Source organism: Anabaena sp. 54, assembly GCF_017355725.1.
Taxonomy (GTDB): Bacteria; Cyanobacteriota; Cyanobacteriia; order Cyanobacteriales; family Nostocaceae; genus Dolichospermum; species Dolichospermum heterosporum.
Genome location: NZ_JAAVWA010000015.1, coordinates 1 through 115,343, shown reverse-complemented (window position 1 = coordinate 115,343; position 115,343 = coordinate 1). Strand labels below are relative to the sequence as shown.

Below are 115,343 nucleotides of genomic sequence, written 5' to 3'. Positions count from 1 at the left end.
GCGAATGCGTTTTTCTTGAAAGTAAATTTCCAGCAAAGATCCAATAATCGTTTTACGAATTTCATTATATTTTAATTTCCATAATTTCCAGATCCCCGACTTCTTTGAGAAGTCGGGGATCTATTTCAAGAATTGTAAATAAATGTAAAGTTACTGGCACAGAAAATCTTCACAGAATTATCCCGATTTAATCCAGTAAGTCACTCCCTGCGGTAGTCTAGATAAATGTTAATTTATCGCCTGGTTTGACAAATAGTTTTATGACTTCAGTTTCTAGTTCTGCACGCACTATTCGTATTGGTTCACGTAAAAGCCAACTAGCTTTAGTTCAAACATACTGGGTACAAGCGGAACTCCAGAAAAGCTTTCCCGATATTACTTTTGAAGTCCATACCATGTCTACCCAAGGGGACAAAATCCTGGATGTAGCCTTGGCTAAAATTGGCGATAAAGGACTATTTACTAAGGAACTGGAATTGGGCATGATCAATAAAGATATTGATTTTGCTGTGCATTCTCTCAAGGATCTACCGACTAATTTACCAGAAGGGTTGACCCTAGCAGCAATTACAGAACGGGAAAACCCCGCAGATGCGGTGGTGCTGCATAAAAAGTATCAAGGCGAAAAACTGGAGACTTTACCAGCGGGTGCGGTAATTGGGACTTCTTCTTTGCGAAGATTGGCACAGTTACGCCATAAGTTTCCTCATTTTACGTTTAAGGATGTGCGGGGAAATTTGATCACACGCATGGATAAATTGGATGCTGGTGAGTATGATGCTTTAATTTTAGCGGTTGCTGGTTTAGAAAGATTGGAAATGAGCGATCGCATCCATCAAATTCTTACCCCCGAAATCTCCCTCCATGCTGTTGGACAAGGTGCTTTAGGGATAGAATGCCGTGCAGATGACACTGAGGTAATTGGCTTACTGAAAGCTATTGAACACCAGCAAACACGCGATCGCTGTCTAGCAGAAAGATCATTTCTACGAGTTTTAGAAGGCGGTTGTCAAGTTCCCATTGGTGTAAATACAGAAATTAATGGTGATCAATTAACATTAAAAGGTCTGGTTGCCAGTGTTGATGGTCAACAAATAGTTAAAGATACCGTCACCGGTGCGGCTGCTGATGCTGAAAAATTAGGCGCACAACTAGCTGGCATTCTCAGAGAAAAAGGCGCTACAGAAATCCTAGAAAAAATCTTTACCGAGATTCAACGAGGATCATAAGGTGATAGGTGATAGGTGACAGGTGACAGGTGACAGGTGACAGGTGACAGCCAAGAGAAGAGAGTTTAATTACCAATTACCAATTACCAATTACCAATTACCAATCACCAATTACCAATTACCAATTACCAATTACCAATTACCAATTACCAATTACCAATTACCAATTACCATGAAAATTTTATTTGTAGCGGCAGAAGCTGCTCCCATTGCCAAAGTTGGCGGCATGGGGGATGTTGTCGGCGCATTACCCAAAGTTTTGAGAGCAATGGGTCATGATGTGCGGATTTTTATGCCTTACTATGGCTTTGTTCCTGACAAAATGACAGTTCCCAAAGAACCCATTTGGAAAGGTTCAGCCATGTTCCAGGAGTTTGCGGTTTACGAAGGTGTACTGCCCGGTACTGATGTTCCTCTGTATTTATTTGAACATCCAGCTTTTCTGCCTCGGCGGGTTTATGGTGGAGAAGATGAAGATTGGAGATTTACCTTATTTTCCAATGGTGCGGCGGAATTTTGCTGGAATTACTGGAAACCGGAAATTGTCCATTGTCATGATTGGCACACAGGAATGTTACCAGTTTGGTTGAATCAATCTCCAGATATTACTACTGTATTCACCATTCACAACCTCGCTTATCAGGGTCCTTGGCGGTGGTATTTAGAGAAAATTACCTGGTGTCCCTGGTATATGCAAGGACACAATACAATGGCAGCCGCTGTCCAGTTTGCCAATAAAGTAAATACAGTGTCTCCCACCTATGCCGAACAAATCAAAACACCTGCCTATGGTGAACAAATAGAAGGGTTATTATCTTTTGTTAGTGGCAAATTATCAGGGATAATCAACGGCATAGATACCGATATTTATGATCCAGCCAATGATAAATACATTGCTCAACCCTTTACCATAGATACTTTAGATAAACGCAAAGCTAACAAAATAGCCCTGCAAGAAGAAGTAGGTTTAGAAGTTAATTCTAATGTCTTTTTAATCGGCATGGTGACAAGGTTGGTAGAACAGAAAGGGATGGATTTAGTATTACAAATCCTTGACCGCTTCATGGCTTATACAGATGCTCAGTTTGTCCTTTTGGGAACAGGCGATCGCTATTATGAAACCCAAATGTGGCAACTCGCATCCCGTTATCCTGGACGCATGGCTACCTATCTCCTGTATAATGATGCCCTTTCCCGTCGCATTTACGCAGGTACAGATGCCTTTTTAATGCCTAGCCGATTTGAACCCTGCGGCATCAGCCAAATGATGGCTTTGCGTTACGGTTCTGTTCCCATTGTCCGTCGTACAGGGGGATTAGTTGATACCGTCAGCCACTTTGATCCAGTCAATGAAGTGGGTACAGGTTATTGCTTTGACCGCTATGAACCTCTGGACTTATTCACCTGCATGATTCGCGCTTGGGAAGGTTTCCGTTTCAAACCCCAATGGCAAGAATTACAAAAACGGGGGATGAGTGCAAACTTCAGTTGGTATCAATCCGCTAAAGAGTACGATAAGCTTTATCGTTCTATCTATGGTTTACCAGAACCCGAAGCAATCCTAGAAGTAACGCCAGAACCAACACTAGAACTAAAACCAACACTAGAACTAAAACCAAAATCAAAATCAAAATTAGTTTAAGAGGATGTTTGAAAAGTATCAGAATTAATCGAGATCCCCCCAACCCCCCTTACAAAGGGGGGCTAAATTCCTCAAAGTCCCCCTTTTTAAGGGGGATTTAGGGGCATCTGCGGGTGTCAGATCCTACACGAAAAAGTTTTCAAACAACCTCTAAGGTGTTGTAGTAAGTTGGAATTTTAGACAATATTAATGGGGTATTTATTTGAAATGCCCCTTTTTAATCCACGATAGTATAAAATTAAAAAAAGATGGATTGGTTAGAGCGCGTCGCAGAAATTCGCAAAATTTGTAACGTGCCAGCACCAGCCCGAAATGTTGCTATTGCTAGAGTAAGTAATTGAACAAAAATATTTACAGTCATTGCGAGCGAAGCGAAGCAATCACAACCCTTGCGATTGCTTCATTTCACTTCGTTCCATATGGCTAACGCCACGCAACGCTTACGCAATGACATTGTGTAATTAGTTCTGTCTCACTACTTATTAGAGGCAATCGCCGAAAAATATTTGACACTCCCCGGTCTAAAAACGCGGGGATTCTATAGAGAGTTTCAGTCTATATCTCTCAGTTATCCCAGCTTCAGGCACTGCCTTAAATATTTGGGTTCTTGCCCTGATCCTGTTTGCCATTACTGGCAGAATCATCTCTGCTTGCGGTGAGCGAAGCCGAACTGACAAGCGTAACTTTCCGAGAGTCCCCCGGTAGGTTTTTAATGTCTTTGCTGACAATTTAATTGTCTCACGAATATGGATTAAAATTTGAAATAATTTCAAATTTTTAAATTAATGTCAATGCAGGATAAAGGAAAGCCTCTAGCCTTCATCCCTTGTCTAAAGCACAGATGTAGCTGACTTAGGAAGCTACATCTTCAAGGGTTTTCGGCATTTCCCTTATAAAGGAGTCGGTAGAAATGTCAATTTGCAATTTACCCGCACGACTTAATCTTATTTTTAATGACAATCCTCTTTCCCCCTGTTCGGATTTAGAAATAATTCAACTTGAACGACAACGAGGTATTAAGCTGCCCAGCACTTACAAAGACTTTCTAAAAATGATGGGGCATGGGGCAGGTAAGTTTTTACGTGGTTCAGATTGCTTTTATCAGCATTTGCCACAAATTCAAGAATGGGCTAAACAACTTTTAGTAGAAAATGATTTTCCTCAAGCTTTACCAGAGGATGCTTTTGTATTTTTCATGCACCAGGGATATCAGTTCAGCTTTTTCAGACTTTCAGAAGGTGATAACCCACCAACTTACTCATATTGCGAAGGACAAGAACAGCCTGATTTTGTCAAAAGTCATGATCAGTTTAGTGACTTTTTATCTGTTGAAATCAATCTTTATTTACAGTCCTTAATGCTTATAGAAGGCTCTGCCTTCAATAATATTAGAGGCAGAGCCTCATCAACTGCATTCCTAGTCAGAGACTAGGAACGAGATGTGGTAGGGATTTGAGCTTAAGTTGACACCAATGGTTGGGGGTCTAGATATGATCAGAAAACAACTAATTACTACTTGCCAAATCCCTTACCTCTAGTTACCGAAGGAAGACAAATACAGTTTTCTAACTGCTGGAGTAAGGTTTCGGTATCTAGATTTTGACCAATTAACACTAATTGATTTTTCTTTTCACCTTTCCATTGATCATCATCAATAGTAAAGCGTTTACCGCAAAGATGGAAAATATGCCGTTGCGGACTTTCATCAAACCACATAATCCCCTTAGCACGGAAGACATTTGTGGATAATTGGTTATCTAGAAAATGTTGAAACTTTTTAATTGAAAAAGGTTTATCACTTTGGAAAGAAATAGAGAGAAAACCATCATTTTCTAAATGGTCAGAATGGTGATGATGTTCATGATCATGGTGGTCATGTCCACAGGTAGAATGATCATGATCGTCGTGATTTTCGTGTCCACAATCAGCATGATCATGGTGATCATGATCATGATGTTCTTCTGCGTGGTTATCAAAATATTTATCAGATTCAAACAACCCGACACTCAGAATCAAAGGAAGGGGAACTTGGGATTTTGTTGTGCGAATAATTCTGGAACCTTCTTTGATATTGTTAATTTTTTTCTCTAAATCCTGTAAAGTTGGTTCATCAACCAAATCAGTTTTATTGAGAATAATCACATCACCATAAGTAATTTGACTCAAAGCAGCTTCAGAATTGAATAAATCTAAGCTATAATTTGCTGCATCAACTACAGTAATAATAGAATCTAACCGAGTTAAATCTCGTAATTCTGAACCTAGAAATGTCATAGCCACAGGTAAAGGATCTGCTAAACCTGTTGTTTCTACAACTAGATAATCTAGCTTTTCTTCTCTTTCTAAAACTTTGTAAACAGCATCAACTAAGTCATTATTAATGGTGCAACAAATACAGCCATTACTTAATTCAACCATATTTTCGTCAGTGGAAATAACCAATTCATTATCAATACCAATTTCGCCAAATTCATTCACTAAAACCGCAGTTTTTACACCTTGCTGATTTGTGAGAATATGGTTGAGTAAAGTGGTCTTACCGCTACCAAGAAAACCTGTAATAATGGTAACTGGTAAACCTTGCTTGGCAACTTCCATTGCGTGAGATTCGGAATTAACTGTTGTTGGCATAGTCATGAAGGGGATTTTGGTGTATTCTAAATTTTATCTTGGTTTTGTCCACTCGGCATTAGAGTAACGCTAAATTAAGATGAAGCTGCGTAGAATAATATTTCCAGAATCATTGACCGCAGATAAGGGACTTCCAAATAAAAAAATACTCAACCACCTAACGCAAAAATCTCTCAAACCCTTATTCCTCTGTGTCCTCTGCGCCTCTGTGGTTCGTTAATCAGGATAATTTATTTCTTGGAAGTCCCTAAACGCAGATAAACGCAGATAAAGCCGGATGAATTAATGGATTCTATGATTCTGTGCAGTCTCATATAAAATTGGTATTACCTCCAAGTGTTGTAGGGTGCGTCAGATATTAATAATCTGTTTATTTACAAGATTTATGCAGTCTGACGCACCCTACTACCGCAAGGCGGAAGTCCTGAACAAGATCACGAAGTTTTACTAATAAGAATTATAGCCAATTATTAGCCACTAAAATTTTCATTTACGCCATTGTCATCAACTTGGGTTATTATTGTTTATCGTCCGATTTCCGCATTACTCTATTATGACCCTATCTATTTACAATACTCTTACCCGTCGTCAAGAACAATTTACCACCGTCGAACCTGGAAAGGTTAAGATGTATTACTGCGGTGTGACGGTTTATGATTACTGCCATTTGGGTCATGCTAGAGCTTGTATTGTTTGGGATGTAGTGCGTCGTTACCTTCAGTTTATTGGTTATGATGTGCGTTATATCCAAAATTTTACTGATATTGATGATAAAATTCTTAAACGCGCACGAGAAGAAGATTCTTCGATGGAAGTTGTTGCAGAACGCTATATTCAAGCTTATTTTGAGGATATGTCCCGGTTGGGAATTAAAGAGGCTGATGAATATCCCCGCGCGACACATACAATGAATGGGATTCAAAGATTAATTCACGATTTAGAACACAAGGGTTTTGCGTATCCGTCTGCTGGTGATGTGTATTATGCTGTCCAAAGTTTTGCTGAATATGGCAAACTTTCGGGACGCAAATTGGAGGATATGCAAGCTGGTGCAAGTGAACGGGTAAATGTCGAAGATGCAGAATATCAAAAGAAGCGATACCCCTTTGATTTTGCCCTGTGGAAGGCTGCAAAACCCGGTGAACCTGCGTGGGAGTCTCCCTGGGGAAAAGGTCGTCCAGGATGGCATATTGAATGCTCGGCGATGGTGCGCGATCGCCTGGGTGATACTATAGATATTCATGCTGGTGGTGCTGACTTAATTTTCCCTCACCATGAAAACGAAATTGCTCAATCAGAAGCCGTTACTGGAAAACCTTTAGCTAATTATTGGTTACACAATGGCATGGTGAAGGTAGATGGGGAAAAAATGTCCAAATCCTTGGGTAATTTTATCACCATTCGTCAATTATTAGATCGGGGTGTAGACCCAATGGCGGTAAGATTATTTGTGATGATGGCACAATATCGCAAACCTATAGATTTTACCGATGATGCTATATTAGCCGCCACAAATGGCTGGCATACCATCAAGGAAGGATTACTCTTCGGTTATCAACATGGTAAAAAATTAGAGTGGGATGAATCTAACCTCATCCAAAATCCAAAATCCAAAATCCAAAATTCTGAGATTGAGAAATTCAAAGAAGCTGTTGATGATGATTTTAATTTCCCCGGTGGATTAGCAGTAATTTTTGAATTAGCAAAAGAATTAATTCGGGAAGGAAATATTATTGTTCATCAAGGCAAAACAGAAACTTCCGCCCATGAATTACTGGAAAAATGGCAAACTTTAATTACATTAGCAGATGTTCTGGGTTTAACTGCTAAACCAGAAACAGAAACACCTGTACAGGATGGATTAAGTGATGTGGAAATTGAGGAACTAATTCAACAAAGACAAGCAGCAAGAAAAGCCAAAAACTTTGCTGAATCTGATAGAATTCGTGATCAATTATTCACAAAAGGCATTACCTTAATAGATAGCAAAGAAGGTACACGCTGGCACAAAGGATAAATCAAGAATTAGGAACTAAAAATAAGATGCGGCTTGTCCTGCCTTTGTAGAGACGTTCCATGGAACGTCTCTACAAGGGTTTCAAACGACGCACATTTAATTCTCGGAGATGTGTAATGGTCATGTTAGTTAGGCCACCCTATCAGCAAACCCTATGATAAATCTTTAATTATTTTCACCGCAGAGATTCCTGTTAATATTGCCACCAATAACCAGGTAATAGCTAATCCCACTACTTCCCCTAAAAATAAATTAGTAATTCTGTGCAAAAATAAGCCGATAGTTGAACCAATAGGCATAGCTATCATCCAACTTATAATATTGACAAATATCCATTTCCATGATGAAGGAAATGATGGGGGAATAGCTAAACACCATTGTGATATACCAATTAATAAACCACCAATACCACCAACAATAATGCCTAAAAAAATTCGCGTAGGTAGAAACGCAGAAATAGTCACAGTCCAGCCCAAAACACCAACACCTATTACTGCAATAATTATCCAAGAAAAAAGAGTAGATAGTACCCATTTTCCAGGAGAAATAGATTGTCTGAGAAGATAACTTTGGGGGATAGAAATTGTTAAACTCCCTATAGCAGCTTCTAAAACACTCATATCTGGTTTTTCACTGACTTCAATCATTAATAAACTCAATAAAAACCCCAGGAAAGTAGCAAAAACCCATTTAAAGGTAAAATTTAAAATTATATAATTAGATTTAACAGATGATAATTGCATTATATTTTCTTCAATCTTAATGGTCTAACAGCTTGAGTATCAAACATCTGGAGAAACGCCTGACGACGTTGATAAGGCGATTCGGGAGTAATATAACCCCATAAACTTTCCCAATAGAAAAAAGAGAAACCAGCAAGTTTTTGCTTGCGGACTATTTTTATTTGTTCCTTAACTTGATCAATCTCTACAGGCTTTAATAAATTTCCGGTTGAGATACCAATAGCTACAGGAATTTTCTTCATAGCCGATTTTATTGATGGTTTGGACATTTCTGTGATGAAAGAGGTTTTTTCACTTCTGTATACCTGTAAAATCAACTCATCTATTAGATCTTGTTTTACCCAATTTTCCCAATCTTGTAAATAGTATTTATAAGCAAAATATTGTGAGTTTGGAGAAAGAGATATTTTAGCATAGGGTTTAATTGCTTTTACAGATTTAGAAATACTGTCTATAAATGCAGTAATTTTATTAGCCCTCCAGCGCATCCATTCTGAATCAAAAGGATTACTTGGTGGTTTTTTTCCTCGATGTTCTTTTTGATAAAGATTTGCCGTAAAAGCATCATAACCAAGCTGTACAGGCATTCCAAAATGATCATCAATTTGAATACCATCTACATTATAATTTTTGACAACTTCTAAAATTAACCCGCGAATAAAGTTCTGAACTTGAGGATGTAGAGGATTTAGCCAAGCTTGTTTATAAACCCCATTAATCATATCTTCTCGTAAGTTTTCAGATATGGATTCTACACCCTTTTGTCCAATAGTTAACCAGTCTGGATGTAGTTTAGCTAATGCAGAATCAGGAGGAGTCATTAACCCATATTCAAACCAAGGAATTATTGTCAAATCTTTACTTTTAGCTAATTTAACTACCTTGGCTAAAAAATCATTTTTACCATGAATAAAATTCAGCAAAGGTTGACTATCTGAACCTGTGATTTTTTTGGCTAAAGGACTTTTATAAAAAGTGTAACCTCGATTCCAAACTACGGGATAAATGGTATTGAAATTAAGTGCAGCTAATTGATTTATTGCCCTTTCAATACCCCAAGGGATATAAAAGACACCACTGGCAACATTAGTCAGCCAAACACCACGAATTTCTGTAGTTATAGGTAAAGAATTTGAATTTTGAGTATAATCAGGATTTGCAAAAATGGGAAATATTGTTAAACTGATGACAAATCCCAAACATAAAAAATATCCAAAAACTTGCTGAAATACAGAATTCATTTGTTAAATAAATCGAGATTGCTAATATCCATATAACTACAAAATCTAATTTTATTATGGGGATTAGATAAAGATATGGATATTTTTTAATAAAACAGTAAAAAAGACACAATATTTATGTGCCTTTAAGAATTATAAGTGATATGTGAAGAATTTTAAAGATTTTTTTAAGATGGTAAAACTGCTTCTCTTCCTCCATTGAGGATATTTGCAGCCTTGGATCTGAATTCTGGTGTGAGTAATGCCATAGAACATATTTCATTGCAACATCTCTGTGATTTGTTCTACCAGTGTAAAGGGTTCAAATGGTTTGCTAATTATCCCTTTAACTCCTAAACTGCGATATAGTTCTAAATCTGAATTTTGGACTTTAGCAGTCATAAAAATTACTGGTATTGCTTGGGTCTTAGGTTCACTTTGCAATAAACCAAATAAAGTTATCCCATTCATTTCTGGCATCATTACATCTAAAAGGATGACATCCGGTTTTTGTGTTTGTGCTAAACTTAAACCTTTTTTCGCACTATTAGCTATCAATACTTGCCATGATCCAAATTCTTCCAGACAAGTGGAAATAAGAAATCCCACATCATCATTATCATCTATTACTAAAATATGTTTTTCTGTCATTTTTTTATTGAACTCCAAAATAAATTATGATTAATCAATTTAAAGGTTGTTTGAAAAGCCTAAATTTATCCTTCATTGTTATCTTTTTTGCCTGTCACTTGTCAACTACTTAGGGATAGAAAAATAAAAAGTGCTACCTTCTCCTACAACACTTTCTACCCAAATTTTGCCCCCATGCTGTTTAATAATAGTATCACAAATAGCTAAACCTAAACCTGTTCCTCCTTTTTCACGGGAGTCACTAGCATCTACTTGTTGAAACTTACCAAAAATTGTTTCTATTTTATCGCTAGGAATACCCCTCCCTTGATCTTGAATTTTAAATAAATGGCTATCTGGCGTTTCTTCCACAGTGATTTTGATGGTAGTGTGAGGGGGAGAAAATTTAAAGGCATTACTGATTAAGTTAACAAGAGTTTGCAAAATTCTGTCTTCATCTATCCACAATTGCACAGAATTACCTAATATTTGTAAGGAAATATTCTCTTCTTTGGCTAATGTTTGGATAGAGTCTACAGCCTGGTGTATTAATGTCATCGCATCGCAGGATTTTTTATTCAAGACAAATTTGTTAGTTTCTAGTCGTTCTAAATCAAGAATGTCATTTAATAACCTTGTTAAACGTTCGGCATTACTAGCAGCAATATCTAATATTCTCTGCATTTTTTCTGGGTTATTTCTGATGCCACTAGTAGTTAGTAATCCTAAAGAACTACGAATAGATGTTAATGGAGTTCGTAATTCATGACTAACTATGGAAATGAACTCACTTTTCATTTTTTCCATTAATCGATTATCTGTAATATCTTCGATAGTGCCGACATATCCCACAAATTCATTAAGATCAGAAAACATGGGAACAGCAATTAGCCGACAAATCCGAACAGTTTTATCTTCATGGACAAAACGTATTTCTGTAGCGAGTTGCTGATGTGTTGATACTCCCTCATTCCACTGAGGTGAAAATACTTCTAAATCATCAAAGTGAATAAAATTGATCCAGCTTTCTCCTAATGATTGTTCTAGGGTAAAACCACAAATTTTCTGACAGCTAGGATTGTTATAGATCATTCTTCCTTGGGTATCTGTTTTAAAAATACCTACAGGTGCAAATTCATTGAGAGAACGAAATAAGTTTTCACTACGTCGCAAAGCTGTTTCAATTTTTTGACGTTCTTGTAGTTCTTGTTCTAATTGTTGGTATAGTTCTGATTGTTGAATGGCAATGCCTACTTGTGTTGCTAATTTTTGCAGGAAATCAATTTCCCAAGGTTGCCACTGTCTTGATGTCCTACATTGATTGGCAATTAATAGCCCCCATAATTTTTGTCCCTGCATAATAGGAACTGACAATTTGGCTTTGATTTGAAATTGCGCTAGTAAATCACGATCACATTCAGATAGATCGGCTGTATAAATATCTGCTATGGCTAGAAAGCCTCCTTGTGTGTATCTCCTGACGGTATTTTCCATCAAGTAAGTATTTTTAACGCCAGCATTTAACGCAGGAGTCCAAGCATCATCAACAGATTCCACCACTACATATCCACTGTAGTCTCTGTAGTCTGACTGAAAACGATAAATAAATACTCGGTCTGCTTGCATAAATTCCCGAACTTCATTTACAGCAGTGTTGAGGATTTGATCCAGATGCAAACTTTGACGAATACGTAAGGTGATCGCCATCACCAGTCTTTCCTGTTCTATTTGCCGTTGTAATGCTGCTTGAGAATTTTCTAGGTCAACAGTTCGGTTTTTAACTCTGTTTTCTAACTCTAAATTTAGTTCTTGGAGTTGAATTTCGGCAAGTTTGCGATCGCTAATTTCTACCAGAGTCCCTAAAAATCGCACAGCTTGACCTGCATCATTAAAGAAAAATTTCCCTCTACTTTCCAGCCAATGAATACTACCATCAGGGCAAAGCATCCGAAATTCTTGATAATAATCATGCTGCTCAACTAAAGCCTTATGGATAGCTAAATCTACAGATTCTCGATCTCGTGGATCAATGAGGGTTTTAAAAGCATCATAAGTATCTATAAAATGCTGTTCTAATAGCACACCCAATTGATCATGACCAATAGACCAAACTATAAGATTTTTCAGTAAATCCCAATCCCATACTCCCATTTGTGCGGCTTTTAAAGCCAGCATTAATTGCTGATTAATTTTGGCAATTTTCTCAGATTGCTGCAAAAGTAACCCCACAATTATATTTCTCAATTCTTTAGCTATGGCAATTTCGCATTGCTGCCAAGGTAACGATTTTAATTTTACTATTTCTTGCCATAAATCAAAGGATTTATGGGGAGATAGCCGCACATCACCACTGGCAGTTATTTTTACTGGTTTATTAGGATCACCTGCCCAATTAACAGTTTGAATTAATTCAGGACGAAACCAGAAAATATACTGTTTATATTTTTGAGAAATCATTACTGCTAACAAACCGCTACCGACATTTTTAAACTTTTCTGCTTGTGGATAAATTTTAGATAAACAATCTGTTTCATAAATATAATTATCTACACCTTGATTAAACATAAGATTTTCTAAAAAATTACGGATCTTCTTAACTTCCTCCAATACAGGAGTTTTGCCAATCATTGTGATATGTTCGGCATCACAAACGGCTACTCCTTCAGCAGCTACCAATTCTAAAAGTTTACTTCTATTTTGAATTAAAGTTTCTATGTAATGATCATTTTTAGTAAAATCATTCAAAAAATTAGATAAAACTTCTTTCAAAATAAGTTTGTAGTCTAAATATTCATTTTCTTCTTTGGCAGAGATTTCTAAAGACATCACCCTACCGATTAATTCGCAAGCAGTTCGCAATTTATAGCTGATATATTTAGGCGATAAATAATTATGACAGGCAATTAAACCCCATAATTTTTGTTCTCGAATTAATGAAATTGACATAGAAGCAGTCACACCCATATTTTTGAGATATTCAATGTGTATGGGAGAAACACTTCTTAAAACACTGTGACTAAGATCCAAAGGTTGATTATTGCCTAAATTATTCAGAGATATTAGTTCTACAGATTGATAATTCACATCAGGAATTAACCGCAAAGGATTAAGAGTATATAATACTCTAGCTTGTTTAGGAACATCCGAAGCTGGACAATGTAAGCCCAGAAAAGGACTTAAACTTTCTAATTTATCTTCTGCTATCACATGACCTGCACCTTCACGATCAAATTTATAGATCATTACTCTGTCAAAACCTGTCAGATTACGAATTTCTGTCACCATAATTTGCCACATTTCATCCAAATACACTAATTTTTGCATTTTGCAAATAATCGGTTGTACTAATTGGTAAAAACTCAAAAAATCATCTTTATTGTTTGCAGTAACAGCTTCTAATTCCAGAATTATGAATCCATTTGATTTATGAATAATGGCATCAAAATTTTGCTTTCTTGTTTTGGTATGAATACATAAATCCAACGGGTTAAGTTTTTCAGATATTTCTGCTAAAGATTTTTTTATTAATTGAATTTGCCTGTTATTGAATAATACTTTGAGGTTTTTACCTAAAATATCTTGAGGAGGAATACCAAGTAAATCAATAGTATTTTGACTAATTTGAATAATGTTTAATTTAGGTTCTTCTAAAACTATGAGAACACCATGCGGCTGAATTAAACTAGGAATATGTATAGGTTCTTTGTCGCAGTTATTTAAATCTATTGGTGTATTTACTGGTAGAAAATTGATTTCGCTCATATATAACTCCCATAGTAAACACCAAATATTAAAAAGGTAAACCAAATCATGAGAAATAAATTCAAGAAAAGCCCTACTGAATCAAAATCTGAATCAGATAATTGACTAAATTTACTATTGCAATATTTACATTTTTTATAATAAAAAATTTCTAATAATTAACCTATAATACTATCTAACTAAAGATAGATAAAATTACTTTTAACCTCTATCTTTAGTCATATAAAACTATCTGAATTGTCTAACTAAGGGTACTTCTAAGCAATAAATTAAAAAAACCAACCACAGAGGCACAGAGAACACAGAGAGAGGATAAATATTAGGTTGTTTGGATTAGCGTTGCGAAGCAATGGAACGAAACCCAACATTTAACCCAACATTTATTTTTTACAAAAGAAGGGAACAGGGAACTCTTAACTGGGAGCAAATAAGAAACACTCATTTGCACCAGTTTAGAGCTTCAGTCAAAAAAAGGATGTTTTTAAAAGATGCGTAGCACGAAAAAAACAGTGTCATTATTTCAATCTCATGTTTTTAAACATGAGTTTTTCCTGTTCCCTGTTGCCCGTTCCCTGTTCCCTCTGAATTAGAATCTTTCTACATCTGGGAATTGTTGAATAGATGCTTTAGCTGCTTCTCCACAAGTGCGAGGTGTGGGAAAAATCTTGCCAGGATTTGCTAAACCTTGGGGATTAAATACCTGTCTTACCCATTGCATAGTCTCTAAATCAGCTTCGCTAAACATATCTGGCATATAGCATTTCTTATCAGCACCAATACCATGTTCACCGGAAATACTACCACCTACTCTTACGCATAGCCGGAGAATCTCTCCCCCTAATTCTTCGACTTTTTCTAATTCTCCATGTACAGAATTATCAAATAAAATTAATGGATGTAAATTCCCATCTCCAGCATGAAAAACATTAGCAATAGGATAACCATATTCATGACTTAATCTCTCAATTTCTTGGAGGACATAAGGTAATTGAGTCCGAGGAATTACCCCATCTTGTACATAATAATCAGGGCTAATATGTCCCGCAGCCGCAAAAGCAGCTTTTCTGCCTTTCCATAATTTTAATCTAGTTTCTGGGTCACTAGCACTAGTAACATTTCGCGCCCCATTCTTTTTGCAAATTTCTGTAACTCGCTGTTTATTTGCAGAAACTTCTACTTCTAAACCATCAATTTCTACTAATAAAATAGCTGTGGCATCACGGGGATAACAATTAGTAGCAACAACATCTTCTACAGCATTAATACTAATATTATCCATCATTTCCATGCCACCGGGAATAATCCCCGCGCTGATAATATCAGAAACAGTGGCAGCCGCGGCATCTACACTGGTAAAATCTGCGAGTAATACACAAATTGATTCGGCACTTTTGAGAATTTTTAAAGTGATTTCTGTGGCAATTCCTAATGTTCCTTCTGAACCGACAAATACACCTGTTAAATCATAACCCGGCATTTCAGAAATTTGTCCACCAACATCAACTATTTCACCGTCAGGAAGCACAAGTTTTAAACCTAAAACATGATTCGTTGTCACACCATATTTTAAACAATGGACTCCCCCAGAATTTTCGGCAATATTGCCACCAATGGAACAAATAATTTGACTAGAAGGGTCAGGTGCAAAATAAAAACCAGCGCCGCTAACTGCCTGTGTCACCCAACTATTAATTACTCCTGGTTGCACGATAGCCCGTTGATTTTCTAAGTCAATGCTGAGGATTTGTCGCATTAAAGAAGTGATAATCAAAACGGAATTTTCTGTTGGTAAAGCACCACCAGATAAACCTGTTCCTGAACCTCTGGCGATAAAAGGAACGGAGTATTGATTGCAAATTTTGACAATTTCTGATACTTGTTCTGTGGTTCGGGGTAATACTGCAACTGGGGGACGTTGTTTGTAGCTGGTTAAACCGTCACATTCATAGGTGAGAAGTTCTTCTTTGCGTTGAACTACGCCTTTTTCACCAACTACAGCGACAAATTTTTTGATAATAGGTTTCCAGTTGATTTGTTTTTTATCTTGGGTAAGCATGGATTTTTATTTTGGATTTGTTTCACGCAGAGGCGCAGAGTCGCAGAGAGTAAGAGTTTATAATCTTTGATTTTTTAATTTCACTCTGGTAAGTCTGCATTGATTATCAATGGGGGGTGTACAATCGGATATGGTATTATACTAAACCTTATTGATTTTGATAATGCGGCTTTAGCCATACTTGTTATTTTATGAATTTTCGTGATGAGTTTAAATTGTTACTCCGCGCCCGTTATCCGTTGATTTATATTCCTACTTATGAGGAGGAACGGGTAGAGGCGGCGATTCGGGAAGAGGCGACAAATCAAGGTAATCGTCCGGTGTATACTTGGGATTTTGTGGATGGTTATCAGGGTAGTCCGAATGATGTGGGGTTTGGTAAACGCAACCCGTTACAGGCTTTGGAGTTTGTGGAAAAGTTGACTGCTACTGCCCCAGCGGTGTTGATTTTACGAGATTATCATAGATTTTTGGATGATGTGGCGATCGCTCGCAAACTCCGTAATTTAGCCCGACTCCTGAAATCCCAACCGAAAAATATTGTCCTATTATCCCCTCGCGTTGCTATTCCTGATGATTTAACGGAAGTGCTGACGGTGGTTGAGTTTCCTTTACCTAACGCCCCGGAAATCAAAACGGAGGTGGAACGGTTGTTACAAGCCACTGGAAATCCGCCTGTTGGCAAGTTTTTGGATGATTTGGTGCGTTCTTGTCAAGGGTTGTCTATGGAAAGAATCCGCCGGGTATTGGCGCGAGGAATCGCCACTCATGGACAATTAGAACCAGAAGATGTAGATTTAGTTTTGGCAGAAAAGCGGCAAACTATCCGCCAAACTCAAATTCTTGATTTTTACCCCGCCACTGAGGAAATTACTGATATTGGTGGTTTGGATAATTTGAAGGATTGGTTAATTCGGCGTGGGGGTTCGTTTAGCGAAAAAGCCCGACAATATGGTTTACCTCATCCTCGTGGGTTAATGTTGGTGGGAATTCAGGGAACTGGTAAGTCTTTAACTGCCAAGGCGATCGCTCACCATTGGCATTTACCTCTGTTACGATTAGACGTAGGGCGGCTATTTGGCGGTTTGGTGGGTGAGTCAGAATCCCGCACCCGGCAAATGATTCAAGTCGCAGAAGCGCTCGCTCCCTGTATACTCTGGATTGATGAAATTGATAAGGCTTTTTCTGGTTTGGGTAGCAAAGGTGATGCGGGAACTACAAGCCGAGTATTTGGGACTTTTATCAATTGGTTAGCGGAAAAAACTTCCCCTGTCTTTGTCGTAGCTACTGCTAACGATATTCAGGCTTTACCACCGGAAATGTTACGAAAAGGGCGATTTGATGAAATTTTCTTTGTCGGTTTACCCAGCCAAGAAGAAAGAAAAGCCATTTTCAATGTGCATTTATCCCGATTGCGTCCCCATAATTTGAACAGCTATGAAATCGAAAGATTAGCCTACGAAACTCCCGATTTTTCCGGTGCAGAAATTGAACAAACGTTAATTGAAGCCATGCACATTGGCTTTAGTCAAAACCGTGATTTCACCACTGATGATATTTTAGAGGCTGCCAGTCAAATTATCCCCTTAGCGCGAACCGCTGTGGAACAAATTCAAAAACTCCAAGAATGGGCAGCCGCCGGCAGGGCGCGTCTAGCATCTAAATATAGTCCCTTAAGCGATCGCATTCAACGTCAATTATAGGAGTCAGGAGGTAGGGGCGCGGGGCCCGCGCCCTTTATCAGAAGTAAGAAAAGAAAGAAGGAAGAAGGAAGAAGAAAAAAACTAACCAATTACCAATTACCAATTACCAATTACCAATTCCCTACTATATGCTTACAAACTTACTTAAAGTTATACTCGGTTTTGTTTTAGCGATCGCAGTTTTATTAGGTACTGGCTTAACAGTTGCCCTCTATTTTGTTAACCGTACTGCTGTAACTCCTCCCAAGCCAATGTATCCTAATGATAATCCTTCTTTTCAAGCCAAAAAGCCCAAAGCCATTGCCAAATCCCCACCTAAAAAACTAGCTACTCCCAACCCCACATCTAGCCCTACACCCACACCCACAGAATCACCCAAACCACTACCACCAGATGCCTACGAAGGAACTGTCACTTGGGCAGATGGGTTAAGTATGCGGTCTGAACCAGACACAAATTCTTCCACTACTGGTGGAGTTGGTGGTAATAAAAAAGTAATTATTTTAGAAGAAAGCGCCGATAAAAAATGGCAAAAAATCCGCATTCCTGATACCGATAAAGAAGGTTGGGTAAAAGCAGGTAATATTCAGCGTTCCCAGTAAGTAGCGATATCTTTAATTTCTTCTATTAACCTCCTTGTAACGCTATGGACTTGAATGAAAGTATGAATTTGTTTCACGCAGAGACGCAGAGGCGCAAAGAATAAGAGTGTGAAAAAGGGAATTTTTGATTTTCATACCACCATTATCCAATGTCCGTAAAGCCTGTAGGGGCGCAGGGCCTGCGCCCTAAATTATATTGCATAAACCGTGATTACTGCTATAACCTAATTTTGGATTTTAAATATGCAATTAAAAATCTCCTAACCCCTAACAAAACCGCGTTTAATTTGTTCCCGTTCAATCGCTTGAAATAAAGCCAGAAAATTACCTTCCCCAAAACCTTGGGCAAGAGAACGACGTTCAATAAACTCAAAGAAAAAAGTTGGTTTCAAAAAAATTGGTTGACTAAAAATTTGCAATAATAACTGCCCTGGTTGAGAATCTTCATGCCAGTCTACCAGAATTTCTTGGTCAGATATGGCTTGCAATTCTTCAGTTGACAGAGAAAACTTATATCGTTGTTGGAGTTGGAAATAGTAATTTTGAGGAACAGAAAGAAAAGATAAACCAGCAGCCCGAAACCGAGAAATTGCATCAACAAGATCAGGTATTAATAAAGCAATATGTTGAATACCTGCACCTCTGTTCACCTCCAAAAATTCCTGAATTTGCGAACTAGGTGAAGCCGGTTCATTAATTGGTAATTGAATATTGCCATTAGGAGAAATCATTACCTGACTATGCAAACCGGAACGATCAGTTTTGATATTAAAACTTTGTTGAGGTTGAAAATCAAATATTTTCTCATACCAATTAACAGCAATTGCCAACTCACCCACACCCACATTTAAAACTAAATGATCAATAGCAGTAATGAAATGACGGGAAATATTGTCAACCTCTGCTATTTTTGCCTTTTCCCTACTAATTAACGTATGATTTAAACCACCCCAAGCAGCAATTTTAGCATACTGACAAAATCCAGCATCTTGAACAGGTTGGAGAATCCTTGCCCCATTGCTTATAGCCCTTGCTATCACATCTTCCACATCATCAACTACAAAGGCTATATCAGCCACACCAGGAGGATGTTCACGTAAAAACTCAGCCACCGGACTAGTCGGTAAAATTGCAGAAGAAAGTAAGAAGTAGACAGATCCACTTTTCACCACTTCTGTACAAGTATGTAACGATTTTGGATGATGAAAAAACCTGGGAAAAATACCATCATTCACTGCTTGAAAACCAAGACAATATACAAACCAATCTCGCCACCTTTGGGCATCTTCGACATAAAAGTGAACGTGATCAATTTGCAGCATAATTTCTTTTAAATCCAGTATTTACAAAAACAGGGAACAGGAAGGATGAGGGAACAGATAAGAAACACTCATTCGCACCAGTTTAAATCTCAGTCAAAGAAAGATATTTTTAAAGCTGTGTAGCCCGAAAAAAACAGTGTCATTATTGCCATCTCATGTTTATAAACATGAGTTCTTTCTGTTCCCTGTTGCCCCTTCCCTGTTACCTCTGAATATCACCTTTATAGCGTTTCCCAGTCTAATGAAGTACACACCAATTTATTCACTGTTCCCTACCTAAAACGAAAAAACTTTGTACCTGACTAGCATGAGAATTGCTATATCTATCACATACTAGAAAAACAAATGACTCTCAGGTTGAATATTAATTTCCATAGGTATAGCCTGTGGTTCAGCCGATAAAGCATAAAAAATAGCATTTGCCGCAGTCTCACAACTCAGCATTTTACTCCGATCTACTTTTAAATTTACCTTATCCCAAAAAGAAGAATCTATCCCTCCAAAGTAAAAAAGTGTCATTTTCACCCCAAAACGTTTCAGTTCTTCCGCTATACATTTACTAAAACCCACCACACCGAACTTAGACGCAGAATAAGCCGCAGCCATAGGCATTGAATGTTTACCAAGAATACCGACAACATTACAAATATGACCAGATTTGCGTTTTTGCATCTCCTTCGCTGCTGCTTGAGTCGTGTAAAAACAGCCTTTTAAATTTAGATCCAGCATTGCCTCTAAATCTGCCGATTCAATGTTATTGTAGGCTTTGAGAATCCCCGCTCCGGCTGCATTTACCAGGACATCAATTTGTCCAAACTGGGATATTGTTGCTTGGATTAACGCTTCCACCTGTTGAGGTTGAGTAATATCGGTGGGAACTGTCAGCACATCTGCTGATAATCCATTTGCTAATGCAGCTAAACTTTCCCTGTCTCTAGCCGCAAGTACCAACCGCGCACCAGTGGAGGACAACTTACGAGTTAAAGTAGCACCAATACCACCAGTAGCACCGACAATGACAATAACTTTATCTTGTAACATCATCATATTTACATTTCTTTACAGACTATATTTATAGTACAGTCTATCTCGGTATTCTGGGTTTAACCAGAAGAAGGAGTCAGAAAGAGGGAATAAGGAAAAAAGAATTATTAAGAGTTCTCCAATTAAAAAAGTATCCCAAAATTTCTTGTGGTGCGGGTGGAAAAGCCCGCTAATAATACAAGGACGGGCAAGATGCCCATCCCACAAGATTGGATAGCGAGGCGCTGCTGCAAGCAGTTCATCTTTTTTGTGGAGTTCTCTAACCTATCTCGGTATTCTATGTTTCATCATCCCAATCAAATAAATCAGACAAATCATAGTTCAGATTTTTTCACACCCACCTCCCATCTTTTACCTAGCTGCTGAATTTGCAAAGAATTACAAGAATGTAAAAACTTCACAAAACTACCACCAATCTGCAATTGTTTTATTTGTTCCGTAATCGGTTGACCATATTGCTGATAAAACTTACTACCCAAAATACTAATATCCACAAATTGCTGATTATCTAATTTACTTAAAGCTGTCAAAATATTTTTAATCGCCTGTTCTAAATCTGCGGCAGAATTAATAGCAGGTAATCCGCTTGATATTGTAGCTTTTACATTAGCTTGACTATCTTCTGATTGGATTTGTTGATGTTCAAAGATTGTGACATATAATTCAGATTTCTCATCAATTTGATGAATGACAATCTCAGATGGATAGTTAATAAATACATCTTTGGCTTTTTTACCAGGAAAATGATGAGCAATAATTTGACTAATAGTTAATTGATGTTTGCTTTTAAATAATTTAGACAGAATCGAAAGTTTCACCCAATAACTAGCAGTTTGCTTTTGTTGTAATTTAATCAAGCCCTTGATTTGAAAAATAAACTGCTCTATAGAAGGTATTTCTGGCGCAGGTTTCAGAGAATAATTAACAGTTTCACTGGTTGTACTATTAAATACCTTAATATTTTCTCCATGTTGACTAACTTGATAAACTAATATCCCATTTTGCTGTAACGTATTACATAAGTTGGTCATTACCTTATCTGAGGAACAAACAAACACTTCCTTAACATTAGGATAGCGCTCATGAATAGAAGAACCCACCGCAATCATTTTACCATCAGCATTATCTCTACCAGCAGGAACATGAATTAAATCATAGCCACGTTCATGTAATTCTACATCCAACTTTCCGCGATTTGACCAATTAGCAAAAGCAATTTTAACTTGTACAGGAGAATGACAAATTGTAGTTAAAAACTTTTCTGTATTCGTGTTCAGTTGTAAGTTTTCTGCATCTAAAAGCAAAATAGTTATATTTACAGATTGTCGTTGAAGTAAATGATTAGCATTTACATCAATATTTTCGGAATTTAACTGCTCAATATCAGATATTAAATCTAATATTATTTGTGAATCAAAAGCTGCGGGAACAAGCACTGCTTTAAGTGATGATTGCAGTTTTTGTAATAATTCGTCCCAGCTTTGAGTTTGGCTGAGTATAGCTCTAAATTTTGCACTTAGAGCCGATTTATTTGTAGATATTTGCCAGTTAATAGTCCGATATTTTGCAATCAGTAATTCTGGTTGCTGTTGTTGAATGGCAATAATTGATTGACAAATCTCGACGGAAATTTTTTGTAGTAAGGCAGAATCATGATAGGACATAGCTTACATCATACAGTAGAGCATCCTGGGCATAAAGTCTGAAGTCTGAAAATATACTTTTCCAGAATTTAACTTTCAGTAACTTCTATAACTTTAACTGTTACCTTACCTTGTGCCAACTGAATCACTAAATTTTCTCCTATAGTTAATTCTGATACAGAATGAGGAATTACACCATTTTCTGTTATCACTACTGCGTAACCACGCTGTAATACAGATTGAGGGTCAATGCTGGCCAATTTTTGACGTAACATTTCTAAGTGTTGATTGGCTTGTTGTAATTTTCCCGTTGTTACTTGTAATAATTGCCGCTGTTTCCAAGATAACTTGTCTCTTTCCTGTTCTACTTGTCTATCTAACCGCAATTGACGCAACCGATGTTTTAATCCTTGAAGTTGCTTTTCCCTAACTGCTAATGATGAATTGACGGCTGTACACAAGCCGATAATTCGCTGTTGGTGTTGAATTTGTAAATCAGACAGTGACGGGACAACTGTTTCCGCTGCGGCTGTTGGTGTATGTACCCATGAATCAGCAACTAAATCTGTTAAGGATTCATCCCTTTGGTGTCCAATTCCTGTTATTACTGGTATTGGACAATTAGCAACAGCCATAACGACTCTTTCATCATTAAAACAAGCTAGTTCTTCAACAGCACCACCACCTCTCGATAAAATTAATACTTCTGCACGACCATCTTTTTTGACCCGTTCAATGGCTTTTACGATGGATGCTGGTGCTTGTTCACCTTGTACTGTTGCGGGAGAAAATAAGATGTGTAAGCCGGGATATCTATGTTTAAGGGTTTTTTGAATATCACCCCAAGCGGCTGCTGTTGGGGACGTAATAACGGCGATAATTTGCGGATGTGGGGGAATGTATTTCTTTCTTTCTGTATCAAATAGTCCCTCAGCCTGTAAGCTTTGCTCCTTTGCGACTTTGCGCGAAATAATTGTCATTACCCTTCTATGCGTTTAATCACTTCTACCAATTTCTGAAGATGTCCTAACTCATGGGTAGCCATTACAGATATTCTAATCCGGCTGGTGCTAACTGTGGGGGGACGAATGGCTGGCGCAAAAATTCCTGATTCTCGCAAATGCTTTCCGGCTGTTAATGCGGCTGCTGCATTAGATAATTGAAAACATAATATTGGTGATTCTGTGGGGAATAATTTTAAGTTAGGTAAATTTTCTGTAATTAATTGTTTTAAATAATTGACATTTTGCCAAAGTTGCGATCGCCTTTCCGGTTCTTCTCGCACTATCTTAATAGCAGCTATTGCTGCTGCTGTGTCTGCGGGAGAAAGGGCTGTAGTATAAATCCAACTGGGGGCGCGATTGCGTAAAAAGTCAATTAGAGAGCCACTTCCAGCAACATATCCGCCTAAACTTCCCAAAGCTTTACTTAATGTACCAATTTGAATTAATTCTCTGCCTGTACACCCAAAATGTTCTACACAGCCAGCGCCAGTTTTTCCCATCACTCCCGTAGCATGAGCTTCATCGAGCAGTAGCATACTACTAAATTCTTCAGCTAAATCTAGCAGTTGGGGTAATGGACATAAATCACCATCCATGCTAAAGACGCTATCGGTAATAATTAAACAGCGGCGAAAATTTTTCCTGTGTTCCCATAACTTTTCTTGCAGTACTGCAGTACCACCGTGCGGATATTCCATGACAGTTGCACCGCTGAGAATTGCCCCTTTTTTTAAGCTGGAATGGTTATATTGATCAGATAAAATTAAGTCTCTTTTGCCGACTATGGCGGCGATTGTCCCTAAATTTGCCAAGTAACCAGAACTAAATACTAATGCGTCTTCGGTTTGCTTAGTAGATGCTATTCCCTGTTCTAATTCTCTATGTATTTCTCGATGCCCACTGAGTAATCTAGAACCTGTACTACCAGTGCCGAATTGTTGAATAGCAGTAATGGCGGCTATTTTTAAGCGTTCATCTCCTGCTAGTCCTAAGTAATCATTACTGGCAAAGTTAATAACCTCTTGCCCAGATAATACCACAGTTGCACCGGGTTGGCTGTGAATCGGTTGCACGGACCGATACCAGTCAGCCCGATGAATAGTGGCTAAAGATTCATTTATCCAAGCATAAGGATTATTATTCATGATGAATTATGAACACTCTACTTCACTACTGCTAAGATAAGCGATCGCTTGTCTAATCCAATCCTCCACATAGGCATTTTTGGGTAAACCAATATCTTCGCTAACTACGTGTAGGGCGTTACTAACCTCACGGGCAGTATATCCCAAGGCGAAAAGAGTCATTTGCACTTCTTCTAAAATTCCTGGTGCAGGTCCGCCTGTAGCCACAAAGAAGCCCGCTGATTTTCGCCATTCGATCAGTTTACTCTTGAGTTCTAAACAGATGCGTTCAGCGGTTTTCTTGCCCACTCCAGGAGCTTGAATGAGCATTTGGACGTTAGCGGCGACAATGGCTTGGACTAACTCTGGTAATTCCATTGTATCCAAGAGAGCGATCGCTAATGCTGCACCAATACCGCTAACACTGAGCAAATGGCGAAATAAATCCCGTTCGGAAGGAGAAGAAAAACCGTAAAGCATGGGTACTTCTTCCCGAATCTGGTAATGGGTAAAGATTTGGATCACATCCCCAGTTGAGGTTAACTGGTTAGCCAGACGTTGGGGAATTTGTAAATCGTAACCTGTGCCATTGACTTCTAAGGTCAAGATGACGCGATTAGGAGTAATGGCTTGGACACCGGCGACAATACCTTTAAGATAGCTAATCATTCTAGAAAACCAAAATATTTTAAACCTTCCATAATCCCAGCAGCACAACGGTTTTGGGCGAGGTAACGGTAGTCCGCAGGATGCTGATGATACCATTGGAGTAACTCTGGACGAGCATTCCCGACAATGATTCCCCGTTCCTGACCGACAGCGAATAAAGCTATATCATTACCTGAATCACCACAAACAACAGTCTGCTCGGCTGCAAATTTCCACTTCTGTCGTAAAAACTGCATTGCTTGACCTTTATCGCTGGTATGGGGTAAAATGTCAAGGTCAATTTCACTACTATAAATTAACTTTACATTTAGTTGAGTTTTTTGCAACTCGGTTTCAAGTTGTGGTATAGTCAGGCGAATTTGGTTTGAAAACGACTATATATAAGGAGTATACTGTGACTCAATTTCTTTTTATTACCGATCTTGATCACACTCTCGTGGGTGATGATCAAGCAATGGAAGGACTGAATCGCAAATTAGAACTATATCGTCAGCAACACAATACAAAAATTGTTTACTCTACTGGGCGATCGCTATATCTGTATCAGCAACTAGAACAACAACAAAATCACAAACAAATAGCACTTTTACAGCCAAATATACTCATTTGCGCCGTAGGTACAGAAATTTACTCTTATAATCATCAAGATCAATTGATTATTAATAATCAGTGGTCAGAGAATCTATCTGAAGATTGGGATAGAGAATTAGTTGTAAAAATAGCTGCCAATTTTACTCAATTAAAACCACAGCCGGAAAGTGAGCAAAGACCTTTTAAAGTTAGCTATTTTCTCCAAGAAAAAACTGCTCTACAAATAGTATCAGACTTAGAAAAAGCCTTACTCCAACAAACTTTAGATATTCAAGTTATTTATAGTGATAACAAAGACCTAGACATCCTACCACGTAAAGCCAACAAAGGTATGGCCATGACCTTTGTCCGCGAATATTTAGAAATAGAACCAGCCAAAACCGTTGCGTGTGGGGACTCTGGTAATGATATTGCCCTCTTTGCCAATAGAAAAGAAAAAGGTATTATTGTCGCCAATGCTAAACAAGAATTACTAGATTGGCACAACGAAAACCCAAACGAAAATCGTTACTTAGCAAAAGCTGAGTTTGCGGCAGGAATTGAAGAAGGTTTACGGCATTTTGGATTTTTGGGAGAATAAAACTTAATAGTTTAGTTCCGTTTTTTTGATTCAACTAGCTTATTTGTTTAATCCCTTGAAGCTCCTAATTCTTTTAAAGCAGATATTTGGGCATCATCTAAATTTTTAACTCCAGAAATATTCATATCCTGGTACGGTTTACCAAGTTCTATGGTGTGAATACTAGTATTAATTTTACTAATCTTCTTATTCTTCTTATTCTTCTTATTCTCTTTATTCTTTTCATCTTTATCTACCTCTACATCCCAAAACCTGATAGTCTGGTCTTGTCCACAACTAATCAGCCTTTTGCCATCAGGAGTAAATACTACAGATTCTACAGCGCGTTTATGTCCTTTAAGTGTCTTGAGACGTTTTGGGTTTTTATCATCACTAATATCCCATAGTGTAATAATGCAATTATGCCCAGCACTAGCAACAATTGGTTTTGTGGGGTGACACGCAACAGAAAGTATTCTTTGATATTCGTCCCAAGTGTGAATACATTTTTTAGAAGTAACATCCCATAATTTGAGTTTTTTATCAAAACCTCCACTAATCAATAGCTTGCTATCGAAAATAAAAGCAATGCTATGAACTTGGTCTTGATGATACTCTGCTGATGATCCCAGAACAGTCGGCTCTATCTCATTAGCTGGTTTTAACTCCTGGTTATTGTCTAAAATTTCTATCAGCCTAATAGTTTTATCCCGACTACTACTAGCTAAGTAACGACCATCTGGACTAAAAGCTAGGGATAACACTCGGTCAATGTGACTCGTCAATTTTTTGTGATCTTTTACTTCTACATCATTGGAATCATTTAAATTCTTGCAATCCCATAAAATAACCTTATTATCATTCCCCGCACTAGCCAAAATATTTTTTTTAGGATGAAAAGCTACACATCGAACGCGTTTAGTATGTGTTATGTTAAGTGGGTGTGTTTCATGTGATGTATCGTCCGCCAAAGGCTTAATAAGATGCCATTCTTGTTGATTTAACTGCCACAGACCAATAGTCTTATCTTCACTACCACTAGCTAGAAGTGTTCCATCGTAGTTGAAAGCTACTGACCAAACCCAATCAGTATGTTCGGAAAGGGTGTGAATAGGAATATGTGTGCGCTCATTGTAATTCCAAATATAGATTTTATTATCTTCGCATCCACAAGCGAAAATTGGTTCATTATCTTTACTAGAAAATACCACCACCGACCAGACGCGATTAGCATATCCTCTCAAATTATCTTGACAGTTCCATTTTTTTTGGTCTTTATTCCAATCCCAGAGTTTGACAGTGCGTCCATCACCACCGCTTATTAAAAATCGAGGTTTATCAGTGTTAGGACTAAATGCAATGCTTCTGATCAAATGTGTATGACCATTTTGGTCTTGGTTTTCTGAAAGAGAATTATCCAATGTGCTAATCAGTTTCCATTTGTCTCCAGTTAAATCAAACAGTAGAATTTTATGCTCACTATTATCAGGTTGATTCTTACAAATACATCCAATTGCAAGAATACTCCCATCGCAACTAAATGCTAGTGTACGTATTTCACTAATATATTTTGTATATTCATAGTCTTTTTCAGATCCGTTTTCAATATAGACTAGCTGGAATTGTAAGTCTTGTTTATTGTTAGTATCGAAAATTTTCAATTTTCCATCTTCAGATCCAGTGGCTATAATTTGTTTTGTTGCATTAAACGCAATACAACGTATTAATTTTTCATGCCTCTTACGTTCTTGGTAGAATATTTGAGGGTTACGTGTACTTAAATCCCAACCAATAAAATCTCCCTCTTGGCTACAACTATAAAGAGTTCTGTCATCAATAAAAGTCATACAATACACATTACTGATGGGCAAACGTATTGTATCTTTCTCTTTAATTTTGTAGAAAGTTATTGCATTTCCATCTCCTCCAAATGCCAGAATATTGCTTTCAGGATCAAGGCTAAAGGCTACTGATAATACACGTCCTGTTTCACGCCATGAGTTGGTTTCCTTAAAATTGAGTTTGCCTGAAGCAAGGTTTTCAATCTCGAACAACTTAACGCTACCATCTTCTGCTGCTAATGCAAATCGTTGAGAATTTGTCCCTGAACTAAAAGCCACTGACCAAATCTGATTTCCTGCTCCCTTTTCAAAAAAACACAGAGCCAAGTTTTCTGTATTATGTACTCGAATTAATCCATGAGCATCGCCTGTAGCAAAATAATTACCATCAGCATTAAAAGCAATGGAGTGAATACATCCTAAAGGTTGAGTAAAAATACAGTTCTTCAGGTCAGAGTCATTAAAATCCACCCCTGTTAAGATAGCGTCTCGGAAGTCAACACCCCAAATATCTATTTCTGATAGATCCCAGTATTGAAAATCTTTTTCCGAGTATAATTGCAACAATAAGTTGAGAATATTTCCTGCTGTATAGTTGTTTTTCAGAAATTTATGTTTTTCCATAGTGTCTTATTAATTTAACAATAGTTGTTGGATTATATTAACAATTTCGTTTTTATTTTTTCCTTTTTTTTCTAGCTTATTTTTAATTTGATTCATAATGTATTTATTTATCAGTAATTCTTGAGAATTTCTATATGCAGTAAAAATAGGAATTTTACCCAATCGAGGCAATATTTTATTTTTGTTTTTATCATTATTTTCTGCAATAGCATCAACTAAATCATCAACTAAATCATCAATAATTTTTTCAATAGCATCAAACCATATTGTAGCGTCTGCGTAGGGATTATCCTTTCTATCATAAATATCTTGAATTACTAAGTCTACTAACTTTTCTTTATTCGGTATTTTTCCTGGCTTTATCTTTATCTGTTCTGCTGAATAATCTTCTGGTTTCTGGCCTTTTATGCCCCATTGTAATAAATCTAAAACACGTTTATTGACAATTTTATTGACTATCTCACCGTCATAAATATTTATATAATTGAATTCTTTCAAAAAAAGCATATCCGGGGGTAAGTCGGACACTCCTGGCAATAACACAGGAATTACTGGTATATTCTGTTTTAAACACATTGACAAAATTACTTTTAATTCCAGTCCTTGCCACATTCCTAATCCACTTTTTCCAATAAATATAGCGGCTGATTTACTTAATGGAATTCCTTTTTGTATTGCATCTTGAAATAAACTTCCTGGACGAATTTCTTCTCCATCTAACCACGAGGTTATACCACGCTTTTTAAGTGCTTCATAAATAACTTTAAGTACAGGCTTATCTATACTATTGTGAGCTAAAAAAACATCAAATTCAGCCATTGTTCACTTCCTTTTGTTTTTCCTTGACTCCAGCAATTTCCGCTAATGCGTTGGCATATTTTTCCAAGTCTTTCCTCAGTAATTCTAACTCAGCCCTCAATTTTGTTTCTTCAGACCAATTGCGCTCATGTTCTTTCGCACTCAGATGAGGAGGACGCTGTGCTTCCCATGTTTGTAAGAGAGGATGCCACTTAGCAAGGAAAGGACGCAAACCGTTATTTAAGACTGCGATCGCAATTCCTCCCACTGAATCAATTGATGCTCCCACATCAGGACCTGCTTCCTTTAAAACTTGTCTGGTTGCAGGAAACAAGTTAGTTAAGCATTACATAATTTCGCAGGATTTTAGCTAAATATGTCATATTACTTAAAAATCAAACTTTAGATAGTTGACGGGTAGGACGAGAGTATCAAATTGTAGTTCTCGGTAAGGAATAGACGGAACTGCTTGCAGCAGCGCTTCACTATCGCCCTGTAGAGTAGACTATCTTTGTCCCATGTTGTTGGCGGTGACTTTGCAAGCGATCGCTCAACAATAATAATGCCTGATCATCCCCTACGAAAGTATGATCTAAATCGGTTACGAATAAGAACTTAGTCACAGTCAACTCCTTTTGTGAGGTTAATTCACAAAAAGTGTATGCTGTTTTGGCACTTAGCGCAGAATTGACGAATTTAGTGGTTAATTAACCTTTGATTTTTCGCGCAAAAACAGTATTTAGATGCTTGACAATTGATTTGAAATTTGCTATGATAAATTTGATAAGGAAGAACTATCTTAAAATAAATACCAGAATAGTCAAGCTGACAACCCAGCGGGGAATGATGACACGACAACTGCACGACCAACTGGCTAAAGAATACCTAGAAGAATTATTAAAACCTTTAGGTAAGGTAGAAACCAGTAAAGATGTCAAAAGCGAAGTTCAGGAAATAGATGTTTGGTTTGTTCCGACGACAACAGCGATAAATTCTGAATTAGGATTATTAGGAAAAATGGCAGTTAAAAGCTGTCTTTTTGAACCTTACCGCAATGCACCTAACGAGGTAGAAATTAGAAGTTGTTTGGTAAAATTGTATAGCGTTCAGGGTGAATTATTACGACAAGCAAAAAGAGAAAAACGTTCTATCTCTGAAGAAGAATTACCTTTTCTATGGATTTTAACACCCACTTGTTCTGAAAGAATCTTGGAAGGGTTTGGAGCAAAAACAAAGGAGGGATGGGAAAAAGGAGTTTATTTTCTGCCAAAATACCAGAAAGCAGCTATTGTGGCTATTAACCAGTTACCCATGACAGAGGATACACTATGGTTAAGGGTATTAGGAAAAGGTAGAACTCAAAATGAAGCTATCAGCGAAGTAGTTGAACTATCAAAAGAGAACGATAAATGGAAGTATCTAGTAAGAATTTTCGCATCTTGGCGGAAAAATTTAGAATTGAATAGTAATGTCAATGATGAAGAGGTAAGGGAGTTAATTATGAGTTTATCACCTGCGTATCTTAAACAGTGTGAAGAATGGAAACAAGAGGGAATAGAAGCAGGAAGACAGGAAGGAAGACAGGAAGGAAGACAGGAAGGAAGACAGGAAGGAAGACAGGAAGGACAAAAAGACGGACAACGTTTGATGGTCGAGAGTTTGTTAGCGGTGCGTTTTGGTAATTTAGATGAGGAGTTATCTGCTATTATCAGTCAGTTGATGGAACTTTCTCCCACAGAAAGAACTCAGTTATTACTTAATCTTTCCCGTGAGGAATTATTAGCTAGGTTTAAGGTTGATTAGACATATCCTAAACAAGGAGGCGTTTTAGTCAACGTCTCTTTTAATCTTTATCATCAGCATCTTGTTGTAAAATACGATTATTCAATCGCTCATATTCATCCTCTAGTAGCCACATTTTAGCGGCTTCATAATTGTCACTGGTAAAGATAATTTTATCGTTTTGTGCAGTGTTATGGATACAGAATTTTCCTGATTGTTCTTTGACTAACATCAGAATGTAAGGAGGAGATATCAAAGTATCTACCCAGATTTCTGCAAACTCCCATTCAGTTTGTTGTTTTGATGTTTGTTGCAGCATTTTCAAAATTTGGAAGTTTAAGAAAGTACCTTAACCATTTGCCATTTGTTGCACATCATTAATAATTCCCCTCACTGTCTCAGCATCGGGAGATTGAATATGCTGAAATATCTCTAAAGACTGTTGTAAATATTCCAGGGCAGTCACAAAATCTCCTTGTTGTTTTGCTATATGTCCTAACCACCATAATGTCATCGCTTGACCTTGGACATTCCCAATACTTTCTTTGATTTCTAAAGACTGGTGAAAGAGAGTGATCGCTTCCTCTATTTTTCCCGTATTGGCGTAGATACCAGCTAATTGGTGCAAAGTAGCGGCTTGACCTTGGACATCCCCAATGCTTTGTTTGATTTGTAAAGATTGCTGGTAGAGGGCGATCGCTTCTTCTATTTGCCCTGTGTTGGTGTAGATACGAGCTAATTGGCCTAAAGTCGTGGCTTTACCTTGGACATTACCAATGCTTTCATTGATTTGTAAAGACTGCTGGTAGAGGGCGATCGCTTCCTCTATTTTTCCCGTATTGGCGTAGATACCAGCTAATTGGTGCAATGTCGCGGCTTGACCTTGGACATCCCCAATGCTTTGTTTGATTTGTAAAGACTGCTGGTAGAGGGCGATCGCTTCCTCTATTTTTCCCGTATTGGCGTAGATACCAGCTAATTGGTGCAAAGTCCCGGATTTACCGTAGGCATTGCCAATGCTTTCATCAATTTCTAAAGACTGCTGGTAGAGGGCGATCGCATCGTCTATTTTTCCCGTATTGGCGTAGATAATAGCTAATTTATGCAAAGTCGCGGCTTTACCATAGGCATTACCAATGCTTTCCTCAATTTCTAAAGACTGTTGGTAAAAAGTTAGAGCCTTATCAAATTGTCCTTGGTCGCTATATATCTCTCCAATACACGACAAAATACCTGCTTCGTACTCAGCATTATTAATCTCTCTACTGATTCTTAAGACTTGTTCATACTTCTCCAAAGCCTCTGAGAATTTGCCTTGATATTTCAGCAGAATTCCCATTTCAGCAATAGTAGCTGCTTGTTGCACAACATATCCAATACGTTCTGAAATTTCCAGCGATTTCTCTAGAAGAGATATACCTTTATCAGTTCGTCCCTGATCAATATGAATACGTGCCATATTATGAAGTGCTGTTGCCTTGCCTTGAAAATCACCAACACGTTCCTTAATGTCTAGAGACTGTTCATGAAGATTCAATGATTCGTCTAGTCTTCCCTGTGTTTGGTACATTACGGCAAAATTGTTAATAATCGCTGACAAATTGATTTCATCATCTTCAGAACACAGGTCTAGAGCTTTTTGATAATGTATGGCACAGTTTTCAATATCTCCTAGTTTTTCTTCAGCGCGGGCTAATTCATGAAAAATTTTATAGTTTTGAGCAATTTCTATAGTTGCTCGACAAACTTTGATTATTTCTCTATATCGACAATTCCAATACCAAGAGTTAGTTACACTACCTGCTATTTTTACCGCAATCTTATCTATCTTCCCGCATAAGGCTAACCGATGAATTTCTAGCTCTTCTTCCTCTGTAGAAGTTTCTGCTTCTTCATACCACAGACGATACAACACCTCAGCCGCTTGTTGATGCAAGGTTTCTACATGAGTGGATAACGTCAACGGCAAAATTCTCGGTACTCGCAACGACTCATCAGGACTAACTTCCAACAATCCCAATGCCACCGCCCGATTGATATAATCTGCCAAATTGGGGATATTTTCACAAACTGCGGTTAATGCTTCCCTGGGGACTGGTAACTCAAACACCAAACCCTGTGACAACATTTCCCCCATTGTTTGATCCATTTGTTGCAGCAAAGCTTCAGCTAAAACCTGTTCTCGCAACTCCACCGCATCAACTTCTAAACGATTGAGAATTGCAACTTGGTCAACTGTGGCATTTTGCAAAATCTTATCCAACCATTCCAGCAACCGGGGATTACCATCAGCCAACCTCCGCGCTTGAGATTTCAACGCCTCATCTACCTGAGATTTTGCCCCAAAAGCCACAAGACGACTACACTTTTTTCTTAAATCTGCCCCCCTCATTCCCTCCAACGGCTGTTTATAGAAATACCGCAACTGGCTAAACTCAAAATCATAACGACAGGTGAGAATTAACCGATGATTGCTGTATGTTTCCCGAATCGCCCAAACTAAAGCTGTTAAAACCTCTGCGGCTATTGGTTGCAAACGACCTAACCCCCCTAACCCCCCTTCCCTGCGAGGGAATGGGGGAACTAGACTCCCCTCTCCTTGCAGGAGAGGGGTTGGGGGAGAGGTCAATTCTAAATTCACCTCAAAATCATCCAACACCAACAAAAACGGCTTTTCCCCAGCGTCCGACAATTGCTGAAATACCCGCTTTAACCTAAATCTCAATTCCTCATCAGGATTTTGTAGCTGTTTGCGTTGTTCGTTATCATCCAACTTGTCCACCAACCGACTAACTAAACTCGGTTCATCAATTCTCCCCACCAAGACAACACGCTGAAAATTCGGGAGTCTGTCACAGAGTCTAGCAGCTAAACTACTTTTACCTAAACCACCCATGCCATAAATTAATACCCCTATCTCGTCGCTTGATTGTGTCAGCGTCCTTAAACAACTTTGCAACTGACGACGACGACCAACAAAACTCTCACGAGTGGGGACTTTCACTTTTCCCGCAGGATCTAAAAATTCCGTACTCACAGAAAGCGGTGGTGCTAGTTTCCTTCCAAGAGTCCGCAATGGTGTCACCAATTCTCCTGGTAAACTATCGGCTGCATATAATCGCAATAAATGCCAATCCCGCGCTTGGTTTTTGATTAATATTTGATAGGTACTGGCAACTGCTTCCGTGATTTGCTTTCCGGCTGCTAATTCTTTATATAATGTGGCTGCTGCTTCCGTTGCATCAGTTTCTAAAACTTTTTGTCCCCATCCCAAAACCGCTTTAGCACCTGCTTTGAGTAATTCTTCCGCCATTGAAGGGACTGAACCATAATTATCACCATCACCACCAGCTTGTCCAGTGCGACAACCAGAAAGGAAAATCAATTTGGGGATTCGGAATTGTAGTGCGGTAGCGATATCTTCGGCACTGGCATTATAAGCCTCGCCGGTTTCCGTTTCGGTAATAAATTCCGGTTGTCCGTTGGTAATTGTCGCATGACCGGTAATATGGAAAATATCAAAATAATCTTCACCGTAATAATCCACTAAATAGCGCAATTCCGATAAACAACCGCTTTCCTCCACTGTCAAAGCTAAAGGTTGTCTTCCTGTCGCTTCCAAAATTCGCGCTTCCTCGGCTTCAAAATCTAATACAGGTTCTACTCCTTGGGGGGAAGTAGCCATAAATAAAACTTGCAAAGCGCGGTTCTCTGGTTTTGTTTCCACAGACAATGTTTTTACAGAGTCCGATGATACCCACCGTACAGGAATAATTGACCGTTCAACGAGAAAGGTTTTACCATTGTGCAGAACTTCCCAAGGTAAATGGGCGAGTTTTTCGGCTGTAGCAATGGCTAAAATGATTCCTTGACGCTGATATTGATTGATGAGTTTTTGTAACCATCTGTCAGTCCCATCTAACCAGTTATACAGCCGTAACCCAGTCACTGCATAATCTTCAGCAAATGAGGAAACGTAATAATCTCTTTCTGCTAACTCAATTAAATCGGTAATTTCGCTCAAGGGGAGTGTACGTCTTTCGTATTGGTTGTAATTATCAGTAAAGTAGCGTAACTCTACATAATTACCTGCAACAGCTTTCAGGTCAAGGTGAAGAATCTGCACGTTATGATTCTAAAATTTGGCGAATTTCATCAATTGTGGCATTTTCTAACAGTAATCGTCTACCATTGCGGCCAACAATCAGAACTTTATCAATCTTTTTACCTGATTGTTTTTGTTTATACTCTTGATACCATTTGCGGATTTGTTCAGCAATAGCGATCGCACCACCCACCAAACCGACTATAGTGGCAACTGTGGTAATGACCGCCTCTTTCTTCACGTCTTCCGAATTTACGGTATAGTTCCCAGTTATACCTTCAATTGCCAAAAGTTCCTCTGTGGCTGTAATTGCGTCTTCACCTTCAATAGCAAATTTAATTTCTGTCATAAATTTACCTAAAATAGCTAATTTCCACGTTTATAAACCATTATTTTAAAATATCATAGAGCAAGGATGATGACTTTGCAAGCGATCAATTCCAATTAAATCCTGACATATAACTATCAATAATTGTGCAATACCAAATTAAAATGAAGTTGTATAGAATCAGATTTCCAGAATAATTGACCGCAGATAAACGCAGATAAACGCAGATCAAGACGGATAAATTAATTGGTTTCATAATTCTGTGCAGGGTCTAATGTGAAGAATCATTTCTAGAACTGTTAACTTGGTCTTTAATAGAGATAATTTAATCATTTTGATTCTATGGATTCCCCAAGATTAATATGTTTGTAAGTACCAAAATAAATCTCTCCCATTTACCTGCTTTTACTATGTCGAAGATATATAAAAATATTGCCCCTGTGATCTTCGGTTTGATATTATCAGGATTAATACCCGGTGTTGCTAAGGCAGAGACAGTGATGGAAAAAGTAGCCCGAACAGGAGTATTAACTGCTGGTACAAGCAAAGATGCTTTACCATTTGCCTACTCCGACAGTCAAGGAAAATTGACTGGTTATTCTGTGAATATGCTAACTTTAATCCAACAGCAATTAGAGAAAGAATTAGGCAAAAAAATTACACTTAAATTAGTTGCAGTTACCCCAGCAGCAAGGATTCCCAAGATAATTAACCGACAAGTTGATATTGTCTGTGATGCCAGTAGTTTTACTTGGGAACGAGATAAAAAAGTTGATTTTTCTATTAGTTATGGTGTCACAGGGACGCAAATTTTAATTAAAAAGGAAACCAATTTAGGTTCACCAGAATCCCTGATTAATAAGCGTGTGGGTGTGTTAGCTGGAACTACCAATGAACAAGCAATCAAGCAAATACAACCCCAATCTAAACTTGTATATTTTAAGACTAGACCGGAAGCATTTGCAGCTTTGGAACAGGGTAAAATTGACGCTTTTGCATCCGATAGTATTCTTTTAGAGGGATGGTTACAAACAGCAAAAAATCCAGATAGTTTTGCCATAGTCCCCCCTCGTCCCTATTCACGAGAAGGAATTGCTTGTATGGTTCCTGAGAATAACTCTAAATTCCTCAATGCAGTGAATTATTCCCTCGTCAAATTTATGCAAGGATTTGTGAACAATAACCCCAAATATGTGGCGATTTTTGACCGTTGGTTTGGTTCTCAAGGTGCTGTATATCTCAATCAAGATTTACGTGATTTAGCCGTAGAAACCATGCAATTAATGATCGAGTTTCATGAACCAATTCCCCAAAAAGATTTGTAGGATTTAGTTATTAATTAGCATTTCCTCATCATATCGAGTATATTATAGCCCCATCCTCGCTTGCGGGACTACGGTGTACACACAACCTTACCCAGAAAGCGTTTGGAGATGTAAAAGGGATTAAATTTCCAAAAGAAACACAAAAGAAAGTAAAGTAGAGAGAGAAAAAAGCAAGGGGAAAACACAGGTGGAAAATCCAATTTTAATTCACGGGGAAAATATCAGATGAAAGCATTCGGAGACCCAAGACGGTTAAAAAGGGGGCTAAACTGTATGCAGCAATGGCACAACAGCAAACCGTAAATATTCGGAGAATAAGCAAAAATAGAGCCGAACAAGTGGGATATTATAGATTCTTAGAGAATGAGAATGTAAGGATAGGAGAACTAGTTGCCAGTGTGGGAGAGCATTGTGCATTAAATGTGAATGGAAAACATATATTAGCAATTAATGATACGAGTGAAATTAACTTGCAGTCACATATAGGGAGACTGAAGCCAGAAGGAATAGGAGTAGTAGGGAATAACAAAGATGTGGGATTTTACATTCACCCAACACTGATATTAGATGCAGAAAATGGATTCCCGTTAGGGTTAAGTACAGTACAACTGTGGACTAGAGAAATAGACCATGCAGATAAGAATGAAAGAGAATATAAAAACTTACCCATAGAAAAGAAAGAATCCTATAAATGGATTACAGCAAATTGTCATCAAACCCGGAACAAGAACCCCACCCCCAACCCCCTCCCCGCAAGCGATGAGGGGGCTAAGATGTACCTTATATGATTGGAAATCGCTGTAAGTCAGCCGAAGAAACGAAAACCTGCTTGAGTCTGTGTGATGTAAAAATGGTGACTCATATCGGAGATAGAGAAAGCGATATATTTGAAGAATTTGCCAGAGTACCAAGTAAAAATCATCATTTATTAATTAGAGTCGCTCAGAATCGGCGGTTGAAGAATCAATCAGAGTCACTATATACGTACTTAAGTCAGCAGCCTTGTGAGGGAACTTATACAGTTTCCATTCAGGCCGATTCACGCATGGAGAGAAAAACTAGAGAGGCATTACTGTTAGTGCGTTGTGCCAAAGTTCAAATTCAACGCATAGATTTGTAAGGGTTGAGTAGTGCTCATTGGTGTTAACTTAAGTTAAAAATGGTTTATCTGTTGGTTTCTACACCCGCCAGAGAATAAATTCTCTGTCTCATAGCTCAAGTCCGTTAAAACGGACTCAGAAATTTTCCAAGTATTTAGTCATCTTCAGATGACTTTCGCTATTAGCAAGGAACTTGAGTTCCTTGCGGGATATAGGTTTTACGTAATTACTTATCAATAATTCTCAGGTTATAATTACTAGGATTTTTTAATTTTGCATAGGTGTATTCAGTAATTAATAGAGATACACGATAATTTTAAGTAGTGAGACAGAATTAATTACACAATGTCATTGCGTAAGCGTTGCGTGGCGTTAGCCATATGGAACGAAGTGAAATGAAGCAATTCCAAGATTTGTGATTGCTTCCCTTCGCTCGCAATGACTGTAAATATTTTTGTCCAATTACTTATTGTCGCATATTTCGGTTGTCTCCCGTTTATTTACTGGTCATCATCTTGCAAAGTTTCAATTAACAAATTTACTTGCTGTTGTCGCTGCTGTAAAAAACTATCACATTCTTGTAAATACTCAACCGCAGTCGCAAATTCCGTAAATACATCGGCTAATTCTAATTCACCTCCCTCAATGCGAGTGATAATAGTTTCAATTTCTGCTATCTTAGCTTCATAACTTCCTCCATTTGCAGATATGGATTTAACCGAATTATTCCGTTTTACCATAAATTTTTCTACCTACCTCAATAAATTATGAATTTAACCAGTAATACAACAATTAGCAGTGTCTATGAAGTCTGTATTGGTGTCCCAGATGCTATTTCCGCAATTCAATATTGGCAACAATTTGGTTATCGGATTGGAGAAATAGGAGAATTAACCGCAACTATAGCTTATCAACTATATCGGGTAAATTCACCTTTACAGTCAATTCGACTTTATCATCAAAATGCAGATCATGGATTAATTCGGTTAATGATTTGGCAAAATCCTACATCTGCGGGTTTAGGTATCAGTTCTATGAAAAGAAAAGGTAATCGTTGGGGTACTACCTTAACTGCTGATATACTGGGCCTTTTAAATCATGCGGAAGCAGCAAAATCAATTGGTGAAAATATTCTTTACACTCAAACTCACTGGGAAGTAATTTATAACAAAGATCAACAAGTCTTGGATTTGGGAAGAAACCACCGGGAAAGCAGGTAGGTGCTAAGGGGATGTGGCGAAGTACACCCTTAGTTGCGACTCAAATCATACCGGATCATCCTGAAAACTGTGCATCATGTAATCAGAGCTTAGAAATAGACCCAGCCATCAAGCCATACATGGGCTATTACGTTTTGGAATTAGAGAAGCGAGATTCAGGAATTGAAGTGGTTTGCGTTCTTCATCATGACTATCAAGCGACTTGTGAATGTGGACATCAAACCAAGGGCAGAACGGGCTTTACGACATGCTGTCATTTCCCGACGGATTAGCTATGGGACTCGTACCACTGAGGGTAGTTTAGCTTATTGCTCTATTTTGAGTGTTGTGCAAACCTGTCGGTTGCGAAAAATCGACCCTTGGACTTATGTAGCTCAAGTTCTCACTCTTGCTCGTCGGGGTATCAAACATCCCCCCATTCCTGTCACCTCTTAATTTTCCACGCTAGGCGATTCCTAGGTCGCGCAACGCTTACGCCTTCTTGATATCTCTAGTATAAAACATCTCCCTATTCCTGTTGCCTCTTCATCCCTTTTTCCTGGGGGGTGTGAACAGTTACTTACAAAGGGGGGCTAAATTCCTCAAAGTCCCGCTTTTCAAGGGGGATTTAGGGGGATCTGCGGGTGTCAGATCCTACACGAAAAAGTTTTCAAACAACCTCTAAAAAAATTAGGGGAAATATTCATTATTAAGAATATCTTCAAGACTAAAAGGACATTGCTTTGGAAAAATCTCACCAGGTAAACCTGTCTTTTGAATTGCTTGTCTTCTAGCTTTAGTATAAACCTGTTCTAAACAACTCAGGAAATAGTTGTAAAGTGTTTTGGAGCGAAAAGAAAATTCCAATTCGTCACGGAAGTTAGAGATTTCAATTTGCCAACCTCGTTGACAGGTTTCTTTTTCAGTTTCCCAATAACAACAAAGCAGAAGATGGATTAATAACTGCTTCAAATAACTTTCTACTTTGCGTCTTTGTTCTATTCCCAATGCTTCAATCTCTTCTGCTAAATGCTGCCAATCTAAATTATTAATATCTCTGTTTTCTAGCTGTTTGAGTGTGTTTTCTATCCACAGATAATGATCTGTTTCATATAGTGTTGATTGTATATGTGTGGAAATTGTTGTGGTCATACTTTATCCTTTGGATAACAGACACAATTATTTTAACATAATAAGTTAAATTTAGTTCCTAACAAAGTATTATTCTCAATAATTATAACAATAGAAAGGTGATTTCTACAGAGTGCTATTTCTATTCCTTCGGTCTTATCAGGGATATGAAACCCGATGCCTGCGGCGAGGGGAGCGATCGCCATAATACTGGGAAATTTTTGCTTATACATATTAATTAAAATATATTCTAATGCAATCTAATTTAAGATTATATTTTCTTGCTTATACTAAACGGAGATGATGAAAATTTTTAAGAAGATGTATTGGAAAATTTTTTTATACTTTACAAGGTCACAATTTGAGCTTTTGCCTAAAGGGGATATATGGACGTAAAAACGCAAGTTATGACCTTCTCAAGTATAGTAGGGGCAATTCATGAATTGTCCCTATTTTTTTGATTTAGTTCCAAGTTTAATCTTCTTATAATCTTATCTAAACCATTCCTAAACCAAAACGATTCATTGTATCTAATACATCATATAGATTTTTATCTATATTTTGAGATTGTTTGTAAAAAAACACTTCTGGAGATGTCTAAGTCTAATACTTAGGCGAAGGAAAATTTTATGGCTTTCAATAATGTTGATTGATCTATCTAACGCTTACTAAAGGCAACGCCCAAACTGTAAAACTAGGTACGACCATTGGTAATATTGGGATTGAAGGTATTTCCTACGATCCTAAACAGTTTGTTCTTGCTTAGAATTTAATTAGCTCATCTGGGTTTAGCGCAATGCGTTAAGCCCATGATGGTTATTAATTAACAGATTTCCAACCTCTGACTATATTTTCTGTAATTAGCTGCTCGGCTAGTTCTTGGGCGCGGGTGGAGGATAAAGCATAGGAAACAGATACTTTTAACGGTTCTTTGCGCTTAGAAGAAAAATCTGTCCAGTAGACTAGATAGGGTATGGTTTGCTCACCACTGTTTTCTACTACCACTAATTTACGAACCATGTCTGTACCTTTGGTGTAAACTTCCCGCCGCAGAATTTTGGTTTCGGTTGGCGCGATAGCTTGTAATTGGGGTAACTGGGGACTGTTGATAATCTGCTCTAATCTAGCACCACCATTTTGTACTTGTTTATCAAGGCGCAGTTGGGTGAAGGTAGCAAAGGTAGGACGGGGACAGGGGTATAATCCTAAAAATTGATAATCACTGCCATCCCATGCCATTAGTTGAGTGAGATTGGGGCGATTGCTTCCAGTTACAATGGTTAGCAAATCTTCACCACTCAGTTCGACAACATATTCAGGTTTGACAAATTGGATTGTTCTGCCATCACTGTCGGTCATGGTCAGGGGATTTTCCACATGGATGGCACTAAACAGATTCAGAAATTGTAACCTCTGCTCATCGCTGAGGCCAGAACCAATGCGAACTAGGGTTTGCCAGTAGGTTTTGCTGTCGTCGGTTTTGGGATAGTTCATTGCCACCAGCAAGGAAGTCACACCATACATTCCTTCAAATTCTCCGGCTACATAGCCAATTACCACCGCATCTAAGGACAGACGGGGCTTAATTTTATAGGTTTCTGCCCGTTGCAATCGCCGTATCACCATGCCCTCTTCCCCAGCAGCGATCTTTTCGGCAAATAGGCGCAAAAGTTGATCTTCCGGCACAATTGCCCCTGATGGGCGATGATATGGGGCTGTGGGGTCACTACCAAATAGTTCTCCCAATAAATTCCAAGTCTGCTCAAATTGTGATTGATTGGCGCGTAGGTCTTTGCCATCGAGCATGATCACATCTAACATAGCTAGTTTGAGTTTATCTATCGCCCCAGCATCTTCACTAAAGGAAATCCTTAACACATCCCCAATGGTGGCACGGCGGTCATGGATTTGTTCCTGTAAATACAGTTCGGCTCTAAACAATCCTTTTTGGACAGTGGATTGGCGTAAAACTCCTTCTAAGGCATCAAGGGCAGGGAAATTAATCCGCACCCGTCCAGAGGGAGCATTAAAGCAAAAGCAGACATTTTTAGAGCGTTCAAAATAAATAAAAACCCCTTCACCATCAACTTTGGTAGTTTGCAATACTAGTTCGGTGGTGCCAAATCGTTTACCCAGTTTGTTTTGAGTCAATGCGATCATTTTGCGACTAACTTGGGTTTCGTATTGACTAGCGATTTCCAGCAGAGTTAAGTCCCTAACTGCACTACCACCTGAGTTCGATGTAAGAAAACCAGCTAAAAATGAGTATTCAAAAGGGTTAGAGGCTTTTCTGGAAAGAGCCTATATTCTCAATAAGCCTTAATTATTGAGAATTAATAGGAAACCAGCCTAGATTTAAGTAAATTTTCATAACAAAATCTAAATTTATATTACGAATACTATTTGAATACAAACTCAAAGTACCTCAGATTAGGGACAATAGAAGAGGTTTAATTAAAGAAAATTAATGATTATAACTCATGGAATTAGAAACTATTTTCTGTGAAATTGATGATTTTTGTACCTATTTTGAGCCAATATTTCAAGCTCAACTTATCCCATCCCAAATAAAAAAAAGAATTAGACCCAGCCGATTATGTCTAAGTGAAATTATGACAATAATTGTGTATTTTCATCGCTCTAGTTACCGCAATTTTAAAGATTATTACCTGAAACATATCTTCAAATATTGCCAAGGTGAATTTCCCAATTTAGTGAGTTATCAAAGATTTGTTGAATTAATGCCAAATGCTTTAATTCCCTTGATGTATTATCTGAATACACGAAAAGGACTCAATACAGGTATAAGTTTTATTGATAGTACCTCTATTCCCATTTGTCATTCTAAAAGAGCCAAGACAAATAAGGTCTTTAAAGATTTAGCTGGCTGGGGGAAAAGTTCTATTTGTTGGTATTTTGGGTTTAAACTTCATTTGATTATTAATGATCAAGGAGAGTTACTTGCGTTTCAAATTACTCCTGGAAATACAGATGACCGAAAACCTGTTCCCACTTTGACTAAGAACTTATTTGGGAAAATATTTGGAGACAAAGGATATATTTCTCAAAAACTCTGGCTTGAACTTTGGTCTAATGGACTCAAATTAATCACTCCTTTCAAGAAAAATATGCGGAATAAGCTCTTGTCCCTGGAGGAGAAATTAATGCTCCGAAAACGCTCTTTAATTGAAACTGTTAATGACCAACTCAAAAATATTTCACAACTTGCTCATTCTCGACATCGAAGTGTTACTAATTTCATGGTTAATGTTGTTGCTGCAATAATAGCTTATACTTGGCAACCTAAAAAACCTTCTTTAAGATTTGATGAAAATGAAATTGAAACCTTACCAGTTTTATTAGCTTAATTACCAATTAAATATCAATATTACCTAATAGTAAATACATTTCAAAAAATTAATTTTTTGAGAACTTTTTGGCGTGGGCTTTAATTCTCAATAACCAATACTTATTGACAGAACTGTTGCTGTTACGTACTTTTAGACTTTTTATTTACATCGAACTCAGGTGCACTACCAGTAGCAATCTGATAATTACCAGTTTTGGGAACTAATTTAGAAATATCAATATAGGTGTCGAGCATAGATGCCTCCCTAGTTTATTCGTCCACGATTTTTAGTTCACGATCGCTCAACAGTAGCAATAATTTATACTTACCTTCGTTTTCACCCTGACCAATTTCACCATACAAAAATCCGCGATAGGGACTACCCTTTTCCCGAATCACCAGTGGTTGATTACCTTTAGTACCAGCCCCCACCACGGCTACTTCCTGGTTTTGATGAAGTTCTTGGGCGATATTAAATAAAAATTCCATTGTCACGCTGTCTTCATGGACGATTTGATAGGTATACCGGAACACAAAGTCCGTAAATGCTTGGGTAATAGGGAGACGTTTACCTGTTTTAATAGGAAGGTGATCGTTGAGATTGGATTTACGAATCAGATGGGGGCGGCGTTCTTTTTCTTGTCCTTGCTGATCGTAAATAATATCAACAAATTTAAAGTCAGTGACGGGTTTGAGTCCATCCAGGCAATTACTAGAATTGTAATAAGCGGTGGAAATCATCTCTGTTTCCAATATTTGTCCTGCTCCCTCCAATTTTAATTCTGGGTCAAGAGCGATAAAATCTGACGGTTGAGCCTGAAACGGATCGATCATCGCATTAATGCCATTGATCAGTTTATAAGGCGTAATTGCCCCTACCTGAGTTTTTTGCTGAATTACTGGTTTGGGACGGCGGCGTGGCAACGATTGCAAGGATAGGCGGGCGGTTTTACCTTGATGTTCTAAGTGTAGAATAGTATCCATAATTTATACTCCTGATCATTAAAACATAGAAAAATTTAGTTCATCGTCTTCTTCTTCCTCAACTTCAGCATCAAAAAAATCATAGGCGATCGTCAACCCCACAAATGCCGTCTTTTTCATTTCCCCAATTAATAAAAACGCCTGTTCAGCTTTAACTAACAGATAAGCCTCTTTGGGAATATAGGTTTTGCGGTAATTAAATTGGGTAGAATATAGTCCATTACCGGCATTACCTCATCTACACTCAAGTTAAATCAAGTTGGTGGAGATACTGCGATTGTCTTCAATAATCAAACTTTAGCGACTCTCACTGGGATTCAAGCTAGTAGTTTGAATTTGACAGATCCTAAACAGTTTGTCTTTGCTTAGAATATAATTCACTCCTAGTACACTGGGGGGTAAGTTAATGATCATCATCTTTTTAGTGATTGAAAATGATTGGTTTATTTACGCCCTGTGGTACTTGTCTATAATCTTACTTGGTTACTTACTTTTGCTTGGTCAAAATAACCATATACTACCTGAGAAACTTGACGAATAAAATCTGTTCCTCTAGGATCATTATTTGGTCTTTGCACAAAAACTCCTGCTAAATAACGCTTACCTGATGGCGTTTCAATAATACCCGCATCTCCTAATATAAACCTGAGTGTCCCTGTTTTGTGCGCTATCTTAGCACCAGAACCTAAACCAGAAGGTAATAAACTTCTATTATGACAACCATTCATAATACCTATTACTTGTAATTGACTTGTATTGGAAAGTAACTGATTATTTTCCATTAAAGCTGATAGTTTTACCAAATCTTTAGCACTGGTTTTATTAGTTCCTTGAAAATCTCCCAGGCGATTTCGCATCACAGTATTTTGCAATCCCCAACTGCGAAATTTTTGATTTAATTGAGTAATTCCACCCAAACGCTCTATGATCATATTTGTGGCGGTGTTATCGCTAATAGTCATCATCCTAGTTGCAGTTTCTAAGAGACTAAACTTACTTCCTAACCGCCCATACTGCATATTTCCCGAACCACCAGCAATATGTTTTTTCCCCATAACCAATGTTTCATCTAATTGAATTTTTCCAGCATCTACTTGCTGAAATAAAGCAACCAAAATTGGATATTTAATTGTACTAGCAGCCGCAAAAGATTTATCGCCATTAATGCTTAAATAATCTCCTGTGTTCAAGTCCATAAAAAAGATACCAGGAGAAAGAAACTTGTAGCGAGCCATTAATGTTTTAATAGGAGTTTGTAGTTCTGAGATTTCTCTTCCCAAAGGAAATATACCAGTGAAGTTATGAGTCTCTATTGGACTGGTATTGCTGACAGAATCTGGAGGAATAAATTTAATTTCCGGCAATTGTACACTTGATTTATTTTGACTCCAGCTATTTGGGTTCTCAAGCTGGTTGTTATCAGGATTTGCTTTAACTGGTAGAGATAATAAAAGAGTAGCCGTGATACTAAATAAGATCAATGAATGTAGTTTCATGCAGTTGTATGAGGAGAGGATTGAATTGACTTACAAAAAAAGGGAACAGGGAACAGGGAACAGGGAACAGATAAGAAACACTCATTTGCACCAGTTTAGAGCTTCAGTCAAGAAAAAGATGTTTTTAAAAGATGCGTAGCACGAAAAAAAACAGTGTCATTATTTCAATCTCATGTTTAAAAACATGAGTTTTTTCTGTTCCCTGTTGCTTCTTCCTCTAAAAGATATTTTCTAGATAAGTAAATGAAATCAGGATTGATTGATTTAGGTGTTGTTTTTAGAGGTCATTTTGGGTTATTTTTTTTGATAAGTAAGTAGGTGAACACAATAAAACCAAACTGTGTAAAGAAATGTAAAATCGCCTAAACCCTCTTCACTCTTGCCTCTTGCCTCTTGCCTTTTGCCTTGCCATAACGACAATTTTCAACGCCAACCTACTTAATCGGATGGAATTAATGACTCAACTGATTCTTCTGTTTCCCATTCCCTATCAACTATTGTTGTTTAATTTTGCCCACTTATCTAGTGCGGGAATCTTTGCTAAAATTCCTTTTTTTAAAGGTTCTGGACGTTCTGACCAAGGCAATACACCATCATATTTTGTATAATACTGACTTGCACATTCTAGTACCGCAGATGGACTACTATCTACTGGTAAATCACCAAAGAGATAGGTTGATTTTCCTTCTGCTACAAAAGCAATCACGCAGGAATGACTGCAAGCGCTCATACATTCAACCCCCTGAATGCAGAATTGATTGTGCAATTCACTATTTTGAGCAAGTTCTTGAAGTTGTTTTAGTAGTTGTTCACCTTGACTTTCACCAACCCGCTTACCATCTTGCCAATTACTACCACAAGTAGTACAGACAAATAGATTATGTTTTTGATTGAGCATTGATTTAGAAATGATAATTCAGAAACGCAGACATAAGAGTTTTTACAATATGGCTACTGTAAAATGTGTAAAGAAGCATAATTAACCACACGCAAAAACGGACAATATTCACTTACTGTCATCTTTTCTATTATTGTCAAAATATATCTAACGAAGATAGCAATAAGTCTCACCTATAAAAGCTTCCCACTTTCTTAAGTGCAGGATTGCAAATAATTAAATTGACGGTTAATAATCTCAGAACAGTACACAATTTGTAGGGTTTCTCTGGGGGTCTAAACTGATTAATTCCTATGGAAACATTCATGGTCTGAATCATCTGTACCACGCAGATGGATGTGAGTTTTTTGCTTTCGGCGGGCATTCTGACTTAGAGAATAAATCTCCTTACATCTGCGGGACAGTGCCGGATTTACACCAGACTTTCCCCCTTGCGTTTAATGACTGTTTCCCATTAAAACCGATTCAGTTGCGAGAATACTATATTTTTTATGTCTTGTCAATAGACAAGGGAGGATAATTCTGTTTATTGTTTTGCCCAGAGGCTGAATGAAGTATCATTTTTTTATGCTGTTGAGAAGATAAAAAAGGGATTATTTACAGTAAATTGTTAATTAAACTCTTTGTGGAAATTAGATATGCAGCTTCAAGAAGCCTCTAACGTTGCCGTCATTGTTGGTGAAAATGCGGTTACTGTTGCTCAATTACCTTGTGTGTGGCAGGATATTGCTAAGGGCAGGGCAAATGTCAGATTTAGTAATCCACAAGTCTATGTAGAAATGGCGCAGTTGTTTCAATATAAACTGCAATATGGTGATGTTGATTTGTTTAATGACCGCCCCCAGTTATTTCGGCTAATACCTTCATTCTCTGAGTTATTTGGGCAACTGGCATGGGAAACTCTGGAATTCTACGGTCACGACTTTATGATTCACAACTATCCAAACTTTAAGGCAGTTTTGCATAATTGTGAGTCAAAAGGTTCTGAGTACAATAATGAGGTCAAGGTAGCTCGCATCGGTTTGGAACTTTTTGATGAATTTGGATATGATTTACCAGCTAGTTTCTATCATGTGCATTTAGCCCCAATTTATCGAGATCATGTGTTTGAAGAACGGGCTTTAAGATTTGATCAAAGAGATATAGAACATAAGCGTTCGTGGGATGCTATTCTACACGCAGGTAAGGTGTTTGCAATGCAAATGAAGGTGCAAAGTATAGCATCTAAATACGGTTTTACTTATCAACATGGCTGTGGTTGTAACTCCCATTTATCTTCTATTGATGAGTCTTCTGGTGCATTTGAGTATGAATTAAGTTTGGAGAAACGTCAACGCTGGATTCGGAGTTTTATCTGGACAGCTTGGTATGAATATGCAATGTTTCCCATTGTCCCGAATACTAGTTATCTTGTCTAAGTAGGGTTTGCTGAAACAGTTATCTGTGAAGGCAGGTATACTGAAAACGGTTCATAATTTAACCAAATATGAAACCCCTCTCTCCTTTTGACCTCTCCCTAACCCTCTCCTAAGAGGAGAGGGAAAAGGAATAATATTTAATACTGGAGAGGCTTTGAACTTGTTCTTTAGACTTCTCCGGTAAAGATTGTAGAGACGTTCCATGGAACGTCTCTACAAGGGTTTCAAGCGACGCACATTTAATTCTCGGAGATGTGTTTTGTATGATAAAAAAGTCCAGCTTCTAGCCGTTTTGAGTATAAGTAGGTGAACACAATAAGTAATTGGACAAAAATATTTACAGTCATTGCGAGCGAAGGGAAGCAATCACAACCCTTGGAATTGCTTCATTTCACTTCGTTCCATATGGCTAACGCCACGCTGCGCTAACGCAATGACATTGTGTAATTAATTCTGTCTCACTACTTAAAACCAAACTGTGTAAAGAAACGTAAAATGGCTGAAAACTTCTTTACTCTTGCGTCTTGCCTTGCTATAACGACAATTTTCAACGCCAACCTACTTATTAGAGGCAGAGCCTCATCAGCTGCATTCCTAGTCAGAGACTAGGAACGAGATGTGGTAGGAATTTAAGCGTGATACTTAATCAAGGAACAATCAAGACGGGACAGGGAGAAAGGTTAATTACCCGTGCGGTAACGCTATCAGTTGCGCCTTCATCCGTTAAGCCTATTCCTCGACAGCCCATGATAATTAAACTGGCTTCAACTTCATCAGCAACATCACAAATAGTAAAAGCTGGTTTACCTTGTCTTTCTAGTAATTCGGCTATGATTCCTTGTCCAGAAAATAAAGCCTGGGCATTTTCTAGGAGTTTGGCAACTGCTTCTGGAGATACCATAGGACTGGTAGCCGGTGCTTCTGAATCTGGCTCTTCAACGACTGAAAGCAGAATTAAGCGACTGCCATAGGTTTGCACAATATTGGCAACTATATCAGCGGCCTCTCTGGCTTCTCGACTTTGATCAATGGGAAATAGAACTGTTTTAAACATATCTCACCTCTGCACCCCTCACTCCGGTAAAATCTTGATGGTCATATTTTGAAGACAATAACAGAAAAGTAATCAGGAGAGTTTGGCTGTGTCTAAAAAAAGTTTAGCAAGTTTATCTGCGGCTGATATATCTGGAAAACGCGCTTTGGTACGGGTTGATTTTAACGTGCCTGTGGATGATCAAGGCAACATCACTGATGATACTCGGATTCGGGCGGCGTTGCCAACTATCCAAGATTTGACCCAAAAGGGTGCTAAGGTCATTTTAGCAAGTCATTTCGGTCGTCCCAAGGGTGTAGATGAGAAATTACGTTTAACTCCCGTCGCTAAACGTCTGTCTGAGTTGTTAGGACAAGAAGTTGTCAAAACTGATGACTGTATTGGTGATGATGTGGCGGCTAAGGTTGGCGCATTGGCAAATGGTCAAGTGCTGTTGTTGGAAAATGTCCGCTTCTACAAGGAAGAAGAAAAAAACGATCCCGCATTTGCGGAAAAATTGGCTGCTAATGCTGATTTTTATGTAAATGATGCGTTCGGTACTGCACACCGCGCCCACGCTTCTACTGAGGGTGTAACTAAGTTTCTGAGTCCTTCTGTGGCTGGTTATTTGGTTGAGAAGGAATTGCAATATTTACAAAGTGCGATTGAAGTACCTCAGCGTCCTTTGGCGGCTATTATTGGCGGTTCTAAGGTTTCTAGCAAAATCGGTGTGATTGAAACTTTGTTGGAAAAGTGCGATAAGTTGATCATCGGCGGTGGGATGATTTTCACCTTCTACAAAGCCCGTGGGTTGAGTGTTGGTAAGTCTTTGGTGGAAGAAGATAAGCTTGAATTAGCGAAGTCTTTGGAAGCTAAGGCTAAAGAACGTGGTGTGGCTTTGTTGCTACCTACAGATATTGTCTCCGCTGATAAGTTTGCTCCTGATGCTAATGCTACTACTGTCAGCATTGAAAATATCCCTGCCGATGGTATGGGTTTAGATATTGGTCCTGATTCTATCAAGGTTTTCCAAGCGGCTTTGGCTGATTGCAAGACTGTGATTTGGAATGGACCTATGGGTGTGTTTGAGTTTGATAAATTTGCTGCGGGTACAGAAGCGATCGCTCATACTTTAGCAGAAATTGGCAAAACCGGCGCAACTACCATTATCGGTGGTGGTGACTCTGTAGCGGCTGTGGAAAAGGTCGGTTTAGCTGATCAAATGAGCCACATTTCTACCGGTGGTGGTGCGAGTTTGGAGTTGCTAGAAGGTAAGATTTTACCTGGTATTGCAGCTTTGGATGAAGCATAATTGAAAGTATGAAGGATGAAGTTTTAGGCTTTGTCCTTCATTTCCAAGAATTAACTTAAATCCAATCTTTTATCAGGTGGATATTTGGAATATGCCGATAAATGGCATTGTACAATTTCTCATCAGCAGTAATAAATTTACAGTTTTCTCTGATGCTTAAAACTACGTAAAGGCTATCATAGACAGTTCTTTGATAATTGACTGCAAACTGATAAGCATCTTTTAATAATTCATCAGCAGGAAATATTTTTAACTGTATTTGCTGAAATAAATCAACTATCATCTCAGCTTCCTGATTAGTTAAACCTTGAAATCGCTGTATTTTCCAAACAATATTACCAATTTCTGCATAAATTAAGTCTGGTGCAATCAAGGTAATTTGTTGTGCTTGATAAGCATCAAGTATTTTATTTGCTTCTAATGAATAATCTTGAGCAATAAACCATTTAATGGCTACACTGCTATCAATGACAATTTTATCTAAAATCATCTGTCTCTATCTTCTCGTAATAATTCTGTCAAATCAGAAAATTCTCCATATTTTTGCTTTAGGTTTTCTTGCAGGGTATGTATTTTCTGAACAATTTCAGTTTTTTCTATGTTGTTGCGTTTACCAAGATTAACCTGATTAATTTTTTCGTCAACAAGTCTATTAATTAAAGATTCTAAATCCTGTAAAGTCATTCCGGCAATAGATTGGTTTAGCATATTTGATCAACCTTGAGTAGTAATATCAGGTTTGTTTTAACTACAATTTATATAATATCAAAATTGTCTATTAACTAAACTGGTTTAATTCTAGCATACTTACTTACTGGGGAAAAAATCAGTCAATTGTCAATTAAGTATATTTCGTGTATATTAGTAGATATTTAATCATAAACGTATCTACTACTACACAACCATGAATCAGATATGTTGTCTCAACCCGGAATGTAATAATCCCTCAGTTCCCGAACAAACTCCCTCAGTTCCCGAACAAACTCAATTATGTCCTAACTGCAACGTTTCTATAGTCACATTGAAAAACCGCTATCGTCCGATTAAATCATTAGGTGGTGGTGGATTTGCTAAAACCTATTTAGCAGAAGATGTTGACAAATTAAACGAAAAGTGTGTCATCAAACAATTTGCACCTCAAATCCAAGGAACAGCAGGACGAAAAAAAGCCACAGAATTATTTTTACAAGAAGCGCTACAATTACTAAAACTCGGCAAACATTCACAAATTCCCGCTCTGTTAGCTTATTTTGAAGAAAATAGCCGTCTGTATTTAGTACAAGAATTCATTGACGGTGAAAATTTATTAGAAGAATTAGAAAAACAGGGGATATTCTCAGAATCAAAAATCCGCGCTTTATTACAAGATTTATTACCCATCTTGAAAGTAGTTCACGAGTATGGTGTAATTCATCGAGATATTAAACCAGAAAATATTATGCGTCGTCGTAGTGATGGCAAATTAATATTAATTGATTTTGGGGCATCAAAACAACTCCAGGGAACAGTTATAACAGGAACATTAATTGGTACTTTTGGTTATGCACCTTTAGAACAAATGCGGGATGGGAAAGTATATCCAGCTAGTGATTTATATAGTTTGGGTGCGACTTGTTTTCATTTACTAACAGGAGTTCATCCTGGGGAACTTTACCAAGAATATGGCTATGAATGGGTGAAAACTTGGCGTGTTCACTTACAAAAACCTGTTAACCGAGACTTGGACACAGTTTTAGATAAATTATTACAAAAATATTATCAACAGCGTTATCAATCTGCTCAAGCAGTTTTACAAGATTTAAAAAATTCAAAATTAACAACTAAAACGACTTATCAAGCTTCACACAAATCTTCTCAAATACCATCTCAGCAACAAAAGTCACCGTTACAAACATCACCTATTCAAGTTAAATCAAAGCAAAATTCAATTATTCCAAAGCGGCGTATTTCTCAGCCAAATAACTCACTTGGGATAATCATGTGGAGTTCAATAGGAATTTTCGTGCTGGGAATAGTTTTTTTAGGAACTCAATCGGCTCACATTCCAACTATTTGTAAATCACTGGATAACTGTGCTATTGATGAGGAATTTAGTTCTAAATACAAACAAGCAAAAGATATAACTGTTACTGCTCAAAAGTTGTTTGAAAGTGCTAAGAATGTGGAAGATTTACAAGCATCTCAACAACAGTTACAAGATGCGATCGCTCAACTAAAAACTATACCAACATCTGCTAAGATATACAATACTGCCCAAAAGGAACTTTCAGATTATCAAAGTCAATTAACCAAGATACAACGTCGTTTAGATAAAGAAAATCAAGCGATTGACTCCATTAACCAAGCCAAACAACAAGCTCAAGATGCAGAAGAACAGATGAGAAAGGCTAATGAACCTGAAGACTATGAAGCGGTTAAGGAGAAATGGGATAAGGCACTGGCGATTTTAAATGATATCCCTTCTGATGTTTTTATTTCAGTTACTAATTTGAAAAACAGTTATGAGTCAAAAAAGGAAAAAGTAGTTGCGATAATTGAAGATTTGAACAAGCCAACACCATCACCTGAACCAACACCTACATCAACTCCTACACCTGGAGAAACTCAAAGTTCAATAAATTACCCCACATCAACTCCTACACTTAGAGAAACTAATAAATCTCGTCGCCAGTATGAATGCTCGGAAAATGGGGTTGAGCCTAGCATATCAGGTGCTATATATCAAGATGGGGATTGCTTTATCCCTGTATCAACGGGAAAATGTATCGCAATTCAAAATCACTACACTCGTATATATAGTCCACAGCAAGGAGGCTGGCAAAAGTGCGATGATAAAGATGTTGTAACAATTCCGACTACAGGGCAGAAGTATTATAGATTTAGTGGTGGTTCAGTTGAAACTATATTTGTACTTGATTGATATGAGTGAATCAAAAATCCCATGGCCAATTTGGGCTGCTGTTATGCTGGCTTGCGCGGTTATTGCTGCTTGGGCTTCTCGTCCCCAAACCGACGATCAAAGAGTTGAATATCTGCAAAGAAAAATTAGCAGTCTAGAAGCACAATTAAATCGTCAGCAACCGACTTATTCTCCAAGTGTTTCTGAACCATCGCCATCACCTAAAGCAATACCTGCACCAACTCCTACTATTACTACTGAACCAACTCCAAGTTTATCAGATCCAAAATGGGACTATAGTGTTTTTAATTCTAGTTCTGTAGGAGATTATGCAGTATTTTCGTATAAAATGATTGAAGAACCTGCATTTAATCAACAGAATCAACAAGTAGAGTGGATTATTGAATTTTCAATTCCTCCAGAAGCAGAACGAAGCCCAGCAGCGAGAGAAGCTTACTTAAGACTTGAATTATTGCAGCATGGCTTTAGGGCTAAATTTATAGATAGTTCTGGTGTGTTTTTAGGAGCGAAAAACCTTGATAAAGAAGGTCAAGGAGGCTACAGAAGACGATATACTTTGAGAGTTCCCAATAGTATTTGGGAAAAATGGTCAAAAGTTAGTCAAGTTATTATTGAAAAACAGTGAGTTAGTAGGGTGTGTCAGTAAATGTAAAAACAGTCTCATGTCTCTTGATATAAGTAAATATTTCCATCCTCAAGGAATTGCAGAACTTTGTGCGATCGCTCATACTTAAATCCAATCTTTGATCAGTTGAATATTTTGTATTTTTGGATAAATAGCATTGTACAATTTTGCATCAGCAGTGATAAATTTACAGTTTTCTCTAATGCTTAAAGCTAGGTAAAGGCTATCGTAGACAGTTCTTTGATAATTCACTGCAAACTGATAGGCATCTTTTAATAATTCATCGGCAGGGAATATTTTTAATTGTATTTGTTGAAATAAATCAATTATCATCTCAGCGTCCTGATTTGTTAAACCTTGAAATCGCTGTATTTTCCAAACAATATTACCAATTTCTGCATAAATCAAGTCTGGTGCAATCAAGGTAATTTGTTGTGATTGATAAGCATCAAGGATTTTATTTGCTTCTAATGAATAATCTTGAGCAATAAACCATTTAATGGCTACACTACTATCAATGACAACTTTATCTGTGATCATCTGTCTCTATCTTGTCGTAATAATTCTGTCAAATCAGAAAATTCACCATATTTTTGCTTTAAGCTTTCTTGAAAAATATGTATGTTTTTAACAAGTTCAGACTGTTCTATTTTGTTATGTTTAGCGAAATTTATTTGATTAATTTTTTCATCAACAATTCTATTAATTAAGGATTCTAAATCCTGTAAAGTCATTTCGGGAATAGACTGGTTTAGCATATTTGATCTACCTCCAGTAGTAATATCAATTTTTTTTAAGCTAGAATTGAACTAAACTGAGCTTTATTGTAGCATACATTCGTATTAGGAAAAATTCATAAAACGTTTGGTATGTTACCAATAACCGTTGAAATACTTCCAGATAACGCAGGAGTTCTGGATCTAGTGTTCCTAGAAGGGGAGCATCTGGATCACGCACACGAACTATATCTATTGCTGGGTTAAGACGCAAAACAGCAAACTTTAGCTTTGGTGACAAATTTTCATCGAGCAAGAAACGGATTTTCATACAAGATTTAACCGCTCCTGTTCTCGTTGCGCTTTGATTGCTCTCAAACGCTGTATCATTGGAGAGGGATTAGCAGCAGCCTCTTGAAGTCCTTTGATTTTATCTTACTTGACAAAGGCTTCTTCGTGGGAGCTTAATTTCTGAATTTTATGTGTTGTGATTGTGCTTGCTGCGGATACGGAAGCGAACTGATAAGTCAGAGCTTGCGATATCACTCATACTCTAGCAGAAATTGGTAAAATTTGGACAACAACCGTTATCCTTAGTGGTGTATCTGTCGTTGATAGCGTTATCAGCGCTATGCTAGAAATAGCAAACTTCAAGGAGAGAGCAAATCATGGAAGAATTACTAGAACTCAGAGAATTAGTGGTTTCTGGCAACCTAGAAGCGGCTCTATCTTTAATTGATGAATTAGAAGAAATGAGTAAAGAAGATAAAATCAATAAAATTTATAGTTATTGTGTAGTGCTTTTAGTCCATTTAATTAAACAACAGGCAGAAAAAAGGACAACTCATGCTTGGGATGTTTCCATTCGGAATGCTATTGATGCAATTGAGCGGATCAACAAACGCAGAAAGTCTGGAGGATATTACATGGAAAAAAAAGAAATAGAAGAAATTTTACCAGAAGCTTATAATAGAGCTTTAGATAATGCTTCTTTAGAAGCTTTTGGCGGAATTTATGATGAATTAACCTTAAAAAATATGGTAGATCAAGAATTAATTATTAAACAGGCATTAAATTTTATTTTTAATTAAATAAAGCGCGAAGTTGATTAATGAAAAAATTCTTTTCCTATTAACTATCTACAATTAATAAACCAAATTAAGGAAAACAATATGCAAGTACAAACTCGCAAACATATTTACACCCCTGAAGAATATTTAGAATTAGAAGAAAAAGCACTTTATAAAAGCGAATATCGCAATGGAGAAATTATACCTATGACTGGTGGCACGACAAATCATAATCAAATCGCGCTTAATTTTGCATCATCTTTATTATATGTTATTAGAGGAAAAAAATATCGTGTTTTTATTGGAGATGTGCGTTTATGGATTCCTGAATATAGAGAATATACTTATCCTGATGTGATTGTAACTGATGGAAAACCTATTTATGCAGGTAAAAATAATACTACTGTGACTAATCCTTTGTTAATTGTTGAGGTTTTATCCAAGTCTACAAAAAATTATGATCAAGGGGATAAATTTACTTTTTATCGTTCTATTCCCCAATTTAAAGAATATGTTTTAGTAGAACAAAATCAATATCAAGTGATGCACTATAGCAAAACTAATGAGGGAGAATGGATTTTTAGAGAATATAAATGTGAAAATGATATTGTTAAATTGCAATATCTTGATTTTGAAATTAGTTTAGTAGACATTTATCAAGATGTTAATTTTGAGGATAGGGAATAAATAATGCTATCTATTCAAAAAATCGTTTAATAGACATCTCCAAAAAAGATTGTAGAGACGTTCCATGGAACGTCTCTACAGGGTTTTCAGGTCAAGTATCTTTAATTTTTGGAGATATCTAATGGTGAGTCATGAAAATCGAAAGTAACTGTTCACACTCCCCCCCTATCTTTAAGGAGAGATCAAGGGTTTCGATAATTTTAGAGGGGGGGAGTGAATAACTACAATCGAAAGTATCTATCTAAAAAACTTTCCAGCTTTCAAAAATGTGGAAATTAAAAAAATTCCTAAAATGTGCGAACAAAGATTATAGATGAACAATGGATACAAATTGCGATCGCTGATAATGGCGACGGAATACCAGCAAATGTGAAAAATCGCATTTTTAATCCATTTTTTACCACTAAAGAAATAAGTAAAGATACGGAAATTGGTATTGTTCCCTTGTTATAACGACAATTTCTAGTGTCCACCTACTTAGCTATCGAATTATCACAGAAAAACATCATGGTAGATGAGAATATTTCTCTGATATTGGCAAAAGAACTGAATTTATTATCCAAGTTCCCATCAAACAAGCAGCTAGGAAAATCACTTACTCAAATTAATACTTCTCAATCAGCTAAACCGCTGACAATATTAATATCTAACGTATTTATCATTATATATAATTATTTAGTATCGCTAATACAAACAATATAAGCTACTAACCAAGGCTTTATTAAGTTTAGCTGAAGCATGGAAAATAAGACTTAATTTCCTGCCACCTTCTCCGTCAAAACACTAATATAAAATTATACATTTTGAAATATTGACCAAAAATAGGCAAAATCTTTCCCGAAAAGAAATCTATCTAAGGAAACATTTCGATAATTTATGGTATATAGGTTAAATGTTTGTAGTCCATAGTCAAAGAAGTTTTCATTAAAAGCATGATTACTTCAACGTTTTGACTAAAATTCTCACAACGCAAAAGCCATGAATTAATGCACCAAAAATCCATCTGGTTATTGGTTGGATGATTCTTAATATCTACTCTCTCAGGAATAGAGATAATTTTGCTAGTGACAAATTTTTATTTCCCAAGATATATGAAGCACCGATTCAGTTATGAAAAAATTAGAGGCTGCTAATTAATCATAAAAATCACTGATTCTCCCAGACTCATTTTTGACAAATTAGAAAATTTATAATTATGGAAAATTAACCCTCAGCAATGTCCTCAGCATTAACCAAGACTTAAAAAATTACTTTCAACATTTCTTCTACTCTTGCTAAAATCACAAATCTCGTTCCATGATGATTTCACAATTTATCAAAAAAGAGTATTTATAAAGAATCACAAATTTGCTATTCTTAACTGCAATATTAACCTGTGTCACAATTCCCCCCCCATTCTACTGATAGCAATAGCAGCACCACCGATGTCACTCCTGTAGTGGCACTCAAGGAACTTGTGTCCAGGCTGCATCGAGAACAAAATAAAATTCAAGACTTACTGAGTTCTTTAGGATTTGCCCTCAGAAGCTTTAATAATTTAAATCAGTTTTTGGAACTGATTCCCCTCATGGCTACCAGAGTCACAGATGCAGAAGGTAGCGCACTTTTTCTTTATAAACCCAATGGACAAATTAGATTAGAACAACTACATTGGCAGGATACTCAGCAAAGAAAAATTATTAGAAAAGCCCTAGAAACTGCTAGTAGTCAAATTACTCTTTTATCTAACTCAGGTCCTGCTGCTATTTCCACAGGAATTCTAGATGACCAAATGCACGCTGTTTTAGGTCCAGATGTGCAAATCTTTGGCACAGCTATTTTAGTCAAGCATACAGAAAGAGGTTGGCTGTACGTTTTGAGTCGAGATCCTGAATATAGTTGGACAGAAACCAGACAAAAATTAGTGCGGTTAGTAGCAGACCAGACAGCAGTGGCAATTGACAATGATGAACTGTCTGTAGAATTAAGAAAAAAAGAACGTTTAGACCAAGAGTTAGAAATTGGTGCAGAAATTCAACGCCGACTTTTACCGCGTCAATGTCCCAATATTCCTGGGTTATCAATAGCCGCCCGTTGTAAACCGGCTAATCAAGTTGGTGGTGATTACTATGATTTTATTCCCACTAATCAAAACCAGTTAAAATCTAAACCACAAGCATCTCCAGAAAATGCTAGTTGGGGTTTGGTCATTGGGGATGTCATGGGTAAAGGTGTTCCCGCGGGTTTAATTATGACGATGTTGCGGGGAATGTTGCGGGGTGAAGTATTACATGGTAATTCCCCAGCCGGGATTTTACAAAATTTGAATCGGGTAATGTATGCGGATTTGGAAAATTCTCACCGCTTTGTCACCATGTTTTATTCCGAATATGACCCACAAACGCGGATTTTATCTTATAGTAATGCTGCCCATAATCCCCCCTTGTGGTGGCACGCAGCTACAAAAACTGTGAGTCAATTGGATACATTGGGGATGTTAATTGGTTTAGATGCCAATAGTGAATATGAAAATGCACAAGCACAGTTAGAAGTTGGAGATACAGTAATTTATTATACTGATGGTTTGACGGATGCAGCTGCGGCTGGAGGCGATCGCTTTGATGAAGATAATTTTGTTACATCCTTCAGAACAGCCTGTAAGTATTGCAACAGTCCCCAGGAAATTGTCGAATATCTCTTTGACCAAGTTGAACAATTCATTGGTTCTGATAAACGAAATACCGATGATATGACATTAGTTGTTATGCAAATTGTCTGATAGATTAGCGCCAAATTTTGAGAATATTAATGTATTTGTAGTATTTGTATAAAAATTATTCAATTTATTAATCTGCGCCAACTTTCATATAAACATAAAAAAGCAGAAATCAGAGAAATACATTTAATAAAATATTTCCTGCTGTCATATATAACAAAATTATCCAAAAATACCCAATAATACCCCCTGTATTCCCGATTTAATTAATCGAGAAAACATTAGCCATCAACCGATTCACAAAATTTGAGGCTATGATCAGAATAGAAGCATTAGAATTTTAGTCGCTGTTGATTATTCCCAGCCTCAACACTGGATTAATTGACACATCACGAGGTCTTATGAAAACTCAAAAATGTCCCACTTGTCAAGGTGAATTAGAAACTAAGCAAATTGAAAAAATGCTAAAAGGAGGCAATAACACCGCCGTTATCCATGTAGAAGCAGAAGTTTGTTCAAAATGTGGAGAAAAGCTCTATAAACCAGACGTTGTTAATCAATTTACTCAAATTCGTGCCAAACTCAGAAACCAAGAAACCAAAGATTTTCAAGTTATTGGTCAATCTTTCCGCGTTTCTGTTTAATTGATTAAGTAAAGAAAGCTGAAGAATTTTATTCTAAGTTGGATAATTTTACATCTTGTAATTGACAGAGGCAATTATACTTAAGTCTTAAAAATGGGTGGCCCGGGATTCGAACCCGGAACAAATCGGTTAAAAGCCGAGTACTCTACCGTTGAGTTAGCCACCCTTTTGCTGTTTTTCCAACTTTATCAATATACCATCAACAGCTATGGTTTTGTCAAGGGGTTTCTAGAAAAAATTTGCCGTTAACCGAAAAGAAGCAGTACAACTAGCTCCAGGCGCTAACATAGTCAGGTTTTCACCAGTGTTGAAAGCATTGCGGGTGGCACTCCAAGGCTCTAGACAGTAGAAATCTTTGCCCTTGACAGTCCAAAACACTAGCCAGGTAGTGAAATCATCGTAATCTAGGGTTAGCTTCAACCTGCGGCTATTATCTGTGACTGTGGCTGATTTACTGGTGAGTCCCCCAAAAGCAAAATCAATTTCATCTTGGTTAAAGTCAAATTTGCCGTTAAAGGCGTGGAATTCCTTAGTTTTGTTATCTTGATATTCTCCAGAAGGAAGTTCCACTTCTAGCTGATTTTTATCCCCACAGAGAAAATAAGGGTGGAAACCAGCGGAAAATGGCATGGGTGTAGATGACAGATTTTTATATTCCTGACGCACTACTAGGGTATTACCTTGGAGTTCGTAGGTAAAAGCCAATTGAAAATCAAAAGGATAAACTGCCTTTGTTTCCTCGTTGCTGCTGAGAACTACAGTGAGACTAGCCTTACCTTCAGTATTTTGCGCTGTTGCTGTCCAAGGCAATTCCCGCGCAAAGCCATGTTGTTTAATGGTATACTCTTTTCCATCAACGCTGTAAGTATTATCAGGTAAATTACCGCAAAGAGGAAACAAAATGGGATTACCACCTCTAACGCTCAAATCAGGATTGGTAAAGCGTTCAGCGTCTAGGTAAAATATTTCTTGACCTTGCACCAGCCAACGAGTGATGATACCGCCTCTTTCTGGGACAACTTCTATTTGTGTACCAGCGGTTTTATCAGACAGGATGTAGGTTTTGTATTGTTGTTCTTGAATGTCAATGGTAAACATAATAGCCAGTAGCTTGGTGTGGTAATTTGTGCTTATGTCCAGGCAAGAGGAAACAGGCAATACATATTGCGATTTTCCTACCTTTCTCCCCAATTGTAGGTTGTCGTGCCAACAAATTCCACCATGATCATTTGATCTCAAACCTTCAAAAAATTTCAACTCAAATCCTTACCATACCTAGTTTACAGTCTTTGACTGTTCATAGCAGCATTGTCACATTTCTACCTATTGTGGATTAATTGGTACAAAATCATACTTGGCTTTAGTGGATCTTACTTGCACCAATATGGGATGACTAGAGCGATCTCCAGTAGGTAAGAATTTCACCACCTCTCCTGCTCCCATTGTTGAAAAGTCGGGATTGCGGAGTGTTGCTTGTAGTTCGCTCCGTGTGCGGGCTTTTTCTAATCCCTGAATAATTGCCCGAGTCGCATCGTAAGCAGTCGCCGTCCGCCAGTTAACTTGACCACCCCAAAGCCTGGTTGCTTGTTGCGTAAAAACACTAGCCTTTTGCATTTGAGGATGCCAGACAACAGGCATTGTTAACCCATTAACATCACTTCTACCTGATTGCAATGTTTGTATCGTATACATACTGGGACTACTGAAAAGTGCTAGTCGGCTTTTATTACTGCGAGCAATGTCAATTGACTTTTGCAATTGATCGATGTGAGGAGTAAGTAAAATAGCATCGGCTCCACTGCTAATAGCTTGAGAAATAGAAGTAGATGGATTGAAACTATCTGATGCCATATCGCAGTTAATGTTAATTAACTGACCACCATCTGCAATTAGGGATGCGGTGAATTCGTCTCTAAATGTAATATTATCAGGAGCTTGAGAATTATAGCAAGTCGCTACACTAGGTTTTTTTGCTACCTTGAGGACATATGTTGCTAATGGTTCCGCCAAGAACCGAGTGCTAGGAAGCGCACGAAAAATATAGCTGCCAAAACCTACTAGTTCTTTTGCAGAACTGGTTGGAGTAATCATCACTAGTTGTCCAGACTGATAGATGGGAGCGGCTGCCAGTGATGCTTCGCTGGCATTATGTCCCACGACTGCCAGCACTTGAGGATCTGCTATTAAAGCTTTCGCTACTTGCTTGGCAATGTCTCGATTGTTTTCGTCGTTGATAATTTCAACCTGTAAGCCCTTACCATTGATACCTCCAGATCGATTAATTTCATCTTGTGCCTGAGCCACACCCCGGAGTAGTTCTCGAGCAACGTTGAGATTACTCCCAATAGGGACACTAACAGCAATTTTAGGAGCATTATCGCCGATAGAACGAGCATTATTTAGATAAATTAAGGTTTCTGGGTCATTCTGTTGCTGAATTAAGGCTGCTTGGAATTTAGCGATCGCCGTGCGGTAGTCCTGATTCGCAAACGCGCTAATACCTGCTTTTTTCTCAGGAGTGGCACCATCAAGAATTAGCAGCTTTTCACCCCAACTCATCCGTTCTTGGATCGAAAGATGATATGCAACTAATTTTGACATACCCAAAAGCAAAGCGATGCCTAGCACAATAAACACGATTGGTGGCAGACCCTGTTTAGTTTTTAATCTCATTTTTCCTCTACTGTCTAAGCGATTTAGTGGTTGGGTACTATGTTAATTCTGTGTATTTTGTAGGCAGGGATTGTCTAAAAAATTATTAGTTTTGTCCCATTTTACACCAAAAGCATCTGTTTTAGGCACTTTTTTATAAAAATATGCGACACATTTTGTATATTAAGTCTTATGGGATAAGGGATTCAGAATTAACACACTAGGCTCTGCCTGATATAATTGTATCCTATACAACTATAACCCTTAATAAATTTGATGAGTATAAGCTTTATTACATCTAACTTGCATATTTTTGAATTGGGAAAAAAGCATAGCGTTGGCGATCGCTATATTGAAGCATAAAAATCAAAAATTATATCGCTCAAGCTCCTTGTCTCTGCGCCTCTGCGCCTCTGCGTGAGCAAAAATCATCCCTTCAATCACCAACGCTATCTATTTTTGATATTCCCTGATTACCGCTCATAGAAATCTGGACAAAGCTACCTAAGGATAGACAATACTAGACAACTACGTTTGCAATCTTAGACCAAAGACCTAAGACTACAGGGATAAACGGCAATCCCTCTATCCCATTCATAAAGTTTGGGATTACTTTTCTAGCTATATTCATGCTTCCATTGGTATCAGCATTGATTATTTTACCACTGGAAGTTTTATATAAACCTCTTTTAATCCGTTTACCGCTAAAAGTAGGTTTACTATCTGATTTATCCTGGTAAACAGGCAGATTATCACCATCTAAAGCACTAGCAATGGATGTGTAACTTTCTTCAGTAATTACAACTTCGATACCTGCTAACTTAGCCTTGTAAGACAACAAACTGATTAATTTAGCATGAGGGATTTTGGTAAATTGCTGGTTGTTCTTTTTCCCAATATTAATGTCTTGCTTCCATCCTAAATTATTGCCAATGATTAATTGACTAATATCATTTAACTGACACCAATCAATTACTCTGCGGGAAACAGTATGGAGATAATTATCAACCCGTCTGTCACGCTTACTATTTAATTCTTTAACTTGTCTCCAGGCTTCTACTGATTGCGCTTTAGCTACTCTTTTATTGAAGAATTGGTTAATACTTTTCAATGGTCTACCATTAATCAATAACGGTTTAATACCGGAATGATTGGAAGTTATAGCCATCAAATTATTTAGACCAAGGTCTATACCAGCACTGTATTTACCCGTTGATTTAACAGGCTCATCTACTGTGTAAACTACTTCAATAACATAATAGTTTAGCTTAGGTACAATCCTTACTTGATCTACATTACCAGCAATAGTAGGTATTTGGATATTAGACTGAGATAGTCTCACAATACCTTTAGTTAACGCTGGTTTTGATATTGCATCTATTGGATAGATTACAATATTTCTACCACGCTCTTTATGCTTATACCTGGGCATTTTCGGTTGGCCAAGATATTTACCCTGATGTTTTGCCCAATCCTTTAATGCGGCTAACCAACCTTTCCAAGCTTCTGAAACTCTCCGGACTATTTGTTTACTAACCTTAGTTGGAAGATATCGGTAAGCTTCTATATTCTTGGTTTGATGGTAAATATCAATTGAGTTGTAATACGTATTAGTTTCAAAGAAGTATTGACGTTGAATATAAGTAGCAGCATTGTAAAGATGCTTAGATTGCAAAGCCAAATAATCACATTCTTTCCAAAATTTATGCTGTTTACTGATTACGTGTTTTTCTACTAATTGCATTTGACTCGACCTTTCAAATGTTGTTATACTCGTATTATATATGAGTTATTTAAAAATAACAACATGGCTAGAAAAAAAATTTACGCAGAAGAAAAAAGACGATTCACAATGACTTTGACTCAAACAGCTATTCAATGGCTTGAGCAAAAACAAATAGATATAAAAGCATCAAGCATCAGTGATGTCATAGAACGTATGGCAAGAGAAAACCTACCCAAAAAAGAGTAGGAAAGGGTAGGTTTGCCCAGAATTTAGCTGACAGTTTGACACCCATTACCTATCACCCATTACCCATGACCCAAATTAAACGTCTTCGGCAAAAATGAAGCGATATAACTCGCTAGGATCTGGTTCAGGGCTAGTTTCCGCAAATCTAACTGCTTCGTCTATCACAGCCTGAATTTTCTTTTCCACATCCTTCAATTCTGCTTCTGTGGCGAGATTTTGTTCCACCAAATAAGCAGCTAACTTCTTAATGGGGTCACGCGCAAACCAAAATTCTTTTTCTTCCTTGCTGCGAAGTTCGTCTGGGTCAGCGAGAGAGTGACCCCGGAAGCGATAGGTCATGGCTTCGATTAAGGTTGGACCTTCACCAGCACGGGCGCGGGCTACGGCTTCTTGTGCTACCTGACGGACAGCTAAAACATCCATTCCGTCAACTTCCACACCCACCATGTTAAACACACTGGCTTTTTTATAAATTTCTGGTTGGGAAGTGGCGCGTTCGTGAGCCATACCAATTGCCCACTTATTATTTTCTACCACAAAAAGAATCGGCAATTTCCATAAAGCTGCCATATTCAATGTTTCAAAAAATTGACCGTTGTTAGCAGCGCCGTCACCAAAGAAGCAAGCGGTTACTTGGTCGGCGGTTTTGTCTCCCAGAACTTCCCGACGGTATTTAGATTGGAAAGCTGCACCAGCAGCCACAGGAATACCTTCGGCTACGAAAGCATAACCACCTAATAGGCGATGTTCAGCAGAAAACATATGCATTGAACCACCGCGCCCTTTACTGCAACCTGTGGCTTTACCAAATAATTCTGCCATGACTTCGCGGGCGGGGACTCCGGCGCTTAAAGCATGAACGTGGTCACGGTAGGTACTGGAAACGAAGTCTTCACCGGGACGCATTGCACCTTTAATAATGCCGCTACAAACTGCTTCTTGTCCGTTGTACAGGTGGACAAATCCAAACATTTTTCCTCTATAATACATTTCGGCGCATTTATCTTCAAATAAACGCCCTAATGTCATGTCTTCATATAAGCCTAGTCCTTCTTCTTTGGTGATTTGGACTGTGGCAGTATTAAATGTGGGTAATGTGCGCTCTTGAGCCATGCTGGTGAAGTATTCCTATTGTAAAAGTTAAAGTTAAGTTTGTCTTTGTTTACGTTAGCTATAAATTAGCCGGCGTTGACAAAATTAATTTATCAAAACCTATTTTATATGGTAACAATCAGGATAACTGGCTTTCTGCATAGCGATTAACAATTAATGTAATTTCATCAAGTAAATGAAGCCGCATGAAATAAGATTTTAAGAATAATTAAACGCAGATAAACGCAGATAAACGCAGACATGATAATTCTGTGCAGTAACTGACCACTGACCACTAACCACTGACAACTGACAACTGACAACTACTTACCTGTGAGTTTCACTAGTCCAATCCCACCAAAGTATAGTCCTAAGACTGCTCCTGCTAAAAGACTTTGAGTGAGAGGGTCGGTGGAAGGTGTGAGTATTGCTCCTAAAACTACTGCTGCCATGATGACATAACGCCAGCCTTTTAACATAATTTTTGAGGAGACAATTCCCAAGGTAGCCAGCAAGATTTGAATGACGGGAACTTGAAATGCTAGTCCTGTGGTAAATAACAATAACAGCACAAAGTCAAAATATTTGTCAATTGACCACAGTTGCTCTACAACATCAGCACCATAGTTAATGAAGAATTGCAATGCGGCTGGGATGAGTGCAATGTAGGCGAAGATTAAGCCGCATACAAATAATATGCTTGAACCTAGCACTACGGGAATGACTAACCGCCGTTCGCGCACGGTGAGACCAGGAAGTACAAATTGAATGATTTGATAAAGAATGAAGGGTGTGGTCAGGATTAAACCACCATAGGCGGCAACTTTCATGGAGACAAAGAAAAATTCTCCGGGGGCTAATTGCAGAAATTTTACGCCGTGAGCGGGGATTTCTAGTAGCTGGACTAGGGGTTTAACTACGATAAAACAACCGATAATACCCACTGCCACTACTATGAGGGAATAGAAAATTCTTTGTCGCAACTCTTCCAGATGGTCGAAAATGGACATTTCCACTTCACCTGGTAATTCATCTAGGGGGCTGATAGATGGTTCTGGGTCTGAGTTAGGGGATTTGATTGTATCTACGTCTTGTGAAGAGGTCATGAGTAAGAGGAGTGGGAATCGGTTGTTAGGCAATCTTTGTTAACTATTCTATAAGGAATAGGTCTGAAAACTCTTGAAGTTGTCAATAGACATCTCCAAAAAAGATGGTAGAGACGTTACATGGAACGTCTCTACAAGGGTTTCAGGTCACGCATATTTAATTTCTGGAGATATCTAATGAGTCAGGAAAATTAACTTTAAGCAAAAGCTCAATTTATTCCCTTGCGGAGTATAACTTCTTCTAAATCCTCCTGATAGCGCAGCGTGGCGTTAGCCATACTCCTGAATGGGCGCAGTCCCTGCGCCCCTACCTCCTGATAGCGCAGCGTGGCGTTAGCCATACTCCTAGTAGTTCGTCAAATTTATTTTGACGGGTAATGATCGGAAAAAACTTCTGTTCTTCCCTCCTCTGCTCCTGCTGATTGCCTTCACCCGTCATTTTCGGGTTGACAGACAACTTATTCAGCAAACCTATTTATTTTTGGTAATATTTATATCTTTGATTTTATTTTTATATTTGTAATTATTTTTTGCTTAAAAGTATTAATTAGTACAATAATTTTTCTGGCACTATTAATTCATTAATACTTAATAAATAAGTATTAATTTAGAACTCAGTATGAGTTGGTGAATATTAATTAGCTATATCCCCTGTGATGAGTCATTTTTTCATGATTACGAAAAAATAATCTCTGGTGGTGATTAGATATAACTGTGTTTTAGATTACGTCGTTTATTTAATGACGCATAATATCTATTTTTGTTTCTGGTCAAAAAAAGATTTTTTTCTCCGGGTTTTTCTCAGAGAATTTGTACAGATAGAAAGAACGTTATCTTGTGGTTAAATTAACTCTGCCAGGGGGGTAAGAGTTAATTTAGCAGTCATAAATCTAACTTTGGATTTATGAATCAATGAAAACAATAACTTGTTTGTTCATTCTGAGATAAATCAAGGATGTAGTTGGGTAATATCCAATACTAGTCTAGATTAGTCTTTGCAATGAATAGACAAGATAAACTAATGTGCTTTAAGTTTGCATTGTTTGTGGTGTCTTGTTTGATGCTATGGGCAGATTTTTTATGGCAATTTTGAGAACCATTAGCTGATTCACAAGTTTTCATTGACCAGGATGATGTTGTTGATTACGCAATAGCATTCTGAGTTGAGTTTTGATATGAAAAAAACAATTGGTTTAGGACTAATGGTGTTGTCTGTCTATCTGTACAATTCCAGTGCTTGTTTTGCAGGGAATAAGCTGTCCATTGACAATGCAGGGGTAAGAATCGGAAATTATTCTCAATCACAGTTAGTGGTGGGTATGTCTGCTAGAGATGAACAATCAGGTGATTGTATTCGTAAGGGTAAATGCAAGGATTAATATGCTTCGATGACAAAGTAATAATTGCAGTTGAAGCTACGTAATTAGTGTTTGACTAGATTTGTCAGAACATCAAGTTTTTTATCAACTTTCAATATTTTGCCTATTTTGGGTTGCTTCTGTAGAGGGAGTGATTCAATTGTTGTGGCGGTTATCAGTTGGATGCAATACAATTTAGTCATTCAGGGCGGGGTTTCCCTACCCTACAGTTTTTTGCTTATGTCCTTTACAGCACTTTCTTCTCTTATGAGGTAGACATAGCGGGCATCTTGCCCGCACCAAAAGAGTTTCATCATTAATATCTGTACCTAATAACATCGGGAACTGCTGTATGTCATCAGTGTAAATTTTAATGTAAGTAAATTGCTTTGGTGACTGGGTGGGGTGAGGCTGTGAAGAAAAAGATAAAATTAGTTATATTTACATACCAAGTTGTTGCGGATATGTCTAGTTTTCCGTTGTAAAAAAGATTGTGACAGATGATGTTGTGACAATTACAGCGTGAATTGGATTTTTTATGCTTTTTAATGTAGAAAGATTTTATCAGGCTTGTAATCCTTCTCGTCCTTTGATGATTGAGAATGTAGACGACCGGATGTATTATATTGATTTTACTTCAGTCCGGGGTGGGAAGATCATTGAAGCTCTGCTGCGGACTATTACTAAGATATCTCCAAATACGCCAACCTGTCAGTTATTTACAGGACATTTGGGCTGTGGAAAATCTACGGAATTATTAAAACTCAAGGCTGAGTTGGAAGCGCAGGATTTTCATGTTGTCTATTTTGAGTCTACTCATGTTCTAGAAATGGTAGATATAGATATTACAGATATTCTGTTAGCGATCGCTGGTTTGGTGAGTAAAAACTTGGAAGCGATGAAACTGCGTGTCCAGCCTAGTTACTTTACTAAGTTGTTTGGGGAGTTGGTAGATTTTCTGCAAACTCCTTTAGACTTGGGAGTAGAAGCCGAGTTATCTGTGGGAATTGCTAAAATTACGGCAAAAACCAAAGAAAGCCCTCAGTTACGCAGACGGTTAAGAGACTATCTAGAACCACGCACAGAAAATATCTTACAATCAATTAATAAAGAACTGTTAGACCGGGCTAATTTGGAGCTAAAAGCCAGAGGGAAGAAGGGATTGGTGGTGATTGTGGATAACTTGGATAGGGTGGCGGTTCGTCCTTTACCTTCTGGGCGATCGCTTCCCGAATACTTATTCATTGATCGAGGAGAACAATTAAGAAAATTACATTGTCATGTGGTTTATACAATTCCCTTAGCCCTGACATTTTCCAATGAAAGCGCCCAATTACAACACCGTTTAGGAGGTGGAGTCGCACCGAAAGTATTACCGATGATTCCCGTGCGTCAACGTTGTGGAGAAATTCATACCGAAGGACTGGGATTGATGCGCCAAATGGTCTTAGCCAGAGCCTTTCCTGATATGTTACCAGGCGATCGCTTAAATTTAGTTACTCAATTATTTGATAACTTAGAAACTCTGGATCGTTTATGTCTGATTAGTGGTGGTCATGTCCGCGACTTATTAGGATTACTATTTGATTGTTTGCGAGAACAAGATCCACCTTTTGATCGCCAATGTGTAGAATTAGTAATTCAAAGACAACGAGATTACCGGGCTAATGCCATTGATATGGAAGAAAGTGAATTAATCTTGCAGGTACTTCAAGATCAACGAGTTAGAGGCAATGTAGAGTACGATATTTTATTACGCAGTTTATTCATATTTGAATATCGTGATCACCAAGGAGTGTGGTTTGCAGTTAACCCAGTTTTAGCAGAAATGGAAAAATTTAAATTATGCTTAAAAGACAGCAAGCAGAGAATATAATCGCTGCTAACCAACAGTCTTTACGTAGTTTAGAAAGAGCAATTACCTTTTCTAAAAATCAGTTTTCAGTTATTTTACTGTGCTGTAACTACGAATTCCTGCGAGATATTATCCAGCAGCAACTAGCAATTAATGGTTGGGGAAATGAGCGCATTCAAAGTATTACTTTAGATAAAAAAACTACAAGTTTATATACAACAATTCAATCACAACTTACCATTGATCAACCTGCTGGATTAATGATTATGGGGTTTGAATCAATCTATGAAATAGATGATCTCTTGCGTTCCATTAATCAAGTCCGAGACGAATTTCGTAAACGTTATCAAACCCCAATAATTTTTTGGGTAAATGATCAAGTTTTACAAAAAATCATGCGGTTAGCTCCCGATTTTGCGAGTTGGGCAGCTACACCAATTAGATTTGAAATGACTTCTATTGGATTACTAGAATTTCTCCACCAAGAAACTGACGATTTATTTACAAGAGTCTTACAAAGTAATTATGCTCAAGTTCATACTGTCACCTTAGAACAAGTATGGATTAGTAGCGACCAACTCCATTATGCAATTAGAGAATTGTATGATAGGGGGATTGGAATCGAAGCAGAATTAAATGCTAAGTTAGAATTTATTTTTGGCATAGATGATTATGTCAATAATCGGATTGATTCTGCCTTAAATAACTTTCAGAAAAGTTTGCCTTTTTGGCATCATCAAGAAGATTTAGAACTGACAGAATATGCAACTGATATAACAGCAGGATTATCTAATTCATCTTGTGCTGATTTTTTAAAACAGTCAATTTTATTATTTTATATTGGATTATGTTACTGTCGTCTTGCCGAACAAAACCCCAAATCAAGAGAAACATATTGGCAATCAGCCAAAACATATTTTCAGCAATGTTTACAAACATTTGAAATTGCTGGACGGATAGATTTAGTTTCAGAATTTATTGACCAATTATTAGAAGTCTTATATAGCTTAAAATCATGGAAAGAATTACAAGTTGTCGCTAAAAAATCCCTAGAATTACATAAAATATATGGTAGAAGAATTCAATTAGCTTGTGATTATGGTTTTTTAGCACAGGTAGCCGTACATAATTCAAACTGGATACAAGCTAGTATTTTAGGGCATATATCACTACTACAATTAGAAACAGCAAAAAATCACCCAGAATCAAATAATTATTTATTTCCTCTGATATTAGAACAAATTTATTTATTAACTTTAGCCAAAGCCCTCAATCATCTAAAACAAATAACGGTAGCAGAAGAATATATAAATACAGCATCTCAACAACTATCATCAGCCTTAGAGAACAGTGAACATCAATATGATCCCCATCGTTACATTCGCTTATTACATAATTTAAGATTATTATACTTTCAAATAGGACACTATCTTCAAGCCTATATTATTAAACAAAAGCTCCATTCTGTAGAACAACAATATGGTTTTGTCTCCTTTATTGGGGCTGGGCGGTTACAACCTCAAAGACAAGTCACCAACCCCACTTTAATATCTACATTTGGTAGTAATAGTATAGCCTTAGAAATTGCCGCTTCTGGTAGAGAATCTGATGTTAATCGCTTAATTGGTAGAATTAGTCGTGCAGACCAAAAATTAATAGTTATTCATGGACAGTCAGGTGTTGGTAAAAGTTCTACTGTCACTGCTGGCTTAGTTCCCGCACTACAAAACCGCGCTATTGGTGATCAAATTGCTGTACCAGTTGTCCTCCAAGTTTATACAGATTGGTTAGGAGAATTAGGAAAATCTTTTACCAAAGCTATGTTAGAAATGGGGAAACTATCAGCCATTGAAACAGAATCTCGATCTAAGTTTTGTCCTCTGATAACTGCTAATGACATTTTACAACAATTACGAGAAAATGCAGATAATCATTTAATTACAGTTTTAATTTTTGACCAATTTGAAGAATTTTTCTTTGGTTATACAGATTTTCACGAAAAACAAGCATTTGATCAATTTATTAGTAATTGTTTAAGTATATCTTTTGTGAAAGTTATTTTAACTTTGCGCGAAGATTATTTACATCGCCTTCTAGATTTTAGATATCTCTCATCAATTGAGGCAATTAATAATAATATTCTTGATAAAAATATTCGTTATCAACTGAATAACTTTTCTCCTGAAAATGCCAGAAAAATCATTCAAAAATTAACTGAACGTTCACATTATTACTCCCAAGTCAAATTAGAACCAGATTTAATTGATGCTTTAGTTGCGGATTTGTCTTCAGAACTGGGTGAAGTTCGTCCGATAGAATTGCAATTGGTAGGCGCACAATTACAAGATAAATATATTACTACTCTTGCACAGTATGAACCCTATCGTCCCAATAAGTTAATTCAAACATATATTCAAGAATTAATTAAAGAATGTGGGAGAGAAAACGAACGGGCTGCTCTCTTAGTTTTATACTTATTAACAGACAATAATAACAAAAGACCTTTTAAAACCCGTGCAGAATTAACATTAGAACTCTCAGAGTTAGAAGATTCTAGTAAATTAGAGTTAATTTTAGATATTTTAATTCGCTCTGGGTTAGTTGTGATATTTCCCAATGTTCCTGAACGCTATCAATTAATTCATGATTATTTAGTCAGCTTAATTCGTCATTTACAACGACAAGAATCTGGATTACAGGTACAAATTAATACATTACGGGATAAAGTTAGAAATAGTTATCAAGAAATTGAACGTCTTAAAAGTGAATTAAGAAAAAATCAAAACGGTTTTAATTTAGAACATATCCACAATCCCCAAGGAGATAATTTACTGTCAGAATTACGAGAATTACGCAAGCGAGAAGAAGAAAGTCAAGCAGAAATCCAACATTTGCGAACAGAATTAAAAGAAAAAGAGTTGATTGCAAAATTAGCCGATAGCCAGGAAAAACAACGTTTAACTGCAATTAGATTAAATATTGCTCTAAAAATAGCCTTAACAGCTTCTATTATTGCTATCTTTGGCTTAACTACTTCTGTGATTACGTCTACAGATAGTGAAATGAAAACTCTAAGTGCGTCCAGTGAGGCTTTATTTGCTTCTCAAAAAGGTATTGATGCCCTTAAAGAAAGTTTAAAAGCAGGGAGAAAATTAAAAAAAACTCTATGGAGAAATACTTTTACTCAAGAAAGGGTATTAACTGCACTATATCAAGCGGTTTACGGAGTCAAAGAACGTAACCGCCTAGAAGGTCATTTATCGGGGGTGAGAATGGTGACATTTAGTGCTGATAAATCTTTAATAGCTTCAGCTAGTGCAGATACAACAATTAATCTTTGGAGTCCTAATGGAATTTTAGTGAGGACTTTATCAGGACATGATGATGTGATAAATAGTCTATCTTGGTCCCCTGATAGTCAAATGTTAGCTTCTGCTAGTCAAGACAAAACAATTAAACTGTGGAATCGAAAAGGTAAACTCGTAAAAACCTTACTCGGTCATACATCTGTAGTAAATAGTGTGAGTTTTCATCCTCATGAAAAAATTATCGCATCTGCTAGTACAGATCAGACTATCAAACTTTGGAGTCAAGAAGGTAAGCTACTAAAAACTTTAGTAGGTCATAAAGATGCTGTTTTAGCTGTAGCTTGGTCACATGATGGTAAAATCCTTGCTTCTAGTAGTGCTGACAAAACAATAAAATTGTGGAGTCGAGAAGGTCAGTTACTCAAAACTTTGTCGGAGTATAAAGATGCTGTTGTCGCTATAGATTGGTCTCCTAATAGTGAAATTCTTGCTTCTGCTAGTATGGATAAAAAAATCAGATTATGGAGTCGAAAAGGTCAATTACTCAAAACTCTTTCTGGACACAGCAGCGGTGTTATTAGTGTTGATTTTAGTAATGATGGACATACTCTGGCATCTGCGAGTATGGATGAAACAATTAAAATTTGGAGTCTTGATGGTAATTTAGTAGAAACTCTGAGAGGACATAATAGTTGGGTGAATAGTGTCAGTTTTAGCCCTGATGGACTAACTCTAGCATCTGCTGGTAGGGATAAAAATATTATTTTATGGCGTTGGGATAGTCTGACTTTGCATCATCCCCAAACTAATGATGATTGGGTGACAAGTATTAGTTTTAGTCCTGATAGTAATGCTATTGTTGGTGGTTGTCTGGATAAAACAATAAAAATCTGGAATCGAGATGGTAAATTACTAAAAATATTCACGGGTCACAATGATCAAGTTTGGGGTGTAGCGTGGTCGCCTGATGGTAAAATTATCGCCTCTGCTAGTAAGGATAAAACAATTAAATTATGGAGTCGAGATGGGACTTTACTCAAAACTTTAAATGGTCATACTGATATAGTTTTAGCTGTGGCGTGGTCGCCTGATGGTAAAATTATCGCCTCTGCTAGTAAGGATAAAACAATTCAATTATGGAGGCGAGATGGGACTTTACTCAAAACTTTAAATGGCCATACTGATGCTGTTAATTGGGTGAGTTTTAGTCCTAATGGTAAATTTTTAGCCTCTGCTAGTGATGATAAATCAGTAAAAATATGGACAAGGAATGGGGAAGTTATCAAAAATTTAACTGGTCATACTCGCAGGGTAAATGGTGTAGCATGGTCGCCTGATGGTAAATTATTAGCTTCAGTTAGCCTTGATAGTACGGTGAAAATTTGGGGTGAGAACGGTATTTTACAAAAAACTCTGATGGGGTATGGTGATGCTTTTATTGGTGTTAAGTTTAGTCCAGATGGTCAAACTCTAGCAGTAAGCAGTGATAATAAACTCAGGTTGTGGAATCGAGAAGGTGTTTTATTGATAATGTTAAAAGGTGATTCTGAAGAGTTGAGTAGTGTTAGTTTTAGTCCAGATGGTCAAATATTGGCTGCTGGTAGTGATAAAGATAATGTAATTTTACGCAAGTTGTCAGATATTACATTAGAAAGTTTATTGAAAAGTAATTGCCATATTTTAAAAGATTATTTACTGTATAATCCAAATATGACTAGGAAAGATGGCGATAGAGAGCAAAGTTACCGCACTTTGTGTCAAGATGATTAGGGGCATAATTCGTAATTACTCTTTTTAACTATTTTTTAAGCAATAAAAACCTGTTATAACTATGCAAATTAATTTTTTACCAGATGATATTACTGTCAATGCTGAAGTAGGAGAACCGTTGTTAGATGTGGCGGAACGGGCTGGGGTATCAATTCCTACGGGTTGTCTGATGGGGACTTGTCACGCTTGTACTGTAGAGTTAGATGATGGGGAAGTTATTCGGGCTTGTATTACCGCAGTTCCACCGGGAAAAGAGAAGTTGACGGTGCATCTTTTTAGTGATCCAACTTGGTAATTATGTTTTGTTTCGCGCAAAGATGCTAAGAAGCAAAGGCGCAAGGAAGAAACAAGCCTGTATATAAGCAGAATAGGTATATAGTATGTCTAGCAATGGTTTCTTGTCAAGGATTATGCTATTTATACTAAACACGGGTGAGATTTAAACTTTTGCCAAATGACAAAGAACCCAGATGTGTAGGGGTAAAGCAAGAGCTTCATTGGTGTCAACTTAGGCTACAGATGGCTTATTTGTTGGCTTCCACACCCACCCAGAAATGAATTTCCGGGCTAATAGCGAAAGTAAACTAAAGTTTACTCAAAAATTTCTGGGTTATTTAGTCATCAAAAGACAACTTCTGCTATTAAGTAGGTGAACACAATAAAACCAAACTGTGTAAAGAAATGTAAAATCGCCCAAACCCTCTTCACTCTTGCCTCTTGCCTCTTGCCTTTTGCCTTGCCATAACGACAATTTTCAACGCTCACCTACTTAGACTGGGAATTCATTCCCAGGCGGGCTATGGGTTTTACGTTAATGCTATTAGGGACTTCCAAGAAATAAATTATCCTGATTAACGAACCACAGAGGCGCAGAGGACACAGAGGAATAAGGGTTTGAGAGATTTTTGCGTTAGGTGGTTGAGTATTTTTTTATTTGGAAGTCCCTTAGACTGGGAATTCATTCCCAGGCGGGCTATGGGTTTTACGTTAAGTTGACACCAATGAAGCTCTTGCTTTACCCCTACGTTTAGAATCAAACAATCAAGCCGTTTTGAGTATAATACACAAATTAAAGACTGAAATCCTACTTAATGAACAACACACCAATTATTCTTTATAGACAAGGAAATGCCAATTCCCCCAGAATGGATAATGTTCGCCCTGATAAAGATATTGCTTGCTATGATCAGGATGGGGAAGTATGGGTTATGACTACTTTAGCAGATGGGGAATCAACAGGGGGAATATCAACATTTGCTAATCCAGGTTATGGTAAAAATTGGTGGCAATTACAAGCAGGAACAAAAATACCAGAACAGCTAGAATTAGTTAATGACTATGATAATCACTGGCTGTGGAAACCCATTCAAGATATGCCATTGGAGGATTATAAAAAAGAATTACAACAGATAGGTACGTATTTCTCTAAAGTTAATTAATAATAGTTACAGTCATCATTGGAAGGAATTAGCTATGGATTTATCATTTAAAGATATCAAGTTCATGATCGAAGCTGTTGATAATTTGATGGTAAAATACCAAGAAAGAATCAATCAAATTGAAGACTCGGATGAATATGAAGATGAAGTTTCTGATCTAGGAAATGATATAATGTTTTTATCATCTCTTCGCAAAAAAATAGATGATAGTCTAAACGATAGTGTTAGTCCGCAAGTAAATACTTCTATTTTCACACCACTTTCTATTGGGAGGAGAAAATACAGTAAAGAGGAAATCCTAAAAGCCGACTCAAAGCAGTTAGAAGCAATAATAAAGGCATCAACCAATCACCCCACCGCACATATAAAGTCTGGGTTTGATGAGGATAAATAGCTTCACTCTTTCTTGGTAAGCCATACTCTTAGACCTCACAGATACAGCACTTCCCCATGTTATGAGGTACAAGAACCCCACCCCCAACCCCCTCCCCGCAAGCGATGAGGGGGTTATGATATACGTCATATAATTGGAAACGGCTGTAATTTTTATGGCTTACGCTACGCTATCCGTAAGTCCTAATTATTTTCAGGTGTGGGTGTTTCTGTGAGAGTTGGTTCTTCTGTTGGTTCTTCTGTTGGTTCGGGTTCTGGGGGATTTTCTGCGGTTAGGGTGAGTTGATAATCTACGGATTCTGAGGCTGTGGAAACAACAACAAATTCATAAAATCCTTTTTCTGGTAATGTTGCAGATATCGTCCGTGTTTGAGAGTCTTGTAGTAATGGGTTTTTCCCAGAGGGGGAATAAATTGAGAGTAAAACTTTTGAATTTGCTTCTAGTTTCACTTCCATATTTTGATCTTTGGCTAGTCCAACAATAAAAACTTTACCTTTTCCTGGTTGGAGAGTTCCACTCACTGTTTTACCTGTAGTGCCTTCAGGAAAGACTATTGTTTCCAATATGCTTTTGTCAAGAATGGCGTTAAGTTGATCATTGACAAATGCGTACCAAACTTGTCCAATGGGTTGGTTAATAAAACTTTTACTCTTTTGTTCGGGAAATTCACTGAAAAAAGCGGCATCACTTAAATCATATAAAGACCGACTACCAACGTTGATTTGATTGATTTGAGCTTTCCAGGTGGCACGTTCATCCCCAGTATAATTTCCCAGTTGACGGCGGGAGTCAGCAGTGATGGCTGTTAGCTTTTCTAGGACTTCGGCGGCGGTTTTATCCCATTCAGCTCGTAAATTTTCATCTTCTGGATTATCACTAAGAATACGCCCCTTTAAATTGGGATATTTTTCCCGGAAAAGTTGGCTTACTAGCTTAACATAAAATTGATAATTTATATCTAATTCTTCACGGCGATCGCTCAATTTTTGTTTGCGTTGTCTTTCTTCCGGTGAAAAAGTTACTTCTGTTTTTGCTGTTTCGGTGGAATGGGGACTGGGTAAAATTATCGGGTTATTTCCCTGTAAATTGTTGGTAGGGGTTTTAAGTTTTTGCCAATATAAATAACTCCCAATAGTCAGGAAAAAAACGAGAATCAAAACATTTTTTCCTGTCCAAATACCTGGTTGGGGAGGAGTGGGAATCATCACGGGTTCAGGAACGGGGATTTTCGGGGGAGAAATAGCAACTGTAGCAGATGTGGGGGGTTGAGTTTGCGGATAGCTAACAGATTGAGGGTTGAGGACTTGGAGAAGTTGACGGGCTGTTTGATAGCGTTGGTGTAACCCGCCGTAGGCATCGCTCGCAATTGGTGATAACATTTTGTCTATGATTTGTCCAAGTGCGGAACTGAGGCTGATTTCCCGTCGCCATTGCCAACTACAATTATAAGTATCAATTAATTCTTGGGGTTGTTTACCTGTCAGTAAAACTAACGTTGTGACGGCTAAAGCATATAAGTCACTGTGGGTGGACACCATACCAGTTTGCATCTGTTCTGGGGGTGCAAATCCTATTTTTCCTAACAAAGTGCCATTTGTGGGAGATGCTATTCCCCCTGTTTGGTAATATTGAGAGGCGACGGTGGCGGCTACTTGTTTAACACCTCCAAAATCAATTAATACTGGTAATTTATCACTACTCCGAAGCATTAAATTATCAGGAGAAATATCACGATGAATAACCCCCAGGGCGTGAATATATTCTAATACTGGTAAAATTTGCTGTAATAATTGGCGGATTTCTATTTCTGTAAATTTTAAACCCTGTTTTTGCCGACTATTTAATAAGGAATTATAAGTTTCACCATCTATATAATCTTGAACTAGAAAAAGACTTTCTTTCCCTTGTAAGTTGATGCGTAATAGTTCCCGAAATCGGGGAATTTGAGGATGTTGTAATTTGTAAAGTACACTTGCTTCTCGCTGAAAAAGTTCTTCGGCTTTTTGGACAATGTAGGGAGTTTGTACCTGGGGAAAAAATTCTTTTAAAACACAAGCTTCTCGAAAGCGGTTAAGGTCTTCTGCTAAGTAGGTTTTGCCAAATCCTCCTTGACCAATTTGCCGAATAATAACATAGCGATCGCCTAAAGTTTGTCCCGCTTGAATACCTTGATTTCTAGATGTCAGTACGCTGCCAATTCTGTCTCCACATTGGAGACAAAACCTACTACCCGACGGATTTTTATGCCCTTGAGAACAGTATATATTAGTCATTAGTCATTGGTCATTAGTCAGTTGTCAGTTGTCAGTTGTTAGTTGTCATTAGTCAGTTGTCAGTTGTCAGTTGTTAGTTCTGACAAATTACCTATTACCTATTACCCATTACCCATTACCCATTACTTATTTTCTACTTTATCAGATGCGATCGCATACCAGATTTGCAGAAAAGTTTTTTGATTTAGTTTCCCGCGTTCCTGACCAGGAAACAACGGGTCAAAGGTCTGATATGTATCTGCACGTAAATCCTGAAAAGATTTATAATTACCTAATTTTCCCGCTTTGGCTAACTGTTCCCAGCGTTGGGAATCCTGTTGACTATAACTACCTATTTTCTTTCTAGCAGGTTCACTTAAATTAGCCTTTTCTAGATTATTTAATAACTTATTAGCGATCGCATTCCATTGTGATCTCAAAGCTGCGTCTTCGGGGTTTTGAGTTAACTTGCGGTTGTTTAATTCTGGTTTTTCGGCATAAAAAACTTCATTAACGGTGTTAGTAAAAAATGCCGGAGAAATTTCTAACTGTTGTAGACGAATAAACACCTGTTGAATAGTGCGATTAGTTTGATTTTTTTCATCTTCAGGATTATTCTTAGATGGGATTTTGGGAAGTTCAACTTGCGGAACTTTAATTGAGGTTATTCCCTTAACTGCAAAATTTCCTAAAGCAAACATACCCGCACCTGTTGACAACATTACCGTAGTCATAATAAAGCTAACCATAAAAGGACGCAACCATTTTGGCATGGGTATTTTCTGAACAAACAAACTTGTCTGATTGTGGACACCACCATGAATACTGCGAACCCGCTTTATTCCTGGTGCTACCACCTGTGTTTTCAACTTAGTAATATAGGGATTGGGATTATTGTTAGAAGTTTGCATAATCTGTGGTGTAGATGAGGTAGATGGTAAAGGTAAATCTTTAATAACTTGTTCGGCTTTTTGATAGCGATCGCTCGGCTTATATGCCAACATCTTTTTTAAGACAGTCTCTAATTTGGGACTAACCTTAATTTCCTTACCCCAAAGCCAAACCCCATTAAAGCTATCATAAAGTAAATGTGGTTCTTTCCCCGTCATTAATACCAAAGCCGTCACCCCTAACGCATAAAAGTCACTGTTCTTATAAACTTTTCCCTGAAGTAACTGTTCCTCTGGTGCGTATCCCTTCTTACCTAACAAAGTCGCATTGACAGCCAATTGTGTCCGCAAAAAACCCTGAGAAGCTGGTAACTGTTTAACCCCTCCAAAATCAATCAATACGGGCAAATTATCACTTTGGCGCAAAATCAAATTATCTGGGGAAATATCGCGGTGAACTATATCTAAAGAATGAATATAAGTTAGCACAGGCAGAACATTATGTAGTAAATTAATTACCTCCTCCTCACTAAAAGACTGTCCTTGACCCCGACGCTGTTCAAATAATTGGTCATAATTATCACCCTCAATATAATCTTGCACCAAAAAGAAAAAATCCTTAGTCCCAATTTTGGCGGAAAAAGAAGCATGAAACCGGGGAATTTGGGGATGTTGGATTTTTTTGAGGACACTTGCTTCCCGTTCAAACAGTTCCTTAGCCTTTTGTAACTCCTGGGGTTTAACAACATTGGGGGCAAATTCCTTTAAAACGCAAGTTTTTCGAGATTTTTGCCGATCAATCGCTAAATAACTGCGGCCAAAACCACCTTGTCCTAATATCCGCGCAATTTCATAACGATTATCAATAACTTGTCCCACCGTCAAAGGTAATGCTTCACCGCACTGGGTACAAAAACGATGACCGCCATTATTTATGTGTTGTTGACTGCAATATATTTGCATGATCCGGGGAGATAAATGGAGAGTTATCAATGGCTACAAAAGCAACGAGGTAATTTACAGGAATATCCGGTAAGCGTAAAGCTCAGTGAGAGTGTCAAGTTCCCGCAGCCTCTAACAGCTAAAATTTTTCTTTAAAACTCAAACCTCAGTGCGTCTTTGCGCCTTTGCGTGAGACTAAAATTCATACCCTTAATCAGCAAGGACGGGCAGGATGCCCATCCCACAAAATTGGGTAATTTATTTTTTGGTGTTCCCTTGTCTCTTGTAGAGTGCGTCAGACCCGATAATTTTGTAAAAAACAGATTTCCTTTATCTGACGCACCCTACTCTTATTCCCAAAGCCGAAAACGACGCAATTTCGTTTATTGATATGATGGTAAGTTTGTACAGTGGGTAAATCCCATAGGTTACTAAAAAATTGCATTTATAGATAGAATTCTGAGAAAGAACAACCAGATTTTTTGGACAAACCAGCTTTATGAAACCACAAATATCAACACCAAGGGCAATCTTAGGATTAGAATATTTTATCTCAACTCCCTTAACAGACAAACTAAAACAGCACCTGAATATTGACAGTCAAGAAATAGCTTTGAGATTATTTCAAGATGTAGCTGCTAGTGTACCCGCTTATCAGGCATTTTTAGCAGAACGAGGCATAAATCCTCAAAATATTCAAACATTAGCAGATTTCCAAAACTTACCAAAAATTAATAAAGAAAATTATATTTCCCGTTATTCTTTGCCCCAATTGTGTAATAATGGAAAAGTAGGAAGCTGTGATATGATTGCCGCTTCCTCTGGCTCAACGGGTAAACCTACATTTTGGCCACGTTTCATCACCGACGAACTAGAAATAGCTACCCGCTTTGAACAAATTTTTCATGATAGTTTTCATGCCGATACTAAACCCAGTTTAGCAGTAATTTGTTTTACCTTGGGAACTTGGGTGGGTGGAATGTTTACCACTAATTGCTGTCGTCATTTAGCCGCTAAAGGTTATCCGATTACCGTCATTACCCCAGGGAATAATAAAACAGAAATTTTGCGAATTGTCCAAGAATTAGGCGGTAATTTTGAGCAAGTTGTTCTATTAGGATATCCACCATTTCTCAAAGATGTGATTGATACGGGTATTGCCAATGGAATGCAGTGGGGACAATATCACATTAAATTAGTCATGGCAGGGGAAGTATTCAGTGAAGAATGGCGCAATTTAGTTGGAGAAAGAATAGGTTCTCAAAATCCCTATGATGATTTTGCTTCCATGTATGGAACAGCAGACGCAGGAGTTTTAGGGAATGAAACCCCTTTAAGTATTTGTATTCGGCGGTTTTTAGCAGCCACACCTGCCGCAGCTAAAGCATTATTTGGAGAATCCCGATTACCTACTTTAGTTCAATATGATCCTTGCAGTCGTTTTTTTGAAGTAGAAGATGGAAATTTACTATTTTCTGGGAATAATGGTGTGCCTTTAATTAGATATAGCATTTTTGATCAAGGTGGCTTAATTACCTACACAGAAATGCTAGAATTCTTAGCAGAATGGGGTTTTAATCCTATTACAGAATTAAAAAATCATCGCGGAATTCACCAATTACCTTTTGTCTATGTTTTTGGACGTTCTAACTTTACAGTTTCCTATTTTGGCGCAAATATTTATCCAGAAAATGTCACAGTCGGACTAGAACAACCAATCATTAGAGAATGGGTAACGGGTAAGTTTGTTATCCAGGTAAAAGAAGATGCCGATAAAAATCGCTTTTTATCTGTAGTAGTAGAATTAGCACCAGGAATTGAAAATCAAGAGGAAAAAAGATTATCTATTACTGCGGCTATTCTTGCCCAATTATTGCGTTTAAATAGTGAATTTGCGAATTATGTTCCTCTACAATATCAAACTCCTGTAGTAGAATTAAAACCCATTGGTGATACTGAATATTTTCCTATAGGTGTCAAACACAGATACAGCAGAAGCTAGTGTCAACTTAAGGCTTGGCGAATGGAATTCGCTGCTATACAAACAAAGTCCGCCTGCGCGGACTAACGAAAAAACCAAGGATTTGAAACCCACGCAGGTGGGTTTTGCTTGTGTAGACGCGGTTTCTAACCGCCCGTTTAACTTACCCTTGATGGCAATAATTACAAAATTTGCCAAGCACTACCCTTATAACCATAGTCAAAAATATCTGGGTGCAATATTTCTGCTAAAATTTCCACAGAATCTACTAATCGCGGACCAGGACGGTTAAAGTAAGCGTTACCGTCGGTAATAAATACTCTTCCTGTTTGAGCAGCGTGGAGTTTTTTCCATTCTGGACGTTGAGTTAATAATTCTGCTTCTTGCTGAGTTCGTTGCAAATCAAAGCCACAGGGCATGAAAATAATCACATCTGGATTACTATCTACTAATGTTTCCCATTTGACATGAGCAGCAGGTTTACCAGTGATGCTAAATAATGGTCTTCCTCCTGCTAAGTTAATTAATTCAGGAACCCAATTTGCAGCAGTCATCAAAGGATCAGTCCATTCAATGCACACGACTTTAGGCAGTTCGGCGGTGGAAAGTCCTTGTAGTCTACGCTTGCAAATTCTGACACGGGCTTCTAGATTCTCCAGTATTTCTACTGAATCTACACCAAATGCGTGGCTAACCCGTTCAATATCACCCCAAGTATCCTGTAATGTATTGGGTTGTAGAGAAATAATGTGTGGCGAACTGTGGGTAAGTTGGGCAACTGCTTTTTCTACCTCCGGTAAACTGACGGCGCAGACATCACATTGATCTTGAGTGATAATATGGGTAGGGTGCAGTTTCTCTAAAACATCCACTTTGATTTTGTAAATACCCAAGGCAGATTGTAATAGATTGTCGGCTTCTTTGTGAATAGAATGGCTATTAGCGTCACCATTCAAACGCGCTTGGGTACAAACTGGAAGATTGACGATTTCGGGAGGATAGTCACATTCATGCGATCGCCCTACCATAGCATTAAACAAGCCCAGTTTGGCCACAATTTCCGTAGCACTAGGAACTAAAGAAATAATTCTTATATCGTTACTTGTATCAATCATAGTCTCACCCCCCTGGGAATAGGAGTCAGGAGTCAAAAATAGAGAATGGTGTTAAGTTGTTTTTAACAGATATTTCTACCTTCATTCTTGCATATTTTTAGAGAGATGGTATCTATCTTAAGGATGTTACTATTTGGATTTTGCGCTAATACGAAAACAAAAGTGTTTGTTTTAAGCAAGGCACGCAGTTATACATCATTAATTAGTAATTATAATTTGAAACGGAAATTGTATCTGGATCTAAGTAGGTGAACACAATAAAACCAATCTATGTAAAGAAAAGTAAAATCGCCCAAACCCTCTTCACTCTTGCCTCTTGCCTCTTGCCTTGCCATAACGAAGATTTTCAATGCTAACCTACTTAAATATCCAGACTAATAAGGTTCATGAATTGATTTACATTCCCAAAACATTCCCGGACCAACGGTTAAAATTTGCTCATTTGGCATCATTAATTCCCAATAAGCAAGCCCAGAATCATCTTCTAAATCCGGTTCTAAAATTAGTTCGTAATTAAAATCACCCTGAAATGATAAAGTAATTTTCATCTCATTACTCTTAGCAAGAGTGACAAAATTAGTCAGTTTCGTGTTTTCCAAACACTGTAACTGTATTTTAGCAAATTCCACAGCATTTTGATTATTTACTAACATAGATAAACTCCAGAAAGAACCCTTCCTTATCCTTAAATACCAAGGTGTAGCCCTAGTGCTAAGTTGCCAGCTTCCTTTACGTAAATGTGCTAATTTAGGATGATTGTAGGCAGTCATTTCACCAAAATGTAACTGTAATTCATCCCCATAACTAAATGTAATTTGATGGCAAGTTTCGCCAATAATTGGTTGAATAATTTGATTTAGATTTAGTATTGAATTAGCAATAGATGTTTTAGGAGTCATAATTAATATCCTCTAAAAATTCTTTAGCTTTCTGACGGAGTTCTGAATAAGTAAAATCACCTCTATCGTTTAAAGTTCCACCATAACCATTTCTTTTTTCTTCCTCCAGAAATATACCAAAAGCATTTCTTAATTCTGCTGACATCCGAAATTCTCTAGCAATTGAATCAACTTGTTTAATATCATCTTTTTTACCCATAAATATAGAGAAACCCTGATTTCATATTTTAACATCAAAATATCATAATTTGTCAGAATCAGGATTTCCAGGATTTAAGGATTAACAGGATAAAAAAGATCCCCGACTCATGTCATAAAATTGATGGTATGAATAACATTTTTATTTTGCGCTTAGATGAAAATGTGCATGATTTTATTCTAGACATAGACACACAGTTACGCTATGCTGGAAATACAAACAATGATTGGTGTGTCTATGAAAATAAGTCAACTATTAAAAATAGCCCTAGTTCCCATCTTGGCTATATCTACCCTTCTATCTATATCAAATACAGCACTAGCAGACTATTTGAGAGGTGAAGGTAGAGGAGGTGACTATATTTACGAATTATGGTCTACTGATGATGGTAGCAGTTACTACTTAAAAATTTGGTCTGATAAAGCAAATCCCAAAAAAGATCCAGCCTCTAAAACTAGAGACTTTAAATCTAGTAGAGAAGCATTAATTTATTTTGATTGTAACTACGCTGGTAAAAGCTTACCTGAGTGTCCCAAAAATAGATAATTAGTTTGAGATCCCCGACTTCTTTGAGAAGTCGGGGATCTTTGTGTATTATAAAGTTAGTCTGCACCCTCAATTGGGGCAAAACCTTGACGCTGGATGTTTTCTGTGATATGGCGTGGTTCTAGGAATTGCAAGAGGTAATCTGGTCCGCCGGCTTTGGAACCGACTCCAGAAAGTTTGAAACCGCCGAAAGGTTGACGGGAAACGATCGCTCCAGTAATATTTCGGTTAATGTATAAATTCCCCACTTCAAATTCCGCTTGTGCTTGTTCAATGTGGGAAGGTGTGCGAGAATAAAGACCACCAGTTAAAGCGTAGTTTGTGCCGTTAGCAACGTCTATTGCTTCTTGAAAATCTTTCACCCGAATTACTGCTAAGACAGGTCCAAATATTTCCTGCTGGGCGATAACTCCATCTGCGGGTACTTCCGAAAAAATCACCGGACCGATAAAATAACCTTGACTGGGTGCGGGTAATTCTAAGGCGACTTTTGCTTCTTGTTTACCTTTTTGAATATAATCCAAAATGCGATCGCGCGAAATAGCATCAATTACCGGACCAACTTGGGTACTGGGTAATTCCGTTTCTCCAATATTCAAAGATTTAGTTGCTTCTACCAACCTTTCCACAAAAGCATCATAAATAGGTTCAAGCACAATCACCCGTGAACAAGCAGAACATTTTTGTCCACTATAACCAAAAGCAGATTGCACAACGCCGACAACAGCCTGGTCTAAATCAGCACTTTCATCAACAATGATGCCATTCTTGCCTCCCATTTCTGCAATTACCTTTTTAAGATGCTTTTGACCAGGTTTGAGAATTGCGGCTTCTGCGTAAATTCTACAACCTACTTCTTGAGAACCAGTAAAAGCAATGACATGAGTATCAGGATGATTAACTAAATAAGCACCGACTTGAGAACCCTTACCAGGAACGTATTGAAAAACACCTTTAGGGATTCCCGCTTCTATTAAAATTTCCGTCAACTTCGCAGTAATAACAGAAGAAGTTTCCGCCGGTTTGAGTAAAGTACAATTTCCCGAAACCAAAGCAGCGACAGTCATACCGCAAGCAATAGCCAAAGGAAAATTCCAGGGAGAAATCACCACAGCGATTCCTTTCGGCTGGTAAATATAACGATTGGTTTCACCAACAACATCATAAATTACACCTTTATCCAGCCGTTCCATTTCCTCAGCGTAATAAAGACAAAAATCAATAGCTTCCGAAACTTCCCCGTCAGCTTCCTTAACCGGTTTTCCCACTTCCAAAACTATCCAAGCCGAAAGTTCAGCGCGTCGTTCCTCCATTAACTTCCCTGCTTGACGCAAAATATCAGCCCGTTGCTTGACTGGAGTTTTCTTCCAAGCAGGAAAAGCAGCCTTAGCAAACTTCATTGCTTCCTCAGCCTGTTCAACACTCAGCAAACCCACCTTACCAACAACCTGACTAAAATTAGAAGGATTAAGAGAATCAACAAACGTTGTAGTATTCACATATTCCCCATTTAGTAAGGGTAAATAAGTTTTCCCCAACTGCTGACGGACATTTTCAAAAGCTAAACTCGACTTATTCCTTCTTTCCTCTTCCGCAAAATCTGTATCCGCAACACCAACAAAACCTTCCTTCTCCTCTTGGCGACTTTGCGCCTTTGCGTGAGATATAATTGGTGCTGCTAACAACTCCTCAACGGGACGATTTTCCAGATTTTGCCGGAGAAAAGAACTATTTGCGGTGTTTTCTAATAAACGACGGATTAAATAAGACATTCCTGGTAATAAGTCACCGTAGGGACAATAAACCCGCACACGATAACCCTTATCTACCAAAGCTTTGGCGATTTTATCACCCATGCCGTACAGAACTTGCATTTCAAAACGACGACGGGGAACATTGAGATTTTCCGCAATTGCTATGGCGCGAGATTGCGATCGCACATTATGACTACCTATGGCAGAATAGACATACTGATGATTTTCTAGCAATAGCTGAGTTATCGCCTCAAAATTGGCATCGGTGGCGACTTTATCATTATAAACTGGTTGTGGCCAATGCTTTTGAGTAGCTTTGATGGTTTCTTGGTCCCAATACGCACCTTTAACTAGACGAATGGTGAGAGGATAACCCCGTTGTTTTAACCAAGCAATAATATCTCTAGCGTCTTGTTCGCTATCCCGCAGATATGCTTGTATTGTCATCCCAATATCTGTGCGTTGACGAAATTCCTCTTCCAGTAATAGCTTTTTGAGAATATTGAATGTGATATTTTTATAGGCGTATTGTTCCATGTCAAAATGGACTGCTGCACCCAACTCTTGAGCGCGACGGAGTAAAGTCCGAATATGATTGCTGACTCGTGCTTCACTACCTTGGGCATCCAAAGGATCAAATTGGGAATAAAACGCCGTTAATTTGACAGAAACCTGGACTTTGGGGATATTTTCGCCGTCAGCTTCATCAATAGCCGGAATTTTCCCCCAATTTTTGGATGCTTCCACCAACTGCTGCATCAATTCCAGGTATCTTTCTAAATAAGATTGCGCTTCTAATTCAGTAATTACCGCTTCACCGAGGAGGTCAATGGTGAAAGCCATTTTGTCTTTTCGCAGTCTCTCAACGGTTTTGATGACTTGCTTGATATTTTCCCCAGAAATATATTTATGTGCTAAAGTTTCTACCGCAGTTCCCACTGTTGTCGCGGCTACCTGTGCGGGCATAGAATCAGGGTTAGCAAAGTTTAAGATTCCTTTCAAAGCTGCGGGTAATTCTACGGAATCATCTCCCAAATATTCTTGCAAATGGGAGGCAATTTCTGATTTACTATGTAAAGCGGGCAAGGTATCTATGAACCGAAATAATTGTACTCGTAAACCTGGATTACTCATAGCCCAATCGAGCAATTTATCATCCCAACGCATTTGATCCCGTAAAGCAGCCAAAAATGAGCGATTTTCCTGGGTAGCAGCTAGAACTTGTTTGGCAATTTCTTGGGTTTTCGCTTCGTAAGTGTTGTTTTCTACTTGTAATACCATAAATTTTTTAGTTGTCAGTTGACGGTTGACGGTTGACGGTTGTTTCCAAACGAAATTTTTCTGGAGTAATGTTGAATGATTGCGTAATAACAAACTATGGTGTTACTTGTAACTTAGTAAACACCATTTTGTAAACCTTCCTAGTAATTTTGAATGTGATTTTATTGAATATTTAGAAAAATTGGACTTTAGCAACCTTGGGAATAGGGATAGTTTGTTTGACAGGTGGTACAAAAAAGCCGACAAATGCACAATAAGAAAGATGGCGGAAAGAAGCAAGCGCTGCTGCAAGCAATTCGCAATGCGGAAATTCTAGCAGATAAAACTAAGAAAAACCCAGAGCAGCAATGGAATTTAGTTATTCATTGTGAAACAGCAGATCATAAATCAGATACCTTGAGTTGGTCGGAGTTGCTTAAATTAGCTACAACTAATGTTAATACAATTATATTTAGGGCTTGCTGAATAAGTTGTCTGCGAGGACAGGGAACTCTTAACTTTTAACTGGGAACAGTTTTAACTGTCTGGATATCCTCATGACTAAACAGCTTGTTTCATAGGGGATAGAGCCTGAAAGCCACGTTGAAAAAAGAGGTGCTTATTGCCATCATTGAGGTGACAGGTTTAACTGGTACTTTAGGACTCAATAACGTTACAACTACCTTGGTGTAGCTTCTGGTATCCTTTAGGCAAACCACGTTGTAGAGACGTTTCATGAAAAATCTCTACATCAGCATTAAACCATCCTGTAATTGATGAGATATGTAAGGGTAAAGCAGTGCTAAACCCCTAGGATATATCTAAGTTCAGGAGTATGGCTAACGCCACGCTGCGCTATCAGGGGGTAGGGGAGAATTAGCATTTTTTTTAAATTCATCTAAGATTGTATTAATAGTTATTTGGTTCTTCGGTTATTTTTATGGAAACCCTGGTTCAAAATCATTGAAAGCCCTATTGTGTAGGCATTTCATTGAAAATATGGAAATAATTGTTTATAACCCTTGTCCCGTAAGGGTTTTGTTATCATCAATCCTCAATCACCATAAAAGAGACGCAAGAGCCAGTTATTTTTAGGTTTTCTATTTTGTCTGAATCAGGATTAAAGGATTTTTAGGATTGTGATTTGTGGATTGTTGGTGAATTTTGTAATTCATTTTTTGTCTGAATCAGGATTTTCAGATTTCATTCTACCCAACCTACAATTTTAATTATCATCCTGTACATCCTGTACATCCTGGTTATCCTGATTCTGACAGTTATTAATAAATTAGCCTATTTCCTTCTTTCTTGTAACTTGCGATAAACTGCTTTTAAATCAACCTGATGATGAGCCAAAGCTACAAGAGTATGATAAAATAAATCCGCAACTTCGCCAGCGATCGCATCAGCATCATCATCTTTACAAGCCATAACTACCTCCGCACTTTCCTCACCAATCTTTTTCAAAATCTTATTATCACCACCAGCCAATAACTTACAGGTATAAGAATCTTCATTGGGGCGATCGCGGCGATCGCAAATTACCGCAAACAATTGTGATAAACTATCACCTGGTGGTGGTGTCACCGTGCCATCAACCTGATGAAAACAACTACGTTCTCCAGTATGACAAGCTACATCACCCAACTGCTCCACCCCGATTAACAGAGCATCACTATCACAGTCATAACGAATAGTTTGTACCTTCTGAATATGTCCAGAAGTTGCGCCCTTGTGCCAAAATTCCTGCCGGGAACGACTCCAAAACCAAGTTTCCCCAGTGTCCAAAGTCATTTGCAACGATTCCCGATTCATCCAAGCCATCATTAACACAGTTCCATCCAAATAATCTTGGATAATTGCCGGCACTAAACCCTTGTCATCGTAGCGAATTTTTTCCACAGGGATAGCAGATGAAAGCGATTTCAGTTCAGAAGAAGACATACCAGTTAATTTACAATAATTCTTTGACTCAAGATACCATTTTCAGCTAATCCCATACCAGAGAAATTCACAAGCAACTTTTCACCCTATCCTAAGATAGAAGCTCAATTTTAATCACCACCTCATAGGAGATACCCTTGGTAAACACCACAATTAAAACCACAAAATCACAAGAAATCTTTGCTGCTGCTCAAAACCTGATGCCCGGAGGAGTCAGTTCTCCCGTTCGCGCTTTTAAATCCGTCGGTGGACAACCCATCGTATTTGATCGTGTTAATGGCGCTTATATTTGGGACGTAGACGGCAACAAATACATTGACTATGTTGGGACTTGGGGACCAGCCATTTGTGGTCATGCTCATCCAGAAGTAATATCCGCACTACACACAGCCCTAGATAAAGGCACAAGTTTTGGCGCTCCCTGCGCTCTCGAAAACGTTTTAGCCGAAATGGTCATTGATGCTGTTCCTAGCGTCGAAATGGTCAGATTCGTCAACTCTGGAACAGAAGCTTGTATGGCGGTATTACGCCTAATGCGAGCCTTTACAAATCGAGAAAAAGTTATCAAATTTGAAGGCTGCTATCACGGACACGCAGATATGTTCCTGGTTAAAGCCGGTTCTGGTGTCGCTACCCTGGGTTTACCCGACTCACCAGGAGTACCCAAATCCGTCACCGCCAGCACCTTAACCGCGCCTTTCAATGATTTGGAAGCCGTAAAAGCTCTATTTGAACAAAACCCCCAGGAAATCGCCGGTGTGATTCTTGAACCCGTAGTTGGTAACGCGGGCTTTATTACCCCTGATGCTGGTTTCCTAGAAGGACTACGGGAACTTACCCAAGAGCATGGTGCATTACTGGTATTTGATGAAGTGATGACAGGCTTCCGTATTGCCTACGGTGGCGCACAAGCCAAATTTGGTGTTACCCCCGACTTAACCACAATGGGTAAAGTCATTGGTGGTGGTTTACCAGTCGGCGCTTACGGTGGTCGTCGTGAGATTATGTCTATGGTTGCCCCCGCAGGACCAGTTTATCAAGCTGGGACTCTTTCTGGTAATCCTTTAGCCATGACAGCGGGAATTAAAACCCTGGAACTCCTCGGTAAACCCGGTACTTATGAGTATTTAGAAAAAATTACTAAACAGTTAACTGATGGATTGCTAAAAATCTGCTCAGATACAGGTCATGCTGCCTGTGGTGGTCATATTAGTGCCATGTTTGGGCTATTCTTCACCGCAGGTCCTGTACATAACTATGAAGATGCCAAAAAGGCGGATACAGGTAAATTTGGTCGTTTCCATCGCGGAATGTTAGAGCATGGTATTTATCTAGCCCCATCTCAATTTGAAGCTGGTTTTACTTCTTTAGCACATACTTCCGAAGATATTGAACAGACATTAGCTGCTGCTAAAGAGGTACTGTCTAGTCTGTAAATAGGTAATGGGTAATGGGTAATGGGTAATGGGTAATAAATTCCTTGTTTCCTGTTGCCTATTACCTGCCTAAGGGAACACCAAAAAATAAATTACCCAATTTTGTAGGATGGGCATACTATGGCTAACGCCACGAGAAATTTTTGGGTATTTTTTTAATTGGAAGTCCCTTAGGGGAATCAAAAAATAAATTCCCGCTTCATATAACCTGGTGTAAATTTGAATTTGCTCTCCATAATGTAATAAGAGCATCATTATTCCCCTGAAGCTGTTACGCAGCGAGTTTACATTGCATGAGCTATTGCGTAAATCCCACCTGTTCCCATCCTATAAATTCAGCATCTAGTCTAATATGTCAGGCTTGTGGCTCGAAATTACTGTTGCGCGATCGCTTTTGCGTAGTTAAACCCATCGGTAAAGGTGGTTTTGGGGCAACATTTTTAGCAGTAGAGCAAAATCTACCTGGCAAACCGCTTTGTGTAATTAAACAATTACGTCCAGCAAGTACAACTCCGTACATATTAAAAATGGCACGGGAGTTATTCTCCAGAGAAGCAGAAACTCTTGGTAAAATCGGTAATCATCCCCAAATACCCAGACTACTGGACTATTTTGAAGATAACAATCAATTTTACTTAGTGCAAGAATATGTGAGCGGTTTGACTCTCCAACAAGAAGTGAAAAAAAATGGAGTTTATAGTGAAACCGCAGTCAGACAATTTTTAAGTGAAATCATGCCCCTGCTCCAATATATCCACGAGCAACAGGTAATTCATCGTGATATTAAGCCAGCTAACTTAATTCGTCGTTCTCAAGATGCCAGATTCGTACTAATTGATTTTGGTGCTGTCAAAAATAAAGTTAGTCAAGTCATAACCAATCAATCCGAACAATCAGCCTTAACAGCCTATGCAATTGGTACTGCTGGTTTTGCACCTCCCGAACAAATGGCTATGCGTCCAGTTTATGCCAGTGATATCTATGCAGTAGGAGTAACTTGTGTTTATTTATTAACTGGGAAAATTCCTAAAGACTTAGAATACAATCCCACCACAGGGGAAATGATGTGGGAACATCTGGTACAAGCCAGTGACCATTTTATTAAGGTCTTGAGAAAAATGTTGGACGTATCCGTCCGCAATCGCTATCAATCCGCACAAGACGTACTTACAGCTTTAGACATGGAGCCATATTTAGATAGTTTAGCCCAAGGCTTACTCTCTAAACCCTCTGAACCTACTCAGAATCATTCTTCAAATGCTGGGATTGATTCTATTAGTTATACTCGTGGTAACAATGATAATGTTGCGAAACTAGCGGCATCTATTCGAGCCAGAAAAGACAAGACACCAGCACCAGCAGACACAGAATGGAAACATGGACGCAATCAGGGACGCAATCAGGGTAGAGAATTGGCATCTAAATCAGCCGCTAGAGGTGTAAATAACGCTGATGATCCATTCTCTGTGCGGAAATTAGATTCCCCAGGTCTTCTAGCAGCTTATGAAAAAGGAAGACGGGATTTTGCGGGCTATAATTTTATCCGGTTGAGTGTATCTAGTGCTAACTTATCAGGAAGCAATTTCCATGCTGCTCAATTTCAGAAACCTAATTTTCAAGCAGCTAATCTTCACAATACTGACTTTGGTAGGGCAAGTTTACAACAAGCAAATTTCAAAGATGCGGATTTAAGTAAGGCTTATTTTAGTAATGCTGATTTAGAAGGTGCGGACTTCAGAGGTGCAAACCTCAGTCAAGCTTATCTAAGTCAAGCTAATCTACGAGGGGCTAATTTATCCGGTGCTAATCTCACTGGTGCTAAGGTGACTGACGAACAATTGGCTGTAGCTAAAATGAATTGGTTAACGGTACGTCCGAATGGTAAGCGCGGTTTATTTTAATTAAAGAAATTGATGAGTTATAGCAAATTGTAGATTAATGAGGTAAATGATCTAAATTCAAAGCCAGACAGCAAGCCAGTTTTACTCCTGACTCCTGCTGTATAAGTATTCATATTTCTATCTCATTTTGTCTAAGGGAACACCAAAAAATAAATTACCCAATTTTGTGGGATGGGCATCCTGCCCGTCCTTGATGATTAGCGGGCAATTCGGCCCGCACCACAAGAAATTTTTGGGTATTTTTTTAATTGGAAGTCCCTAAAATCAGTACGCAAGCAAAATTAATTAAGTAGGTTGACGTTGAAAATTGTCGTTATAGCAAGGCAAGAGGCAAGAGGCAATAGTAAAGAAGTTTTCAGCGATTTTACGTTTCTTTACACAGTTTGGTTTTATTGTGTTCACCTACTTATATAAAAAATTTGGATTTAATGTAGGGGTAGCGCCCCCGTGCCTACCCCGATATTTGCGGCAACCACAGGGGGTTGGCCTCCTACAAAATTGATTGGTTTAGGAATTTTAAAATGTTCAATTAATTTTGCACAGGTACATATACTAATTTTACGAAAACTGTCATCTGTTAACCATCTGACTTTCTATTCTGGGATATTATCTCTAAATGTTCGTTTCTGTCAAAAATTTAGAATTGATTTGTCATTTCTAATGCAATAAATTGACTAAATTACCTCGTTGAGTATAGGAACTACATTTTAAGATTTTCTAGGATTTCGTTTTCTACCAGATATTTTTCATTAACTAATTTTGAAACAGCACTGAAAAGGTATGCAGTTGTGCAAAACCACAAGCGACAAGGTTCATTATCTTCTCAGTTTATTCTCCGATTAGCGATAGCGAAGCGCTCCGCAGGAATCGCTATTGCCATGCTGGCATCTTTATCTATGGCTAGTATTAGTGTTTTTATTGTCCTCAAATCTCGGGATATAGATAATCAAAAACCAGCCAATCCTGTGGTAGCCGTACCAGAGATAAAAACCGTCACAGCACTGGGTAGAATTGAACCAGAAGGGGAAGTGATTAAATTATCAGCAGCGATATCTGGAGAAGGAAGTCGAGTTGAGAAGATATTAGTCAAAGAGGGGGATATGGTAAAAACAGGACAGGTAATTGCTATTTTAGATAATAGCGATCGCTTACAGGCAGAATTAACTGAAGCCAAAGCAGAAGTAAACATAATTAAAGCTAAAATTGCCCAAATTCAAGCAGGTGCTAAACCTGGAGAAATTACCGCCCAAAAAGCCATCATTGACAGATTAGCAGCCGAAAGTCAAGGTGATATTAATACTCAAAAAGCAACTTTAGAAAAATTGCAATCTGAATTACTCAATGCTGAAGCCGAAAATCACCGTTATCAAGAATTATATACAGTAGGGGCAATTTCCGCATCTCAAAGAGATAGTAAAAACTTGAATGTAGAAACTGCTAAAAAAAGTCTTCAAGCCGCACAGTCACAGTTAAAAAAGCTCGAATTAAGTAGTCAACAAAAAATCAAAGAAGCTTCCGCAACCCTAAACCAAATTTCTGAAGTTAGGAAGGTAGATGTACAAGCAGCAATAGCCGAATTAAATCAAGCAGATGCAGTAGTAAAAAAAGCCACTATCAATCTTCAAAAAGCCTATGTCAAATCTCCTCAAAATGGACAAGTATTTGAAATCTACACTCACCCAGGAGAATTAATTTCTAGTAATGGCATTGCTGACATTGGTAAAACCAGTCAGATGTACGTAGTTGCTGAAGTTTACGAAAGTGATATTACAAAAATTATTCAAGGAAAACAGGCGCGGATAGTTAGCGATACTTTTTCTCAAGAATTACAAGGAAAAGTAGAACAAATCGGCTTACAAGTAAGAAAGCAAAACCTCACCAATACAGATCCTTCCAGCAATATTGATAACAGAATAATAAAAGTCCACATCCGACTAAACAAAGCCTCTAGCCACCAAGCAGCTAAATTTACCAATATGCAAGTTAAGGCAATTATTAGTCTTTAGTCAGTTGTCAGTTGTTAGTTGTCAATTATCATTTCTATGATTAGTATTTTTCAAAAATTGTGCCGACGAACTCCTTTGGGTTGGTTACAACTTACCCATGAAAAAAGCCGTTTATTGGTAGCAGTATCTGGTATTGCTTTTGCCGATGTTCTTATGTTTATGCAGTCAGGTTTTCAAACTGCTTTATATGATAGTAATACTAGATTACATCGGAGTTTACAAGCTGATATTATTCTCATTAGTCCCCAAGCTCGTAGCTTACAAAGTATGTCTATTTTCTCTCGTAGACGACTTTATCAAGCAATGGATGTACCAGGGGTAAAATCGGCTGAAGCTATGTATTGTAACCATATTATTTGGAAAAATCCGCAAACACGATTAGAAACAGGAGTGTTAATTATTGGCATTAATCCAGATCAACCAGCGTTTGATTTACCAGAAATTAATCAACAATTACAAAAAATTAAATTACCAAATACAGTCTTATTTGATCGGGCAGCCAGAGGAGAATATCAACAAGCAATTAAGCAAATTCAACAAGGTAAAATTGTCACAACTGAAATTAATGGCAATACAATTACTATTGGTGGCTTATTTAAACTTGGCGCTTCCTTTGCGGCAGATGGCAGCTTAATTACCAGTGCCAATAACTTCTCCCAAATCTTTGCTAGACAGCCTACAAGCAGTGTGAGTATCGGTTTAGTTAAAATCAAACCAGGCTATAAAACCGATCAAGTTGTTGCCCAATTAAAGGCTTATTTAAAAGATGATGTCAAAGTTCTTACTCATAATGAATTTATTGAATTTGAAAATAATTTTTGGAGTAGTAATTCTCCCATTGGGTTTATTTTCAACCTCGGTGTATCAATGGGATTCGCGGTTGGAGTAATTATTGTTTATCAAGTTCTTTCCACAGATGTTAATGCCCATTTGCGAGAATATGCAACTTTCAAAGCCATAGGATATCGTCATGATTATTTACTAACTATAGTTTTTGAAGAAGCTTTAATTTTAGCAGCTTTGGGATTTTTTCCAGGGGTAGCTGTATCTTTAGGACTTTACCAACTAACCCGAACAGCAACAAATTTACCTATGTATATGACAATAATTCGTGGTATACAAGTCCTACTTTTAACTATAATTATGTGTGCTATTTCTGGGGCGATCGCTACTAGCAAACTCCAATCTGCTGATCCTGCGGATATGTTTTAAGAAGTATGTATAGGACTTTCTACTGTTATCAAATAACGTTTTTACCACCAGGTAGGGGCGGGGTTTCCCCGCCCTAGATTCTATTGCTAAATTATTTTACAAAATAAAAGCCTGAAATCTTTGCTAGGCAATCTTTTCGGGCTTTACTTCCTCTAAATTGTTAATTCTTTAATATCTGCGGACTGTGATATTAAACATTTTTCAGTGATTTTTTGCTTAAGAGAACTCTACAAAAAAGATGATCCAATCTTGTGGGATGGGCATCTTGCCCGTCCTTGTATTATTGGCACGCAAGATGCCTGCACCACAAGAAACTTTGGGATATTTTTTTAATTGGAAGTCCCTAAGTCTCATTTAGTAGCAATAACGAGGATATTGTCAGAAATATATAAGTAGGTGAACAGAAAAATTTAAAGGTATGTAAAGAAAAGTAAAATCACTCAAAACTCTCTTCCTGTTCCCTGTTCCCTTGCCCCAACGACAATTTTTAACGCCCACCTACTTACCCTATCTAGAATTAATTAACAATCTTGCTCGGATACACTCTAAAAGAATCGAAAAAATTAGTCGCTTCTGTGGTTAATTCATCCTTTGCCCTAGCTCCGATTAAATAAAGTCGTCGTTTGACCACATATCCTTGATATTGTCCTAGACTACCATCAGAATGTTGTACTAGCAACTCAATACCTGGATATCCTTCAATTACCATATTTGTGCTTTTCACAACTTTACCTTTTATATCCAGGTTTTTTCTCAGAGAGATTTGTAAAACTTCTCGAATCCCTTCCGAGTTTAAAGAATCAGTATCTGTCGGTAGGTCTCCATGAAAGATCATATATACTGTTTCTGTTGCCCTATTTTCTGTTACCCGCAGTTCTTTATTATTCTCTACTACATCTCCAGGCATCAAAATATTAAAATCTCCTTGTGGTCCCCAATATTCATCATCTGTGGCAATTTGAATTGGTTGTTTTCTGGTAAATTCTTTGGTTATATTCAGTCCTAAATTAATTGAAGAATTTTCTAATTTACCTTGATTTACTAATGCGATTGCTGGATTTTGTATGGACAACAAAGCTAGTGAGAACAGAGAACTTATAATTGGCTTTAAGTTGGGATTCAATTTCATAACTTATGGCTCCTGATAGTAAAATGTTATTCCTTAATTTTCAACCTGAAAAACGAAATTATTTTGAGTTAGAGACTGTGTAAAATTGACTTTGCTGCGATATCAGTAAAGTCTGTCCAGAATTTAACTGGCTTTGGTTATAAAAACATTGCTTCCCACCCCAGGTATGTCACAAAATTTGATATTGCTATTCAGTGGCATATCTCTCAAACACAAATGTGACATATTTACCTTAGTGGTGTCAACCCCATAACAAATGTCACTATTACACAAGTTGTAATAGTGACAAGCGTAGTTGATATTAACTTACTGTAAAATAGCCATAATTATGTGTGCTATTTCTGGGGCGATCGCTACTAGCAAACTCCAATCTGCTGATCCTGCGGATATGTTTTAATGTAGGGGTTTCCCCGCCCTCTATAAAGAAAGCGGTATAATCTAAATAATTACAAAATGACTTACATCAAAGTTAGCTAAGAGATACGCTGAAATTTTAGGTGATGAAATATTAAAAACTCTCATGACATGGACACCCCTCCACGCCCACATACATCGTACCATCCACACCCGTAATCTACTCCCACCCAAACAACATCTATTAGTTGCAGTATCCGGTGGACAAGATTCTCTATGTTTAATTAAATTACTATTAGACTTACAACCCAAATGGGAATGGAACATAGCCATAGCCCATTGTGATCATTGTTGGCGCGAAGACTCCCAAGCAAATGCTCACCACGTCGCCAATTTAGCAAAAACTTGGCACACACCCTTTTATTTAGAAACAGCCAATCAACCCGTCAAAAGTGAAGCCACAGCCAGAAATTGGCGATATCAAGCCTTAACAAAAATTGCCCAATGTTATAACTATCAATATATTATTACCGGACATACCGCCAGCGATCGCGCCGAAACCTTACTATACAATTTAATCCGGGGTACTGGCACAGACGGTTTACAAGCATTAACTTGGCAACGTCCACTCACCGAAAATATTACCCTAATCCGTCCACTCCTAGAAATCACCCGTTCCCAAACAGAACAATTTTGCCAAAAATTTCATCTGCCAATATGGGAAGACTCCACCAATCAAAACCTCAAACATCCCCGTAACCGCATTCGTCAACAACTAATTCCATATCTCAGAGAAAATTTCAATCCCCAAGTAGAAGCCAACCTAGCCCAAACAGGAGAACTACTTCAAGCAGACGTAGAATTTCTCGAACAAACAGCCCTTCAGTGGCGGCTAGAAGCCTCAGCAGATGGTGATAAAGACAATTTACAAATAAACAGGCGAATATTACAAAAAGCACCCCTAGCAGTCCAACGTCGAGTCATGCGTCAGATCCTCCAAGAAATACTTCCCCATGCACCCAACTTTGAACACATTGACAAACTCACAGCCCTAATCACAGCCCCCAATCGCTCCCAAACAGATCCTTTCCCCGGTGGTTTGACAGCCATAGTCCAAGGTGACTGGATTAACCTGAGTTCGGTGTTAGGAGTTCGGAGTTTCTCCTTCGGAGACGCTACGCGAACAGAGTTATGATTTTTTCAACGAGATCATAAGGGTTTGAGACTCATATTTGGGGCAGTTTTCCAAAAATTATCTTATGTCGAACTCGGGTTCACGTGAGTTCGGAGTTAGGAGTTCGGAGTTTCTCCTTCGGAGACGCTACGCGAACGGAGTTATGATTTTTTCAACGAGATCATAAGGGCTTGAGACTCCTACGTGGGGTGAGTTTTCCAAAAATTATGGTTATGTCGAACTCACGTAGGTTCAATTAATTATTTTCGGCGATTACATTATTGCCTCTTGCCCCTTGCCTCTTGCCTCTTGCCCCTTGCCTCTTGCCCCTTGCCTCTTGCCTCTTGCCCCTTGCCCCTTGCCTATTCCCTGTTCCCTGTTCCCTGTTCCCTTTTTTTTGTAATAAATTAGACTTTTCAAACACCCTCTAAGAAACCAACACCTCCGGTAGATTTATAAAACTCTCAATCACCTGACGCAGATCAAAAACAACCTGAAGCTGAGAATCACCAAATGCTTGCACTTGAGTTAAAGATTCACAAATCTTTTTTAACTGCTCCTGTAACCTATCAAGCTCATCCTGAATAGGTTGCAGAGCTTCCTGATAAAGATTCACTCTCCCCCAACATTCAGCAGTTGCAGTTCGTAAATTAAGTAATTGCTCCTGAATAGAATCAACTTCCTGACGCTTTACTTCTACCTCCTGAGTTTGATGATCAATAGCCCCTTGATCTGCTGCAATAGTAGCAAGTATCAAAGCTATATCACTTTCTAGCTTCTCAATTTCCGCAGATTTTCGCTGTTTCTCCGCTGCAAATTGGGAAACCAGTAATTCTAAATCACTAGATTCCCCCTTAATCTCCACCGAAATCCCTTGTCTTTGCCACAATACCACTTGATTCTGCTGAAGAGTTTTTTGTTGTCCAATCAAATTGCGTCTTTGTCCCACCAAACTCTCGTTCAGCATCTGATAAAGATCCTGTTCATCCACTAATTCTAACTCTAAATTTACCAGTTCCTCCCCAGTGGCATGAACAATTTTTTGTTGAAGTTCTTCTATAAGTTCTTGCTTGTATTCAAGCTCCTGCTCCTGTTCCTGCACAAAATTAGAATCCCTATCTAACTTCTCCTGCCAATCTTGCACCATTTTCTCCAATTCTTTCAGAGGCATTTGTTGCAAAGCCGTCACATCAACTTCCGGTTTAGCTACCTCAGCAACAGTCTTAGTCGCCAAAAGATGCAGCTTTTGGTAAAATTCCTCCTCAGTTTCTAAATACTGTTTGAGTATGGAAGTTAATTCCTGTTTACTATTAACTATTGTTATTTGTGATTGTAACTGGGTGATTTCTTGTGCTAGAGAATCCTGTGCCTGTTGCAATTCATTTTGGCGATCGCCCAAAGTTTGCACCAGTTCCTCTCCCTCCCTTTGCTGCTGATTAGCTGCATGACGTTGGATATCCAACTTTTGCCAATGCAAGTTCAAAACATCCTGCTGCTTATTGGCAAATTCAGAAGCGTAATCAAGACTTTCCTTAACTATATTAATAGGAGCAGATGTAGCAGATAAACGATTAAGCAAATCACTTAACTTTTGACCACGCTCATTATCCACAGATTGAGACTGCTGAAGATTTAATCTGATCTCCTCTAAACAGCGCTGCTCAACGCGCAGATGTTCCCAAGCACCTTCTAAATCCCGGCGATTACGTTCAACTTCTGCCCGTAACCGCTCAACTTCCGTGCGAGACGTATTAATCAAGTGTTGTTGTGTATCTATCCGTTTAGAGTCATCCTCCAGTTTTTGTACCTCGTCCCACCGGGATTCCATTTCTATTTCCCGACGATTCAGTTCCTGAATTTGTAGCTTCAGCGACTGTTTCCACTGGTCAATTTCCTCCTCCTTAAATTTAAACTTTTCCACCTGTCGGGAAAAATTTTGCAAAATATTCACCAATGGACGACCAGCATCTTGAATCCGCTGTACTTGACGATTTGGACTCAAATCCACCAGTACCAATGCACCATCATTCAATTTACTTGCTTCATCAGTAACAATCATTTCGTCCGGGACTGGACTCCAATTTTGATCAGCACGTTGACAAGCGATCAATTTTAGTTCGCTTTTGCCACCGCCACTAAGTAAGCCACCTTTCTGTTTTTGTACTTCTGCTAAATACAGCACACCGTCAATCCTTTTGATGTACTTTGTGTCCGTGTTCTAGGATATACCGTAGATGATTCTGTCAACTTGGTTTTGTTCAACATTAGTCTAGCAGCACAAGGAAGATAAAACTATTTTCTTAGATATCATGTATATTAATACTTGCTGATACTTAATTAAAATCATTCTTACTAACCCCCCCCGATTATATATTCTCAACCAATAGTCTGAGAGGTTGTTTGAAAAGTATTAGATGAAACCGATAATCTCCAGAAACCTAACCCCCCTTCCCTACCTCTACCTAACTCTCTCCTCAGAGGCTATCACACACAAGTCAAATTACCCCCCTTAATCCCCCCAAAGCATCGGGGGAAAAACGGAAAAATTAGTTCCCTCCCCAAAGCAAAGGGGAGGGTTAGGGTGGGGTAATTTGAGGAATAATGGTGATTCGATAACTTGTGTGTACACCGTAGCCTCTATAAGGGGGGAGGGAAAAGGAATAACATTTAATACTGGAGAGGTTTACCAGAAGGGTTTATTTATACATTAAAAACTTTTCAAACATCCTCTGAGGATAACTATCATAAGAATACCCGGTAAGTGGGAAACGAGCGCGTCTTTAGACCTGAGAGGGAAACGACACGAGCGGTTTTAACCGCTGTGGATATTAAAATTGAAACCAGATTTTTGATTGGAACCTGGAAACCAACTCCCATTTCTGGGGTAATGTTAGCTAGATGCCTCCGGCACGCTGGCGCGAACGACCTGTTATAAGAGCTTTTTAGACTTAGGACTTACCCAGTACCCACCCTCAATTAGTTTTAGTAAGCATTGCTACTTTATACTACTTAATATCATTCAGAAATCATGGACAGTCAAAATCAGAAAGCAAAGAGTAAGCTGTAGGAGAAGCCTATCAAGAAATTTATGAGACTCGGAAATTTTATTTATTAATTTAGACTGAGTTTAACCTATAGAAATAAACATTGTGCCGTTGCGAGGTATGAAACAGCTAGTCAAAATCCCTCAAATAATAACACTGGAACATCAAGGAGTGCTTTGTAGCTAAATGCAGGGAAACTTAAATGAGATTGATATTTGCAGTATTCTCCAACTAATTGAGTTAGGACAACGGACTGGACAATTATGGGTAGAAGCCCGCACATCATATCCAAGTCACCAACTCAGTGGAGAAGAAACCTTCAAAAATCGGCAAGGAGGAGAAAATACACCACAATCATGGTTTGTATTTTTTCTCAACGGTCAAATCGTCTATTGCCAAGCAGATGACACTAGCTTATCGCGGATTGACGATTATCTCCGTTATTACCGAGTCGAACAGCCGCTTGAATCTAAACAACTGGCATCTCTAGCAGTCACTAATTCTCCAGAATATGCTTATATTTGGGCGCTTTTGGAGCAAAATATTATCACTCCGAAAATTGCTCGGACAATCATTTATGGCTTAGTCCAAGAAACTTTATTTGATCTGTTGAGCTTGCACCAAGGCAGTTTCATCTTTGAATTAGGGACAGCAATAGTACCACAATTAACCACCTTAGAAATTGCTCCATTAGTTGCCAAAATCACCAAACAAGTGCAAGAATGGAAGCAATTATACCCACATATTCAATCTACAGAACAATTACCCATTTTAGCCGATATGGCTAAATTAAGTGCCTCCTTACCAGAAGATACAGTCAAAAAATTACATAAATGGGCTGATGGAAAAACTTCTCTACGCCAACTAGCTCGCTATCTCAACCGTGATATTTTAACTTTAGCAAAAGCTATATATCCTTATGTGCAAGAGGGTTGGCTACATTTAGTATATTCAGACACATATAAACTTAGCAAAGAAAAACAAAACCTAGAAACAAAAAAACATAAAGGGCGGGTAGTATGTATTGAAGATACATTAGTGATTTGTGAGACGATAGAATCTATTCTAAAATTGCAAGGTTATGAAGTGATTTCCATCACTCATCCCTTACAAGCTTTGAGTCTCGTCTTTCAACTCCAGCCAGATCTAATTCTCTGCGATATTGCCATGCCAGTATTAGATGGTTACGAGATTTGTGCCATGTTACGGCACTCCACAGTATTTCGGTCTGTGCCAATTGTTATGCTGACTGGCAAAGACGGATTTATTGATCGCGTTCGTGCCAGCATGGTAGGGGCAACTGATTATCTGACTAAGCCTTTTACAGATCAAGAATTGCTCATGCTAGTAGCACAATATCTCAACTTAGATCATTGTCCAAGTGTGCAAATAGGAGATAAGACTTGTTGATTGAGGACAAGATAGGGTAAAAGATGTGATCACAGGAATAAAATTTAGTTGTTTAACTCTCTTCCATACACAGTAAAGTAGGGAAATAATAGACTTAATTTATACAGTTAATCTTTGCCATCACCGCAAATTATTTTCCTCAACGGAAAATCTAAATCAGGAGGCTAAATAGACATTTATGAGCACAATTCTCATTGTTGAAGACAGTATTGCCCAGAGGGAGATGATTACAGACCTACTGAAAGCTAGTGGCTTAAAAGTTACTCATGCCAGCGATGGTGCAGAAGCTTTAGAAGCGATTCAAACCACACCTCCCGATTTGGTGGTTTTGGATATTGTCATGCCCCGCATGAACGGCTATGAACTCTGCCGACGATTAAAATCTGATCCTAAAACCCAAAATGTTCCTGTTGTCATGTGTTCTTCTAAAGGTGAAGAATTTGATCGCTATTGGGGAATGAAACAAGGGGCAGATGCTTATATAGCAAAACCTTTCCAACCAACTGAATTGGTAGGAACAGTCAAACAACTCCTGCGAGGACAAGGATGAAAATAATATGGTTAGTAAACCAGATTTTTTAAGTGGTACAGGGCAAGATCAATTTCGTCCCGAATTACAACTAGAAAGTCCTGAAGGTGAGTTGCATTTGCGGTTTTATCTGCCCTCACGTCAGGAGTTTGCCCTGCAAGCCACGGGAATTCGGGAAGTAATTGAACTTAGTCCTGATCAGATTACACCAATTCCTAACACATCGCCCTTACTATTAGGTACGCTAAACTTACGGGGGCGCTTGATTTGGGTGGCTGATTTGGGTCAATTTCTGGGGGAAACAACGCCATTAAACACGGATTGCTCAGAAATTCCAGTCATTGCCATTGAAGATCAAGATACGATAGTAGGCTTAGGGGTAGAAGAAATTTGTGGGATGGACTGGCTTGATGTACAGTATCTAATGCCACAAAATAACGTACCAGATGCAATGGCTCCGTTTTTGCGTGGAGAATGGTTATTTGATACAGAAAAAGAAAAAAAATATTTGCGACTACTGGATCAGATAGCAATTTTGCGAAGTGCGCGGTGGGCAGGGTGAAATTAGTCGGAATTCAATTGGGAGGGAGGAAATGGAAACACGTATAAATTCTCAAGAAATAACTTATGATAGAGCTAGAACAGCCTATGAGCAGCAAGATTATGAATTAGCTGCGATAGTGATTAATCAGTTGATGCAGAATTCACCAGATGACCCTGATTCACATTTGCTAAAGGGACACATCTACTATATGTTGCAACAATATGATGTAGCTAGGAGTGAGTATCAAATAGTATTGCGTCTAACAGATGATCAAGAAAGTGTTAGTCTTGTTCATAATTGTCTAGCAACTATAGATCAGTTTACACAGCCTTTTGGTGATGATGAATCTCTGTCTCAGGGGACAACTGAAGTATCTTTAGATTCAGGAGTTATGGGGAATTGGCATGGTAGCAACCTGGAAATGAACTCCTTTGAAGAATACGAATCACCCCTGGATATTCAAGAACATAATCCGTTTAGTGATCCAGATAGTCTAGAATTTGATAGCGATTCATTGGATACTGCCACGACTGATAATCCCTTTGGCTTATCTAGTGAATATCTCGCGGATAATCCGATATCAGATCAATTAGAATTATCACCTTTTTGGCAAGAAGGAAGTTCTGCCGGTCATAATCATGGGGATATTAATAACAATCTAGCTAATGGCAGTTCAGTCATGAGTAATGGTGAGGAGAGCTATTCACCTTTTGCAGAAACTAAATTATCGGTTGATGATGATTCTGAAAATCAGACTGAGCTATTCATGGGGGAAGATGAAGATATAGATAAATTGATGGATGATAATTCTCCAGACTTAACCACTAGTGTAAAAAATACATATTTGGAGATTAATGAACAGGCTATCAACAACGATAATAATATAGGAAATAATTGGCAAAATAGCCAGGAAGAGGACTTTTCTCTCAGTAGCCAAGATAGTTTACTGCATAATATATCCGGGGAATCTGCACCTAGATCACAGACCCAACTTAATCAGCAATCAGGATCATTTATCAACGATTCTGTACTACCACAACGGCAGTTTAATTTCAACTCCTCGTCAGGAAAAAATAATTTTGATGATGATAGCTTTGATTTAGATGCGTTTGAATCGGCTTTTGGGTCAGAGGCTGAAGTAGATTCGGGGATTGAAACCTTCGTTTCCACTCAAGATACCAGTAATATCTCTAGTGGAAATATTCGCAAGAACAAAGATTTTCTCAACGACTTTGATGAATTTGATGATCTAGGTGATATCCCCGGCTTTGAACTCACTGAAGATGATAGTTTTGATGATAGGCGAATGCTGTCAGAATCCCTGGATAGTCAGGTAAATTCCCAAGCTCAATTTGTGAATAACTCATTCGCTAATGAAAGAGGGGATGCTTATCAGGATCTCAGTCATCGTGATGAAGAACTATTCACAATTACAGGTGATCAAGAAGCATCTCGTATATTTACTCAATCAGACCTTGCGAGGACAGAACCAATTGTCACCTCAGAACAAGGGCTATTTGGACATTTTGAAAATGCCTCCTTAGACCATAAACAATGGTGGATAGCTGGCAGCGTCGGTTTGGTATCAATGTTGGGTGTAGCTCTGGTTAGTGCTTTGGCAATTTCCATTTCACCGGCTCAACAACGGGAATCCGTGAGAAATACAGGGTTGTTAATGGCTTTGGCTGCGGGAGCTACAGGTGCAGCTACTGCCGGGTTTATGGGGAATCTCACGCTTAAACAAATTCGCCGGACTACAAAGGACTTACAAGCTCAGTTTGATTCTGTGCGTCAAGGTAATTTGAATGTGGAAGCTACTGTTTATTCACAAGATGAATTAGGCTACTTGGCTACTGGCTTTAATGATATGGCTAGGGTAATTTTCACAACTACCAATGAGGCGCAACGTAAAGCCATTGAGATGGAAGAAGCGAAGGAAAACCTTCAACGTCAGGTAATTCGCCTTCTGGATGACGTAGAAGGAGCAGCTAGGGGAGATTTGACGGTTCAAGCTGAAGTCACAGCCGACGTACTGGGAGCGGTAGCGGATGCCTTTAACCTGACAATTCAAAACCTGCGGGATATTGTCCAACAGGTGAAAGTGGCGGCACGGGATGTGACTAAAGGTTCAACTAATTCAGAAACCTTTGCGAGAGCTTTATCTGGGGATGCTTTGCGACAGGCAGAAGAGTTGGCTGTGACTTTGAATTCTGTACAGGTAATGACATATTCCATTCAACGGGTAGCAGAGGCGGCCAGGGAAGCGGAAACTGTAGCCCGTGATGCTAGTAAAATTGCTCAGAAAGGGGGCGAAGCGGTAGAAAATACGGTGGCAGGGATTTTGGAAATTCGGGAAACTGTGGCAGAAACTACTCGCAAAGTGAAACGTTTGGCGGAATCTTCCCAGGAAATTAACTCTATTGTTGCCATAGTTTCACAGATTGCTTCTCGAACTAATTTATTGGCTCTTAATGCCAGTATTGAAGCGGCGAGAGCAGGAGAAGCGGGTCGAGGGTTCGCTATTGTGGCTGATGAAGTGCGACAGTTGGCTGATCGATCTGCGAAGTCTTTAAAAGAAATTGAGCAAATCGTGATGCAAATTCAGAGCGAAACTAGCTCAGTGATGACAGCTATGGAGGAAGGGACACAACAGGTAATTCATCAGACTAAATTAGCAGAAGAAGCCAAGCGATCGCTAGATAATATCATCCAGGTAGCCGATCACATTGATATTTTAGTACGATCAATTACCAGTGATACCGTAGAACAAACGGAAACCTCCCGTGCTGTCGCCCAAGTCATGCAATCTGTGGAATTAACAGCCCAAGAAACCTCTCAAGAAGCACAGCGGGTTTCTGGAGCTTTGCAACACTTAGTGGGAGTGTCCCGGGATTTAATTGCCTCCGTGGAACGCTTCCGAGTGGAAACTATCGAATCTAGGTAAGAGGCAAAAGTCAAAAGGCAAAAGGAACAATTAATGTCTACCTCTATGCCTAGTAGTCTGTCAACCCGAAAATGACGGGTGAAGGCAAGCAGGGGGAGAATAGAGGCAGGGGGGGCAGGGGAGAGAAGAACAGAAGTTTTTTCCGATCATTACCCGTCAAAATAAATTTGACAGACCACTAGTACAACGCGGTGTAAATAAACCAACCATTCTAAATCGTTAAAAAGCCTATAAGTAGTCGGACAAAATTAAATTCACTCGTTGAGAGAGGGAACAGGGAACTTTTAACTGGGAACAGAAAAATCAATTGTGTAATTAATTCTGTCCCATTACTTACTGTCTTCGTTTTGACTTTTGACTTTTGACTTCCGCCCTGCGGTACTAGTCTGTTAACTTTTTTGTTTGCCATGCGCCTTTTCTTGCACCTTTTACCTGTAGTAAGCCGATTTAATTAACTATGCAGCCGGAACAACAACAACGGATTTTAGGTTACTTTCTCGAAGAAGCCAGAGAACACCTAAACACTATTGAACAAGGATTACTGAATCTTCAAGGAACCCTGGAAGATTCAGAAATGATTAATGAAGTCTTCCGTGCAGCCCACTCTATCAAAGGTGGTGCGGCTATGTTAGGTCTGAGTAGTATTCAGCACACGTCCCACCGTCTTGAGGATTGCTTCAAAATTCTTAAAGAACATCCTATTCAAGTAGACCAAAGATTAGAGTCTTTGCTACTGGACATCTGTGATACATTAAAAGCCTTGATAGACAATCTTGGCAATCCCTTTGGGTTATCAGAGGAAAAAGCTCAAGCTTTGATGTCAAAAACTGAACCAGTCATGCAATGGCTGAATGAGCATATAGAACTACTGCTAAAACAGGGTAATAATCAAGTATTAAACCCTAGTAGCGCATCTCCTACCCGGTTGCACATAGAGCCACCTGTTTCCCCACAGATACAAAATTCACCGATACCAAGTAAACAAAATCAGGATTGGACAGAGTTTCAAGCACAGGTGTTACAAGTTCTGCGGGAAATGTTGCAACAGTTTAAAAAAACTAACATAGAGACTTCCCGTAACAATTTACAAGAATGCTGTCATCAATTAGTAAAAATCGGTAGAGAATTAAATTTATCAAATTGGTGCAATCTGTGTGAATCAGCAGCCCTGGCTATATCCAATCCCGATAATAGTTATTTAACTTTAGCCAAAATAATTATTACTGAAATTAAGCAAGCGCAAGAATTAGTTCTCCAACATAGAGATGGGGAAATTACTATTAGTCAACAATTAGAAAATCTGTTTCCTCTTGTACAACTGGAGTTATTAGAATTTGCAGAAACGGAAACTGGGGAAACTTTATTTACAGATACGACAGAAATAAATTTAGAACCCAACATCAATGGATTTACCGATCCAGCTTTGTTTGATCATCAATCAACTGTGACTGAGAAATCTCCAGAAATAGGAATCTCTGAGTTAAACACTCTGGCTGATTTATTTGAAGGCGATACCCCCGATTTAGAAAATAATTGGCAACAAGAAGAAATATTAGAAGATATCACCAACTATCAGTTACCAATTATCAACAGTGAAGTTGAAGAGAATAATCACAATTTAGCTGATTTACTCTTCTTTGAAGATGACAATATACATAAGATAACTGCAAATAATCATGAGGATTTAAGTCTCTTATTTGATGATAGTTTATTAGAATCAGGGGATATAGCGGAAACAGTTAGTTCTCAACCGATAGAACCTAGTAATCTGTTGTCAAATCATACAGATTTACAATTTCCATCAGATGATGTGTTGCTAGAATTAATCTCAATTTCTAGACAATCTCGGCAGCCTAATTCTGAAAATGAGACAAATAGCAGTAATAATTTAGAAGAATTATTGACTTTCACAGCCGATGATGAATTAATATTTACAGATGAAACAACTGAATCAGAAAATACTGCGATAGCAGAAATAGCTACAGAACCTCAAATCAATTTTGATAATTCCTTTTTATCGGCAAATACAGATGCCAATTTTCCAGTAGAAGTTATTCCTACCAATGTAAAAACATCAAAAATAAAACCATCGGCACCAGAAAGTTTATCATTAGATAATTTATTTACAGCGGTAAAACCCCAGCCACCCCTGGTCAATGAAATTGATGATTTATTCAGTACACCAGAAATAACAACTAATCTTGCTAATTCAGTAGATGATCCAGATAACTTCTGGGATGATCTAGGCATAAGTGACTCAGAAAACACCTCTGTAATTAGTCAAGATATAGCTAAAGAACTAGAGGAGAGTTTATTTAGTGCATCTCTTGAAATTGGCACAAAATATCAGCAATTAACGACAAATAATCATGTAGATAAAAAAGGGTTTAATCCAACTTCCCAAGAGGAATATTTTGATTTATTCTTCACGTCAGATAGCGATACTGGGGCGGAAGCCATAGATAATTTATTTGATGATTTTATAGATGCCAACTCTAACAATGTTTCCCAATCTAGAGAATTATTTCTACCAGAAATTAATAGTTTTTCTCAACCTCCAGAAGTAACAGCAGATCAAGAAATTTTTGAGCCTGTTGAAGATGGCAATGATGACGGTTTGATTTTGTTTGAAGAGGAAATAACATCTTCTAAATCCGACACTAATCTAGATTTTACCTCTAATTTTGCAGATTTCAACTTAGAATTAGACTCAATTTTGCTAACAGCAATAACTACAGATAGTGCCGTAGTGGATGAAACTTACTCAGAATTAGAGTTAGACAACCCATTACAATCATCTTCAATAGATGATTTTGCGGCAATAGAAGCATTATTGGATGAACCTGTAGAAGATATAGTAGAAGCATCTTCAATAGATGATTTTGCGGCGATAGAAGCACTCTTATCCACAGCATTAGGAGAAATTACTAATCAGGAGTCAGAATCTATCCCAGGGGAAGATTTGGCAGCATTAGAAGCATTGTTGGATGAGGTGGGAGACAAAGAAGCACAGATAATTATTGGACAGACACCAGTAATTGTTCGACCTGTAGTAACGAACTCTCAAAATACTTTTTCTTCCTTGGGATTAGAAGATGAATTTAGTGAATTAGAGGATTTATTAGAACAGGCTGATAAAACAATATCTGGCTCGTCTGCCGCATCAGGAAAAACTTCTACTAGCAAAATCCCCATCCCCCGTCCGACAACTCGACGAACGATAAGAGAAGAAAGTATGAAAATTCCAGTTAAGCAACTGGATGATATGAGTAACTTAGTCGGGGAGTTGGTGGTAAATCGGAATACATTAGAGCAGGATCATGAACGTCTGCGACAGTCTCTAGATAGTCTTTTGGTTCAGGTACAGCATCTATCAGATGTGGGAGTGAGGATGCAGGAATACTACGAGCGATCGCTCTTAGAAGCCTCTCTCCTATCCAGTCGCCGTTATCGAGAACATGATGGACCACCATCAGGCAATTCCCATAATCGCGGGTTTAGCGAAATTGAAATGGATCGGTTTACGCCCTTCCATATCCTGGCACAAGAAATGATTGAGTTCATCGTGCGAGTCCGGGAGTCAGCCAGTGATATTGACTTTGTTACCGAAGAAACAGAACAGGTAGCAAGACAGTTACGCCAAGCAACTAGTCAACTACAAGAAGGATTGACAAAAGCCCGAATGGTTCCATTTAGCCAAGCTGTTGATCGGTTACGGCGAGGGGTGCGGGATAATGCCATTAGATATGGCAAACAAGTAGAATTAGTCACAGAAGGAGTGGATACCTTAGTTGACAAGATGATTTTGGATCGTCTCACAGATCCATTGACTCACATGGTCAATAATGCGATCTCCCACGGCATTGAAACCCCAGAAGTTCGGGAAGCCGCAGGTAAATCACCCGTAGGTATCATTAATATTCGCGCCCTACAACAAGGAAACCAAACCATTATTTCTGTTAGTGACGACGGTGCAGGTATTGATCATCAAAAAGTTAAAAACAAAGCCGTTAAAAAAGGTATCCTTACCCCCGAACAGGCAAAAACCATGTCTCGGATTGATACCTACGAACTTTTATTCCTCCCCAGCTTTAGTACCGCCGATGAAGTAGACGATATCAAAGGTAGGGGTGTGGGCATGAACGTCGTCCATAACGATATCAGCGAAATTCGCGGTACTGTTGGTACTGACTCCACACTAGGTCAAGGAACGATCTTTACCATTCGTCTACCACTGACCCTAAGTATTTGTAAAGCCCTATTCTGCATTTGCGATCGCACCAGAATCGCTTTTCCAATGGATGGTGTGGAAGATACCCTAAATATTCCCAGCAAAAACATTCAGCAAGATGCTGACGGAGAATCATTTATCGTCTGGAGAGAGATTATTCTGCCCTTCAAGCCTTTAAAAGATATCTTAGTTTTTAACCGTCAACTTAGTCGTGGCAACATCTATGGGACTAAAAAAAATGATGACATGATTTCTGTCATCGTTATCCGTTCAGGCAATACAATGATCGCTTTACAAGTTGATCAAGTCCTCAGTGAACAAGAAATTGTAATTAAGCAATTTGAAGGACCAGCACCTAAACCAAGTGGCGTAGCTGGTGCTACAGTTCTTGGTGACGGTATGATCATGCCCATTGCTGACGTACTAGAAATCATTGACATCTTCCAAGGCAAGATGTCTAAACATATCGGTGGCAATTGGCAGCAAACAAATTCACCATCAGTAAACACCATCTCCGCTGACAAAGTAGAAACAACAGTATTAATCGTTGATGACTCCATCACAGTTCGAGAACTTCTATCTCTTACCTTCAGCAAAGCTGGTTATCGGGTAGAACAAGCCCGTGATGGGCAAGAGGCATGGGATAAACTTCGTTCCGGTTTACATTGCGATATCGTTTTCTGTGACATTGAAATGCCTCGTTGTGATGGATTAGAACTGCTGTCTCGAATGCAGAAAGATGGTTCTTTTGGCAACTTACCTATCGCCATGCTTACCTCTCGTGGTGCAGATAAACATAGACAAATGGCAATACAACTTGGTGCTAGTGGCTACTTTACTAAACCCTATTTAGAAGAAGCACTTTTAGAAGCAGCCTCGCGGATGCTAAAAGGAGAAAACGTCGTAGTTACAGCTTAATGAAGAATACTAGGGTAAAAAGTATCCTCCAGTAATTTACAGTCGGGTAAAAAATTGCTGGTGCTGATGATTAACCACGCTTTTATTCCTTAAAACCAAACTGTGTAAAGAAACGTAAAATCGCCCAAACCCTCTTCACTCTTGCCTCTTGCCTCTTGCCTTTTGCCTTGCCATAACGACAATTTTCAACGCCAACCTACTTATTAACCTGCAAGTGCTTTTTTAGATGACCCATAAACGGCATTTCTGAATGTGACGGAGATCCTAAAGATGATTGGATACAATCATTTACTGAATAACAACTTCAAAAATTCACAATAATTTCACCATAACTTCATATTTATGGATATTACACAATTTGCTCAATTAATTATCAACGGTATCGCTGTCGGTAGCATTATCGCCTTAGCAGCAGTAGGACTGACCTTAACCTATGGGATTTTGCGGTTGTCTAATTTTGCCCACGGTGATTTTCTCACATTAGGAGCTTATTTGACTCTCATGGTCAATGCTATGGGTCTAAATATTTGGTTGTCAATGATTGTGGCTACCGTGGGAACTGTGGGAGGAATGTTACTAGCAGAAAAATTGCTATGGTCAAAAATGCGGTCTATCCGTGCTAGTTCGACAACACTGATTATTATCTCTATCGGTCTAGCTTTATTTCTCCGCAATGGGATTATTTTTCTCTGGGGAGGTAAAAACCAAAATTATAATTTGCCCGTGATTCCGGCTTTAGAATTTGGGACTTTAAAAGTACCGCAAAATCAATTATTGGTACTGGGATTAGCTATTTTGGCGATTTTATCGCTACACTACTTGCTACAAAATACGAAAATTGGTAAGGCAATGCGGGCAGTAGCTGATGATTTAGATTTAGCTAGAGTATCTGGTATTAATGTTGATAGGGTAATTTTGTGGACTTGGGTAATTGCTGGGACATTCACTTCTTTAGGTGGGAGTATGTACGGGCTAATTACAGCAGTGCGTCCAAATATGGGTTGGTTTTTGATTTTACCTTTGTTTGCTTCAGTGATTTTGGGGGGAATTGGTAATCCTTATGGAGCGATCGCCGCCGCCTTTATTATTGGTATTGCCCAAGAAGTTAGCACCCCTTGGCTAGGTTCACAGTACAAGCAAGGTATAGCTCTACTAATCATGATTGTGGTGCTGCTTATTCGTCCCAAAGGTTTATTTAAAGGCACGATTTAAACAGCACCGATCTAGTTCTAACTATTCAATGATGTGGAAGTAGTAAGCTGCTACCAAAAAGTTAACAGCCAAAAGTAACAACGCCCAGCCAGTACGGAAAGCGTAGGAAGGTTTAGCAGCGGGTTTGCCTTTAGCAGTCATAAGCGGTTCTCCTAATTTAGTGACTTTTTAAGAAATAGCAAACTCACGCGCCAATTTTGCAAATTCTTTAAAAATATTTTTGTAACCCACATTCCGCAGGTGTTTTTTGAATTTTCGGAATTATCCATAACCCAATGATAACAAGGCTTTCAGACAATG

88 protein-coding genes, 1 tRNA gene, 7 pseudogenes and 1 riboswitch (1 of these 97 running past the window's edge) are annotated in these 115,343 nt (G+C 38.1%); of the genes and pseudogenes, 45 read left to right on the top strand and 51 right to left on the bottom strand.

Translation table 11 applies throughout. The annotated features are described in order from the left end of the window. Window positions 1–66 (bottom strand): annotated as a pseudogene (locus HEQ36_RS15190) (Uma2 family endonuclease) (its annotated part extends 363 nt beyond the left edge of the window); the annotation flags it as partial. Window positions 67–260: 194 nt separating this feature from the next. Between HEQ36_RS15190 and hemC the strand changes: the two are divergent. The 4 genes from hemC to HEQ36_RS15170 all read left to right on the top strand — a co-directional run bounded on the left by hemC (window position 261) and on the right by HEQ36_RS15170 (window position 4,303). Continuing rightward, complete coding sequence (gene hemC, locus HEQ36_RS15185) at window positions 261–1,229, top strand: hydroxymethylbilane synthase (protein WP_053540525.1); 969 nt, start codon at window positions 261–263, stop codon at window positions 1,227–1,229. Window positions 1,230–1,297: 68 nt separating this feature from the next. Then, the gene (locus HEQ36_RS15180) at window positions 1,298–1,405 is read left to right on the top strand and encodes a hypothetical protein (RefSeq protein ID WP_290707996.1); all 108 of its coding nucleotides are present in this window, start codon (window positions 1,298–1,300) and stop codon (window positions 1,403–1,405) included. Continuing rightward, window positions 1,402–2,871: a glycogen synthase GlgA gene (glgA, locus tag HEQ36_RS15175; protein WP_053541366.1), complete on the top strand. Its 1,470-nt coding sequence runs from the start codon at window positions 1,402–1,404 to the stop codon at window positions 2,869–2,871. The genes HEQ36_RS15180 and glgA overlap by 4 nt, the downstream gene beginning before the upstream one ends. 910 nt (window positions 2,872–3,781) lie before the next feature. Further along, window positions 3,782–4,303, top strand: coding sequence for an SMI1/KNR4 family protein (locus tag HEQ36_RS15170; protein ID WP_233455355.1), 522 nt, complete (start codon window positions 3,782–3,784; stop codon window positions 4,301–4,303). A gap of 80 nt (window positions 4,304–4,383) precedes the next feature. Here the strand turns inward: HEQ36_RS15170 and HEQ36_RS15165 are convergent, their stop codons facing one another. Further along, window positions 4,384–5,502 carry a GTP-binding protein gene (locus tag HEQ36_RS15165; RefSeq protein ID WP_027404496.1) on the bottom strand — a complete coding sequence of 373 codons (1,119 nt, stop codon included), beginning with the start codon at window positions 5,500–5,502 and terminating at the stop codon, window positions 4,384–4,386. A 553-nt stretch (window positions 5,503–6,055) separates the two neighbouring features. Here HEQ36_RS15165 and cysS point away from each other — a divergent pair. After that, window positions 6,056–7,519, top strand: coding sequence for a cysteine--tRNA ligase (gene cysS, locus HEQ36_RS15160; protein WP_168634748.1), 1,464 nt, complete (start codon window positions 6,056–6,058; stop codon window positions 7,517–7,519). A gap of 152 nt (window positions 7,520–7,671) precedes the next feature. On the opposite strand, the gene HEQ36_RS15155 is transcribed toward cysS, so the two are convergent. The 5 genes from HEQ36_RS15155 to glcD form a co-directional block, all read right to left on the bottom strand. Beyond that, window positions 7,672–8,262 (bottom strand): hypothetical protein, encoded by a 591-nt coding sequence (locus HEQ36_RS15155; protein WP_168634747.1) that lies wholly within the window; start codon window positions 8,260–8,262, stop codon window positions 7,672–7,674. Beyond that, window positions 8,262–9,503 carry a glycoside hydrolase family 10 protein gene (locus HEQ36_RS15150; RefSeq protein WP_168634746.1) on the bottom strand — a complete coding sequence of 414 codons (1,242 nt, stop codon included), beginning with the start codon at window positions 9,501–9,503 and terminating at the stop codon, window positions 8,262–8,264. Before HEQ36_RS15150 ends, HEQ36_RS15155 begins: the two co-directional genes overlap by 1 nt. Before the next feature lie 258 nt (window positions 9,504–9,761). Continuing rightward, a complete protein-coding gene (locus tag HEQ36_RS15145; protein ID WP_168634745.1) occupies window positions 9,762–10,133 on the bottom strand; it encodes a response regulator in 372 nt (123 codons plus the stop codon). A gap of 105 nt (window positions 10,134–10,238) precedes the next feature. Further along, on the bottom strand, window positions 10,239–13,874 hold the full coding sequence (locus HEQ36_RS15140) for a GAF domain-containing protein (RefSeq protein WP_168634744.1): 3,636 nt from the start codon (window positions 13,872–13,874) through the stop codon (window positions 10,239–10,241). Between the two features lie 586 nt (window positions 13,875–14,460). Next, entirely contained in the window at window positions 14,461–15,930 is a 1,470-nt protein-coding gene (gene glcD, locus HEQ36_RS15135) for a glycolate oxidase subunit GlcD (RefSeq protein ID WP_168634743.1), read from the bottom strand. 191 nt (window positions 15,931–16,121) lie between these two features. Between glcD and HEQ36_RS15130 the strand changes: the two genes are divergently transcribed. Beyond that, complete coding sequence (locus HEQ36_RS15130; protein ID WP_039202249.1) at window positions 16,122–17,633, top strand: AAA family ATPase; 1,512 nt, start codon at window positions 16,122–16,124, stop codon at window positions 17,631–17,633. Window positions 17,634–17,761: 128 nt separating this feature from the next. Then, window positions 17,762–18,235, top strand: a complete 474-nt coding sequence (locus tag HEQ36_RS15125; RefSeq protein WP_168634742.1) for an SH3 domain-containing protein — start codon at window positions 17,762–17,764, stop codon at window positions 18,233–18,235. Between the two features lie 260 nt (window positions 18,236–18,495). Here the strand turns inward: HEQ36_RS15125 and hppD are convergent, their stop codons facing one another. From hppD to HEQ36_RS15090, 7 genes and pseudogenes are all read right to left on the bottom strand, one after another. Beyond that, the gene (gene hppD, locus HEQ36_RS15120; RefSeq protein WP_199924314.1) at window positions 18,496–19,557 is read right to left on the bottom strand and encodes a 4-hydroxyphenylpyruvate dioxygenase; all 1,062 of its coding nucleotides are present in this window, start codon (window positions 19,555–19,557) and stop codon (window positions 18,496–18,498) included. Window positions 19,558–19,890: 333 nt separating this feature from the next. Next, entirely contained in the window at window positions 19,891–20,601 is a 711-nt protein-coding gene (locus tag HEQ36_RS15115) for an SDR family oxidoreductase (protein WP_174763426.1), read from the bottom strand. 314 nt (window positions 20,602–20,915) lie between these two features. Continuing rightward, on the bottom strand, window positions 20,916–22,265 hold the full coding sequence (locus HEQ36_RS15110) for an NYN domain-containing protein (protein ID WP_168634741.1): 1,350 nt from the start codon (window positions 22,263–22,265) through the stop codon (window positions 20,916–20,918). 68 nt (window positions 22,266–22,333) lie between these two features. Continuing rightward, a pseudogene (gene xseA, locus HEQ36_RS15105) lies at window positions 22,334–23,185 on the bottom strand (exodeoxyribonuclease VII large subunit); the annotation flags it as partial. 38 nt (window positions 23,186–23,223) lie between these two features. Then, entirely contained in the window at window positions 23,224–24,393 is a 1,170-nt protein-coding gene (gene bioF, locus HEQ36_RS15100) for an 8-amino-7-oxononanoate synthase (RefSeq protein WP_168634740.1), read from the bottom strand. A 6-nt stretch (window positions 24,394–24,399) separates the two neighbouring features. Next, the gene (gene ruvA, locus HEQ36_RS15095; RefSeq protein ID WP_168634739.1) at window positions 24,400–25,041 is read right to left on the bottom strand and encodes a Holliday junction branch migration protein RuvA; all 642 of its coding nucleotides are present in this window, start codon (window positions 25,039–25,041) and stop codon (window positions 24,400–24,402) included. Beyond that, window positions 25,038–25,388: pseudogene (locus tag HEQ36_RS15090) on the bottom strand (HAD-IIB family hydrolase); the annotation flags it as partial. The pseudogene HEQ36_RS15090 and the gene ruvA, both read right to left, overlap by 4 nt. A 47-nt stretch (window positions 25,389–25,435) precedes the next feature. Here HEQ36_RS15090 and HEQ36_RS15085 point away from each other — a divergent pair. Next, complete coding sequence (locus HEQ36_RS15085; RefSeq protein WP_168634738.1) at window positions 25,436–26,212, top strand: sucrose-phosphate phosphatase; 777 nt, start codon at window positions 25,436–25,438, stop codon at window positions 26,210–26,212. A 47-nt stretch (window positions 26,213–26,259) separates the two neighbouring features. Here the strand turns inward: HEQ36_RS15085 and HEQ36_RS15080 are convergent, their stop codons facing one another. The 4 genes and pseudogenes from HEQ36_RS15080 to HEQ36_RS15065 all read right to left on the bottom strand — a co-directional run. After that, on the bottom strand, window positions 26,260–28,656 hold the full coding sequence (locus HEQ36_RS15080; RefSeq protein ID WP_168634737.1) for a WD40 repeat domain-containing protein: 2,397 nt from the start codon (window positions 28,654–28,656) through the stop codon (window positions 26,260–26,262). 9 nt (window positions 28,657–28,665) lie between these two features. Continuing rightward, the gene (locus tag HEQ36_RS15075) at window positions 28,666–29,475 is read right to left on the bottom strand and encodes a toll/interleukin-1 receptor domain-containing protein (RefSeq protein WP_168634736.1); all 810 of its coding nucleotides are present in this window, start codon (window positions 29,473–29,475) and stop codon (window positions 28,666–28,668) included. Next, window positions 29,468–29,791 (bottom strand): annotated as a pseudogene (locus tag HEQ36_RS15070) (hypothetical protein); the annotation flags it as partial. The pseudogene HEQ36_RS15070 and the gene HEQ36_RS15075, both read right to left, overlap by 8 nt. A gap of 151 nt (window positions 29,792–29,942) precedes the next feature. Further along, window positions 29,943–30,077: pseudogene (locus HEQ36_RS15065) on the bottom strand (HAD family hydrolase); the annotation flags it as partial. Window positions 30,078–30,300: 223 nt separating this feature from the next. On the opposite strand from HEQ36_RS15065, the gene HEQ36_RS15060 reads away from it, so the two are divergent. Continuing rightward, complete coding sequence (locus HEQ36_RS15060; protein ID WP_168632220.1) at window positions 30,301–31,257, top strand: hypothetical protein; 957 nt, start codon at window positions 30,301–30,303, stop codon at window positions 31,255–31,257. 40 nt (window positions 31,258–31,297) lie between these two features. Here the strand turns inward: HEQ36_RS15060 and HEQ36_RS15055 are convergent, their stop codons facing one another. The 3 genes from HEQ36_RS15055 to HEQ36_RS15045 are packed head-to-tail and all read right to left on the bottom strand — an operon-like array spanning window position 31,298 to window position 35,690. Next, window positions 31,298–31,555, bottom strand: a complete 258-nt coding sequence (locus tag HEQ36_RS15055; protein ID WP_168634735.1) for a hypothetical protein — start codon at window positions 31,553–31,555, stop codon at window positions 31,298–31,300. A 30-nt stretch (window positions 31,556–31,585) separates the two neighbouring features. Further along, window positions 31,586–35,362 (bottom strand): tetratricopeptide repeat protein, encoded by a 3,777-nt coding sequence (locus HEQ36_RS15050; RefSeq protein WP_290707985.1) that lies wholly within the window; start codon window positions 35,360–35,362, stop codon window positions 31,586–31,588. A 1-nt stretch (window position 35,363) separates the two neighbouring features. After that, window positions 35,364–35,690, bottom strand: a complete 327-nt coding sequence (locus tag HEQ36_RS15045; protein ID WP_205748373.1) for a hypothetical protein — start codon at window positions 35,688–35,690, stop codon at window positions 35,364–35,366. Window positions 35,691–36,079: 389 nt separating this feature from the next. On the opposite strand from HEQ36_RS15045, the gene HEQ36_RS15040 reads away from it, so the two are divergent. The 3 genes and pseudogenes from HEQ36_RS15040 to HEQ36_RS15030 all read left to right on the top strand — a co-directional run bounded on the left by HEQ36_RS15040 (window position 36,080) and on the right by HEQ36_RS15030 (window position 38,114). After that, the gene (locus tag HEQ36_RS15040) at window positions 36,080–36,994 is read left to right on the top strand and encodes an amino acid ABC transporter substrate-binding protein (protein WP_233455354.1); all 915 of its coding nucleotides are present in this window, start codon (window positions 36,080–36,082) and stop codon (window positions 36,992–36,994) included. A gap of 281 nt (window positions 36,995–37,275) precedes the next feature. Continuing rightward, window positions 37,276–37,689: pseudogene (locus HEQ36_RS15035) on the top strand (IS4 family transposase); the annotation flags it as partial. An 89-nt stretch (window positions 37,690–37,778) separates the two neighbouring features. Beyond that, on the top strand, window positions 37,779–38,114 hold the full coding sequence (locus HEQ36_RS15030; protein WP_168634733.1) for a hypothetical protein: 336 nt from the start codon (window positions 37,779–37,781) through the stop codon (window positions 38,112–38,114). 480 nt (window positions 38,115–38,594) lie between these two features. Here HEQ36_RS15030 and xseB read toward each other — a convergent pair whose 3' ends face one another. After that, window positions 38,595–38,834, bottom strand: coding sequence for an exodeoxyribonuclease VII small subunit (gene xseB / locus HEQ36_RS15025; RefSeq protein ID WP_053540542.1), 240 nt, complete (start codon window positions 38,832–38,834; stop codon window positions 38,595–38,597). A gap of 27 nt (window positions 38,835–38,861) precedes the next feature. On the opposite strand from xseB, the pseudogene HEQ36_RS15020 reads away from it, so the two are divergent. Then, window positions 38,862–39,275 (top strand): annotated as a pseudogene (locus tag HEQ36_RS15020) (VOC family protein); the annotation flags it as partial. 225 nt (window positions 39,276–39,500) lie between these two features. Then, window positions 39,501–39,749, top strand: a complete 249-nt coding sequence (locus tag HEQ36_RS15015; RefSeq protein ID WP_053540543.1) for a hypothetical protein — start codon at window positions 39,501–39,503, stop codon at window positions 39,747–39,749. Between the two features lie 234 nt (window positions 39,750–39,983). Here HEQ36_RS15015 and HEQ36_RS15010 read toward each other — a convergent pair whose 3' ends face one another. The 3 genes from HEQ36_RS15010 to HEQ36_RS15000 form a co-directional block, all read right to left on the bottom strand. Continuing rightward, window positions 39,984–40,445 (bottom strand): DUF29 domain-containing protein, encoded by a 462-nt coding sequence (locus HEQ36_RS15010; protein ID WP_168634732.1) that lies wholly within the window; start codon window positions 40,443–40,445, stop codon window positions 39,984–39,986. A 32-nt stretch (window positions 40,446–40,477) separates the two neighbouring features. After that, window positions 40,478–40,657 (bottom strand): hypothetical protein, encoded by a 180-nt coding sequence (locus HEQ36_RS15005; RefSeq protein ID WP_168634731.1) that lies wholly within the window; start codon window positions 40,655–40,657, stop codon window positions 40,478–40,480. Between the two features lie 586 nt (window positions 40,658–41,243). Then, on the bottom strand, window positions 41,244–42,584 hold the full coding sequence (locus HEQ36_RS15000) for a hypothetical protein (protein ID WP_168634730.1): 1,341 nt from the start codon (window positions 42,582–42,584) through the stop codon (window positions 41,244–41,246). A 320-nt stretch (window positions 42,585–42,904) separates the two neighbouring features. On the opposite strand from HEQ36_RS15000, the gene HEQ36_RS14995 reads away from it, so the two are divergent. Beyond that, window positions 42,905–43,792 carry an IS982 family transposase gene (locus HEQ36_RS14995; protein ID WP_168634808.1) on the top strand — a complete coding sequence of 296 codons (888 nt, stop codon included), beginning with the start codon at window positions 42,905–42,907 and terminating at the stop codon, window positions 43,790–43,792. 251 nt (window positions 43,793–44,043) lie between these two features. Here the strand turns inward: HEQ36_RS14995 and HEQ36_RS14990 are convergent, their stop codons facing one another. The 3 genes from HEQ36_RS14990 to HEQ36_RS14980 all read right to left on the bottom strand — a co-directional run bounded on the left by HEQ36_RS14990 (window position 44,044) and on the right by HEQ36_RS14980 (window position 47,151). After that, a complete protein-coding gene (locus HEQ36_RS14990) occupies window positions 44,044–44,757 on the bottom strand; it encodes a hypothetical protein (RefSeq protein WP_168634728.1) in 714 nt (237 codons plus the stop codon). A 467-nt stretch (window positions 44,758–45,224) separates the two neighbouring features. Continuing rightward, on the bottom strand, window positions 45,225–46,253 hold the full coding sequence (locus HEQ36_RS14985) for a serine hydrolase (protein WP_053540546.1): 1,029 nt from the start codon (window positions 46,251–46,253) through the stop codon (window positions 45,225–45,227). 490 nt (window positions 46,254–46,743) lie between these two features. After that, the gene (locus HEQ36_RS14980; RefSeq protein WP_168634727.1) at window positions 46,744–47,151 is read right to left on the bottom strand and encodes a DUF1636 family protein; all 408 of its coding nucleotides are present in this window, start codon (window positions 47,149–47,151) and stop codon (window positions 46,744–46,746) included. 337 nt (window positions 47,152–47,488) lie between these two features. Beyond that, window positions 47,489–47,631: riboswitch (cobalamin riboswitch) on the bottom strand. A 158-nt stretch (window positions 47,632–47,789) separates the two neighbouring features. Here HEQ36_RS14980 and HEQ36_RS14975 point away from each other — a divergent pair. Further along, window positions 47,790–48,569, top strand: a complete 780-nt coding sequence (locus tag HEQ36_RS14975; RefSeq protein WP_053540548.1) for a hypothetical protein — start codon at window positions 47,790–47,792, stop codon at window positions 48,567–48,569. Between the two features lie 646 nt (window positions 48,570–49,215). Here the strand turns inward: HEQ36_RS14975 and HEQ36_RS14970 are convergent. Then, a complete protein-coding gene (locus HEQ36_RS14970) occupies window positions 49,216–49,623 on the bottom strand; it encodes a universal stress protein (RefSeq protein ID WP_027404639.1) in 408 nt (135 codons plus the stop codon). An 88-nt stretch (window positions 49,624–49,711) separates the two neighbouring features. Between HEQ36_RS14970 and pgk the strand changes: the two genes are divergently transcribed. Then, a complete protein-coding gene (gene pgk, locus HEQ36_RS14965; protein WP_053540549.1) occupies window positions 49,712–50,914 on the top strand; it encodes a phosphoglycerate kinase in 1,203 nt (400 codons plus the stop codon). 55 nt (window positions 50,915–50,969) lie between these two features. On the opposite strand, the gene HEQ36_RS14960 is transcribed toward pgk, so the two are convergent. Continuing rightward, a complete protein-coding gene (locus tag HEQ36_RS14960; protein ID WP_168634726.1) occupies window positions 50,970–51,404 on the bottom strand; it encodes a type II toxin-antitoxin system VapC family toxin in 435 nt (144 codons plus the stop codon). Beyond that, a complete protein-coding gene (locus HEQ36_RS14955) occupies window positions 51,401–51,622 on the bottom strand; it encodes a hypothetical protein (RefSeq protein ID WP_168634725.1) in 222 nt (73 codons plus the stop codon). Before HEQ36_RS14955 ends, HEQ36_RS14960 begins: the two co-directional genes overlap by 4 nt. A 196-nt stretch (window positions 51,623–51,818) precedes the next feature. Between HEQ36_RS14955 and HEQ36_RS14950 the strand changes: the two genes are divergently transcribed. Further along, window positions 51,819–53,834 (top strand): protein kinase, encoded by a 2,016-nt coding sequence (locus tag HEQ36_RS14950; RefSeq protein WP_205748370.1) that lies wholly within the window; start codon window positions 51,819–51,821, stop codon window positions 53,832–53,834. Between the two features lies 1 nt (window position 53,835). Beyond that, window positions 53,836–54,459 carry a hypothetical protein gene (locus tag HEQ36_RS14945; protein ID WP_168634724.1) on the top strand — a complete coding sequence of 208 codons (624 nt, stop codon included), beginning with the start codon at window positions 53,836–53,838 and terminating at the stop codon, window positions 54,457–54,459. Window positions 54,460–54,564: 105 nt separating this feature from the next. On the opposite strand, the gene HEQ36_RS14940 is transcribed toward HEQ36_RS14945, so the two are convergent. Genes HEQ36_RS14940 through HEQ36_RS14930 form a run of 3 tightly spaced genes read right to left on the bottom strand, consistent with a single transcriptional unit; the run spans window position 54,565 to window position 55,506 of the window. Beyond that, window positions 54,565–54,999: a type II toxin-antitoxin system VapC family toxin gene (locus HEQ36_RS14940; RefSeq protein ID WP_168634723.1), complete on the bottom strand. Its 435-nt coding sequence runs from the start codon at window positions 54,997–54,999 to the stop codon at window positions 54,565–54,567. Continuing rightward, window positions 54,996–55,217 (bottom strand): hypothetical protein, encoded by a 222-nt coding sequence (locus HEQ36_RS14935; RefSeq protein ID WP_168634722.1) that lies wholly within the window; start codon window positions 55,215–55,217, stop codon window positions 54,996–54,998. The genes HEQ36_RS14940 and HEQ36_RS14935 overlap by 4 nt, the downstream gene beginning before the upstream one ends. Window positions 55,218–55,257: 40 nt before the next feature. Then, complete coding sequence (locus HEQ36_RS14930) at window positions 55,258–55,506, bottom strand: DUF5615 family PIN-like protein (protein WP_168634721.1); 249 nt, start codon at window positions 55,504–55,506, stop codon at window positions 55,258–55,260. 337 nt (window positions 55,507–55,843) lie between these two features. Between HEQ36_RS14930 and HEQ36_RS14925 the strand changes: the two genes are divergently transcribed. The 5 genes from HEQ36_RS14925 to HEQ36_RS14905 all read left to right on the top strand — a co-directional run bounded on the left by HEQ36_RS14925 (window position 55,844) and on the right by HEQ36_RS14905 (window position 60,271). Beyond that, window positions 55,844–56,266 carry a DUF29 family protein gene (locus tag HEQ36_RS14925; protein ID WP_015080718.1) on the top strand — a complete coding sequence of 141 codons (423 nt, stop codon included), beginning with the start codon at window positions 55,844–55,846 and terminating at the stop codon, window positions 56,264–56,266. A gap of 81 nt (window positions 56,267–56,347) precedes the next feature. Then, the gene (locus HEQ36_RS14920) at window positions 56,348–56,932 is read left to right on the top strand and encodes a Uma2 family endonuclease (RefSeq protein WP_168634720.1); all 585 of its coding nucleotides are present in this window, start codon (window positions 56,348–56,350) and stop codon (window positions 56,930–56,932) included. A 294-nt stretch (window positions 56,933–57,226) separates the two neighbouring features. Then, window positions 57,227–57,385, top strand: coding sequence for an ATP-binding protein (locus HEQ36_RS14915; RefSeq protein ID WP_168634719.1), 159 nt, complete (start codon window positions 57,227–57,229; stop codon window positions 57,383–57,385). A 922-nt stretch (window positions 57,386–58,307) separates the two neighbouring features. Then, the gene (locus HEQ36_RS14910) at window positions 58,308–59,690 is read left to right on the top strand and encodes a PP2C family protein-serine/threonine phosphatase (protein ID WP_053540551.1); all 1,383 of its coding nucleotides are present in this window, start codon (window positions 58,308–58,310) and stop codon (window positions 59,688–59,690) included. A gap of 338 nt (window positions 59,691–60,028) precedes the next feature. Further along, on the top strand, window positions 60,029–60,271 hold the full coding sequence (locus tag HEQ36_RS14905) for a YgiT-type zinc finger protein (RefSeq protein WP_168634718.1): 243 nt from the start codon (window positions 60,029–60,031) through the stop codon (window positions 60,269–60,271). Window positions 60,272–60,365: 94 nt separating this feature from the next. Here HEQ36_RS14905 and HEQ36_RS14900 read toward each other — a convergent pair. The 4 genes from HEQ36_RS14900 to HEQ36_RS14885 form a co-directional block, all read right to left on the bottom strand. Next, window positions 60,366–60,437 (bottom strand) — tRNA-Lys (locus tag HEQ36_RS14900). Between the two features lie 62 nt (window positions 60,438–60,499). Then, complete coding sequence (locus HEQ36_RS14895; RefSeq protein ID WP_168634717.1) at window positions 60,500–61,369, bottom strand: aldose epimerase; 870 nt, start codon at window positions 61,367–61,369, stop codon at window positions 60,500–60,502. Window positions 61,370–61,594: 225 nt separating this feature from the next. Further along, on the bottom strand, window positions 61,595–62,944 hold the full coding sequence (locus HEQ36_RS14890; protein ID WP_168634716.1) for an ABC transporter substrate-binding protein: 1,350 nt from the start codon (window positions 62,942–62,944) through the stop codon (window positions 61,595–61,597). A 499-nt stretch (window positions 62,945–63,443) separates the two neighbouring features. Beyond that, window positions 63,444–64,667, bottom strand: coding sequence for an RNA-guided endonuclease TnpB family protein (locus HEQ36_RS14885; protein WP_053540555.1), 1,224 nt, complete (start codon window positions 64,665–64,667; stop codon window positions 63,444–63,446). Between the two features lie 63 nt (window positions 64,668–64,730). Here HEQ36_RS14885 and HEQ36_RS14880 point away from each other — a divergent pair, with 63 nt between their 5' ends. Next, window positions 64,731–64,895 carry a hypothetical protein gene (locus HEQ36_RS14880; protein WP_168631761.1) on the top strand — a complete coding sequence of 55 codons (165 nt, stop codon included), beginning with the start codon at window positions 64,731–64,733 and terminating at the stop codon, window positions 64,893–64,895. A gap of 75 nt (window positions 64,896–64,970) precedes the next feature. Here HEQ36_RS14880 and pdhA read toward each other — a convergent pair whose 3' ends face one another. The 3 genes from pdhA to HEQ36_RS14865 all read right to left on the bottom strand — a co-directional run bounded on the left by pdhA (window position 64,971) and on the right by HEQ36_RS14865 (window position 67,434). Then, the gene (pdhA, locus tag HEQ36_RS14875) at window positions 64,971–66,008 is read right to left on the bottom strand and encodes a pyruvate dehydrogenase (acetyl-transferring) E1 component subunit alpha (protein ID WP_096668532.1); all 1,038 of its coding nucleotides are present in this window, start codon (window positions 66,006–66,008) and stop codon (window positions 64,971–64,973) included. A 302-nt stretch (window positions 66,009–66,310) separates the two neighbouring features. Next, window positions 66,311–67,093 carry a twin-arginine translocase subunit TatC gene (gene tatC / locus HEQ36_RS14870; protein ID WP_039199284.1) on the bottom strand — a complete coding sequence of 261 codons (783 nt, stop codon included), beginning with the start codon at window positions 67,091–67,093 and terminating at the stop codon, window positions 66,311–66,313. A gap of 209 nt (window positions 67,094–67,302) precedes the next feature. Beyond that, complete coding sequence (locus HEQ36_RS14865) at window positions 67,303–67,434, bottom strand: hypothetical protein (RefSeq protein WP_257720882.1); 132 nt, start codon at window positions 67,432–67,434, stop codon at window positions 67,303–67,305. An 834-nt stretch (window positions 67,435–68,268) separates the two neighbouring features. Here HEQ36_RS14865 and HEQ36_RS14860 point away from each other — a divergent pair. From HEQ36_RS14860 to HEQ36_RS14835, 6 genes are all read left to right on the top strand, one after another. Further along, window positions 68,269–68,472 (top strand): hypothetical protein, encoded by a 204-nt coding sequence (locus HEQ36_RS14860; RefSeq protein ID WP_053540557.1) that lies wholly within the window; start codon window positions 68,269–68,271, stop codon window positions 68,470–68,472. A 517-nt stretch (window positions 68,473–68,989) separates the two neighbouring features. After that, window positions 68,990–70,327, top strand: a complete 1,338-nt coding sequence (locus HEQ36_RS14855; protein WP_053540558.1) for a P-loop NTPase fold protein — start codon at window positions 68,990–68,992, stop codon at window positions 70,325–70,327. Further along, entirely contained in the window at window positions 70,297–75,384 is a 5,088-nt protein-coding gene (locus HEQ36_RS14850) for a WD40 repeat domain-containing protein (protein WP_168634715.1), read from the top strand. The genes HEQ36_RS14855 and HEQ36_RS14850 overlap by 31 nt, the downstream gene beginning before the upstream one ends. 55 nt (window positions 75,385–75,439) lie before the next feature. Beyond that, complete coding sequence (locus HEQ36_RS14845) at window positions 75,440–75,679, top strand: 2Fe-2S iron-sulfur cluster binding domain-containing protein (protein WP_027404651.1); 240 nt, start codon at window positions 75,440–75,442, stop codon at window positions 75,677–75,679. Between the two features lie 796 nt (window positions 75,680–76,475). Then, the gene (locus tag HEQ36_RS14840) at window positions 76,476–76,823 is read left to right on the top strand and encodes a hypothetical protein (RefSeq protein WP_053540560.1); all 348 of its coding nucleotides are present in this window, start codon (window positions 76,476–76,478) and stop codon (window positions 76,821–76,823) included. Window positions 76,824–76,857: 34 nt separating this feature from the next. Beyond that, a complete protein-coding gene (locus tag HEQ36_RS14835) occupies window positions 76,858–77,217 on the top strand; it encodes a hypothetical protein (RefSeq protein WP_053540561.1) in 360 nt (119 codons plus the stop codon). A 182-nt stretch (window positions 77,218–77,399) separates the two neighbouring features. Here the strand turns inward: HEQ36_RS14835 and HEQ36_RS14830 are convergent, their stop codons facing one another. Continuing rightward, window positions 77,400–79,490, bottom strand: a complete 2,091-nt coding sequence (locus HEQ36_RS14830; protein ID WP_168636394.1) for a serine/threonine-protein kinase — start codon at window positions 79,488–79,490, stop codon at window positions 77,400–77,402. A 122-nt stretch (window positions 79,491–79,612) separates the two neighbouring features. Further along, window positions 79,613–81,322: a serine/threonine-protein kinase gene (locus tag HEQ36_RS14825; RefSeq protein WP_168636393.1), complete on the bottom strand. Its 1,710-nt coding sequence runs from the start codon at window positions 81,320–81,322 to the stop codon at window positions 79,613–79,615. Between the two features lie 478 nt (window positions 81,323–81,800). Here HEQ36_RS14825 and HEQ36_RS14820 point away from each other — a divergent pair, with 478 nt between their 5' ends. Beyond that, window positions 81,801–83,303, top strand: a complete 1,503-nt coding sequence (locus HEQ36_RS14820) for a phenylacetate--CoA ligase family protein (protein WP_053540564.1) — start codon at window positions 81,801–81,803, stop codon at window positions 83,301–83,303. A 161-nt stretch (window positions 83,304–83,464) separates the two neighbouring features. Here HEQ36_RS14820 and HEQ36_RS14815 read toward each other — a convergent pair whose 3' ends face one another. The 3 genes from HEQ36_RS14815 to HEQ36_RS14805 form a co-directional block, all read right to left on the bottom strand. Next, complete coding sequence (locus HEQ36_RS14815) at window positions 83,465–84,397, bottom strand: cobalamin-binding protein (RefSeq protein ID WP_053540565.1); 933 nt, start codon at window positions 84,395–84,397, stop codon at window positions 83,465–83,467. Window positions 84,398–84,771: 374 nt separating this feature from the next. Next, the gene (locus HEQ36_RS14810) at window positions 84,772–85,296 is read right to left on the bottom strand and encodes a hypothetical protein (protein ID WP_039203296.1); all 525 of its coding nucleotides are present in this window, start codon (window positions 85,294–85,296) and stop codon (window positions 84,772–84,774) included. Further along, window positions 85,286–85,495, bottom strand: coding sequence for a hypothetical protein (locus tag HEQ36_RS14805; protein WP_039203295.1), 210 nt, complete (start codon window positions 85,493–85,495; stop codon window positions 85,286–85,288). The genes HEQ36_RS14810 and HEQ36_RS14805 overlap by 11 nt, the downstream gene beginning before the upstream one ends. Window positions 85,496–85,699: 204 nt before the next feature. Between HEQ36_RS14805 and HEQ36_RS14800 the strand changes: the two genes are divergently transcribed. Further along, window positions 85,700–86,041 (top strand): hypothetical protein, encoded by a 342-nt coding sequence (locus tag HEQ36_RS14800; protein WP_081424301.1) that lies wholly within the window; start codon window positions 85,700–85,702, stop codon window positions 86,039–86,041. Between the two features lie 56 nt (window positions 86,042–86,097). On the opposite strand, the gene pruA is transcribed toward HEQ36_RS14800, so the two are convergent. Beyond that, window positions 86,098–89,076: an L-glutamate gamma-semialdehyde dehydrogenase gene (gene pruA / locus HEQ36_RS14795; RefSeq protein ID WP_168634713.1), complete on the bottom strand. Its 2,979-nt coding sequence runs from the start codon at window positions 89,074–89,076 to the stop codon at window positions 86,098–86,100. Between the two features lie 246 nt (window positions 89,077–89,322). On the opposite strand from pruA, the gene HEQ36_RS14790 reads away from it, so the two are divergent. Continuing rightward, window positions 89,323–89,541 (top strand): hypothetical protein, encoded by a 219-nt coding sequence (locus tag HEQ36_RS14790; RefSeq protein WP_053540569.1) that lies wholly within the window; start codon window positions 89,323–89,325, stop codon window positions 89,539–89,541. Between the two features lie 807 nt (window positions 89,542–90,348). Here HEQ36_RS14790 and hisIE read toward each other — a convergent pair. Continuing rightward, window positions 90,349–90,999, bottom strand: coding sequence for a bifunctional phosphoribosyl-AMP cyclohydrolase/phosphoribosyl-ATP diphosphatase HisIE (gene hisIE / locus HEQ36_RS14785; protein WP_053540570.1), 651 nt, complete (start codon window positions 90,997–90,999; stop codon window positions 90,349–90,351). A 137-nt stretch (window positions 91,000–91,136) separates the two neighbouring features. Between hisIE and hemL the strand changes: the two genes are divergently transcribed. From hemL to devC, 4 genes are all read left to right on the top strand, one after another. After that, the gene (gene hemL / locus HEQ36_RS14780) at window positions 91,137–92,435 is read left to right on the top strand and encodes a glutamate-1-semialdehyde 2,1-aminomutase (protein WP_053540571.1); all 1,299 of its coding nucleotides are present in this window, start codon (window positions 91,137–91,139) and stop codon (window positions 92,433–92,435) included. 293 nt (window positions 92,436–92,728) lie between these two features. After that, the gene (locus HEQ36_RS14775) at window positions 92,729–94,336 is read left to right on the top strand and encodes a serine/threonine-protein kinase (protein WP_053540573.1); all 1,608 of its coding nucleotides are present in this window, start codon (window positions 92,729–92,731) and stop codon (window positions 94,334–94,336) included. 788 nt (window positions 94,337–95,124) lie between these two features. Beyond that, the gene (locus tag HEQ36_RS14770) at window positions 95,125–96,342 is read left to right on the top strand and encodes an ABC exporter membrane fusion protein (protein ID WP_168634712.1); all 1,218 of its coding nucleotides are present in this window, start codon (window positions 95,125–95,127) and stop codon (window positions 96,340–96,342) included. A 36-nt stretch (window positions 96,343–96,378) separates the two neighbouring features. After that, window positions 96,379–97,554, top strand: a complete 1,176-nt coding sequence (gene devC / locus HEQ36_RS14765) for an ABC transporter permease DevC (RefSeq protein WP_205748369.1) — start codon at window positions 96,379–96,381, stop codon at window positions 97,552–97,554. Window positions 97,555–98,071: 517 nt separating this feature from the next. On the opposite strand, the gene HEQ36_RS14760 is transcribed toward devC, so the two are convergent. After that, entirely contained in the window at window positions 98,072–98,683 is a 612-nt protein-coding gene (locus tag HEQ36_RS14760; RefSeq protein ID WP_205748368.1) for a hypothetical protein, read from the bottom strand. Window positions 98,684–99,203: 520 nt separating this feature from the next. Here HEQ36_RS14760 and tilS point away from each other — a divergent pair. Further along, on the top strand, window positions 99,204–100,232 hold the full coding sequence (gene tilS, locus HEQ36_RS14755) for a tRNA lysidine(34) synthetase TilS (RefSeq protein ID WP_168634711.1): 1,029 nt from the start codon (window positions 99,204–99,206) through the stop codon (window positions 100,230–100,232). A 406-nt stretch (window positions 100,233–100,638) separates the two neighbouring features. On the opposite strand, the gene hmpF is transcribed toward tilS, so the two are convergent. Beyond that, window positions 100,639–102,393 (bottom strand): pilus motility taxis protein HmpF, encoded by a 1,755-nt coding sequence (gene hmpF, locus HEQ36_RS14750; protein ID WP_168634710.1) that lies wholly within the window; start codon window positions 102,391–102,393, stop codon window positions 100,639–100,641. A 1,048-nt stretch (window positions 102,394–103,441) separates the two neighbouring features. Here hmpF and HEQ36_RS14745 point away from each other — a divergent pair. From HEQ36_RS14745 to HEQ36_RS14720, 6 genes are all read left to right on the top strand, one after another. Next, the gene (locus tag HEQ36_RS14745) at window positions 103,442–104,665 is read left to right on the top strand and encodes a response regulator (protein WP_053540585.1); all 1,224 of its coding nucleotides are present in this window, start codon (window positions 103,442–103,444) and stop codon (window positions 104,663–104,665) included. Window positions 104,666–104,843: 178 nt separating this feature from the next. Beyond that, window positions 104,844–105,215: a response regulator gene (locus HEQ36_RS14740; protein WP_027404669.1), complete on the top strand. Its 372-nt coding sequence runs from the start codon at window positions 104,844–104,846 to the stop codon at window positions 105,213–105,215. Window positions 105,216–105,222: 7 nt separating this feature from the next. Further along, window positions 105,223–105,756: a chemotaxis protein CheW gene (locus tag HEQ36_RS14735; RefSeq protein ID WP_027404670.1), complete on the top strand. Its 534-nt coding sequence runs from the start codon at window positions 105,223–105,225 to the stop codon at window positions 105,754–105,756. Window positions 105,757–105,787: 31 nt separating this feature from the next. Continuing rightward, complete coding sequence (locus HEQ36_RS14730) at window positions 105,788–108,682, top strand: methyl-accepting chemotaxis protein (RefSeq protein WP_053540586.1); 2,895 nt, start codon at window positions 105,788–105,790, stop codon at window positions 108,680–108,682. 457 nt (window positions 108,683–109,139) lie between these two features. Beyond that, window positions 109,140–113,831 (top strand): response regulator, encoded by a 4,692-nt coding sequence (locus tag HEQ36_RS14725; protein WP_168634709.1) that lies wholly within the window; start codon window positions 109,140–109,142, stop codon window positions 113,829–113,831. A 342-nt stretch (window positions 113,832–114,173) separates the two neighbouring features. Continuing rightward, window positions 114,174–115,043 carry a branched-chain amino acid ABC transporter permease gene (locus HEQ36_RS14720; protein ID WP_039201322.1) on the top strand — a complete coding sequence of 290 codons (870 nt, stop codon included), beginning with the start codon at window positions 114,174–114,176 and terminating at the stop codon, window positions 115,041–115,043. Between the two features lie 21 nt (window positions 115,044–115,064). Here HEQ36_RS14720 and psaX read toward each other — a convergent pair whose 3' ends face one another. After that, window positions 115,065–115,184, bottom strand: coding sequence for a photosystem I protein PsaX (psaX, locus tag HEQ36_RS14715; protein ID WP_028083170.1), 120 nt, complete (start codon window positions 115,182–115,184; stop codon window positions 115,065–115,067). Window positions 115,185–115,343: the final 159 nt, after the last annotated feature.

Bases quoted from the DNA above. Each gene is read 5' to 3' on its own strand.
- cysS (WP_168634748.1), top strand. From the start codon at position 6,056: ATGACCCTATCTATTTACAATACTCTTACCCGTCGTCAAGAACAATTT.
- HEQ36_RS14790 (WP_053540569.1), top strand. From the start codon at position 89,323: ATGCACAATAAGAAAGATGGCGGAAAGAAGCAAGCGCTGCTGCAAGCA.
- HEQ36_RS14725 (WP_168634709.1), top strand. From the start codon at position 109,140: ATGCAGCCGGAACAACAACAACGGATTTTAGGTTACTTTCTCGAAGAA.
- HEQ36_RS14865 (WP_257720882.1), bottom strand. From the start codon at position 67,434: ATGGCTAACGCCACGCTGCGCTATCAGGAGGTAGGGGCGCAGGGACTG.
- glgA (WP_053541366.1), top strand. From the start codon at position 1,402: ATGAAAATTTTATTTGTAGCGGCAGAAGCTGCTCCCATTGCCAAAGTT.
- HEQ36_RS14775 (WP_053540573.1), top strand. From the start codon at position 92,729: ATGAGCTATTGCGTAAATCCCACCTGTTCCCATCCTATAAATTCAGCA.
- HEQ36_RS14995 (WP_168634808.1), top strand. From the start codon at position 42,905: ATGGAATTAGAAACTATTTTCTGTGAAATTGATGATTTTTGTACCTAT.
- HEQ36_RS14895 (WP_168634717.1), bottom strand. From the start codon at position 61,369: ATGTTTACCATTGACATTCAAGAACAACAATACAAAACCTACATCCTG.
- HEQ36_RS15155 (WP_168634747.1), bottom strand. From the start codon at position 8,262: ATGCAATTATCATCTGTTAAATCTAATTATATAATTTTAAATTTTACC.
- HEQ36_RS14745 (WP_053540585.1), top strand. From the start codon at position 103,442: ATGCAGGGAAACTTAAATGAGATTGATATTTGCAGTATTCTCCAACTA.
- HEQ36_RS14980 (WP_168634727.1), bottom strand. From the start codon at position 47,151: ATGCTCAATCAAAAACATAATCTATTTGTCTGTACTACTTGTGGTAGT.
- HEQ36_RS14960 (WP_168634726.1), bottom strand. From the start codon at position 51,404: ATGATTTTAGATAAAATTGTCATTGATAGCAGTGTAGCCATTAAATGG.
- HEQ36_RS15115 (WP_174763426.1), bottom strand. From the start codon at position 20,601: ATGATGTTACAAGATAAAGTTATTGTCATTGTCGGTGCTACTGGTGGT.
- HEQ36_RS14825 (WP_168636393.1), bottom strand. From the start codon at position 81,322: ATGCAAATATATTGCAGTCAACAACACATAAATAATGGCGGTCATCGT.
- HEQ36_RS15060 (WP_168632220.1), top strand. From the start codon at position 30,301: ATGACACGACAACTGCACGACCAACTGGCTAAAGAATACCTAGAAGAA.
- HEQ36_RS14925 (WP_015080718.1), top strand. From the start codon at position 55,844: ATGGAAGAATTACTAGAACTCAGAGAATTAGTGGTTTCTGGCAACCTA.
- HEQ36_RS14760 (WP_205748368.1), bottom strand. From the start codon at position 98,683: ATGAAATTGAATCCCAACTTAAAGCCAATTATAAGTTCTCTGTTCTCA.
- HEQ36_RS15125 (WP_168634742.1), top strand. From the start codon at position 17,762: ATGCTTACAAACTTACTTAAAGTTATACTCGGTTTTGTTTTAGCGATC.
- HEQ36_RS15000 (WP_168634730.1), bottom strand. From the start codon at position 42,584: ATGATCGCATTGACTCAAAACAAACTGGGTAAACGATTTGGCACCACC.
- pdhA (WP_096668532.1), bottom strand. From the start codon at position 66,008: ATGGCTCAAGAGCGCACATTACCCACATTTAATACTGCCACAGTCCAA.
- psaX (WP_028083170.1), bottom strand. From the start codon at position 115,184: ATGACTGCTAAAGGCAAACCCGCTGCTAAACCTTCCTACGCTTTCCGT.
- HEQ36_RS14940 (WP_168634723.1), bottom strand. From the start codon at position 54,999: ATGATCACAGATAAAGTTGTCATTGATAGTAGTGTAGCCATTAAATGG.
- xseB (WP_053540542.1), bottom strand. From the start codon at position 38,834: ATGGTAAAACGGAATAATTCGGTTAAATCCATATCTGCAAATGGAGGA.
- HEQ36_RS15075 (WP_168634736.1), bottom strand. From the start codon at position 29,475: ATGGCTGAATTTGATGTTTTTTTAGCTCACAATAGTATAGATAAGCCT.
- HEQ36_RS14890 (WP_168634716.1), bottom strand. From the start codon at position 62,944: ATGAGATTAAAAACTAAACAGGGTCTGCCACCAATCGTGTTTATTGTG.
- HEQ36_RS14805 (WP_039203295.1), bottom strand. From the start codon at position 85,495: ATGGGTAAAAAAGATGATATTAAACAAGTTGATTCAATTGCTAGAGAA.
- HEQ36_RS15110 (WP_168634741.1), bottom strand. From the start codon at position 22,265: ATGTCCTATCATGATTCTGCCTTACTACAAAAAATTTCCGTCGAGATT.
- glcD (WP_168634743.1), bottom strand. From the start codon at position 15,930: ATGCTTACCCAAGATAAAAAACAAATCAACTGGAAACCTATTATCAAA.
- HEQ36_RS14815 (WP_053540565.1), bottom strand. From the start codon at position 84,397: ATGATTGATACAAGTAACGATATAAGAATTATTTCTTTAGTTCCTAGT.
- HEQ36_RS14885 (WP_053540555.1), bottom strand. From the start codon at position 64,667: ATGCAATTAGTAGAAAAACACGTAATCAGTAAACAGCATAAATTTTGG.
- HEQ36_RS14850 (WP_168634715.1), top strand. From the start codon at position 70,297: ATGCTTAAAAGACAGCAAGCAGAGAATATAATCGCTGCTAACCAACAG.
- bioF (WP_168634740.1), bottom strand. From the start codon at position 24,393: ATGAATAATAATCCTTATGCTTGGATAAATGAATCTTTAGCCACTATT.
- HEQ36_RS14740 (WP_027404669.1), top strand. From the start codon at position 104,844: ATGAGCACAATTCTCATTGTTGAAGACAGTATTGCCCAGAGGGAGATG.
- ruvA (WP_168634739.1), bottom strand. From the start codon at position 25,041: ATGATTAGCTATCTTAAAGGTATTGTCGCCGGTGTCCAAGCCATTACT.
- HEQ36_RS14735 (WP_027404670.1), top strand. From the start codon at position 105,223: ATGGTTAGTAAACCAGATTTTTTAAGTGGTACAGGGCAAGATCAATTT.
- HEQ36_RS15030 (WP_168634733.1), top strand. From the start codon at position 37,779: ATGATTGGAAATCGCTGTAAGTCAGCCGAAGAAACGAAAACCTGCTTG.
- HEQ36_RS15140 (WP_168634744.1), bottom strand. From the start codon at position 13,874: ATGAGCGAAATCAATTTTCTACCAGTAAATACACCAATAGATTTAAAT.
- HEQ36_RS14880 (WP_168631761.1), top strand. From the start codon at position 64,731: ATGGCTAGAAAAAAAATTTACGCAGAAGAAAAAAGACGATTCACAATG.
- HEQ36_RS15130 (WP_039202249.1), top strand. From the start codon at position 16,122: ATGAATTTTCGTGATGAGTTTAAATTGTTACTCCGCGCCCGTTATCCG.
- HEQ36_RS14720 (WP_039201322.1), top strand. From the start codon at position 114,174: ATGGATATTACACAATTTGCTCAATTAATTATCAACGGTATCGCTGTC.
- HEQ36_RS14970 (WP_027404639.1), bottom strand. From the start codon at position 49,623: ATGTTTAAAACAGTTCTATTTCCCATTGATCAAAGTCGAGAAGCCAGA.
- HEQ36_RS14830 (WP_168636394.1), bottom strand. From the start codon at position 79,490: ATGACTAATATATACTGTTCTCAAGGGCATAAAAATCCGTCGGGTAGT.
- HEQ36_RS15015 (WP_053540543.1), top strand. From the start codon at position 39,501: ATGACTATCAAGCGACTTGTGAATGTGGACATCAAACCAAGGGCAGAA.
- HEQ36_RS15080 (WP_168634737.1), bottom strand. From the start codon at position 28,656: ATGGAAAAACATAAATTTCTGAAAAACAACTATACAGCAGGAAATATT.
- HEQ36_RS14930 (WP_168634721.1), bottom strand. From the start codon at position 55,506: ATGAAAATCCGTTTCTTGCTCGATGAAAATTTGTCACCAAAGCTAAAG.
- hemC (WP_053540525.1), top strand. From the start codon at position 261: ATGACTTCAGTTTCTAGTTCTGCACGCACTATTCGTATTGGTTCACGT.
- pruA (WP_168634713.1), bottom strand. From the start codon at position 89,076: ATGGTATTACAAGTAGAAAACAACACTTACGAAGCGAAAACCCAAGAA.
- HEQ36_RS15045 (WP_205748373.1), bottom strand. From the start codon at position 35,690: ATGACAGAAATTAAATTTGCTATTGAAGGTGAAGACGCAATTACAGCC.
- devC (WP_205748369.1), top strand. From the start codon at position 96,379: ATGATTAGTATTTTTCAAAAATTGTGCCGACGAACTCCTTTGGGTTGG.
- HEQ36_RS14955 (WP_168634725.1), bottom strand. From the start codon at position 51,622: ATGCTAAACCAATCTATTGCCGGAATGACTTTACAGGATTTAGAATCT.
- HEQ36_RS14855 (WP_053540558.1), top strand. From the start codon at position 68,990: ATGCTTTTTAATGTAGAAAGATTTTATCAGGCTTGTAATCCTTCTCGT.
- HEQ36_RS14860 (WP_053540557.1), top strand. From the start codon at position 68,269: ATGAAAAAAACAATTGGTTTAGGACTAATGGTGTTGTCTGTCTATCTG.
- HEQ36_RS15165 (WP_027404496.1), bottom strand. From the start codon at position 5,502: ATGCCAACAACAGTTAATTCCGAATCTCACGCAATGGAAGTTGCCAAG.
- HEQ36_RS14800 (WP_081424301.1), top strand. From the start codon at position 85,700: ATGCTGGAAATACAAACAATGATTGGTGTGTCTATGAAAATAAGTCAA.
- HEQ36_RS15040 (WP_233455354.1), top strand. From the start codon at position 36,080: ATGTCGAAGATATATAAAAATATTGCCCCTGTGATCTTCGGTTTGATA.
- HEQ36_RS14730 (WP_053540586.1), top strand. From the start codon at position 105,788: ATGGAAACACGTATAAATTCTCAAGAAATAACTTATGATAGAGCTAGA.
- HEQ36_RS14985 (WP_053540546.1), bottom strand. From the start codon at position 46,253: ATGAAACTACATTCATTGATCTTATTTAGTATCACGGCTACTCTTTTA.
- hppD (WP_199924314.1), bottom strand. From the start codon at position 19,557: ATGCTGCAAATTGATCACGTTCACTTTTATGTCGAAGATGCCCAAAGG.
- HEQ36_RS14935 (WP_168634722.1), bottom strand. From the start codon at position 55,217: ATGCTAAACCAGTCTATTCCCGAAATGACTTTACAGGATTTAGAATCC.
- HEQ36_RS15150 (WP_168634746.1), bottom strand. From the start codon at position 9,503: ATGAATTCTGTATTTCAGCAAGTTTTTGGATATTTTTTATGTTTGGGA.
- HEQ36_RS14840 (WP_053540560.1), top strand. From the start codon at position 76,476: ATGAACAACACACCAATTATTCTTTATAGACAAGGAAATGCCAATTCC.
- hisIE (WP_053540570.1), bottom strand. From the start codon at position 90,999: ATGTCTTCTTCTGAACTGAAATCGCTTTCATCTGCTATCCCTGTGGAA.
- HEQ36_RS14990 (WP_168634728.1), bottom strand. From the start codon at position 44,757: ATGGATACTATTCTACACTTAGAACATCAAGGTAAAACCGCCCGCCTA.
- HEQ36_RS14945 (WP_168634724.1), top strand. From the start codon at position 53,836: ATGAGTGAATCAAAAATCCCATGGCCAATTTGGGCTGCTGTTATGCTG.
- HEQ36_RS14835 (WP_053540561.1), top strand. From the start codon at position 76,858: ATGGATTTATCATTTAAAGATATCAAGTTCATGATCGAAGCTGTTGAT.
- HEQ36_RS14810 (WP_039203296.1), bottom strand. From the start codon at position 85,296: ATGACTCCTAAAACATCTATTGCTAATTCAATACTAAATCTAAATCAA.
- tilS (WP_168634711.1), top strand. From the start codon at position 99,204: ATGACATGGACACCCCTCCACGCCCACATACATCGTACCATCCACACC.
- HEQ36_RS14975 (WP_053540548.1), top strand. From the start codon at position 47,790: ATGCAGCTTCAAGAAGCCTCTAACGTTGCCGTCATTGTTGGTGAAAAT.
- HEQ36_RS14905 (WP_168634718.1), top strand. From the start codon at position 60,029: ATGAAAACTCAAAAATGTCCCACTTGTCAAGGTGAATTAGAAACTAAG.
- HEQ36_RS14820 (WP_053540564.1), top strand. From the start codon at position 81,801: ATGAAACCACAAATATCAACACCAAGGGCAATCTTAGGATTAGAATAT.
- HEQ36_RS14920 (WP_168634720.1), top strand. From the start codon at position 56,348: ATGCAAGTACAAACTCGCAAACATATTTACACCCCTGAAGAATATTTA.
- HEQ36_RS15055 (WP_168634735.1), bottom strand. From the start codon at position 31,555: ATGCTGCAACAAACATCAAAACAACAAACTGAATGGGAGTTTGCAGAA.
- HEQ36_RS15170 (WP_233455355.1), top strand. From the start codon at position 3,782: ATGTCAATTTGCAATTTACCCGCACGACTTAATCTTATTTTTAATGAC.
- HEQ36_RS15005 (WP_168634731.1), bottom strand. From the start codon at position 40,657: ATGTATAAGCAAAAATTTCCCAGTATTATGGCGATCGCTCCCCTCGCC.
- HEQ36_RS15145 (WP_168634745.1), bottom strand. From the start codon at position 10,133: ATGACAGAAAAACATATTTTAGTAATAGATGATAATGATGATGTGGGA.
- tatC (WP_039199284.1), bottom strand. From the start codon at position 67,093: ATGACCTCTTCACAAGACGTAGATACAATCAAATCCCCTAACTCAGAC.
- HEQ36_RS15010 (WP_168634732.1), bottom strand. From the start codon at position 40,445: ATGACCACAACAATTTCCACACATATACAATCAACACTATATGAAACA.
- HEQ36_RS14950 (WP_205748370.1), top strand. From the start codon at position 51,819: ATGAATCAGATATGTTGTCTCAACCCGGAATGTAATAATCCCTCAGTT.